We start from the raw sequence: 115343 nt of genomic DNA, 5'->3' as shown, positions 1-115343 counted from the left end.
ACGGCATTCGACCTTATCAACGAGCAGGAATACGGCTACTGCCTGCTTGGTATAGAAACAAACAAGGAAAAGACCGACACCCCAATAAAATGTTTTATATCAGGAATTATAATTGATCGCCCTCATACAAAAGCCCTATTCTTATACGAATTGGGCGGCAGTTCCCGAATGAATAAGAAACGGATTATCCCTGTTAGAAGCGGGAAATTCGAATATCAGTTAAATTGTGATGAAGAGCAAATGTATATGCTATCGTTCAATGATGAAGAATATGAAGGAGGAATGCGCCCTGTATACTTTTTTGCCGAAAACGGGAAAGTAGAAATGGAATTATTTCCCATGGAAAAAGATAAAGAAAATAAAATCAGAGGTGGAAAGTTAAATAAAGATTATACGGACTTTAATGCCCTGCGAGATTCTATTTTCGATCCGAGCGAATTATTGAAAGAATGGGATAAACTCGAGAATAGAGGGTTAACAGTAAAAGCTGCATCTTTGAAAAAATTGTTTGAAGAAACAAAAGCCAGAGATATCGAAGATAGCCTCTACATGCAAATAATGAGGCTTGAGATAGATGGGGAATATTATACACCCGAAGCACAAGTCCTAAGTAGAAAAATGACAGAACGGAATAACGAGTATGAAGAATGGACTATTGATTATATAAAAAACAATGTTTCAATGGCTAGTTACAGCGAACTGATGAGATTCTTGTCTTATGGTGATCGGGAGAAAATCTTAAATTCTGCTTCCCTATATAATACTTACAAAAGCAAATATCCTGAACATATCTATACCCGACAGTTCGACAAATTATTAGGCAAACGTGCAAATATCAAAACAAAGTATACCGATTTCACGGCACAGGATTTCAACGGTAATATAGTAAAATTTTCAGAGCTATTGAAAGGAAAGCTTACTTTACTGGATCTGTGGGAATCGACATGCGGTCCGTGCAGACGCTTCTCTATGGAGCTTATTCCTATCTACGAAAAATATAAAGATAAGGGATTTAACATTATCGGAGTAGCCCGTGAATACAATATAAATCATGCAATAATTGCTGCAAAAAAGGACAAATACCCGTGGGTTAATCTTGTTGTAGAACACGATAAGGAGCAAGTATGGGAAGCCTATGGCCTAACCGGATCAGGAACTACATATCTTATAGATAAAGACGGAAATATAATTGAAAAAGGTCTGATGATCGAAGGTATAAAATCACTCCTTGAAGAACAACTCAAAGAATAAGTATCCGCTAATGCAGTCAGAAACGCCCTGTTATATTTTATTTTACCTTATCTTACGATATCATATTTTATTTTTTACTAATTTTGCAGGCTGAAATTAATCGCTTATTTTAACTTTTAAATATTGAAAATGAAAGCATTTGTATTTCCGGGGCAAGGAGCTCAATTTGTAGGAATGGGTAAAGATTTGTATGAAACATCTCCTGTTGCTAAAGAAATGTTCGAGAAAGCAAACGAAATTCTGGGATTTCGCATCACAGACCTTATGTTTGCCGGAACTGACGAAGACCTTCGCCAGACTAAGGTGACCCAACCGGCAATTTTCCTTCATTCTGTAATATTGGCTAAAACAATGGGGGCGGATTTCAAACCTGATATGGTTGCAGGCCACTCTCTTGGAGAGTTTTCAGCATTGGTTGCTGCTAACGCCCTGTCTTTCGAAGACGGTCTTAAACTGGTATACAAACGCGCACTGGCTATGCAGAAAGCCTGCGAACTAAACCCGTCTACTATGGCTGCAGTTCTCGGATTACCGGATGCAAAAGTAGAAGAAATATGTGCATCGATAACTGACGAAGTGGTAGTTCCTGCTAATTACAATTGTCCGGGACAAATCGTTATCTCAGGTTCTAATGCAGGTATCGATAAGGCTTGCGAACTTTTACTGGCTGCAGGTGCAAAACGTGCATTGAAGTTAAAAGTAGGAGGTGCTTTCCACTCGCCGTTAATGGAACCTGCCAAAGTAGAATTATCGGAAGCTATTAATACTACAGCAATTAATGAACCTTGCTGCCCTGTTTATCAGAATGTATCGACAAAAGGTGAAACTGATCCGGCAACAATTAAAGCCAATTTGATAGCCCAATTAACTGCTCCGGTAAAATGGACACAGTCTGTACAGAATATGGTAGCTGACGGAGCAACTGATTTTATTGAACTAGGGCCGGGTAATGTACTTCAGGGACTTGTTAAGAAAATAGCTTCTGATGTAATAACAAGTGGAAAACAGTAAGAAGAATAATTATATGTTATAAATTATGAGTTATGAATTTTCGTAACTCATAATTTTTTGATTTAGCAGAATTTATGCAAAAAAACATCCTTATCACCGGAGCAAACGGCCAACTGGGCAGCGAAATAAGACGAATAGCCGATAACTATAAAAGCACTTTTCGTTTTTTCTTCACGGATGTAGCCGAGTTGGACATAACTGAACAGCAGGCTATAGACGGCTATCTTAAAGAAAACAATATCGATTATATTGTTAATTGTGCGGCCTATACTGCCGTAGATAAGGCTGAAGATGATTCTGACCTGTGCTATAAAATAAATCGCGATGCTGTCGCTAATATAGCTTCTGCTGCTGCATCTAACGATGTCAAAGTTATTCATATTTCTACAGATTATGTATACGATGGTACTGCATCAAAACCATACATAGAAACAGATAAAGTAAATCCCCAATCGGTATATGGCAAATCGAAATTAGAAGGTGAAGACGCTTTATTAAAAATATGCCCGCAAAGTATTATTATCCGTACAGCATGGTTGTATTCTATCTTCGGAAACAATTTTGTGAAAACAATGATAAGATTGGGCCGAGAACGTGATACTTTAAATGTTGTAGCTGATCAGACCGGAGCTCCCACTAATGCTGCCGATCTGGCTGATACGATAATGAAAATACTGGTCTACAGTGAATCAAATAAATTTGAATCCGGTATTTACCATTATTCCAATGAGGGAGTTACAAATTGGTACGATTTTACTCTTGCCATACATAAAGATGCCGGAATCACAACGTGCAAGGTTAGCCCTATAACTACTGACCAATACCCGGCAAAAGCCACCCGTCCAAAGTACAGTGTATTAGATAAAAGCAAAATAAAAGCTACGTTTGGAATTTCTATTCCCAAATGGGAAGACAGCCTAAACATTTGTGTGCGAGAATTGTTATCTATATAGTAGTAAATTATATATACAATTCATCTGTACAACGCCGAAATGAAAAAGATTTATCTTTTTGCCCTTATTATATTTATCCTCCCCGTTTCATGTCAAAAAAAACAAGTAAATCTTTACGAAATGGAACTTAATCCGCTTCGTATCGATTTGGCTGATATTTCATTAAAAGGAAATTTCAATAGCATCGACATAACTAAAATAAAAAGACTGACCCAATCAGAGTATGATCAGCTTCAGTTGGCTAAAGTTGAAAGTCTTGAAGGTTACGGCTGTAACGACCTCAGTACCGGGCAAACCTTGCTGAAAAATGAGAACGGTAAAATAATCACAATACAAATTATTTCAGACGGGGAAGTTTCCGAATATTTGCTCAGTTATGACAGGAATGGAAATCTTGTAGACAATCTTATCGTAGCATACGAAGATATGGTAGAGTATTACAGTGAAGTTTCATCGCGAATAAACGCCAATGAAATAACTGTGCAAACCATCAATTACACTTATGATGAAATGGACGAAGATACCGACGGACGGGCAGATACAGCAGTAGTAAGATATAAAATAACACCGGAATTCAAATTCATAAACGATTAATAAAACCGGCTTACTTATCAGTAAAAATGATAAACATAAATAATAAAAACAAATATATCAGCTAAGCGAAGATTATTACAAATTGTCTTCGCTTTTTTTATTACTTTTGCATCTCATAAGAAAGTAATTAATGAGCGAACTGGAAAAAGAAATTCATAAGAGACGCACCTTTGCCATTATCAGTCACCCCGATGCGGGAAAGACTACCCTCACCGAAAAACTCTTGCTCTTTGGGGGAGCAATACACGTAGCAGGTGCCGTAAAATCAAATAAGATAAAGAAAACCGCCACATCGGACTGGATGGAAATAGAAAAGCAACGTGGAATCTCCGTTGCTACATCCGTTATGGGATTCGAATATGACGGCTACAAGATAAACATACTTGACACGCCCGGTCACCAGGACTTTGCTGAAGATACATATCGTACATTGACCGCAGTAGACAGTGTCATTATAGTCGTCGACTCTGCAAAAGGTGTAGAAGCCCAGACCCGCAAACTAATGGAAGTTTGCCGTATGCGCCACACTCCTGTTATGATATTTGTCAACAAAATGGATAGAGACGGCCGGGATCCTTTCGACCTTCTGGATGAACTGGAAGAAGAATTGAAGATAGGCGTACGGCCATTGAGTTGGCCTATCGACAGCGGACAACGTTTTAAAGGAGTATATAATATATTTCAGGAAAAACTCGACCTGTATACTCCAAGTAAACAAACCGTTACCGAATCTATTGGATTTAAAGATATAAACAATCCCGAACTGGAAAATCATATTGGTGAAGAGCTTGCTGCAAAATTAAGAGAAGATATTGAACTGATAGACGGCGTATATTCCGAGCTAGATTTAAATACTTATCTGAAAGGTCAGGTAGCTCCGGTATTTTTCGGCTCTGCTTTGAATAATTTCGGAGTAAAGGAGTTATTGGACTGTTTTGTTCAGATTGCACCCTCGCCACGTCCGGTAGAAGCTATCGAACGTGAAGTAAATCCAGAAGAAAGTAATTTTACCGGTTTTATTTTCAAAATACATGCGAATATGGATCCAAACCATCGCTCATGTATAGCATTCGTAAAAATATGTTCGGGCAAATTTGAACGGAATGTAAACTATAAACACGTACGCCTGAACCGGCAACTTAAATTCTCTTCTCCTACTGCTTTCATGGCACAGAAAAAAGAAACCGTGGATGAAGCATATGCAGGAGATATAGTAGGGTTACCTGATACAGGGAACTTTAAAATAGGGGATACACTGACTTCAGGAGAAGAACTCCACTTTAAAGGTCTGCCTAGCTTCTCGCCTGAGATGTTTAAATATATCGAGAATGCCGATCCTATGAAATCAAAACAATTGCAAAAAGGCATCGATCAACTTATGGATGAAGGGGTTGCGCAGTTGTTTACCAATCAGTTCAACGGCCGTAAAATTATCGGCACTGTAGGGCAACTTCAATTTGAAGTTATCCAATACCGCCTGTTACATGAATATGGCGCGCAATGTCGTTGGGAACCAGTCAATTTGTTTAAGGCATGTTGGATAGAAAGCGAAAATAAACAGCAACTGGAGGACTTTAGAAAGCGAAAAGCTCAATATATGGCACTAGATAAAGACGGTCGGGATGTTTTCCTTGCCGACTCAAATTATGTATTGATGATGGCGCAACAGGATTTTAAAGATATTAAATTCCATTTCACATCGGAATTTTAAGATTATGACTAAAATAAAAATGGTTATAAATGCAGATTACAGCCAATTGGAAGACTTTATAGAAGGGCTCCCGTTAGCTTTTCTGCAATCGGGCGAAGTAATTTACTCCGGACGTAATATAATCAAAACTTTTGATGTGGAGGGAGTTAAATTGAATGTAAAATCATTCAAAAAGCCGCTGTTTATAAACCAGATAGCATATTCGACAATCCGCCGGTCAAAAGCCAAACGCTCCTATTTATACGCCTTCATGCTGAAAAACAGAGGTTTTCATACTCCCGATCCGGTTTCTTATATGGAACTGAAACAATATAATCTGTTAAAATACAGTTTATATATATCAGTACATGAAGAATTTGACGGCATGATGCGTGAATTGCAGCATGGGGTAATTAACGGACGGGAAGAATTGCTGAAACAATTTGCTTTATATACAGCTCTGTTGCATGAAAAGCAAATATTACATCTCGATTATTCTTCAGGGAATATACTATATAAGAAAAAGGGGGGAAACTACACCTTCTATCTCGTAGACCTGAACAGAATGAAATTTGATAAGCCGATAAATCTCAATACCGCCTGCTTTAACTTCAGACGCTTATGGGGAAGTGACGAAATGATAAGCTTCATCGTAAAAGAATATGCAAAAGCCCGAAACTTTGATGAAGCAGCCTGCTTGAAGAAAACATTTGAATATCGGAAAAAATTCTGGGATACTTATACAAGACAGCATCCCGGAACAACGCCTTATATTGGTTAATATTAACGCCTGACTATGAGAATTGGATTTGATGCCAAACGAGCAGTATCTAACTTTACAGGATTAGGAAATTATAGCAGATTTGTAATTTCTAATCTGATGAAATATTATCCTGATAATATTTATAAGCTTTTTATACCCAAATTACCGGATGAAAGTAAGATAAACGATAAACATAAAGATGAGGCGGTTTATTCTTTGAAACATACCCATAAGCCATTTTGGAGGACGATGGGTATCGTAAAGGATATAAAAAGGGAGAGTATAGATATATATCACGGACTAAGTAACGAATTACCTTTCAAAGTAAATAAGACCGGGGTTAAAACTATAGTTACAATACACGATCTCATTTTCTTAAGATATCCTGAGTTTTACTCCTTATTCGATAGGACAATATATAATGTAAAAGCCAGATATGCATGCAAAGTTGCTGACAGGATTATTGCTGTCAGCGAATGTACCAAACGTGATATCGTAAAATTCTATGACATCGATCCTGCTAAAATAGATGTTGTTTATCAGGGTTGCTTCCCTGTTTTCAAGGAATGTTCCGAGGATCAGAAAAAGAAAGAGGTAAAAAAGAAATATATCCTTCCTGACAATTTCCTGCTCTCGATCGGCAGCATTGAGGAAAGGAAGAATATTTTGCTAATAGTAAAGGCTCTGAAACAAATACCGGACATACATTTTGTAGCTATAGGAAAACAAAGGGAGTATGCCCAACATGTTATAAATTATGCAGCGGAAAACGGGTTATCGGACCGTGTTCATATCATAAGTAATGTACCGTTAACCGATCTGCCTGCAATATTACAATCTTCTAAGATATTTATATATCCATCCCTGTATGAAGGATTCGGCATACCTATTATCGAAGCGCAAAGTTCCGGTGTACCGGTTATAGGTGCAACAGGGTCATGTCTGGAGGAATCCGGAGGCCCTCATACTATATATGTAGATCCACGTAATGAAAACGAACTGGCTCAACAGATAAAAAGATTATTAGCTGATGACCAATTAAGAAAAGAAATGGTCACTAAAGGATATAAATATGTTGAACGTTTTTCTGACGAAAACTGTACATCTTCGCTCATGAAAGTGTATGAAAAACTATATGCCGAGTTATAACTAATACTAGCAACAATTCGGATATGAAAAAGATAGCGGTAGTAATATCGAGGTATGGTAAGGAAATCAACGGAGGAGCGGAACTTCATGCACGCAATGTAGCCGAGCATCTGAATGAAAAATACGATGTTACAGTACTTACTTCATGTGAAAACGACGATAGCCAGACACAAGGTGTATATTATCTCAAAGGCAACGATAAAATTAACGATGTTAAGATTTTGCGGTTCGAATCACAGCAAAAAGATAAGACGAACGAAAATAAAACATTTCGATATCTGCATAAGAACAGCATCTTTAGAAGAGAAAGATTTTCTTTACCAAACTTCATAAAGCTTGCCGTAAAAAAAATAAAATATAGAAGTAAGAAAAACTTCGATCGAATATTTGAAGACTGGATTGAAACACAGGGAGCATATACCCCCGATTTGATAACGTATATAAAGAAAAACCAAAATAATTACGATACTTTCATTTTCTTTCTGTATTACCATTACACAACATATACCGGAATAAATGAGGTCGCAAACAAGAGTATCCTTGTACCTATTGCTCACGATGATCCCGCTCTATGCCTGATAAGTTTCGATAAAGTATTCGCTTCTGCACGTTTTATAATGTATAATTCCTTATCGGAAAAAGAATGGGTCGAGAAATTGCATCCTGTTGCAAAAAATGCAATATCAGATATTGTGGGAGTAGGATGTGAAAGACCGAGAATATCATTGGCTAGCGAAGAACAACCAAAAATTAATTTTCCTTATTTTGTGTATATAGGTCGAATACATGAGTCAAAAGGTTGCAGTACAATGTTTGAGTATTTCAAATATTATAAACAGCAATACAATAATGATATTAAGTTAGTACTCATTGGTAAGAACTTTATGGGACAGGTCGATAATTCCGAAGATATTATATATACAGGTTTTATAAGTGAACAGAAAAAATATCATTATTTACAAAATGCCATAGCTCTCATTATTCCTTCCCCATACGAAAGCCTTTCCATAGTAACATTAGAAGCTATGGCTATGGGTAAACCTGTACTGGCAAACGGCCATTGTGACATTCTGAAAAAGCATATCGAGCTTAGCCATGCCGGCTATTTTTATTACAATAAAAAGGAATTCTGTGAAGCCCTGTACAAGCTTGCTACATTGAACGAAAAAGAAAAAGAGGCAATGGCTCAAAATGGAATATCCTATGTCGAAGGCAATTATGACTGGAAAGTAGTGATTGGTAAATACATTAAAGTAATAGAAAATATAGGTAAGTCTTAGAGATACTTATTCAATCCGTTTTCACAATAAACCGTCTTATTTTCCACAGCTTTTTTGAAAATATCTGAATTTATCGTTTTGCGGTCGTGACTGCTCAAAGGATGGAATATGTGATAAACAATACCCCCAAATTTAAGATACTGTTTTCTTATCCCTAAATTTATCAGTCGTGCAGCTATCTCATTGTCTTCATATCCCCAACCTGTCATATCTTCGTTATATCCGTTGACTGCGATGAGGTCTTTTTTCCAAAACGCCATATTGCATCCTTTCATATAATAAGGACTATCTTTTTTGTATCTGAAGCGGAAATAATTTGAAAGTAACGAGAGGCGACAGGCATTCTGTCTATTTCTCAACCCTTTAGTAAAAGGGGTGATATTTGTTGTTTTTTCTTTAAGCAATTTATGACTCAACTCCTCTGTCATCATAATACGGCTTCCAGTAGCAAAGCAATTCTCAAGAGCCATTTTCAGATGATCTTGGATAAAATGATTTTCAAGAATAACATCACCGTCTATCTGCAGAATATAATCTCCCGAGGCCCTTGCTATTGCCCTATTTCGTATAACGGTAAGTCTAAAACCAATATCCTCATGCCAAACATGAACAACGGGGCATGGAAACGTCTTTCTCACTTTTGTAATGAAGTCAGTTGTCTCTTTATTTGAACCGTCATCGGCAATCACTACCTCATCAGGCAGGATAGTCTGACTAGAAATGCTCATCAGGCACAATTCTAATGCCTGTGGCCAGTTGTAAGTGGCAATTATAAGGGATACTGTAGGCTTATTCTTCATAAATATCTGTTCTTTCGTATATCTAATGAGGAAAAATTCAACAATTTATCCAGTCCGTACATAAGTACAGACAATCTGCTGATTTTGAGATAATTCATTGCATCTTTTAAAACATCTTTTTTCACTTCTTCCGATTTAAAATCTTTAGAAGCTATAATACGTTTCAAAAAGCGTCCTTTTATAATAGAAGCCTGTAATGGAGTAAGTTCCAGACTCTTTATCATGTCTTCTATCACAATCTTTCCCTCTGTAAATATCAGTCCTTCAGACTTTGCGCGGGGCGTAGCCTTATTGGAATGCTGCCTGAAATAGTTTAATTTGTCACAATACCGTATTACATTTCCCTGCATGCAAACATGGCTCCAAAAAAACCAGTCGCCACAATAGCGATAATCAGCAAACTTCTCTCCTACTTTATCCAATACCGAACGTCTGAACAAAACCATTCCGGCATTATAGATACTGTTATTAAACAACATCCGTGCCTTTACAAATGCCTTTCCATCGAAACGATTTACAGTATATGGTTTTTCTCTGTTCCTATCCCAGTCGTCAGATAAAATATTTCCTTTTTCGTCTACTGCATAGGAACAACAAAATGTAATATTACAATCAGGATCGGATTCAATAAGAGGAACCATTTTTTCAAGGAATGTAAGTTCCGAATAATCGTCACTCTCGGCAATCCATATATACTTCCCCCTTGCAAGAGATAACCCTTTTCTCCATTGTGCAAAAGTAGAGCCTGTATTTATGTCATTGAAAACTGTATATGTAACTTTTTCCGAAACGGCGTATTCCCTAATTATTTCGCGGCTATTGTCCGTCGAACAATCATCGAGCAGAATAAGTTCAAAATTCTGAAAGGTCTGGTTAAGTATACTTTCAATCCTTTGCCTCAAATACTTTTCGTGATTATAATTCGGCACGATGACACTAACTTTCGGAGTTTTATTTTCCATATAGCAGCCGGGTTATTTCTTCGGAAGACATAATATCTTCTTATAAATATTGAGCCTCACTTCAGCTAATTGTTCAGCATAAGGGCGCGCTTCGAATTTTTGCTTCGCATTCTTGCGAAACTTGTCACAGAGTTCTTTATCGCCAGACAGTTTCAATACAGCTTCAGCAAATGATATATTATTATTCGCAATAAGGCAATCCTGACCATTTTCCAGCCCGATGCCCTCACTGCCCACAGAAGTAGTCACAATCGGGCAACCATACTCCATAGCTTCCAGCAACTTCATTCTCACACCGCTGCCTATGCGGATAGGTGTTATCATTATGGCATCTTGCAATTCATCCTGCAAATTTTCCACAAACCCTCTGAATTGTATATTTGAAAAACGTTCTGTATATAGCTTTTTCAACCTCGATTTCCACTGGCCAACAATATGTAATTCTAAATCGGGATTCTTTCTTTGTATATTTTCCCAACAGCTCTTCAGGAACCAATCTACAGCATCCAGGTTCGGGAAATGGTCACTTCCGCCAAGGAAAATAAGGCGATTATTAAATTTGAAGTTATCCGTAAGCACCATATTCTTACTTTCAATTATGGCAGGTGACGATTCTATGAACATATCTTCTCTTAGCTCCTCTTTCAGCTTTTCCTTATCAACATCGGTTACTGTTACCACCGCATCATAATTGTTTAAACAACCTATCTCAAAACTTTTAGAATAATTGTGTAAAAAGTAATCCATTGGCTTAGATTTCTCAAATAGCCTCATCTCGCATTCTTCACGTACATACCTTAACTCGTGATGTATAAATACTTTCTTTATATTAGCAGGTAATGCATTGACCATATTTATATACTCGAAGAAATCTACTTGAATTAAATCATAATTCTCACTTTTTATCACATCATGAATGAAATTTACATAGCCTTCTTCTACAGGCATATAAAAATCAGATGTAGTTATTGTCGAATATTTACGCACTAAATCATTAGAATTAGCTTGTTGGCGCTTTAGTTTACGTTCAATAGAAGACCTCAAACCCTTCAGAAAATTATAATAAGAAGGCTTCTTCACATCCGGTTTAAATTCCCCTTTATGATAAACATGAAAACTTACATTATTCCATAAAGCCCGAAACTTTTCTATATTATCAAGATCAGATGGCTTTGCCGAAAGCACAATAGAAATATCGACTTTCTTTCTGAGTCTGTCTATAAGGCCGAAAAAGCCTTGATTGCCACCTGAGTTTACCGGATAAGGAATATATGGAGTAAGTATCAGTATCTTCATCATCATTTAATTTACAGGAAAATTCGCATTCACTCCGAAAATTTCATCAAGTTGCTTGTAACGCACAACAGGATTATAATATGTCTTGTAAATATCATATCCCTGTGTACTTTGCTCTTTATATAGAACCTTATTGTTTAATAAGCGTACAATATTATCTGCAAATATTTGTGCATCATCACTTACAAGACACCCATTATTTATTTTATTTGGCAGGCCGTCTATTCCTCTCAGCGTGCAAACAACAGGCAAACCAAAAGACATAGCTTCAATAACCTTTAGCTTTACACCTGTGCCACCCAGCATAGGACATATAGATATACGTGAACTTGCATAAGCATTGCCTAAACTTTCCACAAACCGGATTTTAGTTACATTCGGATATTCTTCTTGAATATGGTCGTTAATACGCCCAATAATACATATATTGAAAGATGCCGGCAACAAAGGATAGACCTCAGAAAAAAACCATTTTGCAGATTCCTTATTCCAGTTATTATCGCTTGCCACATAGATAATATCATATTTCTTTGGAGAATCAGACGATTCATTATACATATCCATTGTAGATAAAGGAATATTCGGTACTAACCGTATATAATTGTCTAAAAACTGTGAAAATACGTATTGCTCTTCTACCGATACCGCCCACACCTCATCATAAAGGCTAATACGCTTCATCTCTTCTTCGAAAATGCGCCCCATACGTTTCCTTTGCGTATGATATTCGTATGCTGACAATAAATCCTGTGTATCAATAATAGTACGTGCACCATTCTGAAATTTCTTATACCTGATAATATTGGCCCACCACGAATAATTTACTATTATGTAATCGTATTTATTTTCTTTAAGTACCTTATTAAACTGCTTACACAGATAGAAAGTAGACATATTCTTTATGGCGGCATTATCAATCCCATAATATTTCCGTTTAAAATATTCGGGTATCTTATATAATAGTCTGTGAAAAAACTGACTTTTAGGCGGCTTACCCAAACCCACAAAGACCCGGTCGACAAGTCCAGTCTGCAACATCCGCTCATCATCACCGTCCTGCCAGCGAATCCAACCTTTCACCCCGAAATAATCAACTTTGAAATTCCGTTGTTTAAAGTATTTAAGTAAGGATATTACCCGCGTTTTGTTACCTGCATTGTTTTCCAATGATAAATCGGGCATGAAGTACAGAATCCTCTTCATCAGATGTTATTTTTCTTGATATGCAAAGGTAATAAATAAAATGCAGCTGTTTTCATTCCAAAAACACATATGTCAATTATATACTTTCCTCGCGAAAAATCCTGTAGTGTATATCTAAATTGAGATGTATTGTAACACCGTCTTCCTTATGTAGAAAAGAGTCCTTAATCTTCTTCAGCAAATCGTTCTGAATACTTGTCATTTCTTTGGGCAGAAAAATCAGTAAGCCGGAATAAAATTCTGTTTTCTCTATTTCTTTTGTAAAAGGGAAAAATCCGGTAATTCTATCCTCATCATCTATTTCTACAATATGATTCTTGAGAGAGATATCAGGATATATAAATGTATAATGGGAGTAATAACGTTTCATCTGTCTATTCCTAGAAAACTGAAGATGTGGCAACATCCTGCTTTTCGTTATCAGCAGCATTTTGCTCCGATAATGATGCATCTTTAATTTGAATATCCGGTGGTAAAGTACTTGCCGTTATTGAATCATTATAACTGATGTTATACAAAATCACATCCGGAGATATTCCTTTGACTTTATTATCGAGATGTACATAACCTGATATATTCTTCAAAAGACTATCAGCGAGTTCAGGTTTAGCAATTGCATAATGCGTATTCTCCATTACAGGTACAATTATTTTTACTAATGTATCCGTATATGTAAAGAAAATTCCTGCCTCGACTGTCTGCAAAGAATTTATTCCCTGAACATCGAAACTTAAACTAAACTTAGGCAAGTCGACCGTTTTTAATCTTAACGAATCGATATTAAATAGCAATGTAGGCTTCCGGTCACTCAGATAGTAAAAAGGAGGAATAAGGTAATTAGAAAAGTTACCGGATGAAGCCATATTCCGAACAGCCATCAACGCGTTACTATTAGCCCTTAAACGCGAAGCAACCGAATCGTTAATCGTGTTATATATTTCGATATTGTCGGAATACCAAAGAAGCGATGAGTCGAGTTCTGCTTGTGTTATATTATATTTTTTCAGGATGCCGTTGAGCAGGGCATCTTTTTTTTCATCGGTACTAAAATCTGTATTGCTACGGTATATCGCCTGCGCCAGTTGTATATCGTAAAGCACATTCGCCATTTTATCTTCATCTATTACATAACGTGGCTTCCTTCCGCATGCACCGAAAAGAACCGTAATAATGATAATGAGATAAATGACTGGACGTCGCATAATCAGGCTTTAGCTTTATCCTTTTTTTCCAAAGATACAGATAATGTCTTGCGATAAAAAATCAGAAGAATAAAAATACCGACGGTAATAGCCGAATCGGCAATATTGAAGATCGGACTGAAAAAGATAAAATCTTCTCCACCCCACACAGGGAACCATGAAGGAAAAGTCCCGTTTATCAGTGGAAAATAAAGCATATCGACGACATTGCCATGCAACCAGCTCGAATATCCTTCACCCAGCGAAACAAACGAGGCCACATGCCCCTGATAGCTAGCCGAGAATATTTCGCCATAAAATACACTATCGATAATGTTACCGAATGCTCCGGCCAGAATCAAAGCAATACAGGCAATATAACCTTTTTTATATCCTTGCTGCACCAGCCTGTATAAATAATAACCGATAAAAAAGATAGCTACAATACGGAATAGCGAAAGAAAAAGTTTTCCTCCGAATTTCCAGCCAAAAGCCATCCCGGGATTTTCAACAAAATAAATTTTAAACCAATTGGTAATTTCTATACTTTCATAGAGCGACATATGAGTCTTCACCCAGATTTTAGATACCTGATCTATGATTATTACCAAGACTATAACAAAAATGGCAATCAGTCCGCGGTTTTTATTATCCATATTATATTTTACTTGTTCCCGTAAAGAAAGTGAAGAAAAAACAGAGCATATTTATATCTATTTTTTCTTCCCCCTCGTTTGTCTTCTCGCACTTATTATTTTACTCCGCTGTTTTTAGCTTCTATACTCAATGTAGCATGCGGAACAGCGCGCAAGCGTTCTTTCGGTATAAGTTTACCTGTTTCGCGACAAATACCATATGTTTTATTTTCGATGCGGATAAGCGCCGATTGTAAATTCTGGATAAACTTCATCTGACGTTGTGCCAGACGTCCGGCTTCTTCCTTCGACAGTGTAGATGCGCCCTCTTCCAACACCTTGAATGTAGGTGATGTATCGGTTACGTCGTTACCGTCGGCATTAGTGATAGCCGCCCTTAATTCGTCATATTCTTTTTTAGCCTTGTTCAGTTTTTCAAGAATAATATCGCGGAATTCGTTCAATTCCTCATCAGAGTATCTAGTCTTTTCTGCCATAACTTTACATTTTAAAAGTTAAACATCCTGTTTTATTTTTACTAAAGATAATTCTTTTATCCGACTTTCTCTACTGTGAGATGTAAAATATAGTCGTCCATGTCAATTTCCATGCCGTTTTCCACATTTGCAAACTCGATATTATCGGCAAGCACCTGTGAGGCAATATATTCCTTATATTCCAAAATAGCGCTTTTTATTTGCTCATTTTCAGAAATTCTTATATTTATCCTGTCTGTTATTTCAAAGCCGCTTGACTTCCGTATATTCTGTATACGGTTTACCAGTTCGCGGGCAATACCCTCTTTGCGCAAATCGTCGGTTATTGTCACATCAAGCGCTACGGTCAACTTTCCTGCAGCAGCAACCAGCCAGCCTGGTATATCAGATGTTGTGATTTCAACATCTGATAGATGGATTACAGCCTGTTCGTTTCCTACCGTTAAAGGATAAGTTCCACCCTGTTCTAAGCAACGAATCTCTTCTTGGCTCATATATTCAATAACAGCCGCCAGTGTTTTCATCATATATCCATATCGAGGACCTAACATTTTAAAGTTAGCCTTAATCTTCTTTATAAACACTCCGCTCGAATCGTCAACATATTTGAGTTCTTTTACATTTACCTCGTTCAGTATTAGATCGCTTACAGCTTCTATATCTTCGCGCTGCCTGTCGTTGAGTATCGGTATCATTATCTGCATAAGCGGCTGACGGACTTTCACACTTTCTTTGCGGCGAAGCGCAAGTACAGCAGAAGAAATATCCTGTGCAATTTGCATACGTTCCTCTAAACGCTTATCAACTACCGATGGTTCATAAGCAGGGAAATTAGCGAGATGCACGGATGACATGTTCTCCCTTCCAGTAACCGAAATGAGATCACAGAACAATTTATCCGCATAGAACGGAGATATCGGCGACATAAGTTTTGCAATTGTTTCCAGACAAGTATATAAAGTCTGATATGCAGAAAGCTTGTCCTTCGTCATTTCTCCACCCCAGAAACGTTTACGGTTGAGGCGTACATACCAATTACTAACGTTGTCATTCACAAAATCCGATATAGCACGTCCGGCCTTGGTAGGCTCATATGTTTCGTAATACTCGTCCACATCTTTTACAAGTGTGTTGAGCAATGATATTATCCAACGGTCTATTTCCGGCCGTTCAGCAACAGGTATTTCCTTTTCTGCAAAAGAAAACTTATCCACATTGGCATACAAGGCAAAAAACGAGTAAGTATTGTATAATGTTCCGAAGAATTTACGGCGCACTTCTTCAACTCCCTCTATATCGAATTTGAGGTTATCCCAAGGTGAAGCGTTGGTTATCATATACCAGCGCAATGGGTCGGAACCATATTGCTCTATTGTCGCAAACGGGTCTACTCCATTGCCACGGCTCTTCGACATCTTATTGCCGTTCTTATCCAGTACAAGCCCGTTGGAAACTACATTTTTGAAAGATATGCTATCTTTCACCATTGTAGATATGGCATGCAATGTAAAGAACCATCCGCGGGTCTGATCTACACCTTCGGCTATGAAATCGGCAGGATAAATCTTTGCAAATTCGTCTTCACTGATATTCGGATAAAATACCTGTGCAAACGGCATAGCTCCCGAATCGAACCAAACGTCGATAAGGTCGGTTTCGCGTTTCATCGGCTTGCCCGAATCGGAAACCAAAATGATATTATCTACATACGGACGATGCAAATCTATCTTTTCATAGTTTGCCTTATCCATATTTGCTATTTCAAATCCTTTCCAAGGTATTTCGTCCATTACTCCCGCATCAACAGCTTTCTGCATTTCTTCGTAAAGTTCCTTTATCGAACCTATGCATTTTTCTTCCTTGCCGTCTTCGGTGCGCCATATAGGCAGCGGAGTACCCCAGTAACGGCTGCGACTGAGATTCCAGTCTTGCAGGTTTTCGAGCCACTTGCCGAAACGTCCCGAACCTGTAGATTCAGGTTTCCAGTTGATAGTCTTATTCAATTCTATCAGACGTTCGCGGGCAGCAGTGGTACGTATAAACCAGCTATCTAGCGGATAATACAATACAGGCTTGTCAGTACGCCAACAGTGCGGATAATTATGCACCTGACGCTCTATTTTGAATGCCTTATTATCCAACTTGAGCATTACGCTGAGGTCTATATCCAGCGTATTGGCATCGACAGGCAATGTGTCATCATATTCATTCTTCACATAGCGGCCTGCGTATTCTTTATATAAATCTACGTTTACTTTTTCTTTTACAAAGGTAGAATCTAAGTCTTGCAGTTTGAAATACTTACCCGTAAGGTCTACCATCGGACGTCGATTGCCGTCCTTGTCGAGCAGCATCATAGCGGGTACATTATTTTCCTTTGCTATCTTAGCATCATCAGCGCCGAAAGTCGGTGACACGTGCACGATACCCGTACCATCCTCAGTTGTTACGAAATCTCCGACAAGCACTTTAAAGGCGTTCTCTCCCGGATTAATCCACGGGATAAGTTGCTCATATTCCATTCCGGCAAACTCCTTACCTTTCCACTCTTTTACGATATTGTAAGGTATAAGTTTATCACCCTGCTTATAATCGTCCAGTGCGATATCTTTTGCCTTCTCATTGAACATACTGAAAACAAGCGATTTTGCCAATACGGCAGTCATCGGCTTGCCAGTATACGGGTTGTAGCTTTGCACCGCTACATATGTTATATCCGGCCCTACAGCCAAAGCTGTATTCGACGGCAATGTCCAGGGGGTAGTCGTCCAAGCAAGGAAGTAAGGATCACCGAACTGAGCCATTTCGTCTTTAGGCGTTTTTATCTTAAACTGCGCAACACAAGTTGTATCCTTTACATCGCGGTATGCACCCGGCTGGTTCAACTCATGTGTACTGAGTCCGGTACCCGCAGCAGGCGAGTATGGTTGTATCGTATATCCTTTATAGAGATACCCCTTCTTATATAACTCTTTCAGCAGGAACCAAAGAGTTTCCATATATCGGCTGTCGTAAGTGATATACGGGTCGTTCATATCCACCCAGTATCCCATTATGCGGGTCAGGGTTTCCCACTCTTCAGTATATTTCATCACCTCCTTACGGCAGGCATTGTTATATTCTTCAACTGATATCTTTTTACCTATGTCTTCTTTGGTAATACCCAGTTTCTTTTCTACAGCAATTTCCACAGGTAAGCCATGGGTGTCCCATCCGGCCTTACGGTTTACAAGAAAACCTTTCATTGTTTTGTAACGGCAGAAAATATCTTTTACAGCACGCGCCATTACATGGTGAATACCGGGCATTCCGTTTGCAGACGGCGGTCCCTCGTAGAAAACAAACGACGGAGCTCCGGCACGTACATCCAGACTCTGCTGAAATATGTTCTCTTTATCCCATTTCTCTAATATCTCTTTATTGATATCGGAAAGGTTAAAACGATTGTATTCAGAAAACTGCTTACTCATAGTGTGATTAATACATGCTTTTAAAAAATTGAGGGCAAAGATAATGAAAAGTTATGAGTTACAAGTTACAACAGACAAGTTTATTAGTATACCTTAAGAACTGTTGAACAGTTTTAATCCGTCCTTAAGAGAATAATTGATCTGACCTTAAATTATCTTAGTGTTATATAGTGTTATTGATATTCGAAATTTCATAATGATTGACTATTTTTGCCATTATCAGAATAATTACGGCACATGAAATTCCGCTTCAAATTTATAGCTTTCGTCATTCTTGGCCTACTGGTTCTTGTATGCAGTTATCAGGTCTACTGGCTTGTTAATTTTTACAACGAGCAGTATAGAAAAATGGAAACAGCTATTATGCATGCTATGAACAATGCCGACTTTAAAGAAATAGCTATACGAATCAATGACATACACGCAGACTCAGATTCTTTACCAAAGCAAAACATGAAAGGCATCATGGCACGCCAACAGGAACGTATGCCCGATGTAGTGGTAAGGATACAAAACAATAAAAAAGACGGGAAAATTATCTGGAGTGATGCCAACACAATGAACGTTTCGGTACAACAGGGCTTTCACCTTACGATAGATTCCCTTAAATCTATCGATATTGCAAGGTATGACAGCCTTTTGAAAGCCGAATTTAAACAGTTGGGTATTAAAATACCTTATTATCTGGTATATCGTACCAATATAAATGACAGTTCGCCAAATCCTAATATTAAAGACTTCGATCAAAGCAAATATGAAAAATATGTATTTGCCTTTACTGATGAGAACAAAGAAGCATACATCGTATACATGAAAGAGCCTAAATGGCATATTTTCAAAGATATGCTGGGACTTGTGAGTATTTCCGTACTGATGATTGCATTACTGATTATCTCCTATTTGTATCTACTGAAAATTATATTAAAGCAAAAGACAATAGACGAAATAAAAAGTGACTTCGTTAATAATATGACGCACGAACTGAAAACCCCTATATCTGTAACATATGCTGCTGTAGATGCCTTACAGAATTTCGGAGCAAGTGACGAACCAGAAAAACGGGATAAATATCTGAATATATCTAAAGAGCAACTGATGTATCTCAACAGCCTTGTAGAGCAGATACTGACCATGTCGGTAGAAGAACGGAAAAATCTCCGACTTTCTCTCGTAGATATAGAATTGAAAAGCTTGTTCGAAAACAGTAAGAATCAGATATTACTGAATACTTCGAAACCCGTATCATTCGAAATAGAAATAAAACCTGAAAACTTATTAGTTAAAGCCGATCGGCTTCATTTCGGTAACCTGATAAATAACCTTGTCGAAAATGCAGTAAAATATTCTCCTGAAAGTGTGAATATAAAGCTATCGGCATATACAGAAAACAGACAGACGATCATTTCTGTATGCGATGACGGAATAGGAATCCCTGCTAATTCGCTAGATAAAATATTCGATAAGTTCTACAGGGTGCCTACGGGAAATATCCACGAAGTAAAGGGATACGGACTAGGCCTGTATTATGTGAAAACAATAATAGACAAACACGGGTGGAAAATAAAAGTGGACAGCACAGAGGGAAAAGGCACTTGCTTTAAAATAATAATACCATGAACATAAAAGTATTGCTGGTAGAAGACGAGCCGTCATTGGCAATGATAATTAAAGAAACTCTGGAAAAGAGGAAATTTAAGGTAGATTGTGCTACAAACGGAAAAGAAGGACTGGAAATGTTTTACAAACTGAATCCGGATATTGTTGTTGCCGATATTATGATGCCTAAGCTTGACGGTTTCAGTATGACTCAACTGATAAGACAAACAGATAAACAGACGCCTATCCTTTTCCTCAGTGCAAAATCGAAAACAGACGATGTAGTTCAAGGTTTCGAAATCGGCGGTAATGATTATCTTAAAAAGCCTTTCGGAATGGATGAACTTATTGTGCGCATAAAGGCTTTGTTAAACCGTGTACACAGCAAAGAACCGGAAAACAAAGTATATCAGATTGGGGAATATACCTTCGACCCTCTGATGCAAAAACTTATCCACCCGCAAAAGACCGAACTCCTCTCACACCGCGAAGCGGCGATATTGGAGCACCTTTGCTCAAATCAGAATAATATAGTGGAGAATAAAGCTGTACTGCTCGAACTGTGGGGCGATGATAGCTTTTTCAATACCCGAAGCCTGCATGTATTTATTGTAAAATTACGCAAGAAACTCTCACTTGATTCAAGGATACAAATAATAAACATCAGGGGTATAGGATATAAAATGATATTTTAACAACCAATTCATATACAAACAATTAAACTTTTACTGAATCTCTATTGTTCTATTTCAATAAATAATTAAAATAGAATAGTATGAGCAGTTACCCAAAGAGAGACCCGCAAACTGACCCTCTCATTTCACCAGAAAATTCAGTTCTTCTTATCATCGATTACCAGCCGATTCAGATTACATCCATTAACTCAATGGATAAAAGGGATTTAATCATGAACATGGGTGTATTGGCCGAGTTGGCACAAGCATTTAACCTACCGGTGATATTATCGACAGTGAATGTAAGAACAGGAGCTAATAAAGATACAATACCACAGATAAAAGACAAGCTGGGAGATATCGTATCTTACGACCGCACTACAATAAATGCATGGGAAGACAAAGAATTCTACGAAGCAGTGCATGCAACAAACAGAAAGAAAATACTTATGGCTGCACTCTGGACAGAAGCATGTCTGACTTTTCCTACTATCGATGCTATCCGCGAGGGCTTCGAAGTTTATCCGGTCGTGGATTGTGTAGGTGGTACTTCAGTCATTGCTCACGAATGCGGTTTGAGGCGTGTTGAACAAGCAGGAGCACATCTGACTAGCCTTGCACAATTGGCATGTGAACTGCAAAGAGACTGGAACCGGCAAGAGACCAAAGAAGACTTTGTGCGAATAATGGAAGAGGCACGGTGGTTTCCCAATCTGAATAAATAGATAAATTATCTTATAAATAGAAATCGTGACAAAATAAATCTTTCTGTCAGGATTTTATATGCGTTAAAAAGACACTGCATCAAATCAATTTAGTATATTTGTTCATGTAATTATTGCCCATATAATCCGAGACAATCATGAATAAATTTTCATTACTAAACCTTGCATTTACTTTTGTAATCTTGGCTATTGTACTAGTTATTAACCATAATTTTTATCTGACAAAAACAGATTTTTATTCTGCTTTAATTTCCAGCAGCATAATATCTATACAGATTCTGTTTTGTCTCTATTATGCACTAAAGCATCTGAAAGAGTTTACAATACTCAGTTTTGTATTGCTCTCAGCTGCTATATTATTTCAGATATTGGTAATACTGTTTATTATAAACGGTATATTATGGAGTACCGATACCGGACAATGGGTATATTAATCCATTGTCTTTCTTAACATTGCATTAAGTATATATTAACTACCTACCAGAAACCATTTAGTGTTGAATGTTGTTCTCTATTAGTAATGTAATTGTATTAATCATAAATTTTAGAGACATGTCAACATTTCACCAAAGACCGACTGAAGGTATGCCCGATATGATGCCTAAGGGCACTGTAGATAATCCACCGCAAAAGGAACCTCAAAATATTCCGCTCAAAATGGTAGACCAACCGTATAACGATGATAATCAACCTGAAAGGAAAGAGCCGCGTGTTCCGGAAGTACCTGTAGATCCGGATAAGAAAAATCCTGAGAAAATTGATCCGGAAATAGGTGACCCTAAGATACAGGAACCGAAAATGAAGGAGAATAAAGATGAAGATTTCGGCGTATGCTAAAGACAAAATATAAAAATGTTGTAAGAAAATTCCTTACAACATTTTTTATAAAGTCAAAGCTTCCCGATAAATCCCTTATCAGAAAGCTTTATTGAAAATTGTGTTTATATATAAAAAGTACTATCTTCCGAAACGGGATGTATCAACTTCCTCTATTTTCGGTTTCTTATAATTGCCGAAACGGTAAGTAAATGATAATCTGAATACCGGGGCATTCGGTTTTATATGCATAGTGCTGTATTGATTCATATAGTCAATCTTAGTTGTTTGCTTTCCGCTTTTGAAAACATCGTCTACACGGAACATCAGCTCAGCATTCTTACCTGCAAAAGTCCACTTAGCACCTGCGGAAACATTCCAAATACGACCTACATCGTATATGCCCTGCACTGCGCCGGACATATAAAATCCTGAGACATCCAGCTTAATGTCAGGCTTTGACGAAACATTAAAAGTATTACGTAGCTGACCGACAACCACATTTTTACTCCTGCTGTAAGGTATATTATAGAAATCATCGTCTTTTTCTTCCTGCCTTATCAGATTCACAGTGGCGCTTGCATCCCATATATTTCCTATTTTTACAGGCACAACAAAGTATAGCCCGTATTGTCTCTCATAATTCAGATTTACCATTTGGAATACGTTCTGCAAACTGTTTTGAGATTGGTAGGGCAACTGAATATAACGGTCCGGCCGAACGTTTATATATGCCCCGGCAACATACTTTTGGTTCATTATAAAATTCAGTTGTGTATTATATTTCTTCGAAAATTTCAGTTCGGGATTTCCCTGTACCTGAGAATAAGCATTGATTTTAAAAGCATTGCTGCTCAAAGCCCAATATGGCGGGTAGTCTATATCCGAAGAAAAGGAAAGCTGCACAATACGTTTAGGATTATATGTATAAGTCAGATTTGCATTTACGAAAGGCTGAAAGTCATCCCAAAGCGTCTTACTGATATCCGTCATATCTATTGTCGCTCTGAAATAATTAGCCGACAATGAAGCCTGTAACGAAAGTTTCTCACCAAATGATTTGGAAAAGCCGAAAAAGACCGAGCCGGAATACTCTTTTTGCCTGTTATCGCTGACTGAATCGACGTGATTACTATCGGGATTTTTATAATAATTATATATATTATTGTTCTTGGAGAAAGAAAAATTAGCTCCATAATCCAATTTCCAACCGTTAATAGCGGTATTATGATTGAGGAATGCAACAAGTTTATCTACTTTTTGATTCGTTTTCGTTTTAAATGCTGTTTGCAGCTGAGTACCATTCAAATAGTCATAATATTTTTCATCTGCAGGGTCACGATAGACAGTATAATCGATACCTGCATTAATTTTCTTATGTGAGTTATATTCAACTTTTATATTATGAAGAGATGTATTACCTTTTATATCACTACCGGAATGCACATCAGAGTATGGATTTGAATCTTCAAGAAAAACCGTACGGGAAAAAGGTTTCGAATTCGTATCATCCAGATTTGATGTATATACAAAGCTGATTTTATCCTTGTTAGAAAATGTATAACCCATGCCCAGACGGATATTGATATCTTTGTAGTCAGATCGGGATTTATTCGATTGGCTAATATCATATATGTGATTATTAAGCTGATGTATTGCGTACATATCACTTTCGCCCCACCCTTTCGATTTATTTGCGCCGACAATCAGATCGGCATTAAAAGACGACTTGCTGTACATCAAGCTCCCTCTGAGCGTATAAGCGGCGTAAAAAGCCTGCTTGTACTCTACTGTACCTTCTCCCTGCAATACAGGTACGACATCGCTGTCTTTTAATATTACATTGATTGCAGCTCCTCTTATATTATATTGCGGCGGGGCGCTATACATCACTTCAACATTTGTTACGCGGGAGGCAGGCATCGATTTCAGCATACTGATAAGTTGCTCTGCGCTCATACTTGTCAACTGTCCGTTTACTAATATAGTATATTCTGTTGTACCTACTAATTGCAGGTTATCCCCTGTTCCGGTAATACCGGGAACATTCTGCAAAGTTTCAAAAGCGTTCGATACGGCCTTATTCCTTATAAGTTGCGGCACATTATATATAAGCTTCCCCTCCTCAGCTTTTACAGTAGGACGTTCTGCACTTACGACCACTTCATTTAACGATTTATCTAAAGAAATCAGGACAAATGGCAATAATTCAACATCAGTATTTTCTAACCTTACAGCCTGTTCTTCTTTTTCATAAGCCATATGCTGTAAAGTGAGCATATAATCACCTTGTTGTAGTTCATTGAAAATAAACAGACCATTTGTATCGGATATAACCGTTTTCATATAAAGTGAATCTTGCACATCTTTCAATATGCAGGTGACCGCCTCGACTGGCAGATTGGAATCGTTCATCACCACTCCTTTCAAAGAATAGGATTGGGAACATATCGAAAGAGGAAAACATAAAAACAAAATGAAATGTAAATACTTCATAATAATGAAATGGCTTATATCACAAATTTAGCCACTTTTCAAAGTAAAGAATGTTTCCTTATAGCTATTTAGTGTTACCAAGTGTTATCGATATTTTCTATTGTTAAATAAAAATTTAACAATTGTTAGTATGTTAATTTTAATTACTTATCTTTGACTACTGGTTCATAACACAAAGACAACAAGTATGTATATGCAAGATTCTTTTAAAAACAGAGTCGTGAAGTTCTGGAATTCCTTTTCAGAAGAAGAACATCAGATCCGTGAAATGATGGATAATAAAGTGGAAGGTGAAACACTTCTTAATTTTGTGGATAGTATACTGCAAATTGCTTTCAACAAGGTATACTTCGAAATGGGAGTTAATCCGGAAGGAAAGTATGAACTTATACTTACACCTGAAGGCGACCGCACGCGGCTGATGCAGATTCATTACTGGCTCCAATATGCCCCGGAATATTTATGGAAGAAGTGGAATTTTTATTCGACTAAGCCTGCCCATGGTAAAAAAGGCTACGCTCTGAAAATGTTCGGTACAGAATTGAGTGATGAAGATATTCTCATTTACCCCCAAACAGATAACGACAAAAGTAAAATAAATATAAAAGTCTATAGTCCTGCACTTATGGAGTTAGACGAAAGCAAGCGCTATTCCATGTTCTTCATTTACCTCGATCAGTTTATAGGTGAACTATATACAATGGAATATATCGGGTTTATAGATTTCATCGGAGAAGAACAAAAAGGCAAACCTATAAACATTGCAGAGTTCAAATCTTTCATCGACGATACCATTAAGACTTGTAGTTGGTCAAAATTCGAAAATCCGTGTGAAATATACAGCGGATACAGAATGGAAGTAAATAATAAAGAAGGGTGGAAATTACGTGAAGATATCTTTTCAGGTTACACTTCGTGTATGCCACTGTTGAATGATTTCTATAATGGTAAGAGCCACTGTTTTGACGAAGCAGAGAAAAACGGGGTTATTTTCGGGTTCCTGTTTTTTGAGAATATAAATGTACCCCGCGAGAATGTCGTGAATTTCAGAGGAGATATAGAAGATAAGATAACAGCGGTAGTTGGTCCCTTCGGCATAGCTAACTGCCTCGGAGGTGCTACGGGCTTCCATTTCTCGTATATTGATTTCATTGTATATGATTTTGAAGCCTTTTTGTTAACTGTTAAGGAGATAATATCCGGTTATAATTTTGAAGAAACAGGATTTTCTTATTTCAAAGCTGATACCGACCCTATTATTTTCACTTAACAATACTTTAACAAAACTTGCCTTAACAATTAAAATAGTCGGTATTTATTAAATAATATACGCATAAGCCCGATAGAAAAGCTGATGTTCAAAAACTTTTATTCTGCTTTTTAAAACAAATTCATTACTTTTGCGGTTCAATAGAAAAATAACTTTTGGGAAAGTATACTTTTTTTACTCTCCTGAAAATAAATGATAAGAGCCTTAATAGATGCAAAAAAATTTAGTAATCGTCGAATCTCCGGCAAAAGCCAAAACCATAGAAAAGTTTTTGGGTAAAGATTTTAAAGTAATGTCCAGTTACGGGCATATCAGAGACCTGAAAAAGAAAGATCTGGGTATAGATTTGGAGAACGACTATACTCCATTATATGAAGTTCCGGCTGACAAGAAAAAAGTAGTCGATGAACTGAAAAAAGCGGCTAAAGAAGCCGACACTGTATGGCTCGCTTCCGATGAAGACCGGGAAGGAGAAGCTATATCATGGCATCTTTTCAAGACATTGAAGCTCGATGAAAATAAGACCAAAAGAATAGCTTTTCACGAAATAACGAAAGATGCTATCATTCACGCAATAGAAAATCCAAGACAGATAGATATAAACCTCGTTGATGCGCAACAGGCACGAAGGGTGCTCGACCGTATTGTGGGATTTGAACTATCGCCCGTACTTTGGAGAAAGGTAAAGCCGGCCCTATCTGCGGGACGGGTACAATCGGTTGCGGTCAGGCTAATCGTAGAACGCGAACGGGAAATACAGAATTTTAAATCAGAAGCTTCTTACAGGGTTATTGGCATATTCACTAAAAATGATAATGGTAATACGACCGAAATCAAAACCGAATTGAGCAAAAGGCTGAAAACAAAAAAAGAAGCCCTCGATCTCTTAGAGAAATTAAAAGAAGCGACATTTAAAGTTGAAGATGTAGAAACAAAGCCTGTTAAGAAATCGCCTGCAGCACCGTTTACTACTTCTACGTTGCAGCAGGAAGCATCGCGCAAATTGGGATTTCCGGTATCAATGACTATGATGGTTGCCCAAAAGTTATATGAATCGGGGAAAATCACCTATATGCGTACCGACTCGGTAAACTTATCAGGTCTGGCTATCAATACCACTAAAAACGAAATTGAGTCGGTTTACGGCAAGCAATATTCTAAAGTACGTCAGTTCTCCACTAAGAGCAAAGGAGCGCAAGAGGCCCATGAAGCTATTCGTCCTACATACATTTCTGAGCATACCACAACAGGTACAGCTCAGGAGAAAAAATTGTATGAACTGATCTGGAAAAGAACAATTGCTTCTCAAATGGCTGATGCCGAACTGGAGAAAACAACCGTAACAATAGGAATATCGAACAATACAAGCCTTAAATTTACGGCTGTAGGCGAAGTCATCAAATTCGACGGATTCCTTCACGTTTATCTGGAAGGTACCGACGATGAAAATACAGACAGTGAAACCAGCCTCCTTCCTCCTGTAAAACCCCAGGAGATTATGAATCTGAAAGAAAGCACTGCTACTGAAAGGTTCACTCAACGTCCGAGTAGATATAGTGAAGCTGCACTGGTTCGTAAACTTGAAGAACTGGGAATCGGCCGCCCGTCGACTTATGCCCCTACAATTTCTACGATTCAGAACCGTGAGTATGTAGAAAAATCAAATTTAGAGGGTACCGAACGCAAGTATAATGTATTAACGTTGAAAAACGGTAATATCTCAGATGCTGAAAAGACTGAAATCACAGGAGCCGACAAAGGAAAACTGATCCCTACAGATACAGGAACCGTTGTCAACGATTTCCTCACAGAATTCTTTCCTGATATCCTCGACTATAATTTTACAGCTACTGTAGAAAAAGAATTTGACCAGGTAGCCGACGGCGAAGAGAACTGGACAAAAATGATCGATAAGTTCTACAAGGTATTTCATCCGGTAGTAGAATCGGCCAGCAATATGCAGACCGATCATAAGATCGGCGAACGTATATTGGGTATCGATCCTAAATCGGGCCGACAGGTTTCGGTAAAAATAGGACGATTTGGACCTATGGCTCAGATAGGCGTACAGGAAGATGCAGATAAACCTCAGTTTGCCGGCTTACAAAAGAACCAGTCTATAAGCACAATTACGTTGGAAGAAGCATTGAAATTATTCGACTTACCACGTTCTATAGGTGAATTTGAAGGTAAAGAGGTGAGTGTGGGTGCCGGACGATTCGGCCCATATATAAAACACGACAATAAATTCATATCTTTACCAAAAGGATATGATCCTTTCAGTGTGGATATAGACGATGCTATTCCGTTGATTCTTGACAAAAGGCAGAAAGATGCTGAAAAAGTCATAAAGACTTTTACGGAAGATACTGATCTTCAGATATTGAATGGCCGTTACGGGCCTTATATAGCTTACAAAAAAAATAATTTTAAGATTCCAAAAGGAACTACTCCCGACAGTCTCGATTTCGAAGCGGCAATGAAGATAGTAAACGCCACTGATGAAAAAGCGACTAAAACTAAAGGTAGAGCGAAGAAAAAATAGGGCATTTATGTAGAGAATCTATAGTAAAAGTGAATGAATAAATTTTTGGAAAAGATATTCGGATACAGGGGATACAGAATAATTATACCTCTTATAGATTTAAGCGTTATATACGGCTCCTATATATTATCTTTCTATCTTTTAAAAGATTCTCTCGATAATTTTACACTCAACTATAATGCATTCTGGTCAAGTTTACCTTTTATCATTATAAGTTACCTTGTATTAAGTCATATCTACGAACTTGATAAGCCAAAAGACTTTACATTCTTTGGTGTAGGATATACCGTAGCCCTCGCATTAGGCTCCCTACTGTTTATTACAATGGCAATCAGCTTCTTTATAAGGGAATTTGCATTTCCACGAAGTATACTACTTTTAAGTACACTTTTCCAGTTGATTGCTATTACAATTTGGCATCTGTTTGCTAGTCGGATGTATTTCAGGGTGAATAAAGGTAAATCCGTATTGGTTATAGGATATGAGAAATCACAGGCACTTGCCTATAAGCTTTTGGAGTCGAGAGGTATGTGGTCTAGGATAAAGCATGTTTGTTCACCCAGATATTCTAAAGTATATGATCTTATAGACGATTGTGATATAACTTTTTTAACCGAAGATGTGGAAGAATCCCTTAAACAAGAGATTATTCTTTATTGTATCGAAAAAGACCATACAGTACTCTATCAACCCAAAAATCTAGAAATCCTGCAGTTTAATTCCGATTTCTTACAGATAGATGATTCTCCTGTGCTGGATGTTAGAGAGCTAGGATTATCACAAGGAAGTGAAACTACAAAAAGAATAATCGATGTTATCCTTAGTTCCATTTCTCTAATTATATTGTTTATCCCTTTTGTATTTATATATCTGGCATTAAAGATCGGAGGTGGAACTGCTTTCTACGTCCAGGAACGTGTGACCCGCGATAATAAGATATTTAAAATATATAAGTTCCGGACAATGGTCGAAGATGCAGAAGCTTTATCAGGTCCTGTTTTGGCACAAGATACAGATAAGCGCATCACTAAACTTGGGCATATACTCAGAACTACCCGGCTGGACGAAATACCCCAGATATTTAATATCCTCGTTGGCGACATGAGCATTGTGGGACCACGCCCTGAACGACCTTTTTTCGTAGAACAATTTTCGAAAGAGATACCTGAATATAATTTGCGTCACAGGGTAAAAGCCGGCTTAACAGGACTGGCACAGGTACAGGGAAAATACAACACCTCTGTGCAGGATAAACTAAAATATGACCTGCTCTATATCAACGGATACTCTTTAGCTCTGGATATTAAACTTATAATGCAGACCCTGAATATCCTGCTCCGCAGAAACAGCACGCAAGGTGTAAAAAGCGTACAGGAGTTGGGTGACGAAATAGAAAGCCTTACAAGGCGTTAATTATACAATTCTGATGAAAGATTTTCAACAACTGATAACAAATCGTCGCAGTACTCGCAAATTCACAGACGAACCATTAAGCCCGGAACAAGTAGAAACAATAATGAAAGCCGCGCTCAAGTCGCCGGCATCGAAAAGCGCCAATCCATGGCAGTTCGTTTTGGTTGAAAATAAAGAAGTGCTTGAGAAACTATCTCAATGCAAAAAATCGAGTAGTAAACTAATAGCCGGATGCGCTCTCGCTATTGTTGTACTAGGCGATCCGATGACTAGTGATGTATGGATTGAAGATACCTCTATCGCATCTGTTATGATACAACTACAGGTTGAAGACCTTGGTTTGGGTAGTTGCTGGGTGCAGATTCGTGAACGGTTTACTGCCGATGATACTCCGTCGGACGAATATGTCCGTGTTTTATTGGATATCCCCCTCCAATTGCAGGTACTGTCTGTAATAGCTATCGGGCATAAAGCACAGGAACGGCCGCCTTTTGATGAGGAAAAATTGCAATGGGAGAAAATACATATCGGTAAATTTAATATTAACCAGTTAGGTGAATAGATTATGGCAGCCAGTTCGAATAAAGCTTCTAATGACCGCTTATCATACGGGATAACTATACTTATTTTCGGGGTATTATATCTTCTGGATAAGTTAGGCTTTCTCAATCAGATACCTTACGGACATAAACTAATAAGTGTAGGCGCCTTCTTCCTTATCGGAGGCATCGTTTTTCTTGCCACACAACCTAAAAAGATACTCGGCTGGATTTTTCTCGGAGTAGGCATTATACTGAATGCCGATATATTCTTCGGCTGGATAAGTGATTATTCCAATTTGATTGTTCCTTTAGGGCTCATCATAGCAGGCATTGCAATGGTATTGACCGCAAAGAAGAACTGATGAAAATAGTATTTATAGGGGCAGGAAACGTAGCCACACATTTGGCTAAGGAACTGTATAAGAAATCATTTGATATTATACAGGTATATAGTCGTACGCTAGAATCAGCTTCTTATCTTGCGAAAGAGGTTAATGCTGTAGCTATAAATGATATTAGTGCTATAATAGATGATGCCGATTTATATATCTTTTCAGTAAAAGATTCTGTGCTTGAAGATATTCTGTCGCAATTACCAACCAATAAAGGGATATGGGTACATACTGCCGGAAGCCTGCCATTAGATATATTTGCTAAATACACATCGAAGTACGCTGTATTATATCCTTTTCAGACATTCAGTAAACACAGAGAAATAGTTTGGCAAAATGTTCCGATATTCATTGAAGCATCTGGCTCGCAAAGCCTTTCTGTAATAAAAGTTGTTGCAAATCAATTGTCTGAAAATGTATTGGAATTATCATCTGACAAGAGACGATACGTACATCTTACCGGAGTTTTTGCCTGTAATTTTACGAATCATATGTACGCATTATCTAAATTGTTTCTCGAAAAAGCCGGACTTCCATTCGAAACGGCACTCCCACTCATCGACGAAACAGCATCAAAAGTACATATACTTTTACCAAAAGATGCGCAGACAGGACCAGCTGTCCGCTTTGATGAAAACATCATCAATAAACATCTGGAAATGATAGAAGATGAGAAAATTAAAGAATTATACAGGCTTATAAGCGAAGATATTCACAGAATGAGCTAATATAAATTACCAGCCAAAAGCCTCTTCACTCATCCAGTTGCCCTGCACTTTCAATACCTGTTCTATGATATCACGTGCAACCCCGTGACCTCCACGGCAATGGGAAATATATTTTGCAATCGCTCTTATTTCATGCGCAGCATCCGCCGGAGCAACAGATAAACCTACCGTCTGCATTACATGATAATCAGGAATATCATCACCTGCATACATTATCTCTTCAGGTCTAAATCCGCTTTTTTGCATATAATCGTTCAAATCACGTATTTTGATTTTCGACTTCATATATATATCCTTCACGCCTAAACGGGCAAAACGAAGCCTTACACCTTCTGTATCCCCTCCTGTTATAATCGCTACACCATAACCATGCTTCACAGCCAGATTTATAGCATATCCGTCTTTTATGTTAACCATACGCATAGGCTCACCTTCCGGAGACAAAGGAATAGAGTCTGGTGATAAGACACCGTCTACATCAAAAATAAATGCTTTGATCTTAGTCAGATCATAGTTTATAGTACTCATAATACAATTATAAATTAGTTTGGAGCCCGTGTATACAGATAAGCGGCAATAAAGATGAAGACTATATTCGGTACCCATACGGCAAGCATAGGAGGCATAGTTCCCGATACGGCAAAAGATGAGCTCACCGTCTGGAACATAATATATGAAACGCTCAGTCCCAAGCCGATACCGATATTAAGCCCCATTCCCCCTTTAACTTTACGGGCAGATAATGATGCGCCTATAATCGTCAGGATAAATGCTGAGAAAACAGAGGCAAAACGTTTGTGAAACTCAATTTCAAACTGTGTAATACTCACATCTCCCACACTGGCAATTCCTTTTGCTTTCTGGCGTTGAATATATTCATAAAGTTTTGGGGTAGTCATTTGCTCGAAATCGTTAACAGATACGAGAAAATCGCTGGGAACAACATTCAGGGTCGTATCTATTTTATCGCCTTTGCTTATAACCTCTTTCATACCCTCAAATTCACGTATTGAATAATTATACAGTTCCCAATGGAATGCACTGTCATATTTTATTCGCTGGGCTATAAGGCGTGATTCGAGTTCTTTTTCGTTGAATTTGTCCAAAGAAAGATTATAGCCCTCTTTTGTTTTATTATCGAAACGTTCTATATACAAAATAACTCCTTCCTTTACCTGCAATTGTATACCGGATGCGTATGCAACACTCTTATCCCTTATATATCTGTTCTGAAAATTAATGCGCGTTACATTGGCCGGAGGAATGATAAAACTGCTTAATACAAATGAAAAGATTGCAATAATCGCTGCCGAAATCATGTAGGGTTTCATCAGTCGTTTAAAGCTCATACCGTTCGATAGCATGGCTATTATCTCAGAATTATCCGCCAGCTTGGACGTAAAGAATATAACTGCAATAAATACAAATAACGCACTAAACAAATTAGTATAGTAAGGTACGAAATTGACATAATAATCGAATATGATAGCTGTCAAAGGCGCTTTCTTATCAAGGAACTTATCCAGTTTTTCGTTGATATCGAATACTACGGCAATGGATATAATAAGAACGATTGAGAATATATATGTTCCCAAAAACTTCTTAATTATATATCTGTCGAGTATCGATAATATTTTCATACAAATGGTTTAAATCCGTCTTGAGATATCTTCTATAAGCGACTTCTTCCAAACAGAGAAATCGCCTTCGATTATGTGCTTCCGCGCCTCTCCTACCAGCCACAGATAAAAAGCCAGATTATGGATAGAGGCGATTTGCAAAGCCAAAATCTCATCCGTTATAAACAGATGACGAAGATATGCTTTTGTATATAAAGTATCAACAAATGAAGCACCATTTTCTTCAATCGGAGAGAAATCATCCGCCCATTTCCTGTTACGCATATTCATAATACCATTGCGGGTGAATATCTGCCCGTTGCGACCATTACGCGTAGGCATGATGCAGTCGAACATATCCACGCCGCGCTCTATTGCTTCCAAGATATTGGCAGGCGTACCTACTCCCATCAGGTAACGGGGTTTGTCGACAGGAAGTATTTCGTTCACTACTTCAATCATTTCATACATCTTTTCGGTAGGCTCACCCACAGCCAGACCACCGATTGCATTACCGTCTGCACCTTTCGAAGCTACATTTTCGGCAGCCCTGCGGCGAAGGTCGGGATAGACACATCCCTGTACGATAGGGAAAAGTGTCTGCTTATATCCGTATTGGCACTCTGTACTGTTAAACTGTGCAATACATCTGTCGAGCCATCTCTCGGTCAGATCAAGAGATTTCTTCGCATAATCATATTCCGCATCGCCCGGTGTACATTCGTCAAAAGCCATGATGATGTCTGCACCAATCACTCTCTGGATATCCATAACAGATTCAGGTGTAAAAAAGTGCTTGGAACCATCAATATGCGAACGGAATATAGCACCTTCTTCGGTCAGTTTTCTATTTTCGGCTAATGAAAAAACCTGAAAACCACCGCTATCGGTAAGTATCGGTTTATCCCAGCTATTGAATTTATGTAAACCACCTGCTTTTTGAAGTATTTCGAGTCCCGGACGCAGGTATAGATGATATGTATTGCCAAGAATAATCTGGGCTTTGATATCCTCTTTCAGTTCGGTCATATGCACGGCCTTAACCGCCCCCTGAGTGCCTACAGGCATAAAAATGGGAGTTTCTATCTGTCCGTGGTCGGTAGTAATTAGTCCTGCTCTGGCCTTTGACTGGCTGTCAGTATATTGAAGTTCAAAATCCATTATTAGTCCTTAATCAGATTTGAGTGGTCTTGGGCTGCTCGCTATCTTCCGTTTCCTCTTTATTTATCAGGTCTTTAACCTGCACCACTACAATCGATGTTTTGTTTTTCTTTATTACCGTAAACAGGTAATCTTCTGCTTCCAGTTTATCATGAGTATTCGGTATACGTCCGAACTTATCTATCAGATAGCCTGCAAGGGTATCGTATTGCTTTTCTTTATCGATAGGATGTGGAAGTTCATCGTTTATATCGGATATGGCTGCAGTAGCAATCACAGAATAAGTATCCTCCCCTGTCTGCTCTACAAAAGGTATTTCATTATCGTATTCGTCCTGTATCTCGCCGACAAGTTCTTCCAGAATATCCTCCATAGTTATTACACCCTCTACTCCGCCATATTCGTTCAACACCATGGCAATTTGCTGATGTTTTACCTGAAATTCTTTCAGTAGCTGGCCGATGCGTTTTGTTTCAGGTGTAAAGGATACAGGTCGGATAATAGAACGTATATTCACATTTCCACTGCTGATGCGCATCTTTTTCAATATATCTTTCAGATGAACGACTCCGATAGTATTATCTATATTGTCTTCGTAACATGGGACACGTGAATAACCTTCTTCTATTACAAATTCCAGCGTTTTTTCATCGTAATCGTTCACATCTATCGCCACCACTTGCGTACGCGGCACCATTATCTGTCGGGCTGTACGTTCCGAAAAATCGAATGCATTCTGGATAATATCAAATTCAGTACTGTCAACCCTCCCGCTCTCCATAGCTTGGTCGACAAGATAGCGAAGTTCATCACTACTATATACCTCTTGTTCAGAAACCGTATGCAAGCCAACCAACTTAAGCACAAGGTTTGCTATCCCGTTCAGCAACCAGATAAAAGGACGGCATAGCCAGTAAAACCCGTGGAGAGGATATGCAACTGCGAGTGTAGTCTGTTCCGACCGCTGGATTGCAAGTGATTTAGGTGCTAATTCACCCAAGACGATATGTAAAATGGTGATTATTACGAAAGCTGTAATAAGCGATATAGTCGATAATGTAGTAGGCGCCAATTCAACATTGAACAAGCCGATCAGTTCCTTTATTATCTTGGAAACAACCGGCTCACCAATCCAACCTAATGCCAGACTGGCTATTGTGATACCAAACTGGGTTGCAGCAAGATAGGAATCCAAATGTGTAACAATCTTCTTTGAGAGGGCAGCAGCACGGCTTCCGGCCTGCGCTTTCAACTCCAGCTGTGAGGAACGAACTTTTACGATTGCAAACTCGGCCGCAACAAAAAAACCATTAAGAAATACAAATAATAAAGTGATTAAAATCGATATGACGATGTCCATCTTTTAATATGAATGATAATAGTGCAAAGATAATATAATTGTCTATTTGGTTAACAAAAAACGAACTAAAGAGTTGTGAAAATCCAAATAAATATTAAATCGGGATATCAGAACTGCATTGAGTTACAGCCAACTTATGTTTTTTTCAGGCGGATTTTACCTGATTTCATATCCAATTCACCTTTATCAGCTAAAAATCGAATGACAGCTGTTACATCCTTTTGCGGATAATCAGAAAGCGAATCTAGTATACTTTCAATTGCTTGCTCTTCTTTTAACAACTCTTTTATAGATAAGGCTATCTTATTATATTTGACATTTGTCAGCCCCGATTCATTCTTTGCAAGACAAACATCACATTGCCCGCAATCCGCTATATCCTTTTCGCTGAAATAGGATAGTAATACACGATTACGACATACTTCATCCTGCTCCGCATAATGGCTCATGGCTAATATACGTTTTTCGAAACGGTCTTTGCGTTCTTCATTCACCAAACGTGGAATGCTCAAAAGTTTTCCATCTACACGCGGCCGGATATAGGAGATCAACGGTGTTTTCTTATGCGGTATATAATCGATGATATTCCGCTTATCCAATATTTTCAGCATCTCGTATACTGCCTTTCGGCTTTTATCCAGTTTCAGACCGATCTCTGCCTCATTGATTGTGGCATAATTGGTAAACAAGCCTGTATAAAGCCTCAGTATAGTATTCACAAGCTGCTCATATTCCTTGTCGAAATCATAATGATACAACTCGTCACGATAGACGGTAAACATCAGCCGTGAACGGTTATCCACCTCATCGGTATATTCGATATATCCTGCAAGGTCGAGTATCTTCAATGCATTATGTGTAGGTAAAAGCGGTAGTTTATATGTTGCGCAGAACTGTTGGATATTAAAGTCATATACCATTCCTACTCCGAAACCTTCCGCTATCTGAAAGAAGTATGCGAGCGAATTATATACATGTGTTATAAACTCCCTTTCCGGAAACTCATCCCTTATACGCTTTTTTAGCTTTGTACTGTCATTCTTATTATATAGAATTACAGCATATGATTTCTGCTCGTCGCGACCTGCCCTACCCGCTTCCTGAAAGTACTCTTCAATGGAATTGGGCAAATCGGTATGAACCACCAGACGAACATCGGGCTTATCGATTCCCATACCGAATGCATTTGTACAAACGATGATACGAATTTCATTATTCTTCCACCGGTTCTGCTTGCGGGTCTTATCTTCACTACTCAATCCGGCATGGTAATAATCAGCAGAAAATCCGCTCTGAACAAGGAAGTCCGACATCTCTTTCGTCCGCTGTCGGCTACGCACATAAATGATTGTTGAACCTTTTATTTTTTCCAATAAGTGAATCAGTTCTTCCGGTTTATTCTCAGTATTTTTGACTATATAGGCAAGATTCTTCCGTTCGAAACTCTTATGGAAAACATTTTTCTGCCTGAAATGTAGTTGTTTCTGAATATCGTCTATAACTTCCGGTGTAGCCGTCGCCGTAAGCGCCAACACAGGCACATCAGGCAAATGCTCCCGGATAACAGCAATTTTGAGATAAGACGGGCGAAAATCATAGCCCCATTGCGATATACAGTGCGATTCGTCCACTACCAGCAGACAAACTTTCATATCGCGCAACTTGGCTAAAAACAACTGGGTAGCCAGCCGCTCGGGAGAAACATAGAGGAATTTATAATCACCGAATATGGCATTTTCAAGGGTAGTGATAATCTCCTGACGGGTCATACCCGAATAGACAGCCAGAGCCTTTATATTCCTTTGGCGAAGATTATCCACCTGATCTTTCATCAGCGCAATAAGCGGAGTAACTACAAGGCAAAGACCTTCCATTGCCATTGCCGGCACCTGAAAGGTCAGTGATTTACCGCCGCCTGTAGGCATCAGCCCAAGCGTATCTTTCCCATTGCTAACAGAATGGATAATATCTTCCTGTAACGGGCGAAACTGGTCGTAGCCCCAATACTGTTTGAGTATTTTGTGATAAAGATCCATATTAATTAGCAAATTAGCCGATTAGCAAATGTGTAGATGAACTCTGTTTGCTAATTTACTAATTCCCGAATTTACTAATTATTCTTCATCGGACGTATTTCAATCTTAATATCCGTCCCCTCCAAAGCTTTTCCTATTTTATCCTGATCGAATTCAGACATATGGTAAGGATACAGTACTTTAGGCATTACCTTCTTCGCTGCATCGATAAACATATCGTCTGTCATCGTATACGGCAAGTTTTTAGGCATAAAAGCGATATCGATTGTGCCTTTCAGCTTATCCATTTCAGGAATGTTTTCTGTATCGGCTGCAACATATACTCTCTTATCTCCGAAAGTAATGATATATCCATTGCCACGCCCTTTCGGATGATAAGCAACTCCATCAGGCTTCTTGTTTACGATATTATAAGCAGGTACGGCTTCTATTGCAATATCGCTCCAAACCGTATTATCTCCGTTATTCATAACTTGACCATAACCTAGTATATCTTTACACACATTCGATACAATGAAATGTGTACCCGTTTTCTTTACAAGGCTGATAGCTGCCGTATCCAGATGATCGCCATGTTCATGGGTGAGGATAATGAGGTCTGCCTTAGGCAATCTGGAATAATCTGCCACTTTCGAATAAGGGTCTACCTGAATTACCTTTCCGGCAAACTCAAACATCACCGATCCATGACCGACAAGAGTCACTTTAAGCGGCCCCTTATCTGTCTCGTAAGTATCTGCTTTTATATACTCCGACTCTTTCATACTCAACGAATCTGCCGCCTTATCGTCCGTTTTTGCTGTACTGGCTTTGTTTCCGCAAGCTGCAAGAGAAAATAAAGCGATTGTTAATGTTAATGCTACTGATTTCCTCATATCATTTATATTTAATGTGAATCTGAAAGTTGCCCTGTGTCTATATCCTTTACATACAGCTGTATATTTGTTTTGCCATTGTGGACATTCTCTTCCAGTGTATAACAAATATCGAACGGCTGCCCGCTGTTTACCATTTCGTAATAGGCACTCTGACGAAAAGCAATACCATTAACAGGAATTGAAGTCGTCTTGTCGATCATTTCCAGTTTCAGATGGACATTATCTTTACCAACCGGCTTGCTGGTACCATAATCGCGTACATCCCATGTTACAAAAATAGGATTCAGGTTTTCGGGACCGAAAGGTGCAAAGCCCGCCAGATCGCTTATAAACTTCGAATTTATTTCTTTGAATGTTAGTTCGGCATCGATGTATATTTGCGGCTTCATCATTTCGGGAGCAATCATCTCCAACGAGAGCGCTTCGAAGCGGCTTTTAAATTCAGCCAGATTTTCTTCTTTCAGAGATAAACCTGCAGCATAAGTATGTCCGCCGAAGTTCTCCAGTATATCTTTACATGCTTCAATTGCCTTATACACATCGAATCCCATTACCGAACGTGCAGAGCCTGTAATAAGCCCCTGCGACTTAGTAAGTACTACCGCAGGACGCAGATATTTTTCTGTCAGACGTGAAGCCACAATACCGATTACACCTTTATGCCATGTTTCGTCGTAGATAACAAGACTTTTTTTCTTGGCCATATCGACAGTATCGTCGATAAACTGAATAGCCTCATCGGTGATGCGCTTATCCAGTTCGCGGCGGTCATCGTTGTAATGGTCGATATTAGCGCTCTTTTGACGGGCATCTTCTATTGTATTAGCCAGCAAAAGATCGACGGCTTCTTTGCCTTTCATCATACGTCCCGAAGCATTGATTCGAGGGCCTATTTTGAAGATTATATCATTAACGGTTATACTCTTGTATGTTAGTCCGCAAATCTCTATTATACCTTTCAGTCCTATGCTGGGATTGGAATTGATCTGCTTCAAGCCGTAATAAGTCAGAATACGGTTTTCCCCTGTAATGGGCACTATATCCGATGCTACACTCACCGCAACAAGGTCGAGCAAATCTGTAATTTCGGAAAAGTCGATCTTATTATTCTGTGCCAATGCCTGCACCAGCTTAAATCCTACCCCACAGCCCGAAAGATGTTCGTAAGGATAAATAGAATCGGTACGTTTGGCATCGATAACCGCAACTGCATCGGGCAGGATATCATCGGGCATATGGTGGTCGCCGATAATAAAATCAATCCCTTTTGCCTTGGCATATGCTACTTTTTCGACAGCCTTAATACCACAGTCGAGGGCGATAATCAACTTTACACCGGTTTCTTCGGCATAATCGATTCCCTGCTCAGATATACCGTATCCTTCGTCATAACGGTCTGGGATATAATAATCAAGATTAGTTGTAAATTTCCTCAAAAACTTATACACCAATGCGACGGCCGTAGTTCCATCGACATCATAATCACCGTATATCAAAATACGTTGTTTTTGCCCCAATGCTTTTTCTATTCTTCTGATTGCCTTGTCCATATCGGGCAACAAGAAAGGATCATGCAAATCTCTCAGGCTCGGATGAAAGAATTTGTATGCATCCTCGGATGAAGATATTCCTCTCTGTATCAGAAGCTGGCAAAGAACAGGACTTATGCCTAATTTCTTAGCAAGCTCATCTTTCTGCTTTTTTTGCTGGGTTGTTAGGGCTTCGTAATTCCATCTGTAAATCATTTTATATCGTTTTTTCTTTCTTCTGTCTCAAAGAGGTCTGATTCACATATCTTCAAACATCGCAAGTGTTAATATGCCCTCTCAATCAGCCTCATATAGCATTTCCGCATGTTAAAACCGGTAATTTGCTATGGATTTGTAAAGATAACACATATATGTGAAATCGTTATAAGCCAATCTTATTTTTATTTCAGACAATATCATAATAATTTATAAAGAAAACTTATTTATAGTCAAATTCTATTTCAATAACATGATTTAATATTCAGATAAACAATAAAAAAGCCCTGAATCGAATTCAAGGCTAAATATATATTTAAGCATAAAATTTATTTAACATTACTTGCTTTCAGCCCTTTTATGACTGCTGAGGTGAATCCGGCATGATCCATTTCATTCAGACCTTTTATGGTTATCCCCCCTGCAGTTGTAACCTTGTCTATTTCCACTTCCGGATGATTACCGTTTGCTTCAAGTAAATCGATTGCCCCGCGAAGCGTCTGCAAAACAGCCTCTTTTGCCTGATCAGGATATACGCCCATTTCTATGCCTCCTTCCATTGCCGCTCTGATATACCGGAAAGCAAATGCTATACCGCAAGAGGTCAGAGATGTAATAGCAGGAATCTGCTTTTCATCGACAAATTCGGCTTTTCCCAATTGGGAGAATATACGGAAGACCTGCTCTTTCTGCTCCTTATCTGCATTTTGAGATGTAATATATGTCATACTCTGGCGCACTGCTATCGCCGTATTAGGTACGACACGGAATACCGGTTGTGTAGGATTTGTCCATTCTTGCAACTGCGATAAGGTAATAACAGCAGCTACGGAAATAATCAGTTGCTTCGGATTATTCAGCAAAGATTTATGCGTTTTCAATACATCTTCGATCATCCACGGCTTTACGGCTAAGATAAGCACATCGGCAGAAGATATTGAAGAGTAATCGGCAACGACTATGTTCATATCTTCACTTACAGCTTTCAGCCGCGGCACATTCTTACCTTTGTGATCGATGACCGTTATATCCTGCGGCCTGATACATCCGCTTATAGCTAAACCGCAGGCTATGGCTCCTCCCATATTACCTGCTCCGAGAATGGTTATCTGCATATTATATCCGTTTTTTGAAGAAAAACAAAGTTAGCAAAATTATTTCTTCGCTAAAACTTTATCCAGATAAGCCTTTAGTATAACAGCGTGATTATGTACGGGCTCACGTGAAGCATAAAGCAATGTAACTACATCATGCGTCTTTATTTTATCTATAAAAGACTTCACGGCATCCGATCCGCTCAATTCTTTTTTATACATAGTTGCAAAATCATCCCAACGGTCTTGCATATCGTCATGGAACCATTCGCGTAGTCCGGTAGAAGGAGTAATATCTTTCTCCCATAGATCGTAATGTAACCGTTCTTTAGTTATCCCCCGTGGCCATAATCGATCGACTAATACCCGAAGCCCGTCACTATCTTCCGCATCGTCATAAGCTCTTTTCAGTTTGATCTGTGTCATATTGTGAAATTTTTATTTATTCAATTAAAGTATATACAGTTAGAACAATAGTATTCACTTTTTGTTTGAATATGTGATAGCATCCCATATTCTTATAGATAAAGTTCTTTTCTTAATTAACAGATACAAGAATAATTTTTGGTATATAATCCGTAATTTTGTGCAAATTTTCGCCCATGATAGATCGATTGTTCAAGAAAAAAGACATCTCAATTGTATTAAATGAAGCTGGCAGTTCAAACGGCGGCCTGAAACGCAGTCTTACCGCAACAAACCTGGTTGCTCTCGGCATAGGTGCCATTGTCGGCACCGGAATCTTCGTCATCACCGGACAGGCAGCAGCCAGCTATGCAGGGCCTGCGCTGACCATTTCGTTTCTTATCTCGGCATTAGGTTGTGTAATGGCCGGATTGTGTTACGCCGAATTTGCTGCTATGATACCGGTAGCCGGAAGCGTTTATTCGTATAGCTATACCACAATGGGTGAGATACTCGCATGGTTTATAGGCTGGATATTGATACTTGAGTACCTGTTCGCTTGTTCGAGCGTTGCAGTAGGCTGGTCGGGATATATGATGAGTCTTTTAGATGAATGGGGACTGCATCTTCCTGATCAAATATCATATGCCACATTCGACCATATTGGTGATAACTGGGTATGGACAGGAAGTATTATAAACTTCCCTGCCGTATTCATTGTAGCTGTTGTTTCAGCTTTCCTTATAGGAGGGATTAAGCAATCGGCTTTGGTAAATAATCTCATAGTGGTTGTTAAAGTAAGTGTTATTCTTCTGTTTATAGGCTTCGGCATATCATTTATAGATACCGGAAACTGGCATCCTTATATTCCCGAAAATACAGGCGAATTCGGTCATTACGGCTGGAGCGGTATATTGAGAGGTGCAGGTGTTGTATTTTATGCTTACTTAGGATTCGATGCTCTGTCTACTGCAGCACAGGAAGCACGCAATCCACAAAAAGATATGCCGAAAGGAATACTCATATCCTTATTGGTTTGTGCCCTTCTATATGTTGCCGTCACAGCAGTGTTAACAGGAATCGTAAACTACAAAGAACTGGATGTACCCGCACCGATAGCTTTGGCTATAGACAGTACAGGCAACGGGCTGTCTTGGTTAAGTCCTTTTATAAAATTAGGTGCTATAGCAGGTTTAAGTTCTGTTATATTGGTAATGATGCTCGGTCAATCACGTATCTATTATGCCATATCGAAAGACGGATTATTACCCAAGACCTTCTCGAAAGTACATAGCAAACATGGAGTGCCGCACAATGCAACGATTTTTGCCAGTATAATAACCGGGATATTCGCCGGTCTGTTCCCTTTGCATGTATTGAGCGAACTGGTATCTATAGGCACATTAATGGCATTTACTATAGTATGTATTTCTATCGTTGTTCTTCGTAAAACCCAGCCTGATCTTAAACGCCCTTTCAGGACACCATGGGTACCATTCATCCCATTACTTGGAGCAGCTATCTGTATCATTCAAATGGTAGCGTTGCCATGGAGTACATGGGTAAGGCTGATAGGTTGGACTATCATAGGCTTCATCATCTACTTTACTTACGGCATCAAGCATAGTAATCTGAATAAGAAGCTATAAGCTATATCAAATAAAGAGAAACAAGCCCGTGATGAGTTTCATCACGGGCTTATTCTTATTACTTATTGAGGTTTATTTAAGTTCTTTGATCTTCACATTCTTGAACCATACTTCATCACCATGATCCTGCAAGAGGATATTCCCCTCTGCTGCATTTCCGAAGTTAGGCCAGTCACGGTATTTACTGTAATTTACCAATGCGTTCCACATCTGGTTATTACGTTCGTATTCAATGATTTTAACCCCATTGAGCCAATGCTCTACTTTATTTCCTTTTACGATGACAAGGGCAGTATTAAAGTCATTCTTCTTAAACGGCTTATTTTCAGGAGCGGGGATTAAATCATAAAGAGAGCCGAGTGTCCTGTTGCCTTTGACCCCCAGCTTAGCATCGGGATGTTTGTCATCATCCAGTATCTGGAATTCACAACCGATAGCAGAACCTGCACCTGTATTCAGATCGGGATTTACAAAATACTTGATACCGCTGTTTGCGCCTTCGGTAATCTTGAAATCCACGCTCAGCATAAATTTTTTATACTTGCGGGTAGTAACTATATCACCACCGTTGGTCGATTCACCTCCATCACTTTTAAGAACTTTTAGTATGCCATTATCTACAACCCAGCCTTTTGCAGGGAATGTAGCTATTCTTGCCCCGCGCCAGCCATTAGTTGTCTTTCCGTCCCAAAGAAGAGCCCAGCCGTCTTTTGCTTCGGCAGGCGATATGGTATTAGGTATGCAATTTACCATAGGCGCCTCTTTTACATCCGGTGTCTTATATCTCTCAAGATCGGTTGTACATATCCTGATATTTTTCCAGCTGACGGTTTTACCCTCCTCATTCTTATTCCCGATTTCGTGTACCTGCAAAGCTATAAAGCCGCTCAGGGTCATATCATCCCATATATTTGTACATTGGATACCGTTTACCCATGTACGGATAGAACTACCGATAGCCTCGATACGCGCTTTGTTCCATGCTCCATTCTTAAATGTTGTCTGAGCAGGGGGATTGATATTCATCGGATAAAGCCAGCCGCGACGTGCCTCATCATACACACCACCCGTCCATGCACGAGGTGCAGGGTCTATTTCGAACTGGTAACCATGTACACGTCCGTTCTGATAGTCTTTAAGGCTCAGGCTGCGAAACTGTACACCAGAATTTAATCCGTCATCTACTTTAAAATCGAATTCAAGGATAAAGTCCCCGTAATTCTTATCCGTAGCGAGAAAAGTATTAGGCGTGTTCATCTTAGAAAAGCCTACAATGGCACCGTCTACAACTTTATATTCAGCCTTTCCATTCAATTTTTTCCAACCTTTCAGGTTTTTACCATTGAATAAAGGTTCCCACTTTTCCTGTGCCGAAACGGCTGATGCAAATAGGAAAAGGACTGCTAATAATATATTTTTCATTTGATTTATCCGGTCTTTATTATATTTTGTAAAAATCTTCCCAACCCTTACGCGGCGGAATATCCGTAAGCATAGCGTTTGCGAAAGGATTATTTGTAATCTGTTTAGTACGGCTGTCGAAATGGAATTTAGCATTCAACCGTTGCGCCATCACTCCCAGAGAGAATACCTGACTCAACGGGCCATGTATTTCGAATGGTGAGCGTGTCTTTTCTACCCCCGTACAAGCCAGAAGGAAGTTTTTGAAATGGTTGGACGGACTCTTCGGTACTTCGGGCAGTTTCGATGCCATTTCTTTAGCTTTAGACTCAGGGATGATAGAAAGCGTACTTCCATGCGATGCACCTTTAAATATCAAATCTTTAGTATATATAATCTTACCCGGATTGATAGTAGTCTTCTTTATCTCACCCGCACCCGATGCCGGAATGTTAGGGTCGAGAGCCGATTCGCCATAACCTTCTGGTATAGGCGGCAGGTTATCCACACCATCGTACCACATTACGTCACAAGCCGGCATTTCACCTCTAGGTCCGAATTTAAACTGTATGGTAGAAGATGTAGGGAAGAAATAATCGTTATGTCCGGTCAGTTTAACAGGATTGATTTCATACGGCAAGCCTAAATCAAGAAACTCATGTGCTGTATCCAGTATATGAGCTCCCCAGTCACCCAGCGCACCCATGCCAAAATCGTACCATGAACGCCATTCGCCGTAATGATACTTTTCGTTATATTCGTGGTATGGTCTAGCACAATGCCATGTCATCCAGTCTAATGTGCTCGGTATCGGCTGAGCCTCGGGATATTTATAAATATTTACATCCCAGCCGTGCCATCTGCGCGGATTATTCATATGGGCAACGACAGAAGTTACATCCTTGATAATACCTGCATCCTGCCATGCCTTGAACTGAAAATAATTAGCATCGGAATGTCCCTGATTACCAACTTGTGTAACCACATTCGGATATTTACGGGCAGCCTGCATCATCAGTTCTGCTTCGAGGAAAGTACGGGCCATCGGTTTTTCCACATATACATGCTTACCGTAAGCCATAGCCATCATAGCTATCGGGAAATGCGAAAAATCGGGTGTCGCCACAGCTACCGCCTCAAACTCATTCCCTATCTTATCAAACATTACTCTGAAATCCTTAAACTGCTTTGCCTTAGGATACTTGGCCATTACCTTTTGAGTATGTTTAGCTCCCATATCCACGTCGCACAGGGCAACAACATTTACCAGATTAGTATTAGCAAAATCGCCTATTATCTGTTCACCCCTGTTACCGATTCCAATGTATGCAATATTTACTTTTCTATTGGCACCTACAACCCTATTGTAGCTTTCGGCGTTCATTGTGCCTATGCCGCTGACAGCGAGTCCGGCAGAAGCGGCTGCCGCTCTCTTCAAAAAATTTCTGCGTGTTACCATGATAGTATTTTATATTTAGTATTAATTCCTTAGTTATTAGGGCAATAATTCCAGTATCAGATATGGAAATAAAGAGGGATTAACTGTTCCCATGTTCCTTTATATATCAATCCCACCCATATACATCTCACAAAATAACAAATATACTATTAAATATCAAAATGTGTGTGCGAACACACATTAAATAAACAAAATTTAGTTTATTGATTTTCAACAGTTAACACAGAACAAAGAAGCGTAAACACAATATATGTTTTATAACATATCAATTTTATATTTTTTGAATATCGACTTAGTGTTACCTAGTGTTACACAGTGTTATAGCTATTTGCAAAACCTTTTATATATCATATTTTTGATACAAAAGAAATATTAAGTCAAAACTATAAAACTAAATATCATGAAAACTGCATTCATTTTTTTACTTTTAGTTCTAATCAATGTAAATTCTATTTTTTCTCAGATCAGCATTCCTGCAGATACAGCAAAAGCTTATTATGATGAAGCAAAAGCCATATCGGATAAAGATAATGGCCGACTTTGGGGAATCTCCATTTATGCTCCTACCCTTTTTATCGACCCTGATACCCGTGATTTAGTATCGAATGTAACAGATAATGAAGGATTATTGAAAAAATATGGAGATATTTATTTCGGAAAATTTCCTGAAGATAAAATTATCGCAAATTCAACAACCCGTTTCGGTGGAAAAGATTATACGATGGTTATGTATCCTCTACCTATAGATAAATATATGCGGAATGTATTAATAATACATGAAATGTTTCACTACCGTCAACCGGAATTAGGTTTGTCAATCCCTAAAGATGTCAATAGTTACCGGAATAAACATGCGGATGATATGCAAGCCCGGATATATTTCAAACTGGAATGGAAAGCACTGGAAAAAGCTGTGAGGGAAAACAAAGCTAATCTCATGAAGAAATATATCAGAGAAGCATTAATATTCAGAGCTTACAGACAATCGTTATTTGAAAAGGCGGCCCGTGATGAAAGTATGTTCGAACTGCATGAAGGTTTACCGGAATATACAGCACATACATTATGCTCCGAATCGGAAGAAGCATTGAAAGAACAGGTATTAATTGCAATAGAAAGAATATATGATCATCCGTCATACATCCGTTCGTTTGCATACTCTTCCGGTTTTGCTTACGCTTACCTTTTAGACAAAGTAAAAGTTGAATGGCGCAAAGGTTTGAAGTATGACAACGACCTGAGTAAGTTACTTCAGACTGCCTGCAAAATTGAATTGCCGAGTGATATCGAAAAGGCTAAAGACGGGATAAAGAACAAATATGATTTTGAAACTATCAATAAAACCGAGTCAAAAAGGAAAGAAGATAAAGATAAATTGCAAACTTTGTACCGTGAAATGTTTACACAAAAACCGGTACTGATAATTCCGCTTACACAGCCAAATATAGGATTCAACCCTAATGGTGTGGAATCGCTAGGCGAACTTGGCTCGGTATATGCAGATTTGTATACGGCAATAGATTTATGGGGAAAGCTAAACATTTCGGAAGGTGCATGCCTGCTTGGTAATGGCTGGCGTCAGCTTACTGTTCCGGCCGAAAATGTATCGATAGAAGGCAATATTGTAAAAACTTCGGACTGGACATTAGAACTAAATAACGATTATATTGTTGAAAAGGTAGGAAATAATTATACCCTGAGGAAAAGATGAATCTCAAACTGTCATATATCTATCATAGCGGTTATGCTATAGAAGCAAAAGATTTTACGATCATAATAGATTACTACAAAGACTCTGCTGATAATCCGGAGGACGGTATTGTCCATAAAGAACTATTGAATAAAAAAGGAAAGCTCTATGTCTTATCCACCCACTCTCATTCCGACCATTTCAACCCTGAAATACTGAGGTGGAAAGATAAGAAGAAAGATATACAATATATATTCTCAAAAGATATACTGGACAATCAGAAAGCTGCTGCCGAGCATGCCATATATCTCGATAAATTGGATGATTATAAAGATGATTCATTGATAATCGAGGCTTTCGGTTCAACCGACCTCGGCGTTTCTTTCATCATTCATATAAAGGATAAAACCCTGTTTCATGCCGGAGACCTCAACAACTGGCATTGGAATGAAGAATCGACGGAAGATGAAATACGGGAAGCCGAAGCATTCTATAAGAGAGAACTGGATTTGCTGGCAGCAAACGTAAAGTATATAGATTTTGCCATGTTCCCCGTCGATCCCCGTCTAGGCAAAGATTATATGAAAGGGGCACAGCAATTTATATCTGCTATCAAAACCAAGCATCTTGCCCCTATGCACTTCGGTGAAGCCTACGACAAAGCGGCAGCATTTGCAGAATATGCCTCTTCTAAAGGAACTAAAGCAATCCAATGGCGGCGTAGAGGCGAGTTCATTGAATTATAAGGTTAATAGAGTATATTTGCAGTTCATTAACAAAATAGCAGCAATATGGAAATAAAAGGAAGATTCGACCACTTCAATATCAATGTAACCAATCTCGAGAAGAGTATAGAGTTTTACAATCAGGCACTTGGCCTTAAAGAAATAAGACGAAAGGAAGCAAGTGACGGCTCTTTTATACTTGTCTACCTCGGTGACGGCGTATCATCTTTCTCCCTTGAACTCACATGGTTGAAAGATCACACAGAAGCCTATGAACTGGGCGAAAATGAAAGCCACCTGTGCATACGTGTCGAAGGGGATTACGACCAGATACGAGAGTTTCACCGCGGCAAAGGTTGGATTTGCTTCGAAAATCATAGCATGGGGCTTTACTTTATCAACGACCCTGACGATTACTGGATAGAAGTACTCCCTGTAAAGTAATGAACTAAAGGCCAATGCCTTCCCTTAGGAAATCAATCGAATCAAATATCTCTTCTTTATTAGCGGTCCGATTGATTTCTATTTTACCCACATCTGACAAAAACGTGAAATTGATTGTATCCGATTCGTTTTTCTTGTCATGCTTCATATACTGATAAAGTTTTTCATAATGTTCGCAATCAAAGTAGAAACCATCATAGTTTTGCCTGATAAAATGAACGGTCTTATATAGCTTATCTTTAGGAAAACCGCAGTGCTTTATTGATAAATACAACTCACAAATAATACCCCATGCCACAGCATAACCGTGCTGGACAGGCTTATTTATTTCATAAGAAAGGCTTTCAAAAGCATGACCGATAGTATGGCCGAGATTCAATGCTTTACGTATTCCCCTTTCATAAGGGTCTACCTCTACAATCCGTTCTTTCACCGCAACTGAATCGACAACCAGCTGTTTCAGCTTTTCATAATCGATCTCTTCGGTATCGAAAGACAAAGTAGCTTTCCATTCCTTATCGCTGTCTATCAGCCCATGCTTGATCATTTCGGCATAACCCGACATAAAGTTCTGATGATCGAGACTACGGAAAAACACCGAGTCTATCAGGACGGTTTCGGCAGGAGCAAAAGAGCCTATCTCGTTTTTCAGTCCGTTGAAATTGATTCCTGTCTTGCCTCCTACTGCCGCATCTACCGCTCCCAATAAGGTAGTAGGTATGTTAATGCATTTTATACCACGTTTGAATGTTGCAGCCGCAAATCCGCCTATATCGGTCAGCATGCCGCCACCCAAATTGATAAGTAAAGAGTGACGTGTAGCACCGTTCTCAGATAGATATTGCCAGATAGAAGACAACGATTCTATATTCTTATTGTTATCCCCCGCCTTGATAATTATCTTATCGGCTTTGGCAATCTGCTCATTTTCGGCTATGTATGGATAACATAGCTTATCCGTATTCTCATCGGTAAGGATGAAAAGTTTATCGAAACTCAACTGCCCGAGTATATCGGTAAGGTCTTTATTGATGTCGGTCGATTTTATTACTTTCTGCATTCGGCTCTTTTTCTTAAAAGGTAACAAAAGTAACAGGTTTTTTACCTGTTTTTCAAAAACTCAAGAATATGGCTGCATATTGTATCGCGTTGCGCAGGCGATCCCTTATCGTCCATATCTCCGTGCTTTATATCATTATAACGTATTATTTGTATTGAATATTTCTTCTGATCGGCTGCAGAAGGTAAAACTCCTTCATCCGCTTCGAAGTTACAACCCCTTAACGATAATAGTCGTGGTTTATCTGTCAATGGAACCGGCATCCTTCGGTGATCTAAAGAAATCGCTCTTTTTACGTATTCGGGATGCTGAGTAGCAAATAGCATAGACATATCGCCGCCATTGGAATGCCCTATCAGGCTTACATCTTCCCAGTCCAGATCGGGACGTATCTTTTTTATTTCATTGATAGTGAATAGAATATTATCAGCCCCGCGTTGCCAGTTAGGCATTCGGGTTTTATATAAATTACCTTCCATAGCCAGAAAATGATCATCGGCTAATTCGTGCTGGATACTTATTACATAATATCCCTCAGAAGACAATCTATCGGAAATATAAGAATAATCCAGATATGCATTGCCTCTGTTACGATCATAGCCATGGCTTACTATTACAATAGCAGGTTTAACAATATTATTCTTCGGCGGATATATAGCCAAAGGTATCAACCTTTCTCTTGAACGGTCATAAATATTGAAAATATACTTCGATTCCTTTTCTGTTTGTGACGACATCATACAAGCAGGAAATAAGATCAGAAATAGAAGGAATCGCAATTTATATATATCCATTATTATTCGATTGATTTAATAGACTGTTCGCAAATATCACTTTACATTTATTAACCATATATTGTTAAAAGGTAACAAAAGTAACGTTTTTTGCACTATTTCTACAGTTGTTACTTTTCTTACGCAACTAATTGCATTACTATACTATAGATAAAGAAACCGAGCTTTTTTACTTAAAATATGAACCTTCTTCAAATTTATATCCGCGAAGCAGTTCATCAATTTTCATAGCCTTTTTTCCGGGAAGCTGTATTTCAGTGATACTTATATAGCCATCGGTACAAGCCACATGTAGAGATGATTTATTATCGGTCATTATCTTACCTGCTGTATACTGATTATCAGCCGATATTTTTTCCGATGCATATATTTTCACAGACACAGGTTCTTTGCCTTCTATTTGCAATTCTGTCCAGGCCGTCGGATAAGGTGACAGACCACGAATAAAATTATATATATCCGTTACAGTATTACTCCAGTCGATGCGGCATGTTTCTTTAAATATTTTAGGAGCGGTCTTAAGGTCTTTTTCATCTATATATAACTGTTCCTGAGCAACTGCATTTACTTTATCTTCAAGTATCAGATCAACTGTCTTTTTCACCAAGTCTGCACCTGTATGCATTAACGTGTCATGCACAATACCCGCATTATCAGTTTCTTCTATTGAAATTCTCTCACTGAGTATGATCTTTCCTGTATCTATTTCATGTGTAAGGAAAAAAGTAGTAACGCCTGTTTCCTTTTCACCGTTTATTATAGCCCAATTGATAGGTGCGGCGCCACGATATTGAGGCAATAAAGAGCCGTGCAGATTGAATGTTCCCATACGTGGCATATCCCAGACCGCTTCAGGAAGCATACGGAAAGCAACCACAATCTGAAGGTCTGCATTCCATGCTTTAAGGTCTTTAAGAAAACATTCATCCTTTAATTTTTCGGGTTGCAAAAGAGGCAAGTTATGCTCCAATGCATATTTTTTCACTGCCGAATACTGGATTTTATGCCCCCTTCCTGCTGGCTTGTCGGGCATGGTAACCACACCTACTATATTGTATCCGTTTTCAAAGAGTCCTCTAAGGCTTTCCACAGCAAAATCAGGAGTTCCCATGAAAACGATTCTAAACTCATTTTTATTCATCAGTATGTATTTTCTTTGTCACAAAAGTAATTAAAAAACGAATCTCCCGCAAAGACACAGAACTACAAAGTTTTCTTCGGTTCTTATGTCTTTGCGGGAGATTGTATATCCAGTTTCTTTCTCAGTTTATCCTTTATGGCCTATTCTTCTTGTCTCCATTGAAAGGTTCCTTTTTGAAAAAAAGTATGCGGATAAGCCACAGAATAAAAAAAGTGATACATATGATAGCGATCGTTGCTCCCGAACGCAATACCATCCCTAATGAAATAGGCTGAATATCCCAGAGTGCCAGTACTGTAAGAGTAGCACCCGTAAGTATAATAACAGCCGATAATATACCGATAAATGCTTTCATATTCTTTTCGATTATTTTTTGGACTTAAGCAAAGATATAAAAGTATGAAAAAGATAATTCATATCTTCTCATAATTTTGATTAAAAACGGAAAATCAGATTAAAATATCTACTAGTCTTCAGCAAAGTTATCCACAAGTACTTCCCTGTATACATCCAATATATTCGATTTGGATATAAAACCGAGATAAATATCGTTCTCGTCTACCACGGGCAGATTCCATGCTTTAGTTTCATCAAACAATTTCATAATCCTTTCCATTGTCATACCTACCACAATAACGGCAGGCGGAGAAGTCATAAAACGTGAAATTTTAAAGCGGTTGTATAATTCGGGACGGAACATGATGTTCCTTATATTATCGATCAGCACAATACCCATAAAACGTTTTCTGTCATCCGTTACAGGGAAAACATTACGCGAAGAACTGGATATCACTTTGACCATCTCTCCCAATGTCATTTCGGGATGTACAGTCTGGAAATTAGTTTCTATCAGGCTGTTTATATTCATTAGTGTAAGTACAGCCTTATCTTTATGATGTGTAAGCAATTCTCCTTTTTTTGCCAGACGCATCGAATAAATACTATGTGGTTCGAATACCTTCATAAAGGCATAAGAACAGATAGATACGATCATCAAAGGCAATAACAACTCATAGCCTCCTGTTAATTCTGCAATAAGGAAAGTTCCCGTCAGAGGTGCATGCATCACTCCCGCCATAACTCCGGCCATCCCCATCAGTGCGAAGTTCTCCTCAGGCAATAACGGCAGATATTCACTGAATTCGGAATTATTGGCGGCATATGCAAAGACAAATCCGGCTATTGCTCCCAGAAACAAAGACGGTGCAAATATCCCTCCTGTTCCTCCGGCACCATTGGTCGAACTGGATGCAAATACTTTCATCAACAATACTCCGGTGAGAAAAATAATTATAGTCCAGCGATAATCTTTAAACTGAAAAAAGACACTGTTATCAAGCAATGCGGAATAATCTTTGGAACCGTCTATCAATGCATTAATGGTGTCATAGCCTTCACCGTACAAAGGAGGTAAAAGGAATATCAGAATACTAAGTATTGTTGCACCCAATGCGTATTTTTTCCAGTATGTAAGTTTACGGAAGATATCTTCTATCCAGTTCATAGTCCGGGTAAAATACAGGGAAACTATACCACAGAAAATCCCCAAAAGGATTACCATCGGGATACGTTCCAAAACAAAAATATCGGTATGCGCATAACTGAACATTGCCGTGGTACCCATTGTCAGGTATGATATGGTAGCTGCCGTTACCGATGTTACCAGTAAAGGTAACACAGTAAAGGTAGTAAGATCGAGCATCAGTACTTCCACTACAAATACCAGCCCTGCAATTGGAGCCTTAAAGATACCCGCAATGGCTCCGGCTGCACCGCAACCTATAAGAAGCATCAGATAACGTTGCTCTACTTTAAATAATCGGCCAAGATTTGACCCGATAGCCGATCCGGTAAGTACAATCGGTGCCTCGGCTCCGACCGATCCCCCAAATCCGATAGTAATAGAACTGGCTATGATAGAGGTATATACGTTATGGAGCTTTATAAAGCTTTTTCGTTGCGATATGGCATATAATATTTTTGTTACCCCGTGTCCGATATCGTCTCTGACAACATATCTGACAAATAATCCAGCAATAAGGATACCCAATGCCGGATATATCAGATACATATAATTGGCTCCTTCTGTCAGGAAACTGGAGGTAAGGACATGCTGTATAAGATGTATCAAAGATTTAAGAAGATATGCAGCCAATGCTGTGAATATCCCGATGAGGAAACTCACAAACAGCACCATTTGCTTTTCCTTTACATTCTTTGTTTTCCAAACAAGAAAATTATTATATAGCTTGTTAAAATCCATTCCACTCGTAATTGCATCGCAAAAGTATAAAAAATTGGCTAGACAATTAAATAAAACAGCAATGATGATGTTAAAAAGAAAAAGTTATTATTTAAACACCTGTAAATGACTTGATTTTTGTTTTTTATGACCGGATTTTATCCGGCTTTGGCATTACCACAGATTAAATTTGTAACTAAATCTAAGCAAACCATGAAACAACAATCTTCCATTATCCCTAAGAAACGTATCAATAGCATAGATGCGCTGAGAGGACTCGCACTTATCGGTATTTTAATATGGCACTGTATAGAACATTTTGATCTTGTACACACACCTGTTCTGGATTCTCCTTTCTGGCAGTCTGTCGATGACGGGGTACATACAGTCGCCCGGTTCATTTTTCAGGGAAAAGCCTATGCTATTTTTTCCTTATTGTTCGGACTGAGTTTCTTTATCCAAATGGATTCTCAGGCTGATAAAGGCTACGACTTCAGGCTGCGTTTTCTCTGGCGCCTTTTCATATTACTTATATTGGGATACCTGAACGGATTAATATATATGGGTGAATTTTTCGTGATATACGCAACCGTAGGGGTTATACTTATCCCGTTATATAAAGTTCCTACCAAATGGCTTATTGGCTTAGGCGCTATCTTATTTCTGCAGGTACCTCAGATCATGGAATTCGTTTCCCTGCTGAATAATAATGTGCCTAACGAACCCAACAAGCTGAATATTGAGATGAGCGACCTGTTCAGCCAAGCTGCCAATGTTTTCATAAACGGCTCATTTTGGGATGTACTATCTTTCAATACAGTGAAGGGGCAAACGGCAAAACTACTTTGGTTTATCAACGAATACCGTTACCTGCAACTTGCCGGGCTCTTCATCTTCGGCATGCTTATCGGACGAAGCGGGATTCACAAAAGCGAAGAAAAAATGGTGAAATACAGTAAAAAGGTGATGCCTTATGCTTTCGCATGGTTTGCTGTATTTTATGCTATCGTTTTGCTTCTACCTATGTTTGGTGTGAAAGATTTTGCACTCGAAGTAGGTATCGGGCTATTCCAGACATATGCCAATTTAGGAATGTTGCTGGTATATGTCAGCGGATTTACTTTGCTTTATTACAAATCCAAATCGGGTAGAAAAGTAATGGATAAGATTGCTCCTGTAGGGCGGATGAGTGTAACAAATTATATGGCGCAGTCTTTTATCGGAATATTCCTGTTTTATGGCTTCGGATTGAATATGGCAGTAGAATGCAGTTACCTGCAAATAGTAATTGTAGCATTGTTTGTATGCGCATTTCAAATATTTTACAGCAACTGGTGGATAAAACGTTTCTACTATGGCCCTATGGAATGGATATGGAGAATGCTGACATGGCTAAAGCCTGTACCGCTGCGCAGGAAAGAGTAATAATATAAAAAAGAGGTGTTGAATTCTCAACACCTCTTTTTTATTTATATACTAAGATCTCTTCTTATTGCTTTACATATTCTACAATCCAATCCCCGACTTGCGATGTAGAATGCATTTTTCCGCCTTTCAAGGCAATATCTTCTGTAACAACACCCGCATCCATCGATGCAGCCACAGCCTGACGGATTAGTGCACCTTCTTTATGTAAGTCGAAAGCATATTCAAACATCAGAGCAGCTGAAATAATCGTAGCTAAAGGATTAGCAATATTCTTTCCTGCCGCCTGTGGATATGAACCATGTATAGGTTCGAACACAGATGTATGAATACCGATAGAAGCTGAGGGAAGCATACCAAGTGAACCTGTAATAACAGAAGCCTCATCGGTAAGTATATCGCCGAAGAGATTTTCAGTAACTAATACATCGAAGCGTTTTGGCCACTGGATAATCTGCATGGCTGCATTATCCACAAACATATATTCGGTTTCAACATCCGGATACTGTCCTTCTATCTCCTGTGCTATCTGACGCCATAGGCGTGAAGTACAAAGCACATTTGCTTTGTCTACCACAGTGACTTTTTTGCGGCGCATACGGGCGTATTTATAGGCAAGATGTAATATCCGCTCCACTTCTTCACGTGTATATACACATGTATCATAGGCTGTATCCCCGTCTTCGCTACGCCCCTGCGGACGACCGAAGTAAAGTCCGCCTGTGAGTTCACGGATACACATAAAGTCTGCCCCGTCTACCAGATCGGAACGAAGAGGCGATTTATGTACCAATGACGGAAATGTTGTTACCGGACGAATATTCGCATACAGTCCCAGTTTTTTACGCATAGCCAGCAATCCCTGTTCAGGACGCACTTTAGCCGAAGGATCGTTATCATATTTAGGGTCGCCGATAGCTCCGAACAATACGGCATCGGATGCCATACACAACTCATGAGTACCGTCAGGATAAGGATTTCCTACCTGATCGATAGCAGAGGCTCCGACCAAACCATATTCGTAGGTAAGTTCATGCCCGAATTTTTCACAAACGGCTTCCGTTACCCTCAAAGCCTGCCCTATAATTTCCGGGCCGATCCCGTCACCGGGTAGTACTGCGATGTTTAGTTTCATATATTGTTTTTTGGTTACAAGTTACGAGTTACTTAGCCTTTTGGCAGTTAAAAGTTTTTTAGTATACAAGTACTAAGTATGTTAATTTACCAGAGATTTAAATCTTCCATTGTCGCATTATATAATTAGCTTATTAGCTTACATTTCCTCTATCATGTTAAGCATTTTTTCCGTTGCTTTTACAGCCGCTTCCGTCTGGTCGGCATCGAGTCCTCTGGTCTTAAAGCTTTTGCCGTTGAATTCCCAGGTAATAACGGTCTGTACCAAAGCATCGGTACGACCACCCGGTGGGATATATACGGCATAGTTAGTCAGTGTCGGAACAGGTTTATTCAAGCGGTTATATATCTTATACAACGCTTTCGAAAATGCATGGTACTGTCCGTCTCCCGGTGCTGTCCATTCATGTTCCTGCCCGTCTATCTCTATCTTAACGGTTGCCGTAGGGCGCAAACCTTTAGTAAGTACAAATGCAAAGGAAAGAATTTTTATCCGTTTTTCCTTCTCATTATTCTTTAATACGTCCGAAATAATATATGGGAGGTCCTCCTGTGTTATTATTTCTTTTTTGTCGCCAAGTTCAATAACCCTGTTGGTCACTTTCATCATATCCTCTTCTTCGAGTTCTATGCCGAGCGCCTCGATATTTTTACGGATATTCGATTTACCTGAAAGTTTCCCTAGTGCATACTCACGTATCCGGCCGAAACGTTCAGGAAACAAGTCATTGAAATAAAGATTATTTTTATTGTCGCCGTCAGCATGTATGCCTGCACATTGCGTAAAGACATTATCGCCTACAATCGGCTGATTTGCAGCAATAGTAATGCCCGAATAACTTTCCACCACACGGCTGACCTTATTAAGTTTATCTTCCTTGATAGATGTTTCCAGTTTAAGCTGATCATGGAATACTGCTATCACGCTCGAGAGAGAAGCATTACCCGCACGCTCCCCCAATCCGTTCATCGTTACATGCACACCTTTTACCCCCACTTCGGCAGCAACCATAGTATTAGCCACAGCGAGGTCGTAGTCGTTATGCGCATGAAAATCGAAATGCAGATCCGGATAGCGGTTTATCATCCTCCGGCAACAACGCCAGACACTATGCGGATTAAGAATTCCTAAAGTATCGGGAAGCATAAAGCGTTTGATAGGCAGGTCTTTCAGTCCGTCCATCATATAGTAAACATAATCTTCGGAATTGATAATCCCGTTCGACCAGTCCTCAAGATAGAGATTGACATCGATACCCATCTTTTGAGCCATTTCCACTTCGTATCTGATATCTTCAAGATGCTGCTCCGGAGTCTTTCTCAACTGCTCGGTCACATGCTTATAGGAACCTTTGGTCAGAAGATTAATAACCTTACATCCAGCGTCTTTTATCCATTGAAGAGAAGCCCCCTTATCAATAAATCCGAGTATCTCAATTTTATTTATATGTCCCGTTGCTTTTGCCCACGATGCTATTTTTCGTACAGTATCGAATTCACCGTTCGAGACGCGCGCAGAAGCAATCTCGATACGGTTGACACCGAGATCTACCAAAAGAAGATGTGCTATACTCATTTTCTCCTGAGCCGAGAAAGACACCGTCGATGTCTGTTCACCGTCTCTCAGAGTAGTATCCATTATTTCTATCATCGTAAATTATTTATACTTTGTCAAAAGCGGTTTGTATAAATTCGTTTATCTTAGTAATAAAATTCTCTAAATTAAATGTAACAGGTCCATTCTCACCACCATGTTCAGCACCTTCAACTATCCATTTATCCTTTTTTACATCACCGGGTAAAAGATTGTATATATTCTCAGTCATGTATAAGGGGGTCCTGTCGTCCTTGTCTCCTACAATAAGGAAGGTCGGTTTGTGAAATTCCGGTGCGATGTAGACCGGCATCTGTCGGGTCGGAAAATCTTTTGCTACTATCACTTCTTTCTCTTTATCTGTTTGTGCTCCCCAAACGATAGGCATTAACTCTTCGAAACTGGAAGGAGTAGCTATCCCAATATAAGCACTAACCAAAGGATTATTGTAAGCAGTTATCATCGAGAGGTAACTTCCCGTAGACCATCCCATGACTATTATCTTAGAGGCATCTACGACTTGTTCTTTTGCAACGGTATTTACTACAGCATCATAGTCCCAAAGCATTTCTGTGTAAGACATATAATCGGTATTCATCGGCCAGTCTGAACTTTCTCCAAAATCCCGCCAGTCGAACGTTACCACATTTATACCCCGGCTTGTCATTTCCTGAGCAATGTGCAGTTGTACCCATGACATATTACCTGCATCACTATTACTGATAATTAGAGTCGGACGTTTTGTGTGGTCTAATGTCTTATATTCTTTCTTTTTATTTTCATTCCATGCTTTTTCATAAGCTTCTTCCGATAATTCAGGCTGAGCAGGGAAAAACCATGTTTTGATCTTCAGGTTATCTTTCGTCGTAACATCGAGATCTTTATATATCAAACCTAATTTTTCAGGGTAAAAGCGATATTTCTTTTCCGGCCTGATCGCATATAAAGATGAGAGTGAGATGCATACCGATGTCATTAGTAATAATATTCTTCTGATCTTCATGATTATATCTTTTTTATTTACAATACACAAAATCTGATAAATGTTGAATAATAAAGAATTATAAACAAGGTCTATTTTAATAAAGATCAAATTTATAGTGTATGCTCATTTTCATACTCCTCTGTCATATCTTTTTTAGACAATAGGTAATCTATATCGTCCAATCCTTTCATCAAACATTCCTTTTTATAAGGATTGATATCAAAAGTTTCCGATTTACCTGTTGCATTGTTAGTGATCGTTTGCTTCTCCAGATCGATAGTCAGTGTAGCTTTCGAATCAGCTGTTACACTGGTAAATATTTCAGACAGGAACTCCGGAGAAACAACCACTGGCAGCACCCCGTTGTTCAACGAGTTATTTCTGAAGATATCGGCAAAAAAGCTGGATACTACTGTCCGGAAACCATATCCGGCTACCGCCCATGCTGCATGTTCACGGCTGGATCCGCTGCCGAAGTTCTTTCCTGCAACCAATATCTGACCGCTATATGTAGGATCATTGAGTACAAAATCAGCTTTCGGGCTACCGTCTTTGTTGTAACGCCAGTCGGCAAAAAGATTGTTTCCGAAGCCTTCTTTATCTGTCGCTTTCAGGAAGCGTGCAGGGATTATCTGGTCTGTATCCACGTTTTCGATTGGTAGTGGAACGTATGTGGATGTAAGTGTTTGAAATTTTTCCATAGAAATCAATTTGTAAATTAGCGAATTAGCATATTAGCAAATGGCTTTAAATATCAGCCCCTTGATTTTGCCGTTCCGATAATTTTATTAATAATTTTTTGTATGACTTTAACATCTTCTAGTAATTGAGGATTAAAAGGATAATTCTCGGAACTTTTGCAAAGCAACAGCCAATACTCTGTTTCATCAGCTTCTTTAGCTGCAATTTTTAATTTATGAATAAAGTCTATTTTACTTTCTCCATTTTGTGCTTCGCGAACATTTGCTCCGATAGAAGTACCGCTTTTTAATATCTGGTTAGCAATAATAAATTTCTTATTTTGTTCTAAGTTTTCAACAAAAACAATGATGTCTAAAGCAAACTTAAAAGACAAATCTACTATTGCATTACCTGTTTCCCTCGTCATGTATTTTCAAATTTCCGAATTTGCTAATTTACTAATTAAAATAACGGGGATCCGTAATTTTTCCAGTTACCGCAGCAGCAGCAGCGACCAAAGGCCCTGCAAGAATAGTACGTGCACCCGGACCCTGACGGCCCTCAAAGTTTCGGTTTGATGTGGAAACGGCATATTTACCAGCCGGAACCTTATCATCATTCATTGCAAGACAAGCAGAACATCCCGGCTGACGTAGCTGGAAACCTGCATCGGTAAGTATTTTATCCAAACCTTCTGTCTTTATCTGATCGGCAACCATATGGCTGCCCGGAACAAGCCATGCTATGACATTATCTGCTTTCTTCTTTCCTTTCACGAAGTTGGCAAATGCACGGAAATCTTCGATACGACCGTTTGTGCAACTGCCAAGAAATACGTAATCGATAGCTTTACCTTCGACCTTTTCACCCGGAGCAAATCCCATATAATCCATAGATTTCTGGAACGATATACGTCCGGCCTCATCGATTTGTTCCAGTGTTGGTATCGTGCCGTCGATAGACATACCCATACCCGGATTAGTCCCGTAAGTAATCATCGGTTTGATATCAGCAGCATCGAAAACCAATTCTTTATCAAATTTAGCACCTTCATCTGTCTTCAATGTTTTCCAATATGCCAGGGCTTTATCCCAAGCTTCGCCTTTCGGTGCAAATTCGCGTCCTTTCACATATGCGAACGTAGTTTCGTCCGGAGCAACAAGTCCTCCGCGCGCACCCATTTCTATACTCAGGTTACAAAGAGTCATGCGCTCTTCCATCGACATATTGCGGATAGCTTCACCCGCATATTCTACGAAATATCCTGTAGCGCCCCCAGTAGTGAGCTTCGAAATCATGTACAATGCTAAATCTTTTGCAGTAACACCTTCACCCAGATTTCCGTTAAAAGTGATGCGCATAGTCTTAGGGCGTGTTTGCAAGATACATTGTGTAGCAAGCACCATTTCTACTTCGCTGGTTCCTATACCGAATGCAATTGCTCCGAATGCGCCATGCGTCGATGTATGGCTGTCACCGCAAACAATTGTCATCCCCGGCTGTGTAAATCCGTTTTCAGGCCCTATGATATGAACAACTCCGTTCTTCTGATGTCCTAACGGATAGAACAAGCTGATACCGAAATCGTTTGCATTCTTAGATAATGTATCAAGCTGATTTTTGGAAATCGGATCCTTTACAGGCTTATCCTGATCCATTGTCGGCGTATTGTGGTCCGCTGTGATTGTTGTTTTCTCAGGACGAAACACCTTCAACCCCCTTGCCCGCAATCCGTTAAAAGCCTGAGGGCTTGTTACCTCATGGCAGAAGTGACGGTCTATGTACAGCTGTGTAGGACCGTTTTCTACAGAAGATACGACATGCGCATCCCAGATTTTGTCGAATAAAGTTTTCATACTTATTTAAAATTCTATTTTTGTTGATCTAATTTTTTAATTAATTTCCTACCCAGATTCTGACCGGGCATTTCTATAAGTCTATATGTAATATTGGATAATAAAAAACTCACCGCAAACAGGCATATGTAGCCAAAGATAAAAAACAAATAAGCTGTGGTTTTATCTTTGATATATGGTTCTACCCATCTAAAACAGCCGAACATATTAAACACTGTCATCATAGCAAAATGTACGAGATAAAGGCTAAAACTTACTTTACCTATCTTTGCCAATATCTTATTAGAGAATAATTTATATGCTTTTTGAGAAAGAATTATCAGTAATAGGAAGAATACAATGCTATAAAGAAAGTCATATGAAATAGCTGTATAACAATAAACAAAGATAGTTACAGCCAAAAAAGACAGTGAAGAAAGTTTTACGTTCATTATTTCCTCCTTAACACTCACCAACCGATATGCTAATATACCCAGTGAAAATACGGGTAGTTGTGCCACAATATAATATCCCAAGAAGTTATTTATATCTGCGCCGGTTCCCTTTAGCAAAAGATTAAACACTGTAGATATTAATAACGAAATCAACGTAAAAGATATAACTTGATTTATTGTTTTCAGCCTGGCAAATAATAAGGGGAATAATGCGTAAAAAGTAAACTCTACAGTTATTGACCATCCCCCGGGAACATAGTGATGGATATATTCGGGAAAGAATCCGTTAACAAACAACACATTCAGTATAAGTTCTTTCTTGGGTACATTTGACCAATCTATATTTGCAAAATCAAATCCGACAAAATAAGCGAATGTAAAATATACTATGGCTAAATAATACATGGGCGCTATACGAAAAAACCGGCGTATGAAAAAATTCCTGTTTGCATGATCCTCATATTGTCGTCTCTGATGAGACATCATCAATGTAAATGCGCTTACAATGAAGAATAAACTGACGCCTAAGTGACCATTTGCCATGAACTGAAACGCTGTAGTAGAGAAATAAGATATTGATGAAGTAAAACCCTCAATATACTGGACGTGTACCAACACAACCAATAATATGGCTATGCCCCTTAGACTATCAATATATTCGTATTTCTTGACTTCCATGAATACGCCAATCCTATTTTACAAATTTATTTACAGCGTTTATAAAAGCTTCTGCCGAAGCAGCAACTATATCTGTGTTAGCTGAGAAACCATAGTAGTTTACACCTTCATGTTCTACCTGCATATGCACTTTCCCTATATCGTCGCTACCTCTGTTGATAGCCTGAATAAGAAATTCTTCGATTACTGTCTGTCGGCGGATGATTTGTTTTATCGCCTGTATAGCGGCATCTACAGGACCATTACCTGAAGCCGAGGCTTCGAACTTTTCGCCTGCGATATCTAAGCCTACATTTGCCACATTACGTACACCTAAACCGGATATAACCTGTAGGTAGTCCAGTTTGATACGACGCATTTTATCAGTTTCCTTACCAGCAAGAATAAGGATATCCTCGTCGGTAATATCTTTCTTACGGTCGGCCAGTTCCAGGAAACGTTGATACATTTCCGCCAACTGATCGTCACCGACTTCTATTCCCAACAAATTTAATCTATTTTTTAATGCCGCGCGTCCACTACGTGCAGTGAGTACTATTGCGTTATCATCTATACCTACATCTTTAGGGTCGATGATCTCATATGTAGAAAGGTGTTTCAATACGCCATCCTGATGTATGCCCGATGAGTGGGCAAAAGCATTCCTCCCGACAATAGCCTTATTCGGTTGCACAGGCATATTCATCAGGCTGGAAATCATGCGGCTTACTGGATATATCCTCTGCGTATTTATATTTGTTTCTATATTCAGTTCCTTGTGGCTTCGGATAGCCATAACCACTTCTTCCAAAGATGTATTCCCGGCACGCTCGCCTATCCCGTTTATGGTCACTTCTACCTGACGCGCCCCGTTGAGCACTCCCATAATAGAGTTAGCCGTAGCCATACCCAAATCCTGATGACAGTGTGTGGAAAGAATAGCATTCTTCATATCCACATTATCTATCAGATATTTGATCTTTGCCCCATATTCCGTAGGCAGGCAGTATCCTGTGGTATCGGGAATATTAACGACGGTAGCTCCTGCATTTACAACAGCCTGCACTACCCTTGCCAGATATTCATTATCTGTACGTCCGGCATCTTCGGCATAAAACTCGACATCTTCTACAAAGCGTTTTGCATATTTCACACATGCCGCCGCACGTTCGAGAATTTCTTCCTGTGTAGAATTAAACTTATACTTTATATGAAACTCCGATGTACCGATACCGGTATGTATACGCTTGTTCTTTGCATATTTAAGCGCTTCTGCCGCTACTTCAATATCTTTTTCCACGGCACGTGTCAATGCACATATGGTAGGCCAGGTCACGGCTTTGGATATTTCGACAACAGAGTTGAAATCTCCGGGACTCGATATCGGAAAACCAGCTTCTATTACATCTACACCGAGGGTTTCGAGGGCTCTGGCTACTTCGATTTTCTCGATAGTGTTCAACTGGCAACCCGGAACCTGCTCTCCGTCTCTCAATGTGGTGTCAAAAATAAATAACCTGTCCATAACTTTTAATTGAATTATAAAATCATTAGTGTATATTATACAAAAAGCCTTTCTCATCTTCTGGAGTGAGAAAGGCTCATGTTTATTTTATTTTATATATTACATAGCAATGCTCACCCTAAATTTCTCCAGAGGATAATGAGTGAACTAAGAATAATATTACTATGCATTGACATAAGTTTCATTTTATGATTGACAAAGTTATTTCATTTTTTTGTAATAGCAAATAAAAAGATTGATTTTTTGACTTTTTGTGACATTTATTCATTTTAGTTTATATCGTATAGATAATGTATATTTGTATCGTTTTTTCAAAGTCGCAGCTATCAGTTTATATATGAAAGAAAACGATTCCGAATTTAAAATAGCTATAATTATTCCGGCCTACAAATCCGAATTTCTGTCATTCACATTAGATTCGCTATCTAATCAGACAGACAAAAATTTCAGGGTTTACATCGGCGATGATAATAGCCCTGCTAATCTATATGAAATAGTCAGCCGGTATGAGGACAATCTGAAAATCTTTTATAAGCGATATAAAAAAAACATGGGAGGAAAAGACCTCGTCGCTCATTGGAACAGATGCCTCGAAATGATACAGGATGAGGCATGGTTCATCATGTTCTCTGATGATGACCTGATGGATCCGGATTGTATAAAGTTATTAAGGGAAGAAATACAAAAGAGCGATAACGATGTCTTTCATTTCAATCTGAAAATTATAGATACCGAAGGAAATATTACAAATACGCCTCCCCAATACCCCGGGAATTTATCATCAATCGATTTCTTTAAGCAATTGTACTCATACAAGATAGATGCACGAATGCCGGAATTTGTATTCCGGCTGTCACATTTCAGAAAGACAGGAGGATTCATACCTTTCAATCTGGCAATGTGCTCCGATAATGCCACAGTAATGAATTGTGCATATGAAAAAGGAATCAGGACAATAGAAAATGCCTATGTGCAATGGCGGTATAGTGGAAAGAATGTTTCGTCATCTACCGATTCTGTTCCCGTAAATGAAAAGATGTTCAAAGCACTGATTGATTTTTTTAACTGGACTATCCGGTTTTGTAAGCGATACAATATAAAATACCCTTTCACTTTCAGGCAAAGAATGGCTTTCCTTCTCGAACAAAGAGAAATTAAAGCACAGATAATAGATATAGAAAAGTCATGGCAGATATTTTTCAATTCGGACGGCGCTAAGCGATACCGTTTATTTTTGCCTTATATCAATATGAGAAAAAGAAGAATATGTCATAAATTAAGGCGTTAAAGCATAATAAAGAATCAATTATAATGATGAAAACCGCATTTAAAGATTATTTGAAAAAACATAATTATACCAGCTTCGATCTCAAGGCCGTACTCTTCGATATGGACGGTGTCCTCTACGATTCCATGAAATGGCATGCCAAATCTTGGAAAGAAACAATGGATGAATTCGGTATACCGAGCACTCCCGAAGAGTTTTATCTATATGAAGGAATGATAGGTAACAGCACTATCAATCACCTTATGAAGAGGGAAAAAGGACGTGACGCAACACCCGAAGAAAAGGAAACAATATACAAACGAAAGACCGAGCTCTTTACCGAATACAACGACGGCAGCCTTATACCATTCGCATACGATTTTGTAAAGAAAGTGCACGATGAAGGATTTACCTGCGTGTTAGTCACCGGATCAGGACAACCCACACTGATAAACAAACTCGAACATAATTTCCCGGGACTGTTTGCCAAAGACAAAATGGTAACAGCCTTCGATGTAAAACATGGGAAACCGCATCCCGAACCATATTTCATGGGTCTGGAAAAAGGAGGAAATCTGAGACCCAATCAGGCAGTAGTGATAGAAAATGCACCGCGCGGCGTGGAAGCTGCTGTAGCAGCAGGTATATTTACTATTGCCGTTAATACAGGCCCTATGGATGATAAAGTATTGCAGGATGCAGGGGCGAATATAGTGCTTCCATCGATGGCAGCACTGTATGAAAACTGGGATAGCTTCACTCAGGATATGAACGAATCGTATTGATTATATTTAACTTAAAGAGGCACTAGAAACCAGAACAATATATCCGTTGCGACGTTAAAATAGTATTATAATTAATACTTCACTATTATGCTAGACGGAATTATGGACCTGATAAAAGGTCAGGCTCGAAGAGCCATAACAAATAATGCAGATATACCCGCCGAAAAACAAGAGGCGGCAGTGGAAACGACTGCAACTACAATAGTAGACGGACTCAAGGAACATTTCACTCCCGATAATTTATCGAATGTATTAGGATTATTTGGTGGAGGCAGTTCAAATATCGGAAACCCTATGGTTAGTTCTATCCAAAACTCAGTAGTATCTGCATTGAGCAAGAAAGTCGGACTAAATCCGGCTGTAGCCAATAGCATTGCATCTGCAGTAATACCTGCGTTGATGGTTGCACTCTCTAAGAAATCGAACGATCCGAATGATTCTTTCAGCTTCGAATCTCTGGTACAATCTTTTACGGGCAAAAAAGAAGGCGGAATATTGGGCTCTTTAGGAAGCCTGTTTGGAAAATAAAAATATAGATAACATGTTAAGATGCCTCAGAAATTTATAAATATTCTGAGGCATCTTCATATTCCATCAATAGTGTATTTCAGTTCCAACCGATTGTCTTCTATAAAGATAGTAAGCAGATATAAATTTTCCGACAACTTATCTATTGCTGTCTGCTTTTCAATAATCTTTCGATTTATATTATGCTTCAATAAAAATGTCTTATCCTGCCCAATCCGATACAATAATTGCTTCCTTAATTTCTTATCCAATGTATCTTCCCAAAAGCCTTGCGGCCTACGAGTAAAATTGCCGTAATAATCGGCCCGCAAGGTATGAAACAAATCAATCCCTTTTGAGATTAAAAATTCGTGCAGATAACGGAATAAGTCTTCGAGTTGGTATCCCCGGTGAGGATATTGCCGATTTTTATAATACTGACCTACTTCATCGAACAGTTCAAAATACCGATCTTTATAATACGTTCCGGTCAGCCTATCCATTGTTTGTTTAAATCGCCCGCTGTTCCAGAATTTCTCCAGAGCATGTTCGGCTTCATGTATTCTGTCTAGTTCTTCAGCCGATATATCAGCATTATATTCTATTTCATATGGAGCTTCTTCAGTATACCTATAGCCATACATCACAGCATTTTTTCTTAAATTAGTTCCACGAAGCATTTTCAGAAAACCCAATTGCACTTCTTTAGCTCCCAATCGAAATACATCGTTAAAGGATTTTATAAATCTTTCTAACGTCTCAAATGGCAAACCGGCTATCAGATCGAGATGCAAATCAATCTTACCGCCATCCATTATTTTCTTCACATTGGCCGCTATAAGCGGAAAATCCTGCTTGCGCTTTACGGCAATATTTGTCGGCTCATAGGTAGACTGTATACCGATCTCGAAACGGAAATAATTTTCTGGTAAATGTTGATTCAGATAATCGATAGTTTCGTCTTTCAATAAGTCGGCATATACTTCAAACTGGCAGCTAAGCCCCAGCCGATAATTCCTTATAAGAAAGTCAAAAACTTTATATGTATGATCCTTATTAAGATTAAATGTGCGATCAAGAAACTTGATTTGCTTAACCCCGTATTCAATTACATGCCTGAGATTATTGAATATAAATTCTTCCGGAAAATACCGTACTCCTTTTTCCAGTGATGATAAACAATACTGGCATTGATAGGGACATCCTCGTGATGTTTCGAAATAGAGCAGCCTGTTTTTCATGCTTTCCCTATCCTCTTCCAATGTATAAGGAGAAGGTAACTCTGCCAGTTTGTTAAGGTCTGCCTGCACTATCATCCTGCTTATCTGTTTGCGGGAAGATACGCCACTGATATCGACAGATAAATTATTCTCTATCGCGTTCAGTAATTCACCCAGTACAAACTCACCTTCGCCACCTATGATATAATCGACCGGCCAGTTATGTAAAAAATATTCAGGCTCATACATCACTTCCGGCCCTCCGAGGATGATAATCATCTCCGGTCTTTTTTCTTTCAGTTGTATAACTAGTTCCTTAAGCTGATTAACGTTCCATATATAAACACTAATGCCTATTATATCACTTCCGGTTAATAACAGTTCGTCTGCAATCTTCCTTATATCCTCTTTTATTGTGTATTCCTTAAATGATATATCGAACCGCTCTCTATTGGCAACATAGAGCCAGCGCAAAGCGAGCGAAGTATGAATATATTTAGCATTAAGTGTTGTCAGGATCGTTTTCATGGGGCAAAGGTAGTAATTATTTAGGCTTGGACACGCGGACTATTATTGCGCCCGATAAAGAAAAAATCGAAATATTTTTCAAAAAAAACGAAATAATTCAATTTAAATAACAAACTATCTTTGTATTTAATTATCGACTAGAAAGAACCGATCGATAGCCGGAGACAAAAATATTATAGTTATGAGACCTTACATACTTACAATATCAGCTTTTCTGATGCTGTCCGCATCGCTTTCCGCCCAAGTAACTGTAGGATCGAATCATCCCCCCGAAGAAGCAGCTATACTGGATATGAAAAGTCTGAAAGTAGAAGATTCAAACCCGTTAGCTCCTACAACCGATAAAGACGGTGGCGGACTATTAATACCGCGCGTCCAGCTTAGCAGTAAAACAGATTTGTATTTCACCGATAATAGTATTCCCGAAGAGATGATCAGGAAACTTCGGTATACAGGGCTGGTGGTTTACAATATAGGACCCACAAGCGACAAATTAGGTGCCGGGGTATGTGTATGGGACGGAAGCCAATGGAAAGAATTCACTGCAGCTCTACCACAAGCACAAGAGGCATGGTCATTGACCGGAAACAGCGGCACGAATGCCCTTACCAATTATATCGGGACACAGGAAAATACAGCCTTATCAATCAGGACAAATAAACTGGACAGAATATATATTACCGGTACAGGAAATGTAGGTATAGGAACCAAATCTCCATTGGCTACCCTGCATGTAAACGGAAATATGATATTGACTAGGGCCGATATATTGTCCAATAACCCAAAGGTTCTGGTTATAAATGATGAAGGGCAAGTGGGTACGGCTGCCTCGATACCCGCAAAGCTTATGTTTGCCGAAAGCGCTACCGAGCAAAGAATGACTCAGGCAAACAGGACTGCACTGGATAATGGTAATGAAGTTATAGTTACATGGGCAAGCGGAGATATCTCTACTAATAATCTGATGACTATCAATTCGGACAATACTTTTACATTCAGAGAGAATGCGTTGTGCGAAATAAGCGGATATATAATCTACCAACCGTATGCTACTCCCCCGACTTCTTTTTACACCGCCTTTCAGAATTCAGGCGCTGCACTAAACGTTATCATACAATATAGAAAGGGAGGAGGGGCTTGGACTGACTTTACTGCAGCGCGTGTCATATGGGTAGGCGGAGCAGTAAAAGATGTAGCGAAAACCGTTAATGTACCTCCGGGAATCGACTCATTCAATGCCGGCGACCAGATAAGGATGATAATCAAACGTCCGGCAGCTACTTTTGGCTTATACCATCATACAGCGGGCCTTGGCGGAATATTTGCAAACACTACATCCAAAGTTAAAGGGTTGAAAATTATAGCCATGTAAAAAGATATGATTATGAAAACCTCTATATTTTCACTCTTGCTTTTTTGTGTGTTATCACTATCTGTTTCCGCACAGATAACAATCGGTTCGGACACCGATCCTCAAGACGCTACGCTACTCGATATAAAGACTAATGAAGTTGAATATTTCGACCCGCAGTCTGCCACTACCGATAAAGAAGGAGGAGGTATATTATTACCCCGCCTTGCATTAACCGGTAAAAATAATTTTCCTTTTATAGTGGGTAATACGAGTGGCGATATTATAAAGAAATTGCGTCATAAAGGATTATTAGTCTACAATTTGAATAAATCGATAGCAGATCTTAAAGCAGGAGTATGTGTATGGGACGGAACCGAATGGAAAAATATTTCCCATATGGAATTACCGACAGCACCACTATGGCTGCTTGGCGGTAATGCCGGAACAAACCCTACTACTAATTATCTCGGAACGCAGGAAAACACCCCTTTATCATTTAGGACAAACATGTCAGACAGGCTCTATATTACCGGTACAGGGCTGGTAGGTATTGGAAGTAAATCTCCCCTTACTACACTTCATATAGCCGGAGATATGAGAATCGGTGTGACTCCGATTATAAACAGGGCGGAAGTACTCGGTGTAGATGCTGGCTCTAAAGTTGGTAAAGTACAACTACCGGTCATTCAGGCGAAATATGTATATGCACAAAGCAATGCTTATCAATGGCCTAACAAAACAAGCCTTAATAATGGAGATAATATTGTCATCACATGGGGAAGCAGCGAGATAAAAATTAATACAGTAGACGGCAAACAGTTGATGACATTCAATCCGTCAGGCAATACATTTACATTCAAAGAAAAAGCTTTATGTGAATTCAACGGATTTGTAAACTATGTTCCGTTTGGTCCCACAAACCAGTTTGAAGGCGACCGGAATAAAAATGTTGTAGCTCTTGAAGTTGCTATACAACAACAGGTAGGTTCAAGCTGGGTTGATTTAACAAAAGGAATCGGTGTTTGGGAATGGAGTTCCGTCCGGAATATCTGTGAATCCGTGCTTACTCCTTACTCTGTAAAAGAATTTAATGCAGGCGATGTAATACGTATGGTTATAAGACGTCCGTCAGCCACTTTCGGGTTACCGCATAATGACCCTGCAACTATTGTAGACCCTCCTGATCCCATTACAGGCAAAAGTGCAGAGGCATACATAAACAAGCCTACAGGCTCCAACTTTTCGAAAGGACTAAAAGTCAGACAGATATTAGATAGATAATTAATTATAAAAAAATATTCAAAACAAATCATTACATTTACGATGTAATAAGCCCTGTTTTAATATTATGCCCATATATTTATCTTTTAAGATTCTCAGTATATATCTATATTAATATAAGAAAAATAGAGTTTATCCTTTAACGAAAGATATTCTAATTATTCTAAATTCTACAACTATGGATAATAACGAGATCAGCTTGCAGATCGATATTTTCATTAATTATTACAAGGAATATAATTTACCTCATATTGATAAAAAGTTTATTCTTTTTGATAACCCACATAATTCGGAGAGTTATCATATGAAATATATAAATAAAGATGGTTTGCTGATAAGTTTTATCAAGGAAGGAGGAATCGAGATACAGATAAATTATCAAAAATATTATGTTAAGGCTCCGGCCATTGTTTCTATTTCTCAGAATGCGGCATTCGAATATTACAGGGAATCAGAAGATGCAAAAATTAATTCGATCTACATATCTTCGAGTTATATCAATAGTTTTTATTTCCTTCCCAATATTGAATTTCTATGGCAGGCCGCTCTCAATCCGGTTTTAATGATTTCAGATCATAAGATGTACTACATCCAGTCATACATACGGCATCTGCGGGAATTATATAAACTAAAGGATTCTCCTCTCCATGCCTTGATAATAAATACCATGTTGTATGTACTAATTACTGAAATAATATCCGGTTATTCTTCGCAATTTTCTTTAAAAGAATCAAAAAGCGAAGAGCATAAAGAGAATATAACATTCCGGTTTACCCAGCTTTTGACCCATATCCGCCCTGTGCAAAGAGGTGTAGCATTTTATGCCGAAAAACTAAATATATCTTCGTACTATTTATCCGTTTCTGTGAAAAATGTAACAGGTCATCCGGCTATCGAGTGGATAAACAATACTATAATAATGGAAGCAAAAAAGATGCTACGTTTTACCGATTTCCCAATTCATCAGATTTCGGAAGAACTCGGCTTTCAGTCCCCTGCTTATTTTGCATCTTTTTTCAAAAAAAAGGAAGGGTTAACTCCGTTATCTTATCGAAAAAGACAGGCAGAATTAATAATTCTTCCTCAGATTTCTGGTACTGATGATACCGGGTATAAAATAAAAGCCGATACTGAATCCTAAGTACCGGCTTTCTAATATTTTTGTTTCTTTATCCTACTTCTACAACTAAGAACTTAGTAAGGCTCCAGAATCTCTTAAAATCCGAAATCTTCACAACCATTTTACCACTGGCATCTTTCTCCAATGTATAGCTGTCTTTCGGATGATCAGACAATATCTTAGCTTTCTTGTCATATACAGGAATATTCTGAGTATCACGAATATCTATTTTGATAAACTTGCTCTTTTCGATACCTTCGTTTAATATTTTGTTAGATGCAAGAAATCCACCTGTAACAACTTTAGCTTCCTTCAGTTCTTTAGATGTGCCGAACATGTAATATGCCGTGTTCAGTTCTTTATCCTGCTCTTTGATTTTAGAAGCCTGCTCCGCAGTCTGTGCAGCCAGATTATCAACATTGTCTGTCAGCGCCTTTACATCGGTCTCCAAAGAAGCTATCTGAGCATCGCGTGTAGCAAGGGACTTTTGTAATTCGCTAATAGTAGTAGCTCTTTCTGTCAACTCATTATTCAATCGTTCGATAGTAGACTTCAATCCCGACATCTGTCCTGAATTGTTTTTCAGGCGATCGTTCAGTTTATCGATATCAGCTTTATTCTTCTTCAGAATTTCGTTAATCATTTCAAAGTTGTCTTTCACACGCGTTTTAACGTCGTTAGACATTTCTCCTTTAGTTTTCGACTGGAGAGCCAAATATTTTTCAGCTTCCCTTATTTGCCTGAAATTTTCCTCTACATCATTTATAAGGCTGTTCATCTCTGTCAGTTCTGCATTTCCCTGAGAACTTACCTGCATCAATGAATCTCTTTCGGCCTGCAGGGCCTTATATTCATCCGAATTTTTCACATTACATGAAGCCAGTGCTAATAAGCAGAAGCATCCCACAAATAATTTTTTCATATACAAATATTTAACTTGTTAGTTTTATTATCTATTTATCAATTTATTCATTTTTACCAGATAGGATTATAACAAATTCCCCTCTCGGTTCGTTCATCGAAAAATGAGATATTAGTTCTTTAAGCGTTCCTCGGCGGGTTTCCTCATATACTTTCGATATTTCGCGGCAGGTAGCTGCATACCTTTCCTCTCCCATATATTCGGATAGTTGTGTTAATGTTTTCAATACTCTGTGTGGCGATTCATAAAAAACAATAGTACGGGTTTCTTCTGCCAATGCCTTAAGGCGCGTCATGCGACCTTTTTTCTGTGGCAGAAATCCTTCGAAACAAAATCTGTCACACGGGATACCCGATGATACCAGTGCAGGCACAAAAGCAGTTGCTCCCGGCAGGCACTCTACATTTATTCCGGCTTTAACACATTCGCGTACGACAAGAAATCCCGGGTCGGATATCCCCGGAGTACCGGCATCCGACACCAAAGCTATATTTTCTCCGGCATTCAGTCTGTCTACAATATGTGAGACGGCTTTATGTTCGTTAAATTTATGATAAGACTGCATCTTATTCTGTATATCGAAATGCTTCAGAAGGATACCTGTAGTCCGTGTATCTTCTGCAAGGATAAGTTGCGCTTCTTTCAGTAGTCGTACGGCCCTGAACGTCATATCCTCTAAATTGCCAACAGGCGTGGGTATGATATATAACTTTCCCATTTCCTTTCTTTACTATACCAATATACGCGTTGCAAATATACGAAAAAAATAACCTACAGTATATAAAACGTTAAATATGTGAATTTCTTATATTATAATCCGTCTATAATACACTTTTCTTCTATGGAGATACCGAATAGTGCAAAATCGTATTTGACAGGGTCGGATGGATTGAGCATTTTAAGATTATTTGTTAATTCCACAGCCGCCTGCCAGTCCGGTTTATCACGTTGCAGCAAGCATAGTTTACGGGCAGTGCGTTCTACATGCAGATCGAGTGGGCAAATAAGATCGGAGGGCTTTATTTTTTTCCATAATCCGAAATCCACCCCGTTACTATCATTGCGTACCATCCAGCGCAGAAACATATTCAGACGTTTACATGCCGATTTACGGGCAGGTGAAGGAATATGCTTGCGTGTACGTATGGGAGCATCGGGATGAGAAAAGAAATATGCCTCGAAATAATTCAGCGCTGTCTCTACATTCATATCCGGTTGGGGAAAGAAAGCATCTTCCAGCGTATCACATGCTGCATAGTGCCGTTTCATAAAATCTATACAATAGAGCAAATCCGTATCATTGAAAGTACGGTGCTTAAATTGAAGCAGTTTTTTTAGATCAGAATCACTGTGCTGAGTAATAAACTGATAAGGGCTGTTATCCATCCTACTGCTCAACTCCCGGCATTTATTAATAATGGTTTTACGCTGTCCCCATGCGAATATTGCAGCAAAGAAACCCATAATTTCCCTGTCCTGCTTAAGAGTAAAGCTGTGAGGTATGGAGACCGGGTCGTTCTCTATAAATGAAGGATTGTTGTATTGCGCTGCCTTTTTATCTAAGAAATCTTTTAATTCGAGAATATGTATATTTTTCACTAATTCAGCCTGATTATATTTTGGATTACAAAGATATACAATTTTGAAAGACCAAATCCGTAAAAAGCAAAGCAGGCCACCATAATTACCCGCGGCTGCCTGCTTTTTAGAAAATTTATAGAATAAACCTCTCCTTTTATTTATCTATTCTGAGAAACTTTCCCTCGGAATCGAATTCCAGTTCTAACCTTTTGTTCAATTCGATTTCATATCCGAGTCTTTCCTTATTTATTTCTGTAATGAACTGATCAGGATAGTGTTGCGCTACATAATCAGATATAGCTTTCGGCATCAGATCAATGATACCCTGAGGCAGCTTTTTGCCATGTCCGTCAACATCGTCCCAGTCTCCGGATATAGTAAAATCTATCTCATAACCATTTACCAGATATACATCGTAGCTGTCATTATCTTTTTCAACCAATCGTACTTCTTCATTCGGAAAATGAGTTTTGATAAACGATTGAGCCGCCGACGGCAAATCGTTGAATGAAGTAGAAACATCATCCTTGTCTTCACTATCCACTCTGAGGAAATTTCCTTCAGTATCGAATTCAAGTTCAACCTTGTTTCCTAACTCTATTTCATATCCGAACCTTTCCTTATTTATTTCTGTAATGAACTGATCAGGATAATTTTGGGTAACATAGTCAGATATAGCTTTCGGTATCAGATTAATAATACTTTGCGGCAGTTCTTTCCCATGTCCGTCAATATCATCCCAATCGCCTGCCTTATCAAAGTCTATATCATAACCATTCACAAGATATACATCATAACCATCATTGTCTTTTTCAATAAGCCTTACCTCTTCACCCGGAAAATGGCTCTTGATAAACAATTGTGTAGGTGATGGCAGATCATCGAACGATACAATAACATCGTCATCGTCGCTGCATCCGACAAAAACAAATGATGCAACGAATAAACTCAATACAAAAAATACTTTTTTCATTTCTACCTGTTTTTAGTTTAGTCTATTATTTCTTTTATAAAATTCCCATCTTCTTTAAACAATGCCTTTACATCCCGCTTATCTTTTTCTCTTTCCAACTCGATCTTGTAAATTATTCCAGATCTCCGTACAATTTTTTCTATATCCTCAAAGTTGTGCTTCGGATAACGTGCCTGTGCAGTATTCTTTACAATTGCCGGTAAATCGGATTCGCGTATTTCAACAACATACATAAACAAACCGGCATTATTATCATAATAAGCTTTATAATCTGTACGTCCGATTTCAAATTCGGCTTCATACACATCAGAAGCTGTTTCCCAATCTATACGTTTGGCATCGGGAAAATCTTTCATCAATTGCTGATTGAAAAGTTCTGTAGGGCGTATATCTTTCGAATGTGACCTTTTATATTTTTGGGTCATATTCTCTGCTTCTATCCCACTATATTTTGTCGCAAATGCCGGATTTGACTGGGCAATAACAGACTGAGTAGCAATAAAAGCCAAAAATGAAATTGCCAGAAATAACATCATATTCTTCATAATTTTATAATATTATCAGGTGTTCCAAAAAATATAGTACAAATATGAGCTGCCAAATCTGAAAAGATTTGGGAAAAGTTAAAGTTTATAAGCAAACTTTTGTTAAAATTCAATTAATTAAACTGCAAAAGGATGTGATGTTTTTTCTCTTTGTACTGATATGTAATATGGAAGTTATAAATATTGGCGATAGATTTAACAATCGACAATCCCAGTCCGGTAGATTTTGAATTTCCTGTAGCAGATACATAACGTTCGAAAATATCTAAATCCAGATTTATATTATTACCGTCATTCGCAATTGTCAATGAATCTGTATCGAACACGATCTCTATGTTGCCTCCTTTTAAATTATATGAAACAGCATTTTTAATCAGATTATTAGCCAAAATATATGCCAGATCCTTATTCATCTGCGCTATAGTATCATTGTTTTTCCTTATAGATACGGTAATATTCTTATGATCGATAATGTCGCTAAAGTTGCTGAGCACGTCCTCAAATATATACCTAAGGTTTACGTGCTCGCTATCAGCAAATTGTTTGTTCCGTATTTTCGAAAGTAAGAGTAAACTGCTGTTCAGACGCTTCATCCGGTTGAGGCTGTTAAGAATGGCATTCAACTCTTCGATCTGACTCTTTGTAATATCTTCCTTTGCCATCAGTAGCTCGATCTTGCTTATCACTATTGTCAACGGTGTTTGTATTTCATGCGAAGCGTTTTCTATAAAGTTCTTTTGCTCAGTGAAGGCATTTATGTTTTCTTCGAGCAGACTTTTAACCGATGCATTAAGCTCTGTATATTCGGTTATATTGGTGTCAGGCAACTCAATCATCTTTGTATTATCAAGTCTGAATCCTTTAAGATTATCTAAAAGCTGATAAAACGGACGGTTGCTTTTATTAATAACCACTTTGATTACAACAGCAATTGCTATTGCAAGACAAATCCACAAAGCCAATAAAAGGTAAATCATATTTTTTATCAAATCCTCGCTTTCTACAGTCGATGTAAAGAATTTTACCTGATAGTACTGATTGTCCTGCTCGCAGAAAAAAGCAGTAGTGAGCATACGCACTTCTTCCTCTTCCTCTTCGGTAGTAAAATAAACTTTGGTATTGGAATATATTTCTTTAAAGTCACGGGCTTGCTCATAGCTTATTTTTTTAATAATTATATTCAACGGATTATGCTTTTCCATATCGGTAACAAAGCCGGGAGAACGATTTGCCTTATACACAAACTCCTGCTTGAGGTTATTAAGACCCTCGTCTATTCCGTCGTGAATTTCTGTCATCTGCAGATAGAAATATATCAACGACCAAGCAAACAGGGTTATTATAAATATACCCGACAATCTGATTGTAATATGGCTTTCCAGTTTCATACTATCATTTTATAACCGACCCCGTATACATTTTCAATAATTACTCCGGCATCGTTGTCTTTCAGTTTTTTGCGAAGATTCTTCATCTGCGCATACACAAAATCGAAATTGTCTGCCGCATCTATGTTATCTCCCCAGACATGCTCTGCCAACACTTCTTTGGTTATAAGCTTATTGGCGTTGACAGCAAAAAAACTCAGGATATCAAATTCTTTGCGATTGAGTTTCAACTCCTTTTCCGCGATATACACTACATGTTTATTAAAATCTATACTCAGACTTCCCAATTTCAGTATTTCATTACCTCCCTGCTGCTTCCGGCGCAGCACTGCCTTGATACGGGCATGTAGCTCCGCCAGATGAAAAGGCTTGGTTAAATAATCGTCAGCCCCCAAATCGAGTCCGGTTATTTTATCTTCCAGTGAATTTTTAGCAGAAATAATAATAGTGTTTCCGCTCAGCCCCGCCTTCTTCATCTCCTCCAGTATTCTCAATCCGCTGCCACCGGGTAAAGAAATATCGAGTAGTATACAATCATATTCATACATCAGTACTTTTTCAATACCTGATGCATAATCGGTAGCTTTTTCTACAATATAACCTTCCGATATCAAAAAGGATTCTACCGACCTGAGTATTTCGTATTCATCTTCGATTATAAGAATTTTCATACTTTCGCGATCGTTTAGAGATTAAAATACGGACTTTTCTTATTTCCAAATATAGTGATTTATGTTGATTTTTTCTTGAAAAAGTTAAATACTGCAATTATCTTCTTATTTAACGGTTAACATAATCTATCTAAAAAATATTGTTAATTTTGGTATAAAATAAAAGAGTATGTTTTTAGATATTATCCCAGGAAATACCCTCCAAGAAGCAGAGTTATCTATTTCTTCTTTAGACAGTTTACTCGGTAAGCTTTTCGATTACGCCGTCTCTTTCGGATTGAAAATAATAGCAGCCACTATCGTTTTTATTATCGGACGATGGCTAATCAAATGGTTGAGGAAATTTATTGACCGTTTCCTCGATCGGCGCAACGTAGAAGGTACAGTAAAAAGCTTTCTCGACAGTCTTGCCAACATTACATTTCAGATTGTCTTATTCCTGATGATTGTAAATATACTCGGCGTGTCGACAACATCTTTTGCCGCGATTCTCGCTGCTGCAGGTCTGGCTGTAGGCATGGCCATGAAAGACAACCTGTCAAATTTTGCCGGCGGTGTAATGATACTCATTAACAAGCCGTTCAGGTTGGGCGACAGGATAGTAGCTCAGGGAATGGACGGTACAGTACAATCTATAGGAATATTATACACCGTATTATTAACAGGTGATAATACAACCATATATATACCAAACGGACCGCTGTCAACCGGGAGCATCACAAATTACTCGAAGCAGCAAGAAAGACGTATCGACATAACATTCTCAATCGGCTATGGCGCAGATATAGACAGCATAAAGTATATCCTGAAATCGGTAATAAAAAGCAATAACCTTATATTGGATACGCCAGCACCTTTTATTGGAGTGACCTCTTTAAGCAACGGCTCGGTAGATGTGACTATCAGAGTATGGGTAAAAAGTAGTAATTATGGAAGTGTTAATGTCGACCTGAATGAAAAAGTGTACGCCACTTTCCGCCAAAACGGAATTTATGTACCCTCTGTTACAAGTATTAAGATGATTAAAGATTAAAAAACATTAAAACTCTTTTTTTATACCTATAAATCACATATAGACTTTTTCTATTCAAAAAGAAAAAAGGTAGATTTGCATGAAAGTAAGAAATGTCTATATTAATATAAAAATCAAAAAATTTTTAAAGAAGCTATGAAAAGGCAGAAATTACAGCTATTATTTTCATTAGTTACTATCGTTGCTATATTAGCAACATCTTGTAGCAAAAAGACGATGACCCCGTTGGCCAACTCTTTATTTACAACAAACCCTTCTCCCCTTGAACTGGTAGGAACAAAAGTTCCGGTAACCATAAGCGGAAGATTCCCAGCCAAATGGTTCGACAAAAACACAACCATTGTTGTTACTCCTGTATTGAAATACAGCAACGGAGAGGCACTTGGTACTTCTTACACTTATCAGGGTGAGAAAGTAGCCGGAAACGGTACGGTAGTAAATTATGAAAGCGGAAGCGCAATCACTTTACGCTCGGAATTCGATTACACTCCGGCAATGAAGAAATCTGAACTATTCCTCAGATTTGAGTTTATGAAAAGTGGCAAAACTATCCCTAGTTTTCCTGATGTAAAAATAGCTGACGGTGTTGTAGCCACACAAGCTTTAGCAAGTGCTGCCACAACTACCCCTGCTGTAGCCCCTGATGCTTTCCAACGCATTATCAAAGAAGCTTACGATGCTGACATCATGTTCCTCATTCAGCAAGCTGAGTTACGCTCGAGTGAGTTAAACTCAAACAATCTGGCTGCATGGAAAGACCTTGTAAAAGAAGCTGACTCTAACAATCGTAAAAATGTAAATGTAGAAGTATCTGCTTATGCATCACCTGACGGAGGTTACGAACTGAATGAAAAACTGGCGGAAAAACGTGAGGCAAATACCACTAACTATCTGTCAAAAGAATTCAAGAAACAAAACATCGATACAGAAATCAATGCTAAATATACAGCTCAGGACTGGGAAGGCTTCCAGAAACTGGTACAGGCATCAAGCCTGCAGGATAAGGATATCGTATTGAGAGTATTATCTATGTATCCTGATACGGAAACGAGAGAAAGAGAAATCAAGAACATCTCTGCTGTATATTCCGATCTTGCAGAAACAATCCTTCCAAAACTTCGTCGTTCACGTCTGATCGCTAATGTTGAAGTAATAGGTAAGACTGATGAAGAACTGAAAAGAGCAGCGACTTCCGATATGGCTGGCCTCACAGTAGAAGAACTGTTATATGCAGCTAATCTGGACGGAGTTTCTAAAGAAAAAGTATATACTCATGTAACACAGAAATTCCCTAACGACTATCGTGGCTGGAATAACTTAGGCGCTTACTATTACAGTAGCGGACAGAACAGCAAAGCTATTCAGGCGTTCAACAGAGCTGCCCAGGTTTCTTCAAGAGCACCTGAAGCAAATATGAATCAGGCATTATTATCAATGGCTGACGGTAACCTGACTAAAGCAGAACAATTGCTGGGTAATGCATCCGGAGCCAGTTCTCTAGGCGAAGCGCTTGGATTGCTTTACATCCAGAAGGGTGACTACAACAGAGCTGTACAATCGTTCGGAAATGCAAAAACCAATAATGCAGCCCTTGCTCAGATTCTGACTAAGAATTACAACAAGGCTCAGCAAACACTCGACGGAGTAGCTAATAAAGATGCTACAACTTATTATCTGGCTGCTATCGTAGCTGCAAGAACTAATAACACATCAGGTGTAGTTGGTAATCTGCGTTCAGCTTTAGATAAAGGACTTCCTACTTCTGAAGTGGCTAATGACATCGAATTTGCTAAGTTCCTTACAAACTCGGATGTTAAAAATATGCTGATGAGATAAGTAAAGAAGAATATACATATAAAAAAAGGCTCAGCTTTTAACTGAGCCTTTTTGTTTATTGTAAACAGATTATAAATCAACAATTATATACTACACCGTATATTCTGCTCCTTATATCTATGATATCCTTTTCTACATTCATATCACCGTAGGTCATCAGTTTCATTGGAATAGCAATGCCGTCATCCAGGTATGCAGGTTGCTGGTATTGTACATTTTCCCATAACTTAAAGCCAATGCGCTGATAGAAGCCAATCCTACGTTCTGAAAGAATAGTCGTTGGAAGTTCCACTTCCAGAATAATCGGCTTTGTCATATCCTTCAGGAACAAATCCATTACTTTCCTTCCATATCCTCCATTCCTATACTCGGCAGAAATAGCAAAATGTTCTGCAAAAATAAAGTCATCCAGATCCCAATAAGTAAGAAAACCTACTATCTGATCATCTTCGATTGTAACAACTATGTAAAAAGGGCTGTCTCCTCTATATAAATCAAGCATTTTACCCACAGGACGCCGTTCACTCAATGGAAAAGATTCTATATAAAGATTCTCCACGAATGTTAATTCGTGGCTATCATCGAGGTTCAGCTTCCTTATTTCCATTCCTGTCCTTTTATTTCAATCAATTACCTTGCGAATGTTGTACAGGAGTCCCCATTTTCACATCCTTAAGATAGCCGTCTTCGCATTTGATAATCCGGCCCGGATATCGTTGAACTACTGCATAATTATGAGTAGACATAATAACAGCCGTTCCGTTCTCCGAGATAGTATGTAGAAGCTGTACAATCTGGTTTCCTGTTTCCGGGTCGAGGTTGCCCGTTGGTTCATCGGCCAGTATTATTTCCGGAGAGTTCAGTAATGCTCGGGCAATAACAATACGTTGCTGCTCTCCGCCTGATAATTCGTGCGGCATTTTATAGCCTTTGCTTTGCATGCCTACTTGTGCAAGCACCTCTTCGATACGGTTATCGATAAGTCCCTTGTTATTCCAACCTGTAGCCCGAAGTACAAATTCGAGATTCTTGGCAGCAGTCCGGTCTATCAGCAATTGGAAATCCTGAAATACTATTCCTACTTTTCTGCGCAGATAGGGTATATCTTTTTTCTTAATACTCTCTAATTCGTAATCAAGGATACGGCCATGTCCCTTTTCTAAAGGTATTTCATGGTAAAGACTTTTCAAGAATGTGCTTTTACCGGCTCCGACCTTACCTATCAGATATACGAATTCACCTTCACAGATAGATATAGTTATATTGCTGAGTATAGGGTTACCATCCCTGCTCAAGTCTACATCCTCGTATTTTACAATTATATCTTTAGTCTCTTTGTCCATGATTTATAAGCTTTTATAATCTATCGGAGATAATCCGTACATAACTTAATAATTACTTTTTATGTCTTCTCTGAAGTTCCTTTGCAAGATCTTCAATACTTAATCCCTTAGAAGTTAATAAAACAATGAGATGATAGAGCATATCGGACGATTCGTAAATCAATCTTTCATTCGTTCCGTTACATGCTTCAATCACCGACTCCAGAGCCTCCTCTCCTACTTTTTGTGCCATACGGTTCACACCCGACTGAAACAATGATGTAGTATAGGAGCCACCCGGCATTTCCTGATACCTTTTATTTATAAAATGTTGAAGATATTTAAAAAACATGACATCTTCTTTATTTTCTTCATTAAAACAGGTATCCGCTCCCGTATGACAAACTGGACCAACTGGATCGACTTTGATCAGTAACGTATCTTTATCACAATCTTCTTTAATGCTGATTACATTCAAAAAATTACCGCTTTCTTCTCCTTTAGTCCATAATCGTTGTTTCGTCCGGCTATAGAAAGTTACTTTACCTGTTTCCTGAGTTTTGTCAAGAGCTTCCTGATTCATGTAGCCCAGCATCAAAACTTTATTAGTTACATTATCCTGAATAATGGCAGGTATCAGACCGCCTGTTTTTTCGAAATCGAGATTCATTTTTAGTTACGAGTTACGAGTTACGAGTTACGAGAACTTACGACTCAAAATTATCTAACATTTATATTATTAACCTGAAGGTATTTCTTTAAATCCTGAATATTTATTTCACCGAAATGGAAAACACTTGCTGCCAGTGCCGCATCGGCTTTACCCTCTACAAATACATCGCGGAAATGCTCCATTTTGCCGGCGCCTCCGGAAGCTATTATAGGAATGTTCAACGTTTCGGACAATTGACGTAATGCTTCGTTTGCATATCCGGTCTTCACTCCGTCATGGCTCATACTCGTAAACAGGATTTCGCCTGCCCCCAGATTTTCCGCTTCTTTAGCCCATGAGAATAGTTCCTTATCCGTCTTGTTACGACCTCCGCTGGTGTAGCACATCCACTTATCACCCTCAAAGTTAGCATCTATGGCACAAACACATACCTGCGAACCAAAGTTTTTTGCAATTTCTTCTATTATTTTCGGATTCCTGATAGCGGTCGAGTTCACGGAGATTTTATCTGCTCCTGCATTCAGTAACCTGTCTACATCCGAAAGTTCGTTAATTCCACCGCCTATTGTAAATGGAATAGTTATATTGGCAGCAATACGCTTTACAAGTTCGGTAAATGTTTTCCGCTCTTCATGCGTTGCTGTAATATCGAGAAATACAAGCTCGTCAGCACCCTGTTCACTATAGCGCACACCCAATTCTACCGGGTCTCCGGCTTCACGTAGGTTGACGAAATTAGTTCCTTTTACAGTCATGCCGTCTTTTACATCGAGACAGGGTATGATTCTTTTTGCTAGCATTGATGCTGAAATTATATAGTTATATTTCTATAGTCATGGTTGCTGTACTCTCAGAGCCATAATCACCTTCTCCATATTTATTCAGATAATCATCTGATAAATAGTATTCTTTGTGTGTGGCCTCTTTATTTACTACACGTCTGAATCCGGCTTTTTCATATGCCTTAACAGCCCTGATATTTCTCTCTGCCGGACGAATTATAAATTTCGTCTTTCTCAATTCTACTTGTAAATGCTCAATTAGCATTTTCAGGGCTGTTGTCCCAAAACCTTTTCCACAGCAAGCTTCCGATTTCATCCAAATATCGAGTTCAGCGCATTCCTGTTTCAGATGAAAACTGGAGTGACAGACGCACCCTACCTCTTCTCCGTCGTTTTCTATTATCATTACAGAACCTTTCTCTTTCTCGTCCTCTATAAAATAGAAATCTTCAAAATCATCCAGATATTCTTCCCATGTAGGGATCGGATGGTCAGGGAAATATGGGTCGCCCATAAATGTAGGAGTCGTATCTGAAAGGCAAAGCCATTCATATACTTTTCTTTTTTCACCTATGGTTGAATATCTTAGCGAAATCATCGGCTCAATTCTTTAAGAGTAATTCTATTTTCATAAATAGCCTTTCCTAGTATAACAGCAGGCAATCCGGCCGCCTCTAAATCCAATATATCCTGAAAGCAACTTACACCACCGCTTGCTATCAGGTAAAGGCCGGGATAAGTGGCCAATATCTCTTTATACAATTCAATGGACGGGCCTTGCAGCATACCATCCTTACTAATATCGGTACATACGACTTTCGATATTCCTTCTTTTATATAACCGTCGATAAAGGGAAGAATATCTACAGATGTTGCTTCCTGCCATCCCGATACTGCTATCTTATGGTCTTTACAGTCTGCACCGAGTATGATCTTGTCACTGCTGTATTTTTTTATCCATCCGGTAAATAATTCCTTATCGTGCACAGCTATACTCCCTCCCGTAACCATTGCCGCACCCGAATTGAAAGCAATTTCCAAATCGGAATCACTTTGCACACCACCACCAAAATCGATAATAAGAGATGTATTCGTTGCTATTTTCTCCAAAACGGCCTGATTGACAATATGCCGTGCTTTTGCTCCGTCGAGGTCTACCAAATGAAGACGCCGTATACCTGCATCCTCAAACATCTTGGCAACCTCCAGCGGGTCTTCGTTATAAACTTTTTTAGCATCATAATCGCCTTGAGACAGGCGTACACATTTTCCGTCGATAATGTCTATAGCAGGAATAATCTCAATCATACTCTGCGGTTATGAAAAGAATTTAATAGATAAAGGATATTGCCAGTATTCGCCGTTTGCAGCTTTTATAGCAGCAATTATAATGAATACTATTTCCAGTATCCCAATTATTATAAGCATTGGCAATCCGATTACCATACCTATTATAGTTATGCATAATATAACTGCTATAGTAATATAAATAAGCATACTTATCATAAAATTAGCTATATTTTTACCATGACGATCCACTTCGGGATATTCTTTGGAGTTTACCAGCCACAATACAATAGGCAGTATAAAACCTAATCCTACAAGCAAAAATCCGGCAAATTGCGATAAATGCATCAGCACCAGATATGTTTTTGGTTCTATACCACCCAGTCCCCTGCGGTTATTATTATAGGGTGTGCCGAGTATCCTGCTTTTTTCCTGTTGAAACTCTTCTTCTGTAATGGTTCCCTGAACCCTAAGCTCTTCGAGCTTCCTTATTTCATCGTACTTATCCATAATAGTAATTATTTAAGTATTTGATAAAAAGTTCTTTAATATTCTTTCGCCCACGCTTCCACTCTTCTCGGGATGGAACTGTGTAGCATAAAAATTATCCTTATGCAATGCTGCGCTGAACGGATGTATATAATCGGTAGTAGCAGCCGTATCTCCACTTGTTGCTACATAGTAGCTATGTACAAAATAAACAAACTGGTTCTCAAGAGAGTTGTCGAATATTTTACTTTTCACATCAGAAATTGTATTCCAACCCATATGTGGCACTTTATCTTCGTGCTTTTGGGGGGCAAATCGTTTTACTTCCGCATCGAATATATTCAGGCAATCGACATCACCTTCTTCGGAATAGGCACACATCAGTTGCATACCAAGACAGATGCCTAATACCGGTTGCTTCAGGTCGGGAATAAGCTTATCCAAGCCTGTTTGTCGCAGATAACTCATGGTAGAACTGGCTTCCCCAACTCCCGGAAAAACTACCTTATCCGCTTTTTTTATCAACTCTTTATCGCCTGTTACTGTAGCTTGTATGCCTAAACGCTTAAAGGCATGCTCTACTGAAAATATATTTCCCGCGTTGTACTTTATTATTACAATATTCATCTTATTTTTCGAGTAAAGAGTCTATAACCTTTACCATTTCATTAAATTCTTCCATTTTGAAAAGGCGGGTCAGCATCACGATTTTCCCTTCCTTATCGATTATAATATTTCGGGTTATACCCGCTCCCTCCTCAGCATATGTATGGAAAATACCAGCATCAGGGTCTAAACCGATAGGATAAGTAACACCTGTAGCCTTTGCAAATTTCAGAACGGTTTCGACTGGTTCTTCCCTGTCGATACCATAAAGGGCAAAATCGGGATTATCTTTATGTTTTTTCCAGATTTGCTTTTCTATATACGGCATTTCTCTGCGGCATACTCCACACCAGCTGGCGGTAAATTGCAGCATAACAACTTTCCCCTTGAGTGAGGAAAGGTTTACTTTTTCACCGGATGTTAGGCTCATTTCAAAATCGGGAGCCATATCGCCCACTTTTACTTTATATTGGTAATTCTCCTCCTGAGCAAATATATTTGCGGATAAAAATATTAAAAACAGGATAAATGAAATCTTCTTCATACTTCTTCTTGCAATTGTCTGTTTAACATAAAACGTCTGAACCAAAGCGATACCGGTAACGACGCCAGCGCTCCGAGCACATCGGCCAGAAAATCATACCAGTCGCCGCTTCTTTCGGGGAAATATTCAGCCTGTATTATCTCTATCAGTCCACCGTATACTATTGGTATAAGAATGGCGAAAACGATAAGTTTCAGGATAATTATATGTCCTTTTTTATAATAGATATAATTAATAGATGCTACACCCGCCAATCCGAAATACATCAGAAAATGGACGAGTTTGTCGGTAGGTATAAAGAACTCAAACCCTACTTCCGGAATGTCATTTACCGGAATAAGGCAGCATAGGTAAAAAATAATAACAGCTATAACTGCGGGGGGCCAGGTATACCTTATAATTCTCTTAAACATAGTATGAAAATATTGAATATTTTCAATATAGCCTCAAAGATACAGAAAATATCAATATGTATATTATTAAGAACCGGATTCGTTAAATACTTTCATTTCGCAGTTCTTACAATCGAAAGATAGTCGCAGTTTCGTATTATTATATACCAAAAAGAAAGGTTCCTTATACGGGTGTTTTTCGTTACTTTCCTTAGGGCACCATCCGAGTGATTGTTTAATGCAATGGCGGGTAAACATCAACGGGACACCTGCCTGTCCTTTCTTTTCAAAAGCAGGCTCAACAACTGTCGATTGATGTTGCTCATAAAATTGTTTACTTTTCTCATTCATCACGTTCCCAAGATAAGTAATATTCTTTACGGGGAAAGGATGAGTGGTTTGTTTATGTGAAACGATATCCTGACAATAGCGGATTTTCCTTACCGATAGTAATTTATCTGTCAATTGCCTCCGCCATTCAGAAAGTACGGATGCAGGTATAAACCAACTGTTAGAGAAATTGATATTTATCTGTTCCACTTTGAAAACAGTAGTTCCCGTTTTACTCAGATTATTTTTTATATTATCCGTCTGGTCTTTTTGAGCAGGTTGCTTTTCGGTTTCGAAATTGAGGACGGCGTAATTATCATCTTCATCTGTAATCTGCAATGAGAAACCGAATGGAATCTCATCAATATCTATTGTTGTATTTATCTTTCGTTCGGCAGATTTTTTCGACAATAGCTTTTCAAATTCATGGTCATAATTACGATATATAAATGTTCCTTTCTTTATATCAGGAACAGTGGCAGGAAAAATCAATTCCCCTTCAACACGGTTTACATGTATGCCTTCCAGCTCTTTCTTATTATTGAAATAACACAGGCCGTCGCCATTGTGTATCTTTTTAGTGCTGTTGATTTTTATATACCTCGTAGTGATATCTGTTATTTTTCCAATAGGCTCTCCAATAGATTTGGGAGAATCGATCGACCATATATTATTACTTCGTCCGTCATGGAAATATTTGGTAAAACCACGATTGAAACTCTTATTTACATCCGGTTCGAATGTATAAGTAGCCGTACCCGATGAAGAATGTATGTATTGCGGATGTTTCCTGAATATAGCATCCAGTTTCAGGCGGTAATAAGCCACTATATTTTTTACATAAGTGACATTCTTTAGCCGTCCTTCTATTTTTAATGAACTGGCTCCTGCCTCCAGTAATTCTTCCAGATTATCAGACAGATTCAAATCTTTCATTGACAGAAGATGCTTTTTTTGCAGAATTTCTTCGCCGTCTGCATCCTCCAAAGTGTATGGCAGGCGACAATATTGGGCGCATGCACCTTTATTTGCACTGCGTCCCGACAGAACCTGACTCAAATAGCAATGTCCGCTGTAAGAAACACATAATGCTCCATGTACAAAGACTTCCAGTGGAGTTTTTATCTGTTCGGATATTTCCCGGATTTCATCTACAGTTAATTCGCGCGGCAATACAATTTGGCGGAATCCGGCATCTTCCATGAATTTTACCTTATCCGGTCCGCGGTTGTCCATCTGCGTACTTGCGTGTAAGGCTATCGGTGGCAGATCGAGCATGGTGATACCCATATCCTGAATAATCATGGCATCTACATTTGCTTCATTATATAGTTGCCAGATTAATTTTTCTGCATCATTCAATTCATTATCTGTAAGAATAGTATTCAGTGCAACATATACCTTTGCATTATATTGATGTGCATATGCAGCCAGCGTCTTTATATCCTCCAATGTATTTCCGGCGGCGGCACGGGCACTGAATTTCGGCGCACCGATGTATACGGCATCCGCTCCATGATTAATGGCTTCGATACCGCACTCCAGATTTTTGGCCGGAGCGAGTAATTCTATTTTCCGGGCTTTTATCAACTGTACAGGTAGGTTTTGTTTAGATACTCTTCGGCAGTTACTACCTTTGCAAAACTGCCATTTAGAGCAGCGAGAAATGCATAATGAACATTCGCGGCATTAATCTTTCTTCCCTCAATCTCCAAATCGAGCGTAGCGCAGGCATCGCCTATCAGAAGATTGATAAAACCAAGGTCATTTGCTGCACGCACAGTAGTATCGATGCACATATGCGTCATCATACCACAGATGACAAGTTCTTTGATTTCTAGAGAGTTGAGATATGCCAAGAGTTCGGTTTCCCTGAAACTGTTAGGCCAATGCTTGATAATGATTTTCTCACCATCTATCGGCTTCACATTCTCATGAATATCGATTCCAGTCGTTCCCGGCAGAAAAAAACGGGCTCCCTCCCTGTCGTTAATATGCTGGACGTGTATTACAGGAATATTATCCTTTCTGCAATCGTGCAAAACAGCTTTTGCATTCAGACTGGCTTTGTCTGCACCGACCAGCGTTTTTCTTCCACCTTCGAAATAATCGTTCTGAATATCTATTATGATTAATGCTTTTTTCATCTTAATTTATTCATTTACAGGCTTTATCTCACCCAAATCCCTGATTTTCGTTTTGTCGTAAGGTGTTTCCTGATAGACAAAGTAGTTGAGCCAATTGTTGAATAGCAAATTCCCATGTCCCGACCAGCGTACTACTGGCTGATTGTCAGGATTATTGTTTTTATAATAATTCAGAGGAATCTTTATTGGCAGCCCCTTTTCCACATCCCTCACATATTCGTTGTGAAGCGTATATGGTGCATATTCGGAATGACCTGTCAGATAGAATTCACGTCCCCCTCGTGAAGCTACTATACCTACACCCGAATCGTCGGACTCGGAAAGTATTCTTAATTCATCATGCCGCAGGATATCTTCCCGTGTGATGGTTGTATGCCTGCTATGTGGAATATAGAATTCATCGTCGAATCCCCTGAACAGAGGAAACTTTTTATCGTGTACAATGTGCTTGAATATACCGAACATTTTCTCCGGAAGTGGATACTTTTTCACTCCGTAGAAATGATATAATGCAGCCTGTGCAGCCCAACATATATACAAAGTAGATGTTACATGGGTGCGTGCCCAATCGAAGATCGAAGAAACTTCCGGCCAGTATGTCACCTCCTTGTATTCAAGCATTTCCACCGGCGCGCCGGTTATTATCATGCCGTCATAAAAATCTTCCTTTACCTCACTGAAATTCTTATAGAACATTTCGAGATGCTCTTCCGACGTATTCTTCGACACATGTGTCTCCAGTTTGAGAAACTCGACCTCTACCTGCAAAGGATTGTTTGACAATAGCCTTATAAGATCAGTTTCCGTCGTAATTTTTATTGGCATCAGATTAAGAACAAGTACACGAAGCGGACGTATATCCTGTTCTTTTGCCCTGAGTTGATTCATTACAAAGATGTTCTCTTTTTTCAGAAGTTCTATTGCCGGAAGATTGTTAGGTATATTTACTGGCATCGTCTATAACTTTATTCAAAATAAGTATGCAAAGTTATAAAAATAACAGTAAAAAGATAGTAATTTTTGGCACTCAACACATATTAACCAAGTTCACTCCTGCTAATTGGAAAACTTTATTTGTAAAATATAAAATTTTAATTACTACCTTTGATTTAATGTCCGGGGCAAACTTCCCCACAAAAAGTTTTTTTAATATATAACTTTCCACTATTATGGCCTTTAAAAGAATTTCGTTCAACCAAGCTAAAGAAAAGCTTAATGATCCTGAAACAATACTTGTAGATATAAGGGATTCCGATAGTTTCATTGAAGGGCATATCAGGGGCGCCATCCATCTCCCTCAGGAATCTTTACCGTTATTTGTAATCAGCACGAATAAAATAACACCTATAATGGTAATGTGTTATCATGGGAATAGTAGTCAGGCCATTGCTGACTTTCTTGTTCAGCAGGGATTTTCGGAGGTATACAGTATTGACGGAGGTTATGAGGGATGGGGAAAATAATTATCGTAATTCTAAAATTTTAAGAATATATTTATAATAATAAAAGTCGAACCAGAAGAAAAACACGCGTTTTATCAAAACAAAGGGAAGTAATATGAATAAAAATATTACTTTTATATTCAGTTCTTCCGTATATTTTAAAGTTTAACCACACCTCAATTTCAGAATTATGAAGATCAAACTCACGATTTTAGCTCTTTGCCTAGTTCTGCCTGTGGTATTATCTGCACAAATAAGCGCCACCAAGGCTTACTTATTTGATGAATTTACAAAAGGAAAAGTTGTATACAAAGCTGGAGCGTCATCAGAAGCACTTTTTAATTACAACTCGGTCAACGAAAAGATTTTATTTCTTTCAGATACGACTGTTATGGAACTCGTTAAGCCTGATATTGTTGCATACGTGAGTATAGGTGACAGGATTTTTGAACATATAAAAGGCAATACATTTTACGAAAAAGTGAAAGCAGGTGACACTGATCTATATATACAATGGCGATCAACCGTTGTTTCGAAAGGTAAACAAGGTGCTTACGGTGGTACTCAAAATACTTCCGGAGTACAGCATATAAGTCATCTTACTACAGATCTGCAAACACATAAAATAAAGATAAAAGAGGATTTTGAAGTAAAGCCGCAAAATGCATACTATATTAATATAAAAAATAAATTTAAACGTTTTGGTTCTGTCAATGCACTCGCTTCACTATTTAAAGGTCATGAAGAACAGATAAAACAATATGCAAAAGATGAAAATATCAACTTCGATGATCCGCAGAATGTGGCAAAGATTGTCGCATATTGTGGACAATTCTATTGAATTATACTCTACCTTAAATTAAAACCTGCTTGTATGTCAGTAAAACAAAAATTACTTTTTTTGCTCTTGTTATTGATTGTTTCTATTTCGTATTCTTTAGGGCAGACGATTGATAAAGAATGTCTTTTTGACCAATTTCAAAAAGGGAAGGTAATGTTTACTGACGGAAAAACGGCAGAACGTCTCTTCAATTATAATATGGTTGCAGAAAAATTATTGTATTTATCTGAAGATAGCACTGTTATGGAACTTATCCATCCCGAAACGGTCGTATTTTTGAAAGTCGATGACAGAACTTTTGAACATATAAAGAACGGAGTTTTATACGAAAGGGTAAGCGCCGGAAAAAGTTCTGTATTTTATATTCGATGGCGAAAGACTATGTTATCAGAAACTAGAAAAGGCCCGTACGGAACTGATTCACCCACAGGAAACATCAGTAACATCAGCCATATATACAGTCCTAGCGGCAATGTTATAAAACTAAAGAAAGACCATGATTATACTATTACTCCTGATAATGCATATTTTCTTAAAGTAAAGAAAACTTTTAAGCGTCTTTCATCGGTTAATGACCTCGCAAAATTTTTTAAAGGTCATGAAAAATCCATTAAGAAATATGCAAAGGACGAAAACATTAAGTTTGATCATCCCCAAGATATAAAAAGAATTATTGCATATTGCGAACAATTGTACTAAATGGACCAATTATAATCGAGATGGATAAAAAGCGCTTTGGATTTAGAATTTCTTAACTATATTTGTTATATAATTATTTACAATCTAAAAATCAGCTACTATGTCAGTAAAACAAAAATCACTTTTACCACTCTTGCTGTTTGTTATTTCTATATCATATTCTTTTGGTCAGACAAAGCAAGGATACCTTTTTGACGAATTTCAAAAAGGAAGAACTGTATTTAGGAATGGAAGTGCTGCCGAAACCTTTTTCAATTACAATACGTTGAAGGAAAAACTATTTTTCGTGTCGCAGGATAGTGTGACAATGGAAGTGGCAAATCCAGAAAATATTGTAATAGCAAAAATTGGTGATAAATCCTTTGAACATGTAAAAAATGGTGTATTTTACGAGAGAGTAAATGCCGGCAATAATTCTGTTTTTTATATCCAATGGCGTTCAACTTTGCAATCAAAAGGAAAAAACACCGGATATGGAACAAAATCAACTGTATCATCTATTGACAATGTTAGTCGGATAACAGATGAGTACGGTGACACATACATGCTCAGGGTAGATAAAGAATTTGATACATTACCTAATAATTCATATTATCTCAAAATAAAAAATCGCTTTAAACGTTTTACTTCAGCAAATGACTTGGCAAAATTATATAAAGGTCATGGAGAAAGCATTAAAAAATATGCAAAAGACGAAGATATAAAATTCGATAATATAGAAGATATAAAGAAAATTATTGCTTATTGTGAACTATTGAATTAAATAATAATTTTTATTTTACAATTATTTCGTTAAAATGAATAATTAAAGAAAAATGCCACCATTCATTTTAACTTGACAAGATTTTGTCGCAAAAAAAGTATCATTTTGATATTTTTTGTCAAAATAAGTTCTTATATTTGTGGATACTTTTTCCTTTATTAAGATTAAATATACTATCTGTTATTATAGAATAAGTAAATGCAAAACACAGTAAAAATTAAGGACGTAAAGGACATAGTCATACGTTTTTCAGGTGATTCCGGAGATGGAATGCAATTAACCGGAACCATTTTTTCAAACCTTTCCGCAATCTTCGGAAATCAAATTTCTACCTTTCCCGATTATCCGGCTGAGATCAGGGCTCCTCAAGGAACGCTTTCCGGTGTTTCGGGTTTTCAGGTACATTTAGGAAATCAGATTTACAATTCAGGCGACAAGACAGATGTTCTTGTAGCAATGAATCCTGCGGCTCTGAAAGTAAATGCGAAATTTTTGAAAAAAGATTCGGTAATAGTTATCGATACCGATTCTTTTGCAAAAAGAGACTTGGAAAAGGCATTATTCACAACCGAAGAACCTTTTAATGAATTGGGCCTCACTACGCAGCAAATAATTTCTGTACCTATAACCTCCTTGACCAAAAACAGTCTGGAAGGAATGGATATGGATATGAAATCGCGCCTGAGAAGCAAGAATATGTTTGCCTTAGGATTGGTTTGCTGGTTATTCAACAGGCCGTTAGACGTAGCTAATCATATGTTGACAGCTAAATTTGGAAAAAAACCGATATTAGTGGAAGCTAATCTCAAAGTGCTTGCCGACGGATTCAATTACGGGCAAAATACGGATACTACCATATCATCATATCGTGTAGAAACAGTAAATGTCGATAAAGGCTTTTATATAGACGTAAACGGCAACACGGCTGCCGCATACGGATTAATTGCTGCATCTGAAAATTCAGGGAAACCACTTTTCTTAGGTTCTTATCCGATTACACCGGCTACCGATATACTACATGAACTTACAAAGTTTAAACAGCTAGGTGTTAAAGCCATTCAGGTCGAAGATGAAATTGCAGGAGTATGTACAGCCATAGGTGCCAGCTTTGCCGGAAGCCTAGCTGCTACATCTACCTCCGGGCCTGGGCTTGCACTTAAAGGCGAAGCTATCGGACTGGCCGTAATGGCAGAATTACCTTTAGTAGTTATTGACGTTCAGCGTGGAGGTCCATCCACAGGACTACCCACAAAAACAGAGCAGACCGATCTTCGACAGGCTCTTTACGGAAGAAACGGGGAAAGTCCGCTGGTAGTAATGGCTGCTGCAAGTCCTACCGACTGTTTTGATATGGCATATTGGGCATCGAAGATAGCACTTGAGCATATAACTCCGGTTATACTACTGACAGACGGATATATTGCAAACGGATCATCGGCATGGCGAATACCGGACCTCGATAAATATCCTCCAATCGTACCTCACGACGTAAGTCAATATAAAGGCAATGAATGGCGGAGCGCACTACGCGACGATGAGACAATGGCGCGTTATTGGGCAGAAGCCGGACTCGAAGGCTATACCCATCGTATTGGTGGACTTGAAAAAGATTACAACACAGGTGCAATATCCACCGATGCTGCGAATCACCAGAAAATGGTAGATACACGTCAAGCAAAAGTAGATAAGATTGCCGATTACATTCCTCAACTAGAATTAATCGGAGGAGAAGATGCCGACTTACTCGTAATAGGCTGGGGCGGCACATACGGACATCTACGCGAAGCGGTAGAAAAAATGAACGAAGCAGGACAAAAAGTTGCTTATGCTCATTTTCATTTTATCAGTCCGCTGCCAAGAAATACAGCCGCAGTGTTGAGTAAATTCAAAAAAATAATTGTAGCCGAGCAAAACAACGGACAACTAGCCGGTTACCTAACAGAAAAAATACCGGGATTAGCAGTATCCCGTTACAATAAGGTTGAAGGACAGCCTTTTGCTGTGTCAGACCTTATAGAAGCATTCACACTGAAATTAGGAGAATAAACAGATGGATACAAATTTTAAAATGGCCCCGACACATTCGGCCAAAGATTATAAGAGTGATCAATATGTACGCTGGTGCCCCGGATGCGGTGACCATGCTCTTCTCAACTGCCTTTATAAGGCAATGGCAGAACTTGGCATTTTACCTCATAAAACCGCAGTTATATCCGGTATCGGTTGTTCTTCGCGATTGCCATACTATATGAATACGTACGGTTTTCATACCATACATGGTCGGGGTGCAGCTGTAGCCACAGGGGTAAAAACAGCCAAACCCGAATTATCTGTTTGGCTGGCAACAGGAGACGGAGACTGTCTGGCTATCGGAGGCAACCACTTTATACATGCTGTTCGCCGGAATGTAGATATAAATATATTATTGCTAAACAATAAGATTTACGGATTGACTAAAGGTCAGTTCTCGCCGACATCCGACAGAGGATTTATCTCCAAATCCTCACCTTATGGTACAGTAGAAGATCCGTTTCGTCCGGTAGAGCTAACGCTGGGTGCACGAGGAAACTTCTTTGCACGTGGTATAGATGTTGATCTTGCAAATACTACTGAGATATTAACACTGGCAGCGAGGCACAAAGGAGCATCGGTTGTAGAAATTCTTCAGAATTGTGTCATTTTTAATGATGCTATCCACGATAATATTGTGGATAAGGCATGGAGAGCCGAACGTACAATACTACTAAAGCATGGTGAAAAAATGCTGTTTGGAGCCAATAAGGACAAAGGTCTCGTTATGGATGGATGGCAATTAAAAGATGTCATTATCGGCCAGAACGGCTATACAATAGATGATATTCTGATACATGATGCAAAATCAATTGATAATACCCTACATATGAAACTTGGAATGATGTCACCCGAAAACGGCTTACCATTAGCTTTGGGAGTTATCAGAGATGTCGAAGCATTGACTTACGATCAGAGTGTGGAAGACCAGATAAAAGAGGTACAGGCAAAAAATCCGGTACGAAAACTCAGAGACTATTTGATGACAAAAGATGTCTGGGAAGTAAAATGACATAATTTTATATCTTTTGTCCCGTCCTAAAATAGGTTTACAGGATTTATATTAAAATAGTATAAGAACCGATGGATTTATGTTCATTGGTTTTTTGTTTCAGATGGATAAAGTTAGGCGTTTTCATATTCAGAGCCAAATGTGGTCTTTTATTGTTATAAATATCAATAGATTGTTTAATTAACAGGCTTAATTGCTGATAGTTATTGCATTTTGTAAATAAGAACTCATGTTTTAGTATTCCATTAATTCTCTCAGCCAGTGCATTTTGATAGCAATCATAGCCATCAGTCATCGATGGAGTAATTTTATTCTTAGCTAATATTTTCTGATATAATTCAGAGCAATATTGTAATCCCCTATCAGAGTGATGAATCAAAGGGTTATGGTAAACTCTAGTCTTTATCGCCATTTTCAGAGCTTTAGATACACTTTGTGCACCCAAATCATTACTTAGATGATATCCAACTATTTTTCTGGAACAGGCATCAGTAATCAAAGACAGATAATGTGTCTTTTGTTTTGATTTAATATAGGTTATATCACTCACAAAAACCTGTTCGGGGCGATAGACAATCATATCCTTTAACAGGTTGGGATGTTTATGTAGCCAATGTTTTGACATAGTAGTCTTGGTATATGACCGAACAGGACTTATTAACATTTTATTGGCCCTGAGGATACTGAATAGTTTATCTCTGCCAATATTCAAAGAAGAACCCAACAGGTAATATAATTTGCGAGTTCCAAGTCTGGGCATAGCCACTCGAACATCCTGAACTTTGGATATAACATACTCGCCATAAGCTTGTTTCTGCTTAGCTCTGTCAACTCGTTTATAATAAGCCTGTCGGCTGATCCCGAAGACATCACATGAATAAATCATGGTTGCTGTCCTTTCTTCTTTGAAGCGTTCGATGCTTCGGGTACAGACTTTTTTCGGACGGGAATATTAAACTCTTTTTCGGCTATGTCGATCATAATATCAAACATGATTGCCTTATCCTGTTGAAATTCAAGCTGCTTCTCTAAACTCGCCTTTTGCTTTTCAAGCAGACGAACTTTAGCTTCCAGTTCCATTAACCGTTGTTCAGGAGTCTTTTCCATAGTAAATTTGACTTGTAATTCTCGGTCTAAGGTACCAAATTTTCTGAGCCAAGTGCGAATTGTGCTGGTTGATTGAATGCCATACTTGAGAGCTGCTTGAGTTAAGTTGAGCTCTCGGGATTCAATTTCTTGAACCACTTGAAGTTTAAAAGATAGGCTGTAGTCTTTTTGAGTACGTTTGACATAATACTCATTTTCTTGATGTTCCATAATAAGTTGTTTTTGTTGTAAACCTATTTTAGGACGGGACAAATAAAAAAAACTGTTCAAAATACAATTGAGCAGTTTTTTTCGTTTCATTATAACATTAACATAAATATGATATATTTACGTTTTAATCCGGAGATGAAGTAACATTAACAAAATTAACCTATGAAAAAAGCAATCTACACACTCTTGCTATCATTATTAGCTGGAGTATTATTTCCTTTGCATGCCCAGGAAAATTCACAATCGGTAAGAAGAACCGTTAGAAAAAGTTCTGATAATCAAAAAGTAGACGATGCTATTGTCTATCGGGATTTTCGGTTTGCGGTAGGAGGCGGTTATGCCCATCGGCTGGGTAAAACATTAAGAACAGGGGATGCTGCTGTAGATAAAATTACAGATGAATTAAAAAACGGGTTTAATATCGATATGGAAGGGCAATACTTTTTTAAAGAACATTTTGGATTGGGACTCAACATCTATTATAACCGGCAGACAGCAAGTGGGTCGGGTATTCTCACCAGTGGAGATATTCTAATAAATAATGCGAAAGAACATACAACTTTTATCTATGTCGGGCCTACTGCAAACCTTCGTTACAACTTAGGTGAAACCTTTACTTTATATATGAGTATGGGTATAGGCCCCGTATTCTTCAAAGACGAGGCAAATATGGATGGAGGCATTTATACTATGAATAAAACAGCTTTTGGTTCATACGCATCCATTTCGGGAGATTATAATATTAATCACTATATTGGATTAGGATTGAAATTATCTGCAGGAGGAGGAACCGTTTCAGGAAAAGATTTCGGACAAAAGGATCGATTGAGCTTATCCAACTTTATGGTAACTGCTTATGTTAGCTTTCGTGCTTCAAAATAAACTATTTCGAAACTAAAAAGAATTTTACCATGATCAAACATCTTTTATTTTTCGTTTTATTATCCTTTTCCTTAGCTTCTCTTGCTCAGGAACCTCAGGTCGAAATAATAAAACCAGCAGAAGGAAAAAGTATGGTATACTTTATAAGGACATCCTCTGTCGGAGCATTAATAAATTTTTCCATATATGACGGAGAAGAATTGGTCGGAAAATTAAAACCCGGAAAATTCGTTGCTTATGAATGTGAACCCGGCTATCATGTATTTATTGGCAAAAGCGAGAATACCGACTATGTGGAAGCTAATCTGGAAGCTGGAAAAGTCTATGTAATAGATGCTCAGGCCAAAATGGGAGCCTTAAAAGCCCGCATTAAACTCTCTCCTTTAGATAAAAACTCAAAGAAGCACGAAAAAGAAAAGAAAAACTTCCTGAAACTGATTGCTAAAAACAAAGGGGAAATAGTATCTATAGAAGATGAAACTGAAGTTAACAATGAATACAGTGATGCTTCACCAGGCAAAACAATGAAAAAATTTCAGGAAAAGAAAGAAAAGAACGATAAGATAAACCAACTAACTACAGATATGTATATAGATACTGATCTATGACACGGGCAACTGCAAATATTTTGAAATAGTAGTGACCAAAAATTTTGATAAAATAAAAAATGGTTATATATTTGCAGACGCTAACGCGAAAGTAGCTCAGTTGGTAGAGCACGACCTTGCCAAGGTCGGGGTCGCGGGTTCGAATCCCGTCTTTCGCTCTAATGTGACAAAGGTCACATTTTTTGTTTAAAAGTAGGCGCACGTGGTGGAATTGGTAGACACGCTACTTTGAGGGGGTAGTGCCGGTAACGGTGTGTGAGTTCAAATCTCGTCGTGCGCACAAAGGATTTCAAGGAATTGGAGTCCTTTTTTATTTTTTATGACTTGGAATACATCTTCTACGATTTAATATTCTTCTATAAACCTTTTCTATAAAAATTATTGCGGACACCTTATAGGTCACAGTTGATTTTTCCAGTAAAAAGAGTATTAACTGCAATAAAAATGACGATTATATAATAATCTTTATTTATCTTGCTATTATATTTAAAATGCCCAATATCTGATTAATACTTTATTTTATGAAAACAAAAATCTTAATCGCCCTGTTTCTCTGTTTTAGTTCAGTACTTTTCTCTCAAAATACTCCGTTTAAGAACTGGCTGCAGGAAAATACCATTGCCACTACATTTATTACAAAATCGATGTTGAATATGACTCCAGATATGCAGATTGGATCTATAAATATTAACGAATTGAATAATTCTCTTGAACAGGTAGAAATTTACACGAACGACAAAACCACAAAGCCCTTTATTTCAGGTAATTTTATGAAAACTGATGCAGAAGGAATAGCAAGTACACAAGGCTATGATTTGACGCTAAAGATGAATGTAGACAATAGAGATATAATTATTTATACAAAAAAATCAGCAAAAGACGAGAGCCTAATTTCAGACTTTATCATGATAACTTCTTACTTCACAGGAAATGACTACAATGACACAAAAAGAAAATGCACCATTGTGAGATTGTTGGGAGAATTCAAACCTGATGATATACAAAAAATGACAGAAAGAAAATAATCATTGTTTATAAATATTTTCCTTGCTGTAGTGCGAATAAATTTCATTTAATATACAGGATATTCAAAAAATGTATTAATTTTACACCACCAATTGCGAAAGTAGCTCAGTTGGTAGAGCACGACCTTCCCAAGGTCGGGGTCGCGGGTTCGAGCCCCGTTTTTCGCTCGAAAAAATAAAGGCGCATGTGGCGTAATTGGTAGCCGCGCTGTCTTCAGGTGGCAGTGACCTACGGTCGTGGGGGTTCGAGTCCCTTCATGCGCACCGAGAGCGACAAATTAAAGAAATCTTTAATTTGTCGCTTTTAATTTATATTGTAATTAATTTTTCATTATTCTTCAGATATTCAGTCAAGAACTGCCTCATATATCTTACATTTACGCCCATTTTTAGTAAAACCTCCGAAACGTTAAAATTATCACAACAATCCTTACAGGCTTCCACCGATATTCCATTTTGCAGCATTTCCAAAACTTCTGTTTGAACCTGTGTATCATTTCCTACAAGTTTTACGGAAGCACCCCATAAGATAACATTGACTTCTTTCCACCAACCTCTTTTTTTAGAATTGATAGCATACATAGAGATCATATTAAATATAGTATCTTTATTATCAGTAGTCCATAATATATTTATCTTTTCCATAACTTAAAAAGTCAATATTAGTTTTTATTATTTCTTTAATTAAGAATCAAATTTATCATCAATGATTCTATCTAAAATAGGATGTTTGATTTATAATAGAGATATATTCGTTTCTTATTGCATAATATATCCTCAGTTCCCCATTATAATATTACAAAAATACAAATTTTGATTTTGCGAATGGTGAAACCCATATAAAAGCCCCTGAAAGATTATCTTTCAAGGGCTTTTATATTAAACAACTTTAATCCTATTTACTCTTCTTTTTCGCAGTAGGTTTCGATGCCATATCCTCAAGTTGATTTTCACTCATACCATCTGCTACTTTTTTCACTTCTTCACTGGGCTTCTTATTCTCTCCTCTTTTATAAGAAAGGGCAGCACCCATCAACCGTCTTTGTTTCTCACTTTTTGCAGGCATAATATCTAATTATTACTGATTAATAAATTCGAAGCTGTCTTCTATAACTTTCGCACCCTGAATATCAAGGTTTTTCTTTTCTATTTTCCCATCCTTTGAAATAGCAATTTGATACTTAATACTTATCGAATTCTTACATCTTAAGCAATCATACTTCAATTCCCAAACGGACTCACCTTCATCATTAGTCTTTTCTGTTTCAATGAACTTTACGTCTTCTTTCAGAAAATCATAAGTTTTCCCGCACCTTTCGCAAGCAATAGTCAATTTTCCATTTACTTCCATATTGATATTTTTTAAAGTGATTACAATTATTTAGTTAACAATAATTTCAAATCAAAGGTTTGATTATAATCTAAATAATTACATATCTCTTTCAAAATCAATACAATCCATATAAATGACTTTGAGATAATTTACTATATAATAAAAAAATAGACTTCCTAAATGGGAGGTCTATTTTAATAAATTCACATTATTTTAATTAGTAAGTTTCAATCTTATTAAAAAGCTTTTAAATTATCCGCAATAAAAATAAGTTTTCACCAACTCCTGCATTTTTCCTGAATTATTCTCCAGTTCCTCCCGCAAAGAAGCGTCGTTATAAGATTCCAGCTTGTTTATTATACCATCTATAAATCCCGGACTGAAAACGTTAAACTCTTCGTATGCGGCACGCTGTTCCCGCAATTTCTCAGCTGAGGCCATACAACTGTCAGGTAAATGTTCAAGGTTAGCGGTCTGCTCTTTATATTCGGCACGATGTATATTGACATTCACATATGTGCGCTCAGCTATTTCCAATGCATCCCGCCGTTCAAAACCAATGCGGCAGGCTACCGCAAGCCCTGCCAACAACTGATAAACATCTGCCGACCCGTCAGGCGAACGCATTTCTACGGTTTGTTTCTGTAAGCTGCTAACGTCAATAGGTTTTTCTAAAGGGTTTACTTGAGATGACATATCTTTCTTTGATGTCCATCCTAATGGCACACGGACTAGTACCGATCTGTTGCGGTCACCCCAGCAGACACTGGTAGGCGCTTCCTGATTAGGAACTAACCTTAAGTACGAACTTGGATTGGTATTGCCGAATGCGGTAATTGACGGAGCCAAAAGCATCATTCCTGCGATAGCTTTTTTTGCGGTTTTGGACAATACACCATTTTCAAGCATCTGGTTCTTACCGTCTTTCATTATCTGCATATGGACATGCATCCCTGACCCTGCTTTTCCTACAGTAATTTTAGGTGCAAAAGTAACGTCTACTCCATACTCATAAGCAAGATTCCGGATTATCCATTTTGCCAAAACTAACTGATCGGCAGCATCTTCTGCATTGGTCGGTAAGAATTCGATCTCGTTTTGCTCATAGATCTTGCCATCTTGTGTAAAGTTCCCTACTTCGGAATGCCCGTATTTGACTTGCCCGCCTGTCTGTGCAATATATTGCATACACATCATGCGAAATTGATTATATTTTGCAAATGGACCCGATTCATGGTAACCTTTCTGATCGGTGGCTGCAAAAGCTTCATCGTCATCAGATATTACATAATATTCCAGTTCTCCCATCGCTTCGAAAGTCATTCCTGTCACCTCTGTAAAAGCTTTAGACGCTTTATGCAGCGTATATTCCGGAGAATTATCAAGGCGATCGCCGTCTTTATTGAAGTATGAACATAAAAAGCACATGGTCGGCAATTCCGAGAATGGATCTATAAAAGCAGTACGAAAACGGGGTACAACATATAAATCGCTACTTCCGGCTTCTATGAAAGGAAACAAACTTGAACCGTCGACCCTCTCACCATAAGATAGAATAATATCCAGGTACTCGCTATCGTTGACAACAAAGTTCAATGTCTTTAATCGACCATCAGCAGCCGGATACATAAAATTTACCATCTTCACATCGTTCTCTTCAATGTATTTAATGATATCTGCCTTTGTTAATTCCGATGCCGGTTTTCCTATTGCTTCTGTCAATGGTTTAGTGTACATTTTTGGTTCTGTTTCCATAGCTGTTAAGTGTTATTGGTTTAGTTAATTTTAAATCAAAACTACGAATATAATAATTAGACACGAACAGGCATACTAAAAAGCCGGAATATCTAAATAAAAAAGCAATACCCTTTGGAATATCGCTTCTATACTTTATATCATTTTCCTTTAAAAGAAGGATCAATATTAATTATCTCTCACACAGCGTATAGACTGTGTATATGTCTTAGCCAACGTTACATTGTGCATTGCCACATTGCCGTAATCGAGATATAATCTGTAAGCATCAGTCGTACTTGTAGCTGTTGATGTCCACCACTGGCCATATTGACGTATCTCGTTGAAAACACCAGTATTTGTACGTCGCCCTCCTGGCAATCCGGTAAAGCCACTCACATTGTTATTATTATTCAGATTACTCCATAATGTATTTGCTTTCATCTTACCTCCGGCATCCGGTCTGAGATATTCATATATAGTAACAAAATCATTATTGACAGGTACATGCCAGCCATCAGGGCAGATGCCTCTTGCATCTGTTGCAACAGCCCATGTATAAAGTCCTCCGTAAATTTCTTTATTCGTAATATCATTATTGTAATAATAGTACGTAAGATCTGAGCCATCACGGTAATGCTCTGTTTTCAGATTTTCCGACATCCAGTACTGATTGCTTACCTTGACTATCGAATATTCATTGTTGTCAACATCATGCAGGACATACGGAGATAAAGCCAATATACTGATTGCGTTATCATTGGCTATACTAATTCCAGTTTCGGTTATTTCTACTTTATTTATCAGTGCACGTCCACCAGCCGTATATGAACTGATAGCATTACTGGTATTGAATGATACCGAACCGCCATGCACATTTGCCGTATTAAGATCATATTCATTTGTCGACATATTACGGTTACGATTATAAACACGGGCAATTAATGCATTAGTACGAACAGGAAGCCCATCGCTGCCAATTTTATATACAACTATAGCCGGATAGTCTACCGTACCGGTCCTATATACATATTCCCTGCTTATCTCCGCCAATGGTATACCATTGTCATATACTCTGTATACAAGAGATTGATTCCAGTCGATGTCTGCTAAATCGACTACTTTCGGTAAAGGCTTCCCTATTTCACCATGAATTACATCAGATGGTTCCCAATCAGTAATTTCACCGACTGCTACGGAAATTCCCGTACTTGTAATTGTAATATTAAAAGTACGCTCTTTTCCTGATTCCAGTTCAATTATATTCGTAGGTGAATAATTATATCGCGTTCCGGTCGTAGGAAAATCTACACGAATAAAAGGGCTACCACTCGCAACGGTTTGCGGAATAACAATAGCTTCAGCACTCATACTATAGCCCAAAGCCGCACTGGAATGACGGTATGTAAATATTTTGGGACGTGTATCTTGTTCGGAGACAGTTACTCTACCTGTAGAAAGGTCAATGATTGATTTATCTTTCAAATTCAATATACTGACTATTGCAGACTGAAAGTCCTCATCCGAAATATTGATTATAGACCGGACGTTGATCCTGACTTTGCTCAGCTTATGTGAAAATAGCAGGTCTATAGGATCTCTTGTCGGAGCTACGGAAGTTACCTCAGACCAAAGGAAGTCACTATTTGTATATCCGGCTTGTGTCCGCTGGTCTGCCTGAACAGAGAACTCAGCTGCATGTGGATCGGGGCTCCCGAATCCGTCCATATAAGGATAATAAGAAAATATATCAACATTCCGCTCAGGATTAGGCCAAGGAATTTTGATACCGTTATTTGTCAGCCAGCTTGTACCGTTGTATGTATGTTCTACATTTACAGCATAATTCGATGTGCCTATGTCACCCGGTATAGTACCGGCTTCATCTGTATATGGCACTACAAATACTCCTATCTTATCTCCTGTATCGAAATTATTCCCGCTTATACGTGCCGGAGAATGTTCTACCTTCGGAAATAAGGTAATATATTCTGTTTCCGGCTGCCTGTCATCATCGTCATCATTCGAACAACTCCAGAACAAGACAGCGGAGACCAATAATATATATATGGGTATATTTTTTATTCCAATCATAATCTTCTGTTTATAGTTGCGTCACCAACTGTCAGGTTAAATGTATAGAGGCTTTGAGGCTTTATTACAATTTCCGTTTCGGTCACATATTGTAAAATTTCCGTTCCGTTGTTCACCGTAAATAAAGGTGTACCGGAAGGTATTGTTTGTGGTAAAATAATCGCATTATAGGTAATATCAAATCCCGGTTTTGTATTCAGGTTTACAAATGGCTTTATTGCTTCTGTTCCTGAAACCGGAGTTACAGAACCTACCCGTAAATTTATTGTCGCATTTGTTTTTGTATTGTAAATTGTCAAATCGGGTTCCCATGTGATTTCCTGAGCATCATTGAACTTCAGATTGATTTCACATCGGCTCATCAAATGCCGGAAAATAATTATTGCCCGGTTGTTGGAAGCAGAAAGCTGTTCGGTTTTCCCCCATAAAAAATCATTTTCCTCGGAAGATATTCTTTGGTCGGGTTGAATAGAAAAGGGATAAGCTGTAAGATCAGTTTTACCGGAAGCGCTGCTCATCTCTTCATCATATGGATAATATACATACAAATCACTGTAATTATCTTCCAGGAAAATATCTTTTCCGGGCTCTGCATACCAAAAGGAATTATCATAAGTATATTTTATATTAGTCGCACGGGCAGTGGATGCATTACCCAATATTCCGGGAGAGCCATTGGCATAATCAACCAAATATAAGCCTATATTGTCTCCTTGGTTAAATTCCTCCTTGGCTATTCTCGTACTTTCTATAGATATATTCAATACAAGTTTCTGCGGATCGGAATCACAATCGTCCGATGTACAGCCAGCCAGTAATAATATACCAAGAGACAAGACTAACCAGTTTATTTTCATATCAAATCAATATTTTAAATAATCACAGGCAAAAGATTGCATTATCTTTCACCCATGATCATTATATGTAATATATTTATTCAGGTGTACCTTCTCCTTCTGTATCGTCAGTAGCAAGCCAATCCTCAATTTTAGAAGTAACACTCAGACCGTTATCCCTTATAGTTATCCGGTAATTATACTTCTTTCCCGTTTCAAAATTTATATCAGCAGAAGGTGTATAAAGGAAATTTGTAGCCCCAAGTGTAAATCGGAATAATGGTTTACCTACTGCCGAAGAAAATAATTGAGGTACTATTATTGCGGATATACCTGTCACAGTCGTTTCACCGGAAGTACCGGCACGCACTCCATATGGATTGATTGTTGTAGGAGAAGAGGTAGAAGCAGACAATACGCCGTCTGACAGACTCATGTTTATCTGACTTTCCACATTCAGTATCTCAATTGCATTTAACTGTGTCAAATCTCCTCCGGGGCCTTGTATTACTTCAAATGTTATCTTCGATAATTTATGTGCAAAAATCAGGCCAATTGCTCTTGTTGATTTCTCAACCTCTTCGCTCTTTGTATAAAGCAAATCCGAATTAAGGAAGTCAGTGATAAGGGACTGGTTCTGTTTCACCTCAAAACCTAAAGTATTGGATAAACTGTTATTAACCGAGTAAGGATGAATCGCATAAAAATCTACCTTTGAATTATCCAAAGGATAATACAATGTATTTTCACTGCCATAAGAATAGGTAAAATTTCCACTGCCGTCTGCTGTAAGAATAGCATTATTATATACTATATCTGCTGCATTGCCTGCCTTAGTTACAAAGAAACTTACCTGCTGACCTGCCGCTATCTGTGTATCCTGACGGGTTTCTCTCGGTTCGACTACTAATTTACTATTTAAGGAAATAGGTACCAACTGGTTATCCAGATTGTCATCATCATCGCTGGAACATGCCGCAAAGAGAATTGCCAATATAGATAGAACAAAAATCTTCTTCATATTTTGCTTAGTTTACTGAAGTTTATAAATCAATTACAATTCACATAATTAACACCTTAGGCATTGCTTTTGTTTAGAATCAAACTGGTACAAAAAAGAATAAAGCCCACTTCGATCGGAAGGAGGCTTCATTTTTCATTAACTAAACTCTTAGAACTTTCTTACATATGGAAAACAATAGAATTGACCAATCCTATATTTTTATTTTCGGTTTATACATATCACTTGCCGTCAGTCCACATTCATTTTTCATATAGATACTGTATTCGAGTTTACTCACTTCCGGCGTTACATTATTCGATCCGAAAGTGAATTTTACGCCTGCGGCTTTGGCCTTCATTATAATTGCTTTGTTCGGTATCTGGTAAAGTTCATTTATTTCCAATGCTTTACCGCTCTTTGCCAATGCATCAACAAATTTATCCATTCGTGCTTCCGTCCAGAATTCATCATAACGTTGATCCATAGGCTCAGGTAGGAAACAAGGATTTACATATATATCGACCGGTTCCTGCAATACATCACATATTTTATCTACAATCATATCCATATATTCCTGCTCATTCTCTATCCATGTTTCTTCTTTAATCCAAAGACGAGTCCGACGTCCTTTTTTGTCTGTAAATGTCAATGCATCGGTAAATACGAAATCAAATTCATCACGTGCTTCCTGCGAAAAAGTAGTTAGCCATTCCCTTCCTTCTGCCTGCATAGCCAAAATAAACGGCTCTGTACGCATGGTTTTAAGAAAATCGTATATTCCTTTATCATCGGTGATCGGGAAGCCTATGCCGCAATTAGGTGCTATGGCATAATTAATTCCCAGTTTACGCGATTGTTTTGCAGCATTTTCTTTTGTCAGTCCACCTTTCAGATGTACGTGATAATCAAGTACAGGAAAATCTTCCTGATGCAGACGAATAATATCATCTGATTGCTCATCTTTAGCAACTTCAAGTTGGGCAGGAATGTTTATAATTTTCCTATCCAATGCTTCTACATGGATATTTTTAAATTGTATGGCGCCTAATCCTGTACTAACTAATGAAAATGTTCCCTGAGAAAGAATTGAGCGTATATTTTTCTCTGTTCTGAAAGGTCGTGAAGGCTCGATATATTCAACAACCGGCTCGTCATTTATCCTTACTGTTACCGATTGACCTTCAACGCGAATGTTCATCTTAAACCATTCATTTTCTTTCACAAAACTTTTTGTTAGATTACGAACCGACATAAGGCTGCCAGTCATTCTCCACCAAACAGGGTCGAGCCTGTCATTATTGATCGCAACACGGTGTCCCTTACCTTCAGAATCGGTATGGAAAGCGATATATCCTTTTCCGCCTGTTGTGGTACGTAAATCCATGCACAGATCGAAATCTTGGTATTCGGCGTTTTTCAATACAGCATAAGATTGCTCCCCTTTTAGAGAAAAGATGCTGTCTTTCATAGTGACATTGCCTGATGTGTCCCAGTATTTATTTGCAAATCCATTGAATAGATCTTTACTCTTCGAGGAATCGCAAGAAGAAAGAAAGAATGAGCAAAGGCAGATTAATATAGCGAAAGCCTTATTCATAGTTTTTATTATTACAGATGCTTGTTTTATGCAAAAAACAGGAAGCAAAGGCTGTATGTCTGGTGAACGAAATACCTCTGCTTCCTGTACAAATATATTATTTAGCGTAAGAAGTCTTAACGAAAGGCGCTTGCTGTAAATAATCATTGCTTATTTTAAGGCAATCTTCTATAGAAGTAGTATATCCTTCAAATTCTACTACGATATCTTTTACTCCAGCTGTATCAGCATTTTTGAATATTGCATCAAAGCCTACCATTCCACTCTGACCGATTTCCCTATGGTCTTTGATATGGAGCATTTTGAATCTGCCCGGATATTTCTTAAAATAATCTACAGGGCTACTCTTACCTATAACAGTCCAATACACATCCATTTCAATAAAAACATATTCAGGATTTGTATTTTCTATCATATAGTCTAACATTTTCACCTGATCTTCTACCTTTTCATATTCATGAGCATGATTATGATATCCGTATTGTAATCCATATTCTTTACACATTTTGCCCACCTGATTGTAGTAGTCGCAATATGTTTTTAAGTCTTTCACTGTTTTAGGTATTTCCAGCCACGGAGTTACGATATATTTCATTCCGGCTGCCTTGTGCGCCTTAATAGCAGTATCCCACCATTTCAACGATTCGGTAAAATCTCCGGAAGCTAATTCTTCAGCAGATAACCCTTTAGTACAATGAGATGATAAAACTTTCATGCCCGCAGATTCTACATCTTTCTTAAATTCTTCAGGAGTACGGTTGTAAAACATGCCGTTATTATAGCCGGCTGCTTCAACTGCCGTATATCCTGTTGCTCCAAGCAACTTTAATACCGCTATGTATCCGCTATTGGACTTGCCCGGTTCATTAGCATCGCTTTTTATCCTTTCTCTTACAGAATAAAGCTGAATAGCTATATCTTTTTTCCCCTTTCCTTTATTCTGAGCCAAAACAGCTACAGGAGATAAGAAAGTAATGCATGCGAATATTACCGCAAAAAATAATTTGTTTCTCATTATATGTTTATTTATTGGTTCTTTAAGTATGCTGTAGTAAGCCGTATCCGTTTTTCATAGTTCTCCTGCGTTCGATTATCTTTTCTAGGGTCTGCATATCACCTATTGCAGGCAGATCGTTCCCTTTTGCATTTTCAAGGAACTCCCATGCATACTCGGATGCGATAGCGGAGTCTTTCAGTGTTGGCAGATTTGGATGACGCACACCGGATTCGATAGAATCGGCAAACAAGTCACACAATACATCTATATTCTTTCCGCCGAAAGGTCTTTCTTCCCTGATAGTCTGGTTAACGCCATGAATCTCTACTACAGCTGTTTTGAAATCATGCGTCATACGGGCTATACCTTTTGTTCCGATAATATCTATATAAGAATTGTGCGTCTGATCTTTTGACAGTTGTCCGTAAACATGCCCCTGTGTAATATCAAATACTACCCCATTTTCGAATGTTCCGTGACATTGAAGCCACCACGGGTCTTTATAATCCCACATACGTACGGCCTGAGCATTCCATGTCTTAAAATTACATCCTGCATACCAACGGGCGATATCTACATAATGCATACCGCAATCGTGGAAAGACGGGCCTTCATATTCATGTCCTTCTCCCGGAGCCAGTCCCGGAGTAAGATGACATACACGAATAATAGCCAGTTCGCCTATCTCACCCTGCGAAATATATTTCTTTATGAAGTTATGATACCATGAGTTGCGCAGATAAAGATTCACTGTAGTAAAAAGCTGGGTATTTTCTGCAATATATACGGCTGCCCATTCCCGAACTACTGTGTCGGCTATTGGTTTTTCCGATATGACGTGTTTACCACCTTTGATTGCTTTTTCTATTTGTTCTTTCCGTGAATTGGCAAGGGCAAACAAGCCTACGACTTGAACTTCAGGATCGTTAAATATTTCATTTTCGTTCTCTACTACTTTCGTTCCGGGAGAAATTTTTTTAGCTAATTCACGTGATTTTGGATTTGTATCGCAGATATAAGCGATGCTCCACCGTCCGCTTTTCTGCATTTCATCAAAATAGAACCGGCCCATTCTGCCGAAGCCTATTAACCCGACTTTAATTAAAGAATTCATTTTTCTAATGATATAAGATTGGTTTATCAAATTTTCTAGCTGTGGGAATAATCCGGACTTGAAATGTAACTTATGAATGTTTTTTCATGATAAAAATTACTGCGGTCATTCCCTTATTACAAAGCTAAAAAGAATAAAAGCCCATCTTTAATCGTAAAGGCATCTTTGTAGATACACAAAACAGATATACATCTATTAATAAGGCGATTATAAAAATAAAAAACAGAAAAAATGTAGATAGTTTGGAACGAAATCAGTCTTCTTTTTTGCTTATAACACCTATCTTCATAACGATATTTTCAAACTCATCGCGAGGTACTATCGCTTTATTTCTGATTTTGGTCCTGTAATTATATACAGTACTTATCGAACAGCGAAGGAAAGAAGATATTTTCACACTATCGGTAATTCCTAAACGCAGAAGGGCATAAATACGAAGTTCTCTGTTTAGTAAATCGCCCGATTTAAGGATTATCTGTTCGTCTTCCGCTAATAAAGAATTGAAATCGGAAACAAAGGTAGGATACAGGTTTAAAAATACAGAATCGAAGTTTTTATAAAGTTCATCGATTTCACTGTCAACCATAGCTGTGGATTTCAGCATCTTGAATAATTTATCCAGCTGGTTGTTCATAGCTATTTTACTCAGATTCTTGCGATAATCTTCCATTTTGGTAATGTAATCGGAGCATAAATCCAAGAAATGAACAATATACTGTTCTTTGATATGATTTGCCTCTGTCAATTGGTCGTTGCTTTCATTCAATTCGTTATTGAGTGATGTCAGTTTATCATTTGTAAGAGAAAGCTCCTCCTTTATAACTGACATTTTTTTCATCTGTTTGTAAACGTATATGACAAGCAAGACTAAAAATATAGACAGTATGCTGATAAAGACCAGATATAGTTGCAATTTAGATTTCGATCTGGCCTGATCCTGCTGATAAGAAGCATTAATAATGGAATAAAACCGAGACATCTGCGCAGTACGGAATTGCACTCCTGAAAAAACTGCATCTTCTATTGCCGACTGGGTATATTTGAATGCCCGGGCAATATCACCGCTATCATAGTAGATAGTTGCCAGCCTCTGAAAAGAAGCATTTTCCTTTATCGAATTCTTAATATCTGCTATAGCAGAAAGGGTATAATATTTCTTTTCTAACAAATATTCTTTCTTTCTACCGTTGATCGCCCCAAGATAGTAAGTTATCACTGCATAGTTGGGTGTATCAATATCTTCTGTATCCAAAAGTTCGTAAAGCAAATCTTCAGCCAATTCTGTTTTTCCTGAGCTTAAGTATCTGTGGGCTTGATTTATCCTGTAGTTGAATGAAACCGGATCTATTACAGACATCAAAGAATCGCGGTATAATTCATTCTGGGTTAGATATTTATTCTGATAGCTATTCGCCCCGTAATGCTCGAAGAAACGGCAATAGGTTTCATAATAGTCCGGAAGTAATTCCTTGGGCAATAGCTTCCTGTTGATATTATTCAGTATTTCTTCCGATTCGCGATACATCCCCGAATAAGAATACAAGGATGCCATTTGTATTTTAGATGTATAAATTAGCTTTTTATTTTTTAATGAATCTGAGATTTGAAGATTTCTTTCTATATAATATCTGGCAGAATCAAGTTTAAACTTTTTATATTCCTGATATAATTTGAGGTTGATGCCATATTCATACTCCAACGAGATATCCTCATCCTCAAGCATTTGTTTCAGATCGTAAATCTTATGTTCTTTTTGTTGAGTAAACTGCTGCTTATTATTTATGATATAATCCAGATAATCAACTAATGATTTCAAATCATCTTTCCCGTATGCAGAAATATTCAGGAAGAAAAGTATGAGTATAAAAAAGATTTTTTTTAATTGCGATATACTATCAAATTTCATTATTTGTGGCATTTTACTTATGTAAAATTACTCCGTTTATTATTTAGTTATGTATTAATTTACCACAAGATAGTAAACTTCTGAATAATACAGGTCTGAAAAAAACTTAAATTCTTGCAAGCATATCAATAAACAATTATCAAACAAATAGTTAAACATCCCCCTTTCACGACGAATTTAATTCTATTAACAAAAATGGCAAACCTCCCCTCGATTAACATCAGGGGAGGTTTAAAATAAAGACAAACTAGTGTGTTCCAGTATTGATTAAGGTTATTTCAAAGAATGTTTATACTGTTTAAAAAGTATCTTTCACACAACGTACAGAACTCAGCTGATATTTATTAGACTGTGCTACTACTCCAACAGTTTTCCCGGTATTAATACTACGCCTCGAGTCAGTCGTTGGCGTTGTACTGCTGGCACTGATAAAATAGCCTACATGCCCAAAATTAACAGCAGCACCAATCTGGTGAGGATAAGCATTTGAAGGATTGGCATGACCGGCCAGTAGTCCCGAAAATCCTCCTGCTATAAGGCGTTTCGATGTTCCGTAATTACTAAGATCAGTTCCTGCCGCTATAGCTTCACAATTATCTTTCATTGCATTTCCATGCAAGATGCCGCGTGTTCCGTATTGCTGGTTTTCATTAAATACATCTCCGCCGGGTACATCGATAATATTCTCTGTATATGTAGAGTATTTTGTCGTATTGTTTATAATTTCTTTTTCCAGTCTTGTCCATTCCCAATCACTTGGTAAATGCCATCCGTTAGGGCAAATTCCCTGTACTTTTTCCTGTGTACCGCCCTCATGGGTATATTTTTGGTTAAACTCACTTCCTGCAGGAGCAGGACGTCCGCCCGTCGCTGCAGCATAGGTATACAATACGCCATAATGAGGATTGTAGATATAGAGATCATCCAGTGTAGCATCCGTACCACCGTTTCTTGTAGGATATCCCCAGCTGGCTCGGTTAATATCCTGTGTTGGATTATAATCATTATACATTGTAATGGTAGGGAATGGTTTCCCGTCTGTACGAACCGGATCGTATGTCAAGGCCGACATATTTGTGGTCATCCAGCGTCCGGCCGGTCCGAAATCTGCCGAATAATAATCATAATCGCCATTCGGCCCGCGCGTATCTTTATGTCTTATTACTTTATTTACGCCATACTCGGTCTCATAAGGAAGGGCTTCTATTGCCGTCAGGTCTTCTGTTCCCTGACATTGCCTCAACTCGGCAGTTATATCATTAAATCTTTTAGGCACATTTGTGTCTGAAAAAACAGCATACGCCTTGAAGAACCTCACACCTTTACCTCCTTGTTTTGCCGTTAGCCAAAAGGCGAATCCT

Annotated in this window: 109 protein-coding genes and 4 tRNA genes (2 of these 113 only partly in view); 45 read left to right on the top strand and 68 right to left on the bottom strand. The window is 38.4% G+C overall.

The genetic code is table 11. The annotated features are described in order from the left end of the window. The 8 genes from K348_RS0115265 to K348_RS0115230 form a co-directional block, all read left to right on the top strand. A protein-coding gene (locus K348_RS0115265) for an AhpC/TSA family protein (protein WP_029906242.1) crosses the window boundary here: on the top strand, nt 1-1251 show its 3' portion. Its footprint begins 339 nt before the window's first position; the window shows 1251 of its 1590 coding nt (coding positions 340-1590); its start codon lies beyond the left edge, outside the window; it ends in the stop codon at nt 1249-1251. A 129-nt stretch (nt 1252-1380) separates the two neighbouring features. Then, complete coding sequence (fabD, locus tag K348_RS0115260; protein ID WP_029906240.1) at nt 1381-2262, top strand: ACP S-malonyltransferase; 882 nt, start codon at nt 1381-1383, stop codon at nt 2260-2262. A gap of 74 nt (nt 2263-2336) precedes the next feature. Beyond that, nucleotides 2337-3215, top strand: a complete 879-nt coding sequence (gene rfbD / locus K348_RS0115255; RefSeq protein WP_029906238.1) for a dTDP-4-dehydrorhamnose reductase — start codon at nt 2337-2339, stop codon at nt 3213-3215. 39 nt (nt 3216-3254) lie between these two features. Then, nucleotides 3255-3809: a hypothetical protein gene (locus K348_RS0115250; protein WP_029906236.1), complete on the top strand. Its 555-nt coding sequence runs from the start codon at nt 3255-3257 to the stop codon at nt 3807-3809. Between the two features lie 130 nt (nt 3810-3939). Beyond that, nucleotides 3940-5520, top strand: a complete 1581-nt coding sequence (locus tag K348_RS0115245; RefSeq protein ID WP_029906234.1) for a peptide chain release factor 3 — start codon at nt 3940-3942, stop codon at nt 5518-5520. 4 nt (nt 5521-5524) lie between these two features. Next, a complete protein-coding gene (locus tag K348_RS0115240; protein WP_036930599.1) occupies nt 5525-6280 on the top strand; it encodes a lipopolysaccharide kinase InaA family protein in 756 nt (251 codons plus the stop codon). Between the two features lie 15 nt (nt 6281-6295). Continuing rightward, nucleotides 6296-7411 carry a glycosyltransferase family 1 protein gene (locus K348_RS0115235; RefSeq protein ID WP_029906230.1) on the top strand — a complete coding sequence of 372 codons (1116 nt, stop codon included), beginning with the start codon at nt 6296-6298 and terminating at the stop codon, nt 7409-7411. 23 nt (nt 7412-7434) lie between these two features. Further along, nucleotides 7435-8691, top strand: coding sequence for a glycosyltransferase family 4 protein (locus tag K348_RS0115230; RefSeq protein WP_029906228.1), 1257 nt, complete (start codon nt 7435-7437; stop codon nt 8689-8691). Here the strand turns inward: K348_RS0115230 and K348_RS0115225 are convergent. From K348_RS0115225 to ileS, 9 genes are all read right to left on the bottom strand, one after another. Continuing rightward, nucleotides 8688-9491, bottom strand: coding sequence for a glycosyltransferase family 2 protein (locus tag K348_RS0115225; RefSeq protein WP_029906226.1), 804 nt, complete (start codon nt 9489-9491; stop codon nt 8688-8690). The two genes, K348_RS0115230 and K348_RS0115225, sit on opposite strands and share 4 nt — an antisense overlap. After that, a complete protein-coding gene (locus K348_RS0115220; RefSeq protein ID WP_029906224.1) occupies nt 9488-10453 on the bottom strand; it encodes a glycosyltransferase in 966 nt (321 codons plus the stop codon). Before K348_RS0115220 ends, K348_RS0115225 begins: the two co-directional genes overlap by 4 nt. Nucleotides 10454-10465: 12 nt before the next feature. Continuing rightward, nucleotides 10466-11755, bottom strand: a complete 1290-nt coding sequence (locus K348_RS0115215; RefSeq protein WP_029906222.1) for a glycosyltransferase — start codon at nt 11753-11755, stop codon at nt 10466-10468. Continuing rightward, complete coding sequence (locus tag K348_RS0115210; protein ID WP_051697912.1) at nt 11756-12952, bottom strand: glycosyltransferase; 1197 nt, start codon at nt 12950-12952, stop codon at nt 11756-11758. Between the two features lie 76 nt (nt 12953-13028). Further along, nucleotides 13029-13322 carry a hypothetical protein gene (locus K348_RS0115205; protein WP_029906218.1) on the bottom strand — a complete coding sequence of 98 codons (294 nt, stop codon included), beginning with the start codon at nt 13320-13322 and terminating at the stop codon, nt 13029-13031. Nucleotides 13323-13332: 10 nt separating this feature from the next. Next, nucleotides 13333-14154, bottom strand: a complete 822-nt coding sequence (locus K348_RS0115200) for a DUF4296 domain-containing protein (RefSeq protein ID WP_231496798.1) — start codon at nt 14152-14154, stop codon at nt 13333-13335. 2 nt (nt 14155-14156) lie between these two features. Next, nucleotides 14157-14789, bottom strand: a complete 633-nt coding sequence (locus K348_RS0115195) for a lipoprotein signal peptidase (RefSeq protein ID WP_029906214.1) — start codon at nt 14787-14789, stop codon at nt 14157-14159. A gap of 95 nt (nt 14790-14884) precedes the next feature. After that, nucleotides 14885-15265: a TraR/DksA C4-type zinc finger protein gene (locus K348_RS0115190; protein WP_029906212.1), complete on the bottom strand. Its 381-nt coding sequence runs from the start codon at nt 15263-15265 to the stop codon at nt 14885-14887. 56 nt (nt 15266-15321) lie between these two features. Next, nucleotides 15322-18735, bottom strand: a complete 3414-nt coding sequence (gene ileS / locus K348_RS0115185) for an isoleucine--tRNA ligase (protein ID WP_029906209.1) — start codon at nt 18733-18735, stop codon at nt 15322-15324. A gap of 237 nt (nt 18736-18972) precedes the next feature. On the opposite strand from ileS, the gene K348_RS0115180 reads away from it, so the two are divergent. The 5 genes from K348_RS0115180 (at nt 18973) to K348_RS0115160 (ending at nt 22567) form a co-directional block, all read left to right on the top strand. Next, nucleotides 18973-20352, top strand: coding sequence for a cell wall metabolism sensor histidine kinase WalK (locus K348_RS0115180; protein ID WP_029906207.1), 1380 nt, complete (start codon nt 18973-18975; stop codon nt 20350-20352). Next, on the top strand, nt 20349-21026 hold the full coding sequence (locus tag K348_RS0115175) for a response regulator transcription factor (RefSeq protein WP_029906206.1): 678 nt from the start codon (nt 20349-20351) through the stop codon (nt 21024-21026). Before K348_RS0115180 ends, K348_RS0115175 begins: the two co-directional genes overlap by 4 nt. 80 nt (nt 21027-21106) lie before the next feature. Beyond that, nucleotides 21107-21730, top strand: coding sequence for a hydrolase (locus tag K348_RS0115170; protein WP_029906203.1), 624 nt, complete (start codon nt 21107-21109; stop codon nt 21728-21730). Nucleotides 21731-21867: 137 nt separating this feature from the next. Further along, a complete protein-coding gene (locus K348_RS0115165; protein WP_029906201.1) occupies nt 21868-22164 on the top strand; it encodes a hypothetical protein in 297 nt (98 codons plus the stop codon). Between the two features lie 118 nt (nt 22165-22282). After that, nucleotides 22283-22567, top strand: a complete 285-nt coding sequence (locus K348_RS0115160) for a hypothetical protein (RefSeq protein ID WP_029906199.1) — start codon at nt 22283-22285, stop codon at nt 22565-22567. Between the two features lie 120 nt (nt 22568-22687). On the opposite strand, the gene K348_RS0115155 is transcribed toward K348_RS0115160, so the two are convergent. After that, on the bottom strand, nt 22688-24961 hold the full coding sequence (locus K348_RS0115155; RefSeq protein ID WP_231496797.1) for an outer membrane beta-barrel protein: 2274 nt from the start codon (nt 24959-24961) through the stop codon (nt 22688-22690). A 274-nt stretch (nt 24962-25235) separates the two neighbouring features. Between K348_RS0115155 and K348_RS0115150 the strand changes: the two genes are divergently transcribed. From K348_RS0115150 to K348_RS0115125, 6 genes are all read left to right on the top strand, one after another. Beyond that, nucleotides 25236-26312, top strand: a complete 1077-nt coding sequence (locus tag K348_RS0115150) for a hypothetical protein (RefSeq protein WP_029906195.1) — start codon at nt 25236-25238, stop codon at nt 26310-26312. Between the two features lie 211 nt (nt 26313-26523). Then, nucleotides 26524-28857, top strand: coding sequence for a type I DNA topoisomerase (gene topA / locus K348_RS0115145; protein ID WP_029906193.1), 2334 nt, complete (start codon nt 26524-26526; stop codon nt 28855-28857). A 33-nt stretch (nt 28858-28890) separates the two neighbouring features. Further along, a complete protein-coding gene (locus K348_RS0115140) occupies nt 28891-30270 on the top strand; it encodes a sugar transferase (RefSeq protein ID WP_029906191.1) in 1380 nt (459 codons plus the stop codon). A gap of 13 nt (nt 30271-30283) precedes the next feature. Continuing rightward, complete coding sequence (locus K348_RS0115135; protein WP_029906189.1) at nt 30284-30832, top strand: nitroreductase family protein; 549 nt, start codon at nt 30284-30286, stop codon at nt 30830-30832. A gap of 3 nt (nt 30833-30835) precedes the next feature. Continuing rightward, on the top strand, nt 30836-31174 hold the full coding sequence (locus K348_RS0115130) for a hypothetical protein (RefSeq protein ID WP_029906187.1): 339 nt from the start codon (nt 30836-30838) through the stop codon (nt 31172-31174). Then, the gene (locus tag K348_RS0115125; protein WP_029906185.1) at nt 31174-31932 is read left to right on the top strand and encodes a Rossmann-like and DUF2520 domain-containing protein; all 759 of its coding nucleotides are present in this window, start codon (nt 31174-31176) and stop codon (nt 31930-31932) included. The genes K348_RS0115130 and K348_RS0115125 overlap by 1 nt, the downstream gene beginning before the upstream one ends. Before the next feature lie 6 nt (nt 31933-31938). Here K348_RS0115125 and K348_RS0115120 read toward each other — a convergent pair whose 3' ends face one another. The 9 genes from K348_RS0115120 to K348_RS0115080 all read right to left on the bottom strand — a co-directional run bounded on the left by K348_RS0115120 (nt 31939) and on the right by K348_RS0115080 (nt 42251). Continuing rightward, nucleotides 31939-32460, bottom strand: coding sequence for an HAD family hydrolase (locus K348_RS0115120; protein ID WP_029906183.1), 522 nt, complete (start codon nt 32458-32460; stop codon nt 31939-31941). A 14-nt stretch (nt 32461-32474) separates the two neighbouring features. Then, nucleotides 32475-33572, bottom strand: a complete 1098-nt coding sequence (locus K348_RS0115115) for an LptF/LptG family permease (protein ID WP_029906182.1) — start codon at nt 33570-33572, stop codon at nt 32475-32477. A 9-nt stretch (nt 33573-33581) separates the two neighbouring features. After that, on the bottom strand, nt 33582-34712 hold the full coding sequence (gene tgt / locus K348_RS0115110; protein ID WP_029906180.1) for a tRNA guanosine(34) transglycosylase Tgt: 1131 nt from the start codon (nt 34710-34712) through the stop codon (nt 33582-33584). A 13-nt stretch (nt 34713-34725) separates the two neighbouring features. Next, nucleotides 34726-36072: a hemolysin family protein gene (locus K348_RS0115105; RefSeq protein WP_029906178.1), complete on the bottom strand. Its 1347-nt coding sequence runs from the start codon at nt 36070-36072 to the stop codon at nt 34726-34728. A gap of 134 nt (nt 36073-36206) precedes the next feature. Further along, the gene (locus K348_RS0115100; RefSeq protein WP_029906176.1) at nt 36207-38108 is read right to left on the bottom strand and encodes an ATP-dependent DNA helicase RecQ; all 1902 of its coding nucleotides are present in this window, start codon (nt 38106-38108) and stop codon (nt 36207-36209) included. 74 nt (nt 38109-38182) lie between these two features. After that, nucleotides 38183-38983, bottom strand: coding sequence for an MBL fold metallo-hydrolase (locus K348_RS0115095; RefSeq protein ID WP_029906174.1), 801 nt, complete (start codon nt 38981-38983; stop codon nt 38183-38185). A gap of 11 nt (nt 38984-38994) precedes the next feature. After that, nucleotides 38995-40731, bottom strand: a complete 1737-nt coding sequence (gene recJ, locus K348_RS0115090; RefSeq protein ID WP_029906172.1) for a single-stranded-DNA-specific exonuclease RecJ — start codon at nt 40729-40731, stop codon at nt 38995-38997. A gap of 329 nt (nt 40732-41060) precedes the next feature. Next, a complete protein-coding gene (gene proC, locus K348_RS0115085; RefSeq protein WP_029906170.1) occupies nt 41061-41846 on the bottom strand; it encodes a pyrroline-5-carboxylate reductase in 786 nt (261 codons plus the stop codon). Between the two features lie 39 nt (nt 41847-41885). Next, nucleotides 41886-42251 (bottom strand): DUF488 domain-containing protein, encoded by a 366-nt coding sequence (locus K348_RS0115080; RefSeq protein WP_029906168.1) that lies wholly within the window; start codon nt 42249-42251, stop codon nt 41886-41888. A 176-nt stretch (nt 42252-42427) separates the two neighbouring features. On the opposite strand from K348_RS0115080, the gene K348_RS0115075 reads away from it, so the two are divergent. Next, the gene (locus K348_RS0115075; RefSeq protein WP_029906166.1) at nt 42428-43879 is read left to right on the top strand and encodes an amino acid permease; all 1452 of its coding nucleotides are present in this window, start codon (nt 42428-42430) and stop codon (nt 43877-43879) included. Between the two features lie 72 nt (nt 43880-43951). Here K348_RS0115075 and K348_RS0115070 read toward each other — a convergent pair whose 3' ends face one another. Together K348_RS0115070 and K348_RS0115065 are read right to left on the bottom strand one after the other, a co-directional pair. Then, entirely contained in the window at nt 43952-45301 is a 1350-nt protein-coding gene (locus K348_RS0115070) for a DUF1080 domain-containing protein (RefSeq protein ID WP_029906164.1), read from the bottom strand. Between the two features lie 19 nt (nt 45302-45320). Then, nucleotides 45321-46739 (bottom strand): Gfo/Idh/MocA family oxidoreductase, encoded by a 1419-nt coding sequence (locus K348_RS0115065; RefSeq protein WP_029906162.1) that lies wholly within the window; start codon nt 46737-46739, stop codon nt 45321-45323. A gap of 400 nt (nt 46740-47139) precedes the next feature. Here K348_RS0115065 and K348_RS0115060 point away from each other — a divergent pair, with 400 nt between their 5' ends. The 3 genes from K348_RS0115060 to K348_RS0115050 are packed head-to-tail and all read left to right on the top strand — an operon-like array spanning nt 47140 to nt 49598. After that, nucleotides 47140-48450: a hypothetical protein gene (locus tag K348_RS0115060; RefSeq protein WP_029906160.1), complete on the top strand. Its 1311-nt coding sequence runs from the start codon at nt 47140-47142 to the stop codon at nt 48448-48450. Beyond that, nucleotides 48447-49175 carry an MBL fold metallo-hydrolase gene (locus K348_RS0115055; protein ID WP_029906158.1) on the top strand — a complete coding sequence of 243 codons (729 nt, stop codon included), beginning with the start codon at nt 48447-48449 and terminating at the stop codon, nt 49173-49175. The genes K348_RS0115060 and K348_RS0115055 overlap by 4 nt, the downstream gene beginning before the upstream one ends. A gap of 45 nt (nt 49176-49220) precedes the next feature. After that, complete coding sequence (locus K348_RS0115050; RefSeq protein WP_029906156.1) at nt 49221-49598, top strand: VOC family protein; 378 nt, start codon at nt 49221-49223, stop codon at nt 49596-49598. A 4-nt stretch (nt 49599-49602) separates the two neighbouring features. On the opposite strand, the gene aroB is transcribed toward K348_RS0115050, so the two are convergent. The 5 genes from aroB to K348_RS0115025 all read right to left on the bottom strand — a co-directional run bounded on the left by aroB (nt 49603) and on the right by K348_RS0115025 (nt 54856). Continuing rightward, nucleotides 49603-50658 carry a 3-dehydroquinate synthase gene (gene aroB, locus K348_RS0115045; protein WP_029906154.1) on the bottom strand — a complete coding sequence of 352 codons (1056 nt, stop codon included), beginning with the start codon at nt 50656-50658 and terminating at the stop codon, nt 49603-49605. Between the two features lie 41 nt (nt 50659-50699). Continuing rightward, entirely contained in the window at nt 50700-51452 is a 753-nt protein-coding gene (locus K348_RS0115040; RefSeq protein WP_029906151.1) for a S9 family peptidase, read from the bottom strand. Between the two features lie 169 nt (nt 51453-51621). Then, entirely contained in the window at nt 51622-52593 is a 972-nt protein-coding gene (gene fmt, locus K348_RS0115035) for a methionyl-tRNA formyltransferase (RefSeq protein ID WP_029906148.1), read from the bottom strand. Between the two features lie 133 nt (nt 52594-52726). Beyond that, nucleotides 52727-52948, bottom strand: a complete 222-nt coding sequence (locus tag K348_RS0115030) for a hypothetical protein (RefSeq protein ID WP_029906146.1) — start codon at nt 52946-52948, stop codon at nt 52727-52729. Nucleotides 52949-53059: 111 nt separating this feature from the next. Further along, nucleotides 53060-54856 (bottom strand): chloride channel protein, encoded by a 1797-nt coding sequence (locus K348_RS0115025; protein WP_029906145.1) that lies wholly within the window; start codon nt 54854-54856, stop codon nt 53060-53062. Between the two features lie 192 nt (nt 54857-55048). Between K348_RS0115025 and K348_RS0115020 the strand changes: the two genes are divergently transcribed. Further along, on the top strand, nt 55049-56260 hold the full coding sequence (locus K348_RS0115020) for a DUF418 domain-containing protein (RefSeq protein ID WP_029906143.1): 1212 nt from the start codon (nt 55049-55051) through the stop codon (nt 56258-56260). Between the two features lie 64 nt (nt 56261-56324). Here K348_RS0115020 and leuB read toward each other — a convergent pair whose 3' ends face one another. The 8 genes from leuB to K348_RS0114980 form a co-directional block, all read right to left on the bottom strand. Further along, nucleotides 56325-57395, bottom strand: a complete 1071-nt coding sequence (gene leuB, locus K348_RS0115015; RefSeq protein WP_029906141.1) for a 3-isopropylmalate dehydrogenase — start codon at nt 57393-57395, stop codon at nt 56325-56327. Between the two features lie 138 nt (nt 57396-57533). After that, a complete protein-coding gene (locus K348_RS0115010) occupies nt 57534-59045 on the bottom strand; it encodes an alpha-isopropylmalate synthase regulatory domain-containing protein (RefSeq protein ID WP_029906139.1) in 1512 nt (503 codons plus the stop codon). Nucleotides 59046-59055: 10 nt separating this feature from the next. Continuing rightward, nucleotides 59056-59991 carry a S9 family peptidase gene (locus K348_RS0115005; protein ID WP_029906137.1) on the bottom strand — a complete coding sequence of 312 codons (936 nt, stop codon included), beginning with the start codon at nt 59989-59991 and terminating at the stop codon, nt 59056-59058. Between the two features lie 92 nt (nt 59992-60083). After that, complete coding sequence (gene leuD / locus K348_RS0115000) at nt 60084-60674, bottom strand: 3-isopropylmalate dehydratase small subunit (RefSeq protein ID WP_029906135.1); 591 nt, start codon at nt 60672-60674, stop codon at nt 60084-60086. 53 nt (nt 60675-60727) lie between these two features. Next, complete coding sequence (locus K348_RS0114995; RefSeq protein ID WP_029906133.1) at nt 60728-61081, bottom strand: four helix bundle protein; 354 nt, start codon at nt 61079-61081, stop codon at nt 60728-60730. A gap of 31 nt (nt 61082-61112) precedes the next feature. Then, a complete protein-coding gene (leuC, locus tag K348_RS0114990) occupies nt 61113-62510 on the bottom strand; it encodes a 3-isopropylmalate dehydratase large subunit (protein WP_029906131.1) in 1398 nt (465 codons plus the stop codon). Between the two features lie 14 nt (nt 62511-62524). Beyond that, nucleotides 62525-63622 carry an acyltransferase gene (locus K348_RS0114985; RefSeq protein ID WP_029906129.1) on the bottom strand — a complete coding sequence of 366 codons (1098 nt, stop codon included), beginning with the start codon at nt 63620-63622 and terminating at the stop codon, nt 62525-62527. A gap of 13 nt (nt 63623-63635) precedes the next feature. Next, a complete protein-coding gene (locus tag K348_RS0114980) occupies nt 63636-65126 on the bottom strand; it encodes a 2-isopropylmalate synthase (protein ID WP_029906127.1) in 1491 nt (496 codons plus the stop codon). A 337-nt stretch (nt 65127-65463) separates the two neighbouring features. On the opposite strand from K348_RS0114980, the gene K348_RS0114975 reads away from it, so the two are divergent. The 3 genes from K348_RS0114975 to K348_RS0114965 all read left to right on the top strand — a co-directional run bounded on the left by K348_RS0114975 (nt 65464) and on the right by K348_RS0114965 (nt 67706). Then, nucleotides 65464-66414 carry a glycosyltransferase family 2 protein gene (locus tag K348_RS0114975; protein ID WP_051697909.1) on the top strand — a complete coding sequence of 317 codons (951 nt, stop codon included), beginning with the start codon at nt 65464-65466 and terminating at the stop codon, nt 66412-66414. Between the two features lie 23 nt (nt 66415-66437). After that, entirely contained in the window at nt 66438-67178 is a 741-nt protein-coding gene (locus tag K348_RS0114970; protein WP_029906123.1) for an HAD family phosphatase, read from the top strand. A gap of 87 nt (nt 67179-67265) precedes the next feature. Continuing rightward, nucleotides 67266-67706, top strand: coding sequence for a DUF937 domain-containing protein (locus tag K348_RS0114965; protein WP_029906121.1), 441 nt, complete (start codon nt 67266-67268; stop codon nt 67704-67706). A 56-nt stretch (nt 67707-67762) separates the two neighbouring features. On the opposite strand, the gene K348_RS0114960 is transcribed toward K348_RS0114965, so the two are convergent. Further along, on the bottom strand, nt 67763-69433 hold the full coding sequence (locus K348_RS0114960; RefSeq protein ID WP_029906119.1) for a B12-binding domain-containing radical SAM protein: 1671 nt from the start codon (nt 69431-69433) through the stop codon (nt 67763-67765). 181 nt (nt 69434-69614) lie between these two features. Here K348_RS0114960 and K348_RS0114955 point away from each other — a divergent pair, with 181 nt between their 5' ends. The 3 genes from K348_RS0114955 (at nt 69615) to K348_RS0114945 (ending at nt 73209) form a co-directional block, all read left to right on the top strand. Next, nucleotides 69615-70805, top strand: a complete 1191-nt coding sequence (locus tag K348_RS0114955) for a hypothetical protein (RefSeq protein WP_156032901.1) — start codon at nt 69615-69617, stop codon at nt 70803-70805. Between the two features lie 12 nt (nt 70806-70817). Next, a complete protein-coding gene (locus tag K348_RS0114950; RefSeq protein WP_029906116.1) occupies nt 70818-72068 on the top strand; it encodes a hypothetical protein in 1251 nt (416 codons plus the stop codon). Between the two features lie 178 nt (nt 72069-72246). After that, complete coding sequence (locus K348_RS0114945; RefSeq protein ID WP_029906113.1) at nt 72247-73209, top strand: AraC family transcriptional regulator; 963 nt, start codon at nt 72247-72249, stop codon at nt 73207-73209. Nucleotides 73210-73237: 28 nt separating this feature from the next. Here the strand turns inward: K348_RS0114945 and K348_RS0114940 are convergent, their stop codons facing one another. From K348_RS0114940 to K348_RS0114905, 7 genes are all read right to left on the bottom strand, one after another. Next, nucleotides 73238-74110, bottom strand: coding sequence for a hypothetical protein (locus tag K348_RS0114940; RefSeq protein WP_029906111.1), 873 nt, complete (start codon nt 74108-74110; stop codon nt 73238-73240). Nucleotides 74111-74153: 43 nt separating this feature from the next. Next, on the bottom strand, nt 74154-74828 hold the full coding sequence (gene rsmI, locus K348_RS0114935; RefSeq protein WP_029906109.1) for a 16S rRNA (cytidine(1402)-2'-O)-methyltransferase: 675 nt from the start codon (nt 74826-74828) through the stop codon (nt 74154-74156). Nucleotides 74829-74920: 92 nt separating this feature from the next. Next, nucleotides 74921-75709 (bottom strand): TIGR02757 family protein, encoded by a 789-nt coding sequence (locus K348_RS0114930; protein WP_029906107.1) that lies wholly within the window; start codon nt 75707-75709, stop codon nt 74921-74923. Nucleotides 75710-75845: 136 nt separating this feature from the next. Next, nucleotides 75846-76664 carry a PepSY-like domain-containing protein gene (locus tag K348_RS19435; RefSeq protein WP_231496796.1) on the bottom strand — a complete coding sequence of 273 codons (819 nt, stop codon included), beginning with the start codon at nt 76662-76664 and terminating at the stop codon, nt 75846-75848. A gap of 17 nt (nt 76665-76681) precedes the next feature. Then, nucleotides 76682-77209, bottom strand: a complete 528-nt coding sequence (locus tag K348_RS0114915; RefSeq protein ID WP_029906105.1) for a PepSY-like domain-containing protein — start codon at nt 77207-77209, stop codon at nt 76682-76684. 113 nt (nt 77210-77322) lie between these two features. Beyond that, a complete protein-coding gene (locus tag K348_RS0114910) occupies nt 77323-78597 on the bottom strand; it encodes a HAMP domain-containing sensor histidine kinase (protein WP_029906103.1) in 1275 nt (424 codons plus the stop codon). After that, nucleotides 78594-79268: a response regulator transcription factor gene (locus K348_RS0114905; protein ID WP_029906101.1), complete on the bottom strand. Its 675-nt coding sequence runs from the start codon at nt 79266-79268 to the stop codon at nt 78594-78596. The genes K348_RS0114910 and K348_RS0114905 overlap by 4 nt, the downstream gene beginning before the upstream one ends. Before the next feature lie 169 nt (nt 79269-79437). Here K348_RS0114905 and K348_RS0114900 point away from each other — a divergent pair, with 169 nt between their 5' ends. Both K348_RS0114900 and K348_RS0114895 read left to right on the top strand, forming a co-directional pair. After that, the gene (locus K348_RS0114900; RefSeq protein ID WP_029906099.1) at nt 79438-80301 is read left to right on the top strand and encodes a mechanosensitive ion channel family protein; all 864 of its coding nucleotides are present in this window, start codon (nt 79438-79440) and stop codon (nt 80299-80301) included. A 135-nt stretch (nt 80302-80436) separates the two neighbouring features. Then, nucleotides 80437-82137 (top strand): lipopolysaccharide assembly protein LapB, encoded by a 1701-nt coding sequence (locus tag K348_RS0114895; RefSeq protein WP_029906096.1) that lies wholly within the window; start codon nt 80437-80439, stop codon nt 82135-82137. 76 nt (nt 82138-82213) lie between these two features. On the opposite strand, the gene K348_RS0114890 is transcribed toward K348_RS0114895, so the two are convergent. From K348_RS0114890 to metA, 13 genes are all read right to left on the bottom strand, one after another. Next, nucleotides 82214-82744: a GNAT family N-acetyltransferase gene (locus tag K348_RS0114890; protein WP_029906094.1), complete on the bottom strand. Its 531-nt coding sequence runs from the start codon at nt 82742-82744 to the stop codon at nt 82214-82216. 19 nt (nt 82745-82763) lie between these two features. Then, nucleotides 82764-83480, bottom strand: coding sequence for a cell division ATP-binding protein FtsE (locus K348_RS0114885; protein ID WP_036930589.1), 717 nt, complete (start codon nt 83478-83480; stop codon nt 82764-82766). A gap of 52 nt (nt 83481-83532) precedes the next feature. After that, nucleotides 83533-84129 (bottom strand): bifunctional phosphoribosyl-AMP cyclohydrolase/phosphoribosyl-ATP diphosphatase HisIE, encoded by a 597-nt coding sequence (gene hisIE / locus K348_RS0114880; RefSeq protein WP_029906090.1) that lies wholly within the window; start codon nt 84127-84129, stop codon nt 83533-83535. Nucleotides 84130-84179: 50 nt separating this feature from the next. Next, nucleotides 84180-84932, bottom strand: a complete 753-nt coding sequence (hisF, locus tag K348_RS0114875) for an imidazole glycerol phosphate synthase subunit HisF (protein ID WP_029906089.1) — start codon at nt 84930-84932, stop codon at nt 84180-84182. Nucleotides 84933-84951: 19 nt separating this feature from the next. Continuing rightward, entirely contained in the window at nt 84952-85512 is a 561-nt protein-coding gene (locus K348_RS0114870; RefSeq protein ID WP_029906087.1) for a GNAT family N-acetyltransferase, read from the bottom strand. After that, nucleotides 85509-86222, bottom strand: coding sequence for a 1-(5-phosphoribosyl)-5-[(5-phosphoribosylamino)methylideneamino]imidazole-4-carboxamide isomerase (gene hisA, locus K348_RS0114865; protein ID WP_029906085.1), 714 nt, complete (start codon nt 86220-86222; stop codon nt 85509-85511). Before hisA ends, K348_RS0114870 begins: the two co-directional genes overlap by 4 nt. A 9-nt stretch (nt 86223-86231) precedes the next feature. Continuing rightward, on the bottom strand, nt 86232-86711 hold the full coding sequence (locus tag K348_RS0114860; RefSeq protein WP_029906083.1) for a DUF4870 domain-containing protein: 480 nt from the start codon (nt 86709-86711) through the stop codon (nt 86232-86234). A gap of 12 nt (nt 86712-86723) precedes the next feature. Then, nucleotides 86724-87317: an imidazole glycerol phosphate synthase subunit HisH gene (hisH, locus tag K348_RS0114855; RefSeq protein ID WP_029906081.1), complete on the bottom strand. Its 594-nt coding sequence runs from the start codon at nt 87315-87317 to the stop codon at nt 86724-86726. Between the two features lies 1 nt (nt 87318). Further along, nucleotides 87319-87840, bottom strand: a complete 522-nt coding sequence (locus tag K348_RS0114850; protein ID WP_029906079.1) for a TlpA disulfide reductase family protein — start codon at nt 87838-87840, stop codon at nt 87319-87321. Then, nucleotides 87837-88253 (bottom strand): VanZ family protein, encoded by a 417-nt coding sequence (locus K348_RS0114845; RefSeq protein WP_029906076.1) that lies wholly within the window; start codon nt 88251-88253, stop codon nt 87837-87839. Before K348_RS0114845 ends, K348_RS0114850 begins: the two co-directional genes overlap by 4 nt. Before the next feature lie 66 nt (nt 88254-88319). Next, nucleotides 88320-90152: a U32 family peptidase gene (locus K348_RS0114840; protein ID WP_029906075.1), complete on the bottom strand. Its 1833-nt coding sequence runs from the start codon at nt 90150-90152 to the stop codon at nt 88320-88322. Next, complete coding sequence (locus K348_RS0114835) at nt 90149-90709, bottom strand: cysteine hydrolase family protein (RefSeq protein WP_029906073.1); 561 nt, start codon at nt 90707-90709, stop codon at nt 90149-90151. Before K348_RS0114835 ends, K348_RS0114840 begins: the two co-directional genes overlap by 4 nt. A gap of 6 nt (nt 90710-90715) precedes the next feature. Beyond that, the gene (gene metA, locus K348_RS0114830) at nt 90716-91663 is read right to left on the bottom strand and encodes a homoserine O-succinyltransferase (RefSeq protein ID WP_029906071.1); all 948 of its coding nucleotides are present in this window, start codon (nt 91661-91663) and stop codon (nt 90716-90718) included. Nucleotides 91664-91878: 215 nt separating this feature from the next. Here metA and glpE point away from each other — a divergent pair, with 215 nt between their 5' ends. From glpE to K348_RS0114795, 6 genes are all read left to right on the top strand, one after another. Continuing rightward, nucleotides 91879-92172, top strand: coding sequence for a thiosulfate sulfurtransferase GlpE (gene glpE, locus K348_RS0114820; RefSeq protein WP_029906069.1), 294 nt, complete (start codon nt 91879-91881; stop codon nt 92170-92172). A 169-nt stretch (nt 92173-92341) separates the two neighbouring features. Further along, nucleotides 92342-92992, top strand: a complete 651-nt coding sequence (locus K348_RS0114815; protein WP_029906067.1) for a hypothetical protein — start codon at nt 92342-92344, stop codon at nt 92990-92992. 33 nt (nt 92993-93025) lie between these two features. Then, nucleotides 93026-93691 carry a hypothetical protein gene (locus K348_RS0114810; RefSeq protein WP_029906065.1) on the top strand — a complete coding sequence of 222 codons (666 nt, stop codon included), beginning with the start codon at nt 93026-93028 and terminating at the stop codon, nt 93689-93691. Nucleotides 93692-93791: 100 nt separating this feature from the next. Continuing rightward, the gene (locus tag K348_RS0114805) at nt 93792-94454 is read left to right on the top strand and encodes a hypothetical protein (RefSeq protein ID WP_029906063.1); all 663 of its coding nucleotides are present in this window, start codon (nt 93792-93794) and stop codon (nt 94452-94454) included. Nucleotides 94455-94652: 198 nt separating this feature from the next. After that, a complete protein-coding gene (locus K348_RS0114800; protein WP_029906061.1) occupies nt 94653-96500 on the top strand; it encodes a 2-oxoacid:acceptor oxidoreductase subunit alpha in 1848 nt (615 codons plus the stop codon). Nucleotides 96501-96504: 4 nt separating this feature from the next. Then, complete coding sequence (locus tag K348_RS0114795; RefSeq protein ID WP_029906059.1) at nt 96505-97536, top strand: 2-oxoacid:ferredoxin oxidoreductase subunit beta; 1032 nt, start codon at nt 96505-96507, stop codon at nt 97534-97536. A 46-nt stretch (nt 97537-97582) separates the two neighbouring features. Here the strand turns inward: K348_RS0114795 and K348_RS0114790 are convergent. Further along, nucleotides 97583-98853 (bottom strand): IS3 family transposase gene (locus K348_RS0114790; protein WP_231496770.1). Its coding sequence is split into 2 segments (ribosomal slippage): nt 97583-98478 and nt 98478-98853, totalling 1272 coding nucleotides; the frame shifts between segments, so codons are not numbered across the junction. Between the two features lie 162 nt (nt 98854-99015). Between K348_RS0114790 and K348_RS0114780 the strand changes: the two genes are divergently transcribed. The 7 genes from K348_RS0114780 (at nt 99016) to K348_RS0114750 (ending at nt 101632) form a co-directional block, all read left to right on the top strand. Then, a complete protein-coding gene (locus K348_RS0114780) occupies nt 99016-99735 on the top strand; it encodes an outer membrane beta-barrel protein (protein WP_029906058.1) in 720 nt (239 codons plus the stop codon). A gap of 29 nt (nt 99736-99764) precedes the next feature. Beyond that, complete coding sequence (locus tag K348_RS0114775; RefSeq protein WP_029906056.1) at nt 99765-100343, top strand: hypothetical protein; 579 nt, start codon at nt 99765-99767, stop codon at nt 100341-100343. Nucleotides 100344-100428: 85 nt separating this feature from the next. Further along, a tRNA-Gly gene (locus K348_RS0114770) sits at nt 100429-100501 on the top strand. Between the two features lie 38 nt (nt 100502-100539). After that, nucleotides 100540-100623 (top strand) — tRNA-Leu (locus K348_RS0114765). A 241-nt stretch (nt 100624-100864) separates the two neighbouring features. Then, on the top strand, nt 100865-101368 hold the full coding sequence (locus tag K348_RS0114760) for a DUF4252 domain-containing protein (protein WP_029906054.1): 504 nt from the start codon (nt 100865-100867) through the stop codon (nt 101366-101368). A 95-nt stretch (nt 101369-101463) separates the two neighbouring features. Continuing rightward, a tRNA-Gly gene (locus K348_RS0114755) sits at nt 101464-101536 on the top strand. A gap of 13 nt (nt 101537-101549) precedes the next feature. Then, nucleotides 101550-101632: transfer RNA gene (locus tag K348_RS0114750), tRNA-Leu, on the top strand. Nucleotides 101633-101677: 45 nt separating this feature from the next. On the opposite strand, the gene K348_RS0114745 is transcribed toward K348_RS0114750, so the two are convergent. From K348_RS0114745 to K348_RS0114690, 12 genes are all read right to left on the bottom strand, one after another. Then, nucleotides 101678-102013, bottom strand: coding sequence for a hypothetical protein (locus K348_RS0114745; RefSeq protein ID WP_029906052.1), 336 nt, complete (start codon nt 102011-102013; stop codon nt 101678-101680). Nucleotides 102014-102263: 250 nt separating this feature from the next. After that, complete coding sequence (locus K348_RS19070; RefSeq protein WP_081852588.1) at nt 102264-102434, bottom strand: DUF3008 family protein; 171 nt, start codon at nt 102432-102434, stop codon at nt 102264-102266. Between the two features lie 12 nt (nt 102435-102446). Further along, entirely contained in the window at nt 102447-102719 is a 273-nt protein-coding gene (locus tag K348_RS0114735) for a hypothetical protein (protein WP_029906050.1), read from the bottom strand. A gap of 234 nt (nt 102720-102953) precedes the next feature. Then, on the bottom strand, nt 102954-104456 hold the full coding sequence (locus K348_RS0114730; RefSeq protein ID WP_029906048.1) for a glutamine synthetase family protein: 1503 nt from the start codon (nt 104454-104456) through the stop codon (nt 102954-102956). A 168-nt stretch (nt 104457-104624) separates the two neighbouring features. Further along, nucleotides 104625-106529, bottom strand: coding sequence for a fimbrillin family protein (locus K348_RS0114725; RefSeq protein WP_029906046.1), 1905 nt, complete (start codon nt 106527-106529; stop codon nt 104625-104627). Beyond that, a complete protein-coding gene (locus tag K348_RS0114720; protein ID WP_029906044.1) occupies nt 106526-107386 on the bottom strand; it encodes a fimbrillin family protein in 861 nt (286 codons plus the stop codon). The genes K348_RS0114725 and K348_RS0114720 overlap by 4 nt, the downstream gene beginning before the upstream one ends. A 76-nt stretch (nt 107387-107462) precedes the next feature. Further along, nucleotides 107463-108386 carry a fimbrillin family protein gene (locus K348_RS0114715; protein ID WP_029906042.1) on the bottom strand — a complete coding sequence of 308 codons (924 nt, stop codon included), beginning with the start codon at nt 108384-108386 and terminating at the stop codon, nt 107463-107465. 193 nt (nt 108387-108579) lie between these two features. Continuing rightward, nucleotides 108580-109965 (bottom strand): DUF1080 domain-containing protein, encoded by a 1386-nt coding sequence (locus tag K348_RS0114710; RefSeq protein WP_029906040.1) that lies wholly within the window; start codon nt 109963-109965, stop codon nt 108580-108582. A 97-nt stretch (nt 109966-110062) separates the two neighbouring features. Further along, nucleotides 110063-110980 (bottom strand): sugar phosphate isomerase/epimerase, encoded by a 918-nt coding sequence (locus tag K348_RS0114705; protein WP_029906038.1) that lies wholly within the window; start codon nt 110978-110980, stop codon nt 110063-110065. Nucleotides 110981-111002: 22 nt separating this feature from the next. Beyond that, nucleotides 111003-112076 carry a Gfo/Idh/MocA family protein gene (locus tag K348_RS0114700; protein ID WP_029906036.1) on the bottom strand — a complete coding sequence of 358 codons (1074 nt, stop codon included), beginning with the start codon at nt 112074-112076 and terminating at the stop codon, nt 111003-111005. Between the two features lie 253 nt (nt 112077-112329). After that, a complete protein-coding gene (locus K348_RS0114695) occupies nt 112330-113982 on the bottom strand; it encodes a DUF6377 domain-containing protein (RefSeq protein ID WP_051697906.1) in 1653 nt (550 codons plus the stop codon). 298 nt (nt 113983-114280) lie between these two features. Continuing rightward, nucleotides 114281-115343, bottom strand: the 3' portion of a protein-coding gene (locus tag K348_RS0114690; protein ID WP_029906033.1) for an FISUMP domain-containing protein. It continues 953 nt past the right edge of the window; only the last 1063 of its 2016 coding nucleotides appear in the window; its start codon lies off the right edge, out of view — the gene reads right to left on this strand; it ends in the stop codon at nt 114281-114283.

This window comes from Prevotella sp. 10(H), from assembly GCF_000711235.1.
GTDB lineage: Bacteria > Bacteroidota > Bacteroidia > Bacteroidales > Dysgonomonadaceae > Dysgonomonas.
The sequence above is the reverse complement of the archived record's forward strand: the minus strand, read 5'-3'. Positions and strand labels throughout refer to the sequence as shown.

Excerpts from the sequence above, each read along its gene's own strand:
- fabD (WP_029906240.1), top strand. The coding sequence starts at position 1,381 with ATGAAAGCATTTGTATTTCCGGGGCAAGGAGCTCAATTTGTAGGAATG.
- rfbD (WP_029906238.1), top strand. The coding sequence starts at position 2,337 with ATGCAAAAAAACATCCTTATCACCGGAGCAAACGGCCAACTGGGCAGC.
- K348_RS0115250 (WP_029906236.1), top strand. The coding sequence starts at position 3,255 with ATGAAAAAGATTTATCTTTTTGCCCTTATTATATTTATCCTCCCCGTT.
- K348_RS0115245 (WP_029906234.1), top strand. The coding sequence starts at position 3,940 with ATGAGCGAACTGGAAAAAGAAATTCATAAGAGACGCACCTTTGCCATT.
- K348_RS0115240 (WP_036930599.1), top strand. The coding sequence starts at position 5,525 with ATGACTAAAATAAAAATGGTTATAAATGCAGATTACAGCCAATTGGAA.
- K348_RS0115235 (WP_029906230.1), top strand. The coding sequence starts at position 6,296 with ATGAGAATTGGATTTGATGCCAAACGAGCAGTATCTAACTTTACAGGA.
- K348_RS0115230 (WP_029906228.1), top strand. The coding sequence starts at position 7,435 with ATGAAAAAGATAGCGGTAGTAATATCGAGGTATGGTAAGGAAATCAAC.
- K348_RS0115225 (WP_029906226.1), bottom strand. The coding sequence starts at position 9,491 with ATGAAGAATAAGCCTACAGTATCCCTTATAATTGCCACTTACAACTGG.
- K348_RS0115220 (WP_029906224.1), bottom strand. The coding sequence starts at position 10,453 with ATGGAAAATAAAACTCCGAAAGTTAGTGTCATCGTGCCGAATTATAAT.
- K348_RS0115215 (WP_029906222.1), bottom strand. The coding sequence starts at position 11,755 with ATGATGATGAAGATACTGATACTTACTCCATATATTCCTTATCCGGTA.
- K348_RS0115210 (WP_051697912.1), bottom strand. The coding sequence starts at position 12,952 with ATGAAGAGGATTCTGTACTTCATGCCCGATTTATCATTGGAAAACAAT.
- K348_RS0115205 (WP_029906218.1), bottom strand. The coding sequence starts at position 13,322 with ATGAAACGTTATTACTCCCATTATACATTTATATATCCTGATATCTCT.
- K348_RS0115200 (WP_231496798.1), bottom strand. The coding sequence starts at position 14,154 with ATGCGACGTCCAGTCATTTATCTCATTATCATTATTACGGTTCTTTTC.
- K348_RS0115195 (WP_029906214.1), bottom strand. The coding sequence starts at position 14,789 with ATGGATAATAAAAACCGCGGACTGATTGCCATTTTTGTTATAGTCTTG.
- K348_RS0115190 (WP_029906212.1), bottom strand. The coding sequence starts at position 15,265 with ATGGCAGAAAAGACTAGATACTCTGATGAGGAATTGAACGAATTCCGC.
- ileS (WP_029906209.1), bottom strand. The coding sequence starts at position 18,735 with ATGAGTAAGCAGTTTTCTGAATACAATCGTTTTAACCTTTCCGATATC.
- K348_RS0115180 (WP_029906207.1), top strand. The coding sequence starts at position 18,973 with ATGAAATTCCGCTTCAAATTTATAGCTTTCGTCATTCTTGGCCTACTG.
- K348_RS0115175 (WP_029906206.1), top strand. The coding sequence starts at position 20,349 with ATGAACATAAAAGTATTGCTGGTAGAAGACGAGCCGTCATTGGCAATG.
- K348_RS0115170 (WP_029906203.1), top strand. The coding sequence starts at position 21,107 with ATGAGCAGTTACCCAAAGAGAGACCCGCAAACTGACCCTCTCATTTCA.
- K348_RS0115165 (WP_029906201.1), top strand. The coding sequence starts at position 21,868 with ATGAATAAATTTTCATTACTAAACCTTGCATTTACTTTTGTAATCTTG.
- K348_RS0115160 (WP_029906199.1), top strand. The coding sequence starts at position 22,283 with ATGTCAACATTTCACCAAAGACCGACTGAAGGTATGCCCGATATGATG.
- K348_RS0115155 (WP_231496797.1), bottom strand. The coding sequence starts at position 24,961 with ATGAACGATTCCAATCTGCCAGTCGAGGCGGTCACCTGCATATTGAAA.
- K348_RS0115150 (WP_029906195.1), top strand. The coding sequence starts at position 25,236 with ATGCAAGATTCTTTTAAAAACAGAGTCGTGAAGTTCTGGAATTCCTTT.
- topA (WP_029906193.1), top strand. The coding sequence starts at position 26,524 with ATGCAAAAAAATTTAGTAATCGTCGAATCTCCGGCAAAAGCCAAAACC.
- K348_RS0115140 (WP_029906191.1), top strand. The coding sequence starts at position 28,891 with ATGAATAAATTTTTGGAAAAGATATTCGGATACAGGGGATACAGAATA.
- K348_RS0115135 (WP_029906189.1), top strand. The coding sequence starts at position 30,284 with ATGAAAGATTTTCAACAACTGATAACAAATCGTCGCAGTACTCGCAAA.
- K348_RS0115130 (WP_029906187.1), top strand. The coding sequence starts at position 30,836 with ATGGCAGCCAGTTCGAATAAAGCTTCTAATGACCGCTTATCATACGGG.
- K348_RS0115125 (WP_029906185.1), top strand. The coding sequence starts at position 31,174 with ATGAAAATAGTATTTATAGGGGCAGGAAACGTAGCCACACATTTGGCT.
- K348_RS0115120 (WP_029906183.1), bottom strand. The coding sequence starts at position 32,460 with ATGAGTACTATAAACTATGATCTGACTAAGATCAAAGCATTTATTTTT.
- K348_RS0115115 (WP_029906182.1), bottom strand. The coding sequence starts at position 33,572 with ATGAAAATATTATCGATACTCGACAGATATATAATTAAGAAGTTTTTG.
- tgt (WP_029906180.1), bottom strand. The coding sequence starts at position 34,712 with ATGGATTTTGAACTTCAATATACTGACAGCCAGTCAAAGGCCAGAGCA.
- K348_RS0115105 (WP_029906178.1), bottom strand. The coding sequence starts at position 36,072 with ATGGACATCGTCATATCGATTTTAATCACTTTATTATTTGTATTTCTT.
- K348_RS0115100 (WP_029906176.1), bottom strand. The coding sequence starts at position 38,108 with ATGGATCTTTATCACAAAATACTCAAACAGTATTGGGGCTACGACCAG.
- K348_RS0115095 (WP_029906174.1), bottom strand. The coding sequence starts at position 38,983 with ATGAGGAAATCAGTAGCATTAACATTAACAATCGCTTTATTTTCTCTT.
- recJ (WP_029906172.1), bottom strand. The coding sequence starts at position 40,731 with ATGATTTACAGATGGAATTACGAAGCCCTAACAACCCAGCAAAAAAAG.
- proC (WP_029906170.1), bottom strand. The coding sequence starts at position 41,846 with ATGCAGATAACCATTCTCGGAGCAGGTAATATGGGAGGAGCCATAGCC.
- K348_RS0115080 (WP_029906168.1), bottom strand. The coding sequence starts at position 42,251 with ATGACACAGATCAAACTGAAAAGAGCTTATGACGATGCGGAAGATAGT.
- K348_RS0115075 (WP_029906166.1), top strand. The coding sequence starts at position 42,428 with ATGATAGATCGATTGTTCAAGAAAAAAGACATCTCAATTGTATTAAAT.
- K348_RS0115070 (WP_029906164.1), bottom strand. The coding sequence starts at position 45,301 with ATGAAAAATATATTATTAGCAGTCCTTTTCCTATTTGCATCAGCCGTT.
- K348_RS0115065 (WP_029906162.1), bottom strand. The coding sequence starts at position 46,739 with ATGGTAACACGCAGAAATTTTTTGAAGAGAGCGGCAGCCGCTTCTGCC.
- K348_RS0115060 (WP_029906160.1), top strand. The coding sequence starts at position 47,140 with ATGAAAACTGCATTCATTTTTTTACTTTTAGTTCTAATCAATGTAAAT.
- K348_RS0115055 (WP_029906158.1), top strand. The coding sequence starts at position 48,447 with ATGAATCTCAAACTGTCATATATCTATCATAGCGGTTATGCTATAGAA.
- K348_RS0115050 (WP_029906156.1), top strand. The coding sequence starts at position 49,221 with ATGGAAATAAAAGGAAGATTCGACCACTTCAATATCAATGTAACCAAT.
- aroB (WP_029906154.1), bottom strand. The coding sequence starts at position 50,658 with ATGCAGAAAGTAATAAAATCGACCGACATCAATAAAGACCTTACCGAT.
- K348_RS0115040 (WP_029906151.1), bottom strand. The coding sequence starts at position 51,452 with ATGGATATATATAAATTGCGATTCCTTCTATTTCTGATCTTATTTCCT.
- fmt (WP_029906148.1), bottom strand. The coding sequence starts at position 52,593 with ATGAATAAAAATGAGTTTAGAATCGTTTTCATGGGAACTCCTGATTTT.
- K348_RS0115030 (WP_029906146.1), bottom strand. The coding sequence starts at position 52,948 with ATGAAAGCATTTATCGGTATATTATCGGCTGTTATTATACTTACGGGT.
- K348_RS0115025 (WP_029906145.1), bottom strand. The coding sequence starts at position 54,856 with ATGGATTTTAACAAGCTATATAATAATTTTCTTGTTTGGAAAACAAAG.
- K348_RS0115020 (WP_029906143.1), top strand. The coding sequence starts at position 55,049 with ATGAAACAACAATCTTCCATTATCCCTAAGAAACGTATCAATAGCATA.
- leuB (WP_029906141.1), bottom strand. The coding sequence starts at position 57,395 with ATGAAACTAAACATCGCAGTACTACCCGGTGACGGGATCGGCCCGGAA.
- K348_RS0115010 (WP_029906139.1), bottom strand. The coding sequence starts at position 59,045 with ATGATAGAAATAATGGATACTACTCTGAGAGACGGTGAACAGACATCG.
- K348_RS0115005 (WP_029906137.1), bottom strand. The coding sequence starts at position 59,991 with ATGAAGATCAGAAGAATATTATTACTAATGACATCGGTATGCATCTCA.
- leuD (WP_029906135.1), bottom strand. The coding sequence starts at position 60,674 with ATGGAAAAATTTCAAACACTTACATCCACATACGTTCCACTACCAATC.
- K348_RS0114995 (WP_029906133.1), bottom strand. The coding sequence starts at position 61,081 with ATGACGAGGGAAACAGGTAATGCAATAGTAGATTTGTCTTTTAAGTTT.
- leuC (WP_029906131.1), bottom strand. The coding sequence starts at position 62,510 with ATGAAAACTTTATTCGACAAAATCTGGGATGCGCATGTCGTATCTTCT.
- K348_RS0114985 (WP_029906129.1), bottom strand. The coding sequence starts at position 63,622 with ATGGAAGTCAAGAAATACGAATATATTGATAGTCTAAGGGGCATAGCC.
- K348_RS0114980 (WP_029906127.1), bottom strand. The coding sequence starts at position 65,126 with ATGGACAGGTTATTTATTTTTGACACCACATTGAGAGACGGAGAGCAG.
- K348_RS0114975 (WP_051697909.1), top strand. The coding sequence starts at position 65,464 with ATGAAAGAAAACGATTCCGAATTTAAAATAGCTATAATTATTCCGGCC.
- K348_RS0114970 (WP_029906123.1), top strand. The coding sequence starts at position 66,438 with ATGATGAAAACCGCATTTAAAGATTATTTGAAAAAACATAATTATACC.
- K348_RS0114965 (WP_029906121.1), top strand. The coding sequence starts at position 67,266 with ATGCTAGACGGAATTATGGACCTGATAAAAGGTCAGGCTCGAAGAGCC.
- K348_RS0114960 (WP_029906119.1), bottom strand. The coding sequence starts at position 69,433 with ATGAAAACGATCCTGACAACACTTAATGCTAAATATATTCATACTTCG.
- K348_RS0114955 (WP_156032901.1), top strand. The coding sequence starts at position 69,615 with ATGAGACCTTACATACTTACAATATCAGCTTTTCTGATGCTGTCCGCA.
- K348_RS0114950 (WP_029906116.1), top strand. The coding sequence starts at position 70,818 with ATGAAAACCTCTATATTTTCACTCTTGCTTTTTTGTGTGTTATCACTA.
- K348_RS0114945 (WP_029906113.1), top strand. The coding sequence starts at position 72,247 with ATGGATAATAACGAGATCAGCTTGCAGATCGATATTTTCATTAATTAT.
- K348_RS0114940 (WP_029906111.1), bottom strand. The coding sequence starts at position 74,110 with ATGAAAAAATTATTTGTGGGATGCTTCTGCTTATTAGCACTGGCTTCA.
- rsmI (WP_029906109.1), bottom strand. The coding sequence starts at position 74,828 with ATGGGAAAGTTATATATCATACCCACGCCTGTTGGCAATTTAGAGGAT.
- K348_RS19435 (WP_231496796.1), bottom strand. The coding sequence starts at position 76,664 with ATGAAAAAAGTATTTTTTGTATTGAGTTTATTCGTTGCATCATTTGTT.
- K348_RS0114915 (WP_029906105.1), bottom strand. The coding sequence starts at position 77,209 with ATGAAGAATATGATGTTATTTCTGGCAATTTCATTTTTGGCTTTTATT.
- K348_RS0114910 (WP_029906103.1), bottom strand. The coding sequence starts at position 78,597 with ATGAAACTGGAAAGCCATATTACAATCAGATTGTCGGGTATATTTATA.
- K348_RS0114905 (WP_029906101.1), bottom strand. The coding sequence starts at position 79,268 with ATGAAAATTCTTATAATCGAAGATGAATACGAAATACTCAGGTCGGTA.
- K348_RS0114900 (WP_029906099.1), top strand. The coding sequence starts at position 79,438 with ATGTTTTTAGATATTATCCCAGGAAATACCCTCCAAGAAGCAGAGTTA.
- K348_RS0114895 (WP_029906096.1), top strand. The coding sequence starts at position 80,437 with ATGAAAAGGCAGAAATTACAGCTATTATTTTCATTAGTTACTATCGTT.
- K348_RS0114890 (WP_029906094.1), bottom strand. The coding sequence starts at position 82,744 with ATGGAAATAAGGAAGCTGAACCTCGATGATAGCCACGAATTAACATTC.
- K348_RS0114885 (WP_036930589.1), bottom strand. The coding sequence starts at position 83,480 with ATGGACAAAGAGACTAAAGATATAATTGTAAAATACGAGGATGTAGAC.
- hisIE (WP_029906090.1), bottom strand. The coding sequence starts at position 84,129 with ATGAATCTCGATTTCGAAAAAACAGGCGGTCTGATACCTGCCATTATT.
- hisF (WP_029906089.1), bottom strand. The coding sequence starts at position 84,932 with ATGCTAGCAAAAAGAATCATACCCTGTCTCGATGTAAAAGACGGCATG.
- K348_RS0114870 (WP_029906087.1), bottom strand. The coding sequence starts at position 85,512 with ATGATTTCGCTAAGATATTCAACCATAGGTGAAAAAAGAAAAGTATAT.
- hisA (WP_029906085.1), bottom strand. The coding sequence starts at position 86,222 with ATGATTGAGATTATTCCTGCTATAGACATTATCGACGGAAAATGTGTA.
- K348_RS0114860 (WP_029906083.1), bottom strand. The coding sequence starts at position 86,711 with ATGGATAAGTACGATGAAATAAGGAAGCTCGAAGAGCTTAGGGTTCAG.
- hisH (WP_029906081.1), bottom strand. The coding sequence starts at position 87,317 with ATGAATATTGTAATAATAAAGTACAACGCGGGAAATATATTTTCAGTA.
- K348_RS0114850 (WP_029906079.1), bottom strand. The coding sequence starts at position 87,840 with ATGAAGAAGATTTCATTTATCCTGTTTTTAATATTTTTATCCGCAAAT.
- K348_RS0114845 (WP_029906076.1), bottom strand. The coding sequence starts at position 88,253 with ATGTTTAAGAGAATTATAAGGTATACCTGGCCCCCCGCAGTTATAGCT.
- K348_RS0114835 (WP_029906073.1), bottom strand. The coding sequence starts at position 90,709 with ATGAAAAAAGCATTAATCATAATAGATATTCAGAACGATTATTTCGAA.
- metA (WP_029906071.1), bottom strand. The coding sequence starts at position 91,663 with ATGCCAGTAAATATACCTAACAATCTTCCGGCAATAGAACTTCTGAAA.
- glpE (WP_029906069.1), top strand. The coding sequence starts at position 91,879 with ATGGCCTTTAAAAGAATTTCGTTCAACCAAGCTAAAGAAAAGCTTAAT.
- K348_RS0114815 (WP_029906067.1), top strand. The coding sequence starts at position 92,342 with ATGAAGATCAAACTCACGATTTTAGCTCTTTGCCTAGTTCTGCCTGTG.
- K348_RS0114810 (WP_029906065.1), top strand. The coding sequence starts at position 93,026 with ATGTCAGTAAAACAAAAATTACTTTTTTTGCTCTTGTTATTGATTGTT.
- K348_RS0114805 (WP_029906063.1), top strand. The coding sequence starts at position 93,792 with ATGTCAGTAAAACAAAAATCACTTTTACCACTCTTGCTGTTTGTTATT.
- K348_RS0114800 (WP_029906061.1), top strand. The coding sequence starts at position 94,653 with ATGCAAAACACAGTAAAAATTAAGGACGTAAAGGACATAGTCATACGT.
- K348_RS0114795 (WP_029906059.1), top strand. The coding sequence starts at position 96,505 with ATGGATACAAATTTTAAAATGGCCCCGACACATTCGGCCAAAGATTAT.
- K348_RS0114780 (WP_029906058.1), top strand. The coding sequence starts at position 99,016 with ATGAAAAAAGCAATCTACACACTCTTGCTATCATTATTAGCTGGAGTA.
- K348_RS0114775 (WP_029906056.1), top strand. The coding sequence starts at position 99,765 with ATGATCAAACATCTTTTATTTTTCGTTTTATTATCCTTTTCCTTAGCT.
- K348_RS0114760 (WP_029906054.1), top strand. The coding sequence starts at position 100,865 with ATGAAAACAAAAATCTTAATCGCCCTGTTTCTCTGTTTTAGTTCAGTA.
- K348_RS0114745 (WP_029906052.1), bottom strand. The coding sequence starts at position 102,013 with ATGGAAAAGATAAATATATTATGGACTACTGATAATAAAGATACTATA.
- K348_RS19070 (WP_081852588.1), bottom strand. The coding sequence starts at position 102,434 with ATGCCTGCAAAAAGTGAGAAACAAAGACGGTTGATGGGTGCTGCCCTT.
- K348_RS0114735 (WP_029906050.1), bottom strand. The coding sequence starts at position 102,719 with ATGGAAGTAAATGGAAAATTGACTATTGCTTGCGAAAGGTGCGGGAAA.
- K348_RS0114730 (WP_029906048.1), bottom strand. The coding sequence starts at position 104,456 with ATGGAAACAGAACCAAAAATGTACACTAAACCATTGACAGAAGCAATA.
- K348_RS0114725 (WP_029906046.1), bottom strand. The coding sequence starts at position 106,529 with ATGATTGGAATAAAAAATATACCCATATATATATTATTGGTCTCCGCT.
- K348_RS0114720 (WP_029906044.1), bottom strand. The coding sequence starts at position 107,386 with ATGAAAATAAACTGGTTAGTCTTGTCTCTTGGTATATTATTACTGGCT.
- K348_RS0114715 (WP_029906042.1), bottom strand. The coding sequence starts at position 108,386 with ATGAAGAAGATTTTTGTTCTATCTATATTGGCAATTCTCTTTGCGGCA.
- K348_RS0114710 (WP_029906040.1), bottom strand. The coding sequence starts at position 109,965 with ATGAATAAGGCTTTCGCTATATTAATCTGCCTTTGCTCATTCTTTCTT.
- K348_RS0114705 (WP_029906038.1), bottom strand. The coding sequence starts at position 110,980 with ATGAGAAACAAATTATTTTTTGCGGTAATATTCGCATGCATTACTTTC.
- K348_RS0114700 (WP_029906036.1), bottom strand. The coding sequence starts at position 112,076 with ATGAATTCTTTAATTAAAGTCGGGTTAATAGGCTTCGGCAGAATGGGC.
- K348_RS0114695 (WP_051697906.1), bottom strand. The coding sequence starts at position 113,982 with ATGAAATTTGATAGTATATCGCAATTAAAAAAAATCTTTTTTATACTC.